The organism is Streptomyces thermodiastaticus (genome assembly GCF_014656135.1).
GTDB lineage: Bacteria > Actinomycetota > Actinomycetes > Streptomycetales > Streptomycetaceae > Streptomyces > Streptomyces thermodiastaticus.
Map to the genome: position 1 here is coordinate 1 of NZ_BNBV01000001.1, position 112,360 is coordinate 112,360.

At 73.4% G+C, this 112,360-nt stretch carries 103 protein-coding genes and 2 pseudogenes; 50 read left to right on the top strand and 55 right to left on the bottom strand.

Going from position 1 to position 112,360, the window contains the following annotated elements:
* The 4 genes from IE286_RS00005 to IE286_RS00020 all read left to right on the top strand — a co-directional run.
* Positions 1-162: alpha-glucosidase C-terminal domain-containing protein (locus IE286_RS00005; RefSeq protein WP_189794436.1), on the top strand; the 162-nt coding region annotated here is incomplete at its 5' end.
* Positions 163-194: 32 nt separating this feature from the next.
* Positions 195-1,592, top strand: a complete 1,398-nt coding sequence (locus IE286_RS00010; RefSeq protein ID WP_189794437.1) for a maltokinase N-terminal cap-like domain-containing protein — start codon at positions 195-197, stop codon at positions 1,590-1,592.
* A 4-nt stretch (positions 1,593-1,596) separates the two neighbouring features.
* Positions 1,597-3,819, top strand: a complete 2,223-nt coding sequence (gene glgB, locus IE286_RS00015) for a 1,4-alpha-glucan branching protein GlgB (RefSeq protein WP_189794438.1) — start codon at positions 1,597-1,599, stop codon at positions 3,817-3,819.
* A gap of 135 nt (positions 3,820-3,954) precedes the next feature.
* Positions 3,955-5,043: a glutamate--cysteine ligase 2 gene (locus IE286_RS00020; protein WP_189794439.1), complete on the top strand. Its 1,089-nt coding sequence runs from the start codon at positions 3,955-3,957 to the stop codon at positions 5,041-5,043.
* A gap of 8 nt (positions 5,044-5,051) precedes the next feature.
* Here the strand turns inward: IE286_RS00020 and IE286_RS00025 are convergent, their stop codons facing one another.
* Positions 5,052-5,285 (bottom strand): DUF6480 family protein, encoded by a 234-nt coding sequence (locus tag IE286_RS00025; RefSeq protein WP_189794440.1) that lies wholly within the window; start codon positions 5,283-5,285, stop codon positions 5,052-5,054.
* Between the two features lie 209 nt (positions 5,286-5,494).
* Between IE286_RS00025 and IE286_RS00030 the strand changes: the two genes are divergently transcribed.
* The 5 genes from IE286_RS00030 (at position 5,495) to IE286_RS00050 (ending at position 12,771) form a co-directional block, all read left to right on the top strand.
* Positions 5,495-5,929, top strand: a complete 435-nt coding sequence (locus IE286_RS00030) for an ATP-binding protein (protein WP_189794441.1) — start codon at positions 5,495-5,497, stop codon at positions 5,927-5,929.
* 102 nt (positions 5,930-6,031) lie between these two features.
* Positions 6,032-6,490 carry an STAS domain-containing protein gene (locus tag IE286_RS00035; protein WP_189794442.1) on the top strand — a complete coding sequence of 153 codons (459 nt, stop codon included), beginning with the start codon at positions 6,032-6,034 and terminating at the stop codon, positions 6,488-6,490.
* A gap of 489 nt (positions 6,491-6,979) precedes the next feature.
* Entirely contained in the window at positions 6,980-8,743 is a 1,764-nt protein-coding gene (locus tag IE286_RS00040) for a PP2C family protein-serine/threonine phosphatase (protein WP_189794443.1), read from the top strand.
* A gap of 211 nt (positions 8,744-8,954) precedes the next feature.
* Complete coding sequence (locus IE286_RS00045) at positions 8,955-10,397, top strand: NAD(P)/FAD-dependent oxidoreductase (protein ID WP_189794444.1); 1,443 nt, start codon at positions 8,955-8,957, stop codon at positions 10,395-10,397.
* 109 nt (positions 10,398-10,506) lie between these two features.
* Positions 10,507-12,771 (top strand): FUSC family protein, encoded by a 2,265-nt coding sequence (locus IE286_RS00050; protein ID WP_189794445.1) that lies wholly within the window; start codon positions 10,507-10,509, stop codon positions 12,769-12,771.
* Positions 12,772-12,813: 42 nt separating this feature from the next.
* On the opposite strand, the gene IE286_RS00055 is transcribed toward IE286_RS00050, so the two are convergent.
* The 3 genes from IE286_RS00055 to IE286_RS00065 form a co-directional block, all read right to left on the bottom strand.
* Positions 12,814-13,254, bottom strand: a complete 441-nt coding sequence (locus IE286_RS00055; RefSeq protein WP_189794446.1) for a hypothetical protein — start codon at positions 13,252-13,254, stop codon at positions 12,814-12,816.
* Positions 13,255-13,415: 161 nt separating this feature from the next.
* Complete coding sequence (locus IE286_RS00060) at positions 13,416-14,324, bottom strand: SigB/SigF/SigG family RNA polymerase sigma factor (RefSeq protein WP_189794447.1); 909 nt, start codon at positions 14,322-14,324, stop codon at positions 13,416-13,418.
* Positions 14,325-14,637: 313 nt separating this feature from the next.
* Positions 14,638-15,084 carry an ATP-binding protein gene (locus IE286_RS00065; RefSeq protein WP_189794448.1) on the bottom strand — a complete coding sequence of 149 codons (447 nt, stop codon included), beginning with the start codon at positions 15,082-15,084 and terminating at the stop codon, positions 14,638-14,640.
* A 227-nt stretch (positions 15,085-15,311) separates the two neighbouring features.
* Between IE286_RS00065 and IE286_RS00070 the strand changes: the two genes are divergently transcribed.
* On the top strand, positions 15,312-15,578 hold the full coding sequence (locus tag IE286_RS00070; protein WP_189794449.1) for a 3-deoxy-D-manno-octulosonic acid transferase: 267 nt from the start codon (positions 15,312-15,314) through the stop codon (positions 15,576-15,578).
* A 311-nt stretch (positions 15,579-15,889) separates the two neighbouring features.
* Positions 15,890-16,342 (top strand): Crp/Fnr family transcriptional regulator, encoded by a 453-nt coding sequence (locus tag IE286_RS00075; protein ID WP_189794450.1) that lies wholly within the window; start codon positions 15,890-15,892, stop codon positions 16,340-16,342.
* A 138-nt stretch (positions 16,343-16,480) separates the two neighbouring features.
* Here the strand turns inward: IE286_RS00075 and IE286_RS00080 are convergent, their stop codons facing one another.
* From IE286_RS00080 to IE286_RS00095, 4 genes are all read right to left on the bottom strand, one after another.
* A complete protein-coding gene (locus tag IE286_RS00080) occupies positions 16,481-17,791 on the bottom strand; it encodes an MFS transporter (RefSeq protein WP_189794451.1) in 1,311 nt (436 codons plus the stop codon).
* Between the two features lie 353 nt (positions 17,792-18,144).
* Positions 18,145-18,594, bottom strand: a complete 450-nt coding sequence (locus IE286_RS00085; protein ID WP_189794452.1) for a DUF6098 family protein — start codon at positions 18,592-18,594, stop codon at positions 18,145-18,147.
* Between the two features lie 208 nt (positions 18,595-18,802).
* Positions 18,803-20,476 (bottom strand): FAD-binding dehydrogenase, encoded by a 1,674-nt coding sequence (locus IE286_RS00090; protein WP_189794453.1) that lies wholly within the window; start codon positions 20,474-20,476, stop codon positions 18,803-18,805.
* Positions 20,477-20,547: 71 nt separating this feature from the next.
* Positions 20,548-21,195, bottom strand: coding sequence for a TetR/AcrR family transcriptional regulator (locus IE286_RS00095; RefSeq protein ID WP_189794454.1), 648 nt, complete (start codon positions 21,193-21,195; stop codon positions 20,548-20,550).
* Positions 21,196-21,344: 149 nt separating this feature from the next.
* Between IE286_RS00095 and IE286_RS00100 the strand changes: the two genes are divergently transcribed.
* From IE286_RS00100 to IE286_RS00115, 4 genes are all read left to right on the top strand, one after another.
* A complete protein-coding gene (locus IE286_RS00100; RefSeq protein WP_189794455.1) occupies positions 21,345-21,977 on the top strand; it encodes an alpha-ketoglutarate-dependent dioxygenase AlkB in 633 nt (210 codons plus the stop codon).
* Between the two features lie 186 nt (positions 21,978-22,163).
* Complete coding sequence (locus IE286_RS00105; protein WP_189794456.1) at positions 22,164-22,532, top strand: hypothetical protein; 369 nt, start codon at positions 22,164-22,166, stop codon at positions 22,530-22,532.
* 296 nt (positions 22,533-22,828) lie between these two features.
* Positions 22,829-23,269 (top strand): hypothetical protein, encoded by a 441-nt coding sequence (locus tag IE286_RS00110; RefSeq protein WP_189794457.1) that lies wholly within the window; start codon positions 22,829-22,831, stop codon positions 23,267-23,269.
* Positions 23,270-23,413: 144 nt separating this feature from the next.
* Positions 23,414-24,169, top strand: coding sequence for an MBL fold metallo-hydrolase (locus IE286_RS00115; protein ID WP_189794458.1), 756 nt, complete (start codon positions 23,414-23,416; stop codon positions 24,167-24,169).
* A gap of 96 nt (positions 24,170-24,265) precedes the next feature.
* Here the strand turns inward: IE286_RS00115 and IE286_RS00120 are convergent, their stop codons facing one another.
* A complete protein-coding gene (locus IE286_RS00120; RefSeq protein WP_189794459.1) occupies positions 24,266-25,135 on the bottom strand; it encodes a universal stress protein in 870 nt (289 codons plus the stop codon).
* A 160-nt stretch (positions 25,136-25,295) separates the two neighbouring features.
* Positions 25,296-27,095, bottom strand: coding sequence for a M4 family metallopeptidase (locus tag IE286_RS00125; RefSeq protein ID WP_189794460.1), 1,800 nt, complete (start codon positions 27,093-27,095; stop codon positions 25,296-25,298).
* A 412-nt stretch (positions 27,096-27,507) separates the two neighbouring features.
* Here IE286_RS00125 and IE286_RS00130 point away from each other — a divergent pair, with 412 nt between their 5' ends.
* Together IE286_RS00130 and IE286_RS00135 are read left to right on the top strand one after the other, a co-directional pair.
* Complete coding sequence (locus IE286_RS00130; RefSeq protein ID WP_189794461.1) at positions 27,508-28,467, top strand: threonine/serine dehydratase family protein; 960 nt, start codon at positions 27,508-27,510, stop codon at positions 28,465-28,467.
* A 125-nt stretch (positions 28,468-28,592) separates the two neighbouring features.
* Positions 28,593-29,564 (top strand): LLM class F420-dependent oxidoreductase, encoded by a 972-nt coding sequence (locus IE286_RS00135; RefSeq protein WP_189794462.1) that lies wholly within the window; start codon positions 28,593-28,595, stop codon positions 29,562-29,564.
* Positions 29,565-29,598: 34 nt separating this feature from the next.
* On the opposite strand, the gene IE286_RS00140 is transcribed toward IE286_RS00135, so the two are convergent.
* The 6 genes from IE286_RS00140 to IE286_RS00165 form a co-directional block, all read right to left on the bottom strand.
* Positions 29,599-30,087, bottom strand: a complete 489-nt coding sequence (locus tag IE286_RS00140) for a DUF6328 family protein (protein ID WP_189794463.1) — start codon at positions 30,085-30,087, stop codon at positions 29,599-29,601.
* A 111-nt stretch (positions 30,088-30,198) separates the two neighbouring features.
* On the bottom strand, positions 30,199-31,182 hold the full coding sequence (locus tag IE286_RS00145) for an aldo/keto reductase (protein ID WP_168131213.1): 984 nt from the start codon (positions 31,180-31,182) through the stop codon (positions 30,199-30,201).
* 82 nt (positions 31,183-31,264) lie between these two features.
* Positions 31,265-31,954 carry a ribonuclease H family protein gene (locus IE286_RS00150; protein WP_189794464.1) on the bottom strand — a complete coding sequence of 230 codons (690 nt, stop codon included), beginning with the start codon at positions 31,952-31,954 and terminating at the stop codon, positions 31,265-31,267.
* Positions 31,955-32,109: 155 nt separating this feature from the next.
* Entirely contained in the window at positions 32,110-32,703 is a 594-nt protein-coding gene (locus tag IE286_RS00155; protein ID WP_189794465.1) for an MFS transporter, read from the bottom strand.
* Complete coding sequence (locus tag IE286_RS00160) at positions 32,700-32,879, bottom strand: hypothetical protein (RefSeq protein ID WP_189794466.1); 180 nt, start codon at positions 32,877-32,879, stop codon at positions 32,700-32,702. The genes IE286_RS00155 and IE286_RS00160 overlap by 4 nt, the downstream gene beginning before the upstream one ends.
* A gap of 58 nt (positions 32,880-32,937) precedes the next feature.
* Positions 32,938-33,177, bottom strand: a complete 240-nt coding sequence (locus tag IE286_RS00165; RefSeq protein ID WP_189794467.1) for a hypothetical protein — start codon at positions 33,175-33,177, stop codon at positions 32,938-32,940.
* Between the two features lie 244 nt (positions 33,178-33,421).
* Between IE286_RS00165 and IE286_RS00170 the strand changes: the two genes are divergently transcribed.
* Positions 33,422-34,060 (top strand): ClpP family protease, encoded by a 639-nt coding sequence (locus IE286_RS00170; RefSeq protein ID WP_189794468.1) that lies wholly within the window; start codon positions 33,422-33,424, stop codon positions 34,058-34,060.
* Position 34,061: 1 nt separating this feature from the next.
* Positions 34,062-34,664 (top strand): ClpP family protease, encoded by a 603-nt coding sequence (locus tag IE286_RS00175; protein WP_189794469.1) that lies wholly within the window; start codon positions 34,062-34,064, stop codon positions 34,662-34,664.
* A gap of 97 nt (positions 34,665-34,761) precedes the next feature.
* Here IE286_RS00175 and IE286_RS00180 read toward each other — a convergent pair whose 3' ends face one another.
* From IE286_RS00180 to mgrA, 4 genes are all read right to left on the bottom strand, one after another.
* On the bottom strand, positions 34,762-35,190 hold the full coding sequence (locus IE286_RS00180; protein WP_229861886.1) for a helix-turn-helix domain-containing protein: 429 nt from the start codon (positions 35,188-35,190) through the stop codon (positions 34,762-34,764).
* Positions 35,191-35,376: 186 nt separating this feature from the next.
* Positions 35,377-35,829 (bottom strand): ATP-binding protein, encoded by a 453-nt coding sequence (locus tag IE286_RS00185; protein ID WP_189794470.1) that lies wholly within the window; start codon positions 35,827-35,829, stop codon positions 35,377-35,379.
* 190 nt (positions 35,830-36,019) lie between these two features.
* The gene (locus IE286_RS00190; RefSeq protein ID WP_189794471.1) at positions 36,020-36,430 is read right to left on the bottom strand and encodes a hypothetical protein; all 411 of its coding nucleotides are present in this window, start codon (positions 36,428-36,430) and stop codon (positions 36,020-36,022) included.
* A gap of 326 nt (positions 36,431-36,756) precedes the next feature.
* Positions 36,757-37,749, bottom strand: coding sequence for an L-glyceraldehyde 3-phosphate reductase (gene mgrA, locus IE286_RS00195; protein WP_189794472.1), 993 nt, complete (start codon positions 37,747-37,749; stop codon positions 36,757-36,759).
* A 144-nt stretch (positions 37,750-37,893) separates the two neighbouring features.
* Between mgrA and IE286_RS00200 the strand changes: the two genes are divergently transcribed.
* Together IE286_RS00200 and IE286_RS00205 are read left to right on the top strand one after the other, a co-directional pair.
* Positions 37,894-38,814, top strand: coding sequence for a LysR family transcriptional regulator (locus IE286_RS00200; protein ID WP_189794473.1), 921 nt, complete (start codon positions 37,894-37,896; stop codon positions 38,812-38,814).
* 27 nt (positions 38,815-38,841) lie between these two features.
* Complete coding sequence (locus IE286_RS00205; protein ID WP_189794796.1) at positions 38,842-39,357, top strand: mycothiol transferase; 516 nt, start codon at positions 38,842-38,844, stop codon at positions 39,355-39,357.
* Here the strand turns inward: IE286_RS00205 and IE286_RS00210 are convergent.
* Entirely contained in the window at positions 39,321-40,409 is a 1,089-nt protein-coding gene (locus IE286_RS00210; RefSeq protein WP_189794474.1) for an adenosine deaminase, read from the bottom strand. The two genes, IE286_RS00205 and IE286_RS00210, sit on opposite strands and share 37 nt — an antisense overlap.
* A gap of 73 nt (positions 40,410-40,482) precedes the next feature.
* Positions 40,483-40,875: a VOC family protein gene (locus IE286_RS00215; RefSeq protein ID WP_189794475.1), complete on the bottom strand. Its 393-nt coding sequence runs from the start codon at positions 40,873-40,875 to the stop codon at positions 40,483-40,485.
* Between the two features lie 256 nt (positions 40,876-41,131).
* Here IE286_RS00215 and IE286_RS00220 point away from each other — a divergent pair, with 256 nt between their 5' ends.
* Together IE286_RS00220 and IE286_RS00225 are read left to right on the top strand one after the other, a co-directional pair.
* Positions 41,132-41,398: a GlsB/YeaQ/YmgE family stress response membrane protein gene (locus IE286_RS00220; protein WP_168131204.1), complete on the top strand. Its 267-nt coding sequence runs from the start codon at positions 41,132-41,134 to the stop codon at positions 41,396-41,398.
* Between the two features lie 447 nt (positions 41,399-41,845).
* Positions 41,846-43,489: an alpha/beta hydrolase gene (locus tag IE286_RS00225; protein WP_189794476.1), complete on the top strand. Its 1,644-nt coding sequence runs from the start codon at positions 41,846-41,848 to the stop codon at positions 43,487-43,489.
* A gap of 176 nt (positions 43,490-43,665) precedes the next feature.
* Here IE286_RS00225 and asnB read toward each other — a convergent pair whose 3' ends face one another.
* Positions 43,666-45,507: an asparagine synthase (glutamine-hydrolyzing) gene (gene asnB, locus IE286_RS00230; protein WP_189794477.1), complete on the bottom strand. Its 1,842-nt coding sequence runs from the start codon at positions 45,505-45,507 to the stop codon at positions 43,666-43,668.
* A 366-nt stretch (positions 45,508-45,873) separates the two neighbouring features.
* Between asnB and IE286_RS00235 the strand changes: the two genes are divergently transcribed.
* Positions 45,874-46,974, top strand: coding sequence for a baeRF3 domain-containing protein (locus IE286_RS00235; RefSeq protein ID WP_189794478.1), 1,101 nt, complete (start codon positions 45,874-45,876; stop codon positions 46,972-46,974).
* A gap of 153 nt (positions 46,975-47,127) precedes the next feature.
* Positions 47,128-48,153: a Gfo/Idh/MocA family protein gene (locus tag IE286_RS00240; protein WP_189794479.1), complete on the top strand. Its 1,026-nt coding sequence runs from the start codon at positions 47,128-47,130 to the stop codon at positions 48,151-48,153.
* Between the two features lie 103 nt (positions 48,154-48,256).
* On the opposite strand, the gene IE286_RS00245 is transcribed toward IE286_RS00240, so the two are convergent.
* Positions 48,257-48,670 (bottom strand): SsgA family sporulation/cell division regulator, encoded by a 414-nt coding sequence (locus IE286_RS00245; RefSeq protein ID WP_189794480.1) that lies wholly within the window; start codon positions 48,668-48,670, stop codon positions 48,257-48,259.
* Positions 48,671-49,253: 583 nt separating this feature from the next.
* Entirely contained in the window at positions 49,254-50,750 is a 1,497-nt protein-coding gene (locus IE286_RS00250; RefSeq protein ID WP_189794481.1) for a DNA-binding protein NsdB, read from the bottom strand.
* A 256-nt stretch (positions 50,751-51,006) separates the two neighbouring features.
* Here IE286_RS00250 and IE286_RS00255 point away from each other — a divergent pair, with 256 nt between their 5' ends.
* The 3 genes from IE286_RS00255 to IE286_RS00265 all read left to right on the top strand — a co-directional run bounded on the left by IE286_RS00255 (position 51,007) and on the right by IE286_RS00265 (position 55,249).
* Positions 51,007-52,137 carry an aminoglycoside phosphotransferase family protein gene (locus IE286_RS00255; protein ID WP_189794482.1) on the top strand — a complete coding sequence of 377 codons (1,131 nt, stop codon included), beginning with the start codon at positions 51,007-51,009 and terminating at the stop codon, positions 52,135-52,137.
* Between the two features lie 335 nt (positions 52,138-52,472).
* A complete protein-coding gene (locus tag IE286_RS00260; RefSeq protein WP_189794483.1) occupies positions 52,473-54,422 on the top strand; it encodes an N-acetylmuramoyl-L-alanine amidase in 1,950 nt (649 codons plus the stop codon).
* A 167-nt stretch (positions 54,423-54,589) separates the two neighbouring features.
* On the top strand, positions 54,590-55,249 hold the full coding sequence (locus tag IE286_RS00265) for an acetoacetate decarboxylase family protein (protein WP_189794484.1): 660 nt from the start codon (positions 54,590-54,592) through the stop codon (positions 55,247-55,249).
* Positions 55,250-55,379: 130 nt separating this feature from the next.
* On the opposite strand, the gene IE286_RS00270 is transcribed toward IE286_RS00265, so the two are convergent.
* Both IE286_RS00270 and IE286_RS00275 read right to left on the bottom strand, forming a co-directional pair.
* On the bottom strand, positions 55,380-55,877 hold the full coding sequence (locus IE286_RS00270; RefSeq protein ID WP_189794485.1) for a hypothetical protein: 498 nt from the start codon (positions 55,875-55,877) through the stop codon (positions 55,380-55,382).
* 160 nt (positions 55,878-56,037) lie between these two features.
* The gene (locus IE286_RS00275) at positions 56,038-56,916 is read right to left on the bottom strand and encodes an alpha/beta fold hydrolase (RefSeq protein WP_189794486.1); all 879 of its coding nucleotides are present in this window, start codon (positions 56,914-56,916) and stop codon (positions 56,038-56,040) included.
* A 212-nt stretch (positions 56,917-57,128) separates the two neighbouring features.
* Here IE286_RS00275 and paaK point away from each other — a divergent pair, with 212 nt between their 5' ends.
* Positions 57,129-58,421, top strand: coding sequence for a phenylacetate--CoA ligase PaaK (gene paaK, locus IE286_RS00280; protein ID WP_189794487.1), 1,293 nt, complete (start codon positions 57,129-57,131; stop codon positions 58,419-58,421).
* On the opposite strand, the gene IE286_RS00285 is transcribed toward paaK, so the two are convergent.
* Positions 58,393-58,986, bottom strand: a complete 594-nt coding sequence (locus IE286_RS00285; protein ID WP_189794488.1) for a GNAT family N-acetyltransferase — start codon at positions 58,984-58,986, stop codon at positions 58,393-58,395. The two genes, paaK and IE286_RS00285, sit on opposite strands and share 29 nt — an antisense overlap.
* Before the next feature lie 71 nt (positions 58,987-59,057).
* Positions 59,058-60,560, bottom strand: coding sequence for an acyl-CoA synthetase (locus IE286_RS00290; RefSeq protein ID WP_189794489.1), 1,503 nt, complete (start codon positions 60,558-60,560; stop codon positions 59,058-59,060).
* A 258-nt stretch (positions 60,561-60,818) separates the two neighbouring features.
* Between IE286_RS00290 and IE286_RS00295 the strand changes: the two genes are divergently transcribed.
* Complete coding sequence (locus IE286_RS00295; RefSeq protein WP_189794490.1) at positions 60,819-62,612, top strand: serine hydrolase domain-containing protein; 1,794 nt, start codon at positions 60,819-60,821, stop codon at positions 62,610-62,612.
* Between the two features lie 133 nt (positions 62,613-62,745).
* Here IE286_RS00295 and IE286_RS00300 read toward each other — a convergent pair whose 3' ends face one another.
* Positions 62,746-62,928, bottom strand: coding sequence for a hypothetical protein (locus IE286_RS00300; protein ID WP_229861887.1), 183 nt, complete (start codon positions 62,926-62,928; stop codon positions 62,746-62,748).
* A gap of 117 nt (positions 62,929-63,045) precedes the next feature.
* Positions 63,046-64,170: a hypothetical protein gene (locus tag IE286_RS26945; RefSeq protein WP_229861888.1), complete on the bottom strand. Its 1,125-nt coding sequence runs from the start codon at positions 64,168-64,170 to the stop codon at positions 63,046-63,048.
* 298 nt (positions 64,171-64,468) lie between these two features.
* Here IE286_RS26945 and IE286_RS00310 point away from each other — a divergent pair, with 298 nt between their 5' ends.
* Positions 64,469-64,861 (top strand): peptidase inhibitor family I36 protein, encoded by a 393-nt coding sequence (locus IE286_RS00310; protein WP_189794798.1) that lies wholly within the window; start codon positions 64,469-64,471, stop codon positions 64,859-64,861.
* A 177-nt stretch (positions 64,862-65,038) separates the two neighbouring features.
* Here IE286_RS00310 and IE286_RS00315 read toward each other — a convergent pair whose 3' ends face one another.
* The 8 genes and pseudogenes from IE286_RS00315 to IE286_RS00350 all read right to left on the bottom strand — a co-directional run bounded on the left by IE286_RS00315 (position 65,039) and on the right by IE286_RS00350 (position 74,033).
* A complete protein-coding gene (locus IE286_RS00315; RefSeq protein ID WP_189794491.1) occupies positions 65,039-65,230 on the bottom strand; it encodes a DUF2795 domain-containing protein in 192 nt (63 codons plus the stop codon).
* Positions 65,231-65,375: 145 nt separating this feature from the next.
* Positions 65,376-66,956, bottom strand: coding sequence for a phytoene desaturase family protein (locus IE286_RS00320; RefSeq protein WP_189794799.1), 1,581 nt, complete (start codon positions 66,954-66,956; stop codon positions 65,376-65,378).
* Positions 66,957-67,016: 60 nt separating this feature from the next.
* Positions 67,017-69,205, bottom strand: a pseudogene (locus tag IE286_RS00325) (serine/threonine-protein kinase).
* A gap of 34 nt (positions 69,206-69,239) precedes the next feature.
* Positions 69,240-70,133, bottom strand: coding sequence for an oxygenase MpaB family protein (locus IE286_RS00330; protein ID WP_189794800.1), 894 nt, complete (start codon positions 70,131-70,133; stop codon positions 69,240-69,242).
* A gap of 219 nt (positions 70,134-70,352) precedes the next feature.
* Positions 70,353-71,492 carry an FAD-dependent oxidoreductase gene (locus tag IE286_RS00335; protein WP_189794492.1) on the bottom strand — a complete coding sequence of 380 codons (1,140 nt, stop codon included), beginning with the start codon at positions 71,490-71,492 and terminating at the stop codon, positions 70,353-70,355.
* 238 nt (positions 71,493-71,730) lie between these two features.
* Positions 71,731-72,453 (bottom strand): TetR/AcrR family transcriptional regulator, encoded by a 723-nt coding sequence (locus IE286_RS00340; protein ID WP_189794493.1) that lies wholly within the window; start codon positions 72,451-72,453, stop codon positions 71,731-71,733.
* A gap of 445 nt (positions 72,454-72,898) precedes the next feature.
* Complete coding sequence (locus tag IE286_RS00345) at positions 72,899-73,540, bottom strand: HAD family hydrolase (RefSeq protein WP_267969354.1); 642 nt, start codon at positions 73,538-73,540, stop codon at positions 72,899-72,901.
* A 91-nt stretch (positions 73,541-73,631) separates the two neighbouring features.
* Entirely contained in the window at positions 73,632-74,033 is a 402-nt protein-coding gene (locus IE286_RS00350) for a four-helix bundle copper-binding protein (protein WP_189794495.1), read from the bottom strand.
* 127 nt (positions 74,034-74,160) lie between these two features.
* Here IE286_RS00350 and IE286_RS00355 point away from each other — a divergent pair, with 127 nt between their 5' ends.
* The 5 genes from IE286_RS00355 (at position 74,161) to IE286_RS00375 (ending at position 79,615) form a co-directional block, all read left to right on the top strand.
* Positions 74,161-74,565, top strand: coding sequence for a ChaB family protein (locus tag IE286_RS00355; RefSeq protein ID WP_189794496.1), 405 nt, complete (start codon positions 74,161-74,163; stop codon positions 74,563-74,565).
* 301 nt (positions 74,566-74,866) lie between these two features.
* Positions 74,867-75,685 (top strand): YhjD/YihY/BrkB family envelope integrity protein, encoded by an 819-nt coding sequence (locus IE286_RS00360; protein WP_229861889.1) that lies wholly within the window; start codon positions 74,867-74,869, stop codon positions 75,683-75,685.
* 252 nt (positions 75,686-75,937) lie between these two features.
* Complete coding sequence (locus IE286_RS00365) at positions 75,938-77,137, top strand: right-handed parallel beta-helix repeat-containing protein (RefSeq protein ID WP_189794497.1); 1,200 nt, start codon at positions 75,938-75,940, stop codon at positions 77,135-77,137.
* Between the two features lie 250 nt (positions 77,138-77,387).
* Positions 77,388-78,152 carry a Fe-S cluster assembly ATPase SufC gene (gene sufC / locus IE286_RS00370; protein WP_189794498.1) on the top strand — a complete coding sequence of 255 codons (765 nt, stop codon included), beginning with the start codon at positions 77,388-77,390 and terminating at the stop codon, positions 78,150-78,152.
* Between the two features lie 50 nt (positions 78,153-78,202).
* Positions 78,203-79,615, top strand: coding sequence for an RtcB family protein (locus tag IE286_RS00375; protein WP_189794499.1), 1,413 nt, complete (start codon positions 78,203-78,205; stop codon positions 79,613-79,615).
* Positions 79,616-79,701: 86 nt separating this feature from the next.
* Here the strand turns inward: IE286_RS00375 and IE286_RS00380 are convergent, their stop codons facing one another.
* On the bottom strand, positions 79,702-80,166 hold the full coding sequence (locus tag IE286_RS00380; RefSeq protein ID WP_189794500.1) for an archease: 465 nt from the start codon (positions 80,164-80,166) through the stop codon (positions 79,702-79,704).
* Positions 80,167-80,417: 251 nt separating this feature from the next.
* Between IE286_RS00380 and IE286_RS00385 the strand changes: the two genes are divergently transcribed.
* A complete protein-coding gene (locus IE286_RS00385; RefSeq protein ID WP_189794501.1) occupies positions 80,418-80,801 on the top strand; it encodes a DUF2267 domain-containing protein in 384 nt (127 codons plus the stop codon).
* Positions 80,802-80,853: 52 nt separating this feature from the next.
* On the opposite strand, the gene IE286_RS00390 is transcribed toward IE286_RS00385, so the two are convergent.
* Complete coding sequence (locus IE286_RS00390) at positions 80,854-82,305, bottom strand: dihydrolipoyl dehydrogenase family protein (protein ID WP_189794502.1); 1,452 nt, start codon at positions 82,303-82,305, stop codon at positions 80,854-80,856.
* Positions 82,306-82,341: 36 nt separating this feature from the next.
* Complete coding sequence (locus IE286_RS00395) at positions 82,342-84,105, bottom strand: MOSC and FAD-binding oxidoreductase domain-containing protein (protein WP_189794503.1); 1,764 nt, start codon at positions 84,103-84,105, stop codon at positions 82,342-82,344.
* Between the two features lie 269 nt (positions 84,106-84,374).
* Here IE286_RS00395 and IE286_RS26950 point away from each other — a divergent pair, with 269 nt between their 5' ends.
* Positions 84,375-85,052: a TMEM175 family protein gene (locus tag IE286_RS26950; RefSeq protein WP_229861890.1), complete on the top strand. Its 678-nt coding sequence runs from the start codon at positions 84,375-84,377 to the stop codon at positions 85,050-85,052.
* 89 nt (positions 85,053-85,141) lie between these two features.
* Positions 85,142-86,011, top strand: a complete 870-nt coding sequence (locus IE286_RS00405) for an alpha/beta fold hydrolase (protein WP_189794801.1) — start codon at positions 85,142-85,144, stop codon at positions 86,009-86,011.
* Positions 86,012-86,175: 164 nt separating this feature from the next.
* Here IE286_RS00405 and IE286_RS00410 read toward each other — a convergent pair.
* Together IE286_RS00410 and IE286_RS00415 are read right to left on the bottom strand one after the other, a co-directional pair.
* Positions 86,176-86,844 (bottom strand): annotated as a pseudogene (locus IE286_RS00410) (oxidoreductase); the annotation flags it as partial.
* A gap of 178 nt (positions 86,845-87,022) precedes the next feature.
* Positions 87,023-88,903 carry a Na+/H+ antiporter NhaA gene (locus tag IE286_RS00415; protein WP_189794504.1) on the bottom strand — a complete coding sequence of 627 codons (1,881 nt, stop codon included), beginning with the start codon at positions 88,901-88,903 and terminating at the stop codon, positions 87,023-87,025.
* 245 nt (positions 88,904-89,148) lie between these two features.
* Here IE286_RS00415 and dhaK point away from each other — a divergent pair, with 245 nt between their 5' ends.
* The 4 genes from dhaK to IE286_RS00435 all read left to right on the top strand — a co-directional run bounded on the left by dhaK (position 89,149) and on the right by IE286_RS00435 (position 92,686).
* Positions 89,149-90,141 carry a dihydroxyacetone kinase subunit DhaK gene (gene dhaK, locus IE286_RS00420; protein ID WP_189794505.1) on the top strand — a complete coding sequence of 331 codons (993 nt, stop codon included), beginning with the start codon at positions 89,149-89,151 and terminating at the stop codon, positions 90,139-90,141.
* 52 nt (positions 90,142-90,193) lie between these two features.
* Entirely contained in the window at positions 90,194-90,811 is a 618-nt protein-coding gene (gene dhaL / locus IE286_RS00425) for a dihydroxyacetone kinase subunit DhaL (protein ID WP_189794506.1), read from the top strand.
* Positions 90,804-91,214 carry a PTS-dependent dihydroxyacetone kinase phosphotransferase subunit DhaM gene (locus IE286_RS00430; protein ID WP_189794507.1) on the top strand — a complete coding sequence of 137 codons (411 nt, stop codon included), beginning with the start codon at positions 90,804-90,806 and terminating at the stop codon, positions 91,212-91,214. The genes dhaL and IE286_RS00430 overlap by 8 nt, the downstream gene beginning before the upstream one ends.
* A gap of 917 nt (positions 91,215-92,131) precedes the next feature.
* A complete protein-coding gene (locus IE286_RS00435; RefSeq protein ID WP_189794508.1) occupies positions 92,132-92,686 on the top strand; it encodes a hypothetical protein in 555 nt (184 codons plus the stop codon).
* A 92-nt stretch (positions 92,687-92,778) separates the two neighbouring features.
* Here the strand turns inward: IE286_RS00435 and IE286_RS00440 are convergent, their stop codons facing one another.
* Positions 92,779-93,141 (bottom strand): hypothetical protein, encoded by a 363-nt coding sequence (locus IE286_RS00440; protein WP_189794509.1) that lies wholly within the window; start codon positions 93,139-93,141, stop codon positions 92,779-92,781.
* A 324-nt stretch (positions 93,142-93,465) separates the two neighbouring features.
* On the opposite strand from IE286_RS00440, the gene IE286_RS00445 reads away from it, so the two are divergent.
* Positions 93,466-95,544, top strand: coding sequence for a SpoIIE family protein phosphatase (locus tag IE286_RS00445; RefSeq protein WP_189794510.1), 2,079 nt, complete (start codon positions 93,466-93,468; stop codon positions 95,542-95,544).
* A gap of 59 nt (positions 95,545-95,603) precedes the next feature.
* On the opposite strand, the gene IE286_RS00450 is transcribed toward IE286_RS00445, so the two are convergent.
* The gene (locus IE286_RS00450) at positions 95,604-96,428 is read right to left on the bottom strand and encodes a putative protein N(5)-glutamine methyltransferase (RefSeq protein WP_189794511.1); all 825 of its coding nucleotides are present in this window, start codon (positions 96,426-96,428) and stop codon (positions 95,604-95,606) included.
* Positions 96,429-96,886: 458 nt separating this feature from the next.
* Here IE286_RS00450 and IE286_RS00455 point away from each other — a divergent pair, with 458 nt between their 5' ends.
* The gene (locus IE286_RS00455) at positions 96,887-97,306 is read left to right on the top strand and encodes a MarR family winged helix-turn-helix transcriptional regulator (RefSeq protein WP_189794803.1); all 420 of its coding nucleotides are present in this window, start codon (positions 96,887-96,889) and stop codon (positions 97,304-97,306) included.
* Here IE286_RS00455 and IE286_RS00460 read toward each other — a convergent pair.
* Both IE286_RS00460 and IE286_RS00465 read right to left on the bottom strand, forming a co-directional pair.
* Positions 97,289-98,068: a GNAT family N-acetyltransferase gene (locus IE286_RS00460; protein WP_189794512.1), complete on the bottom strand. Its 780-nt coding sequence runs from the start codon at positions 98,066-98,068 to the stop codon at positions 97,289-97,291. The genes IE286_RS00455 and IE286_RS00460 overlap by 18 nt on opposite strands.
* On the bottom strand, positions 98,065-98,988 hold the full coding sequence (locus tag IE286_RS00465) for an NADP-dependent oxidoreductase (RefSeq protein ID WP_189794513.1): 924 nt from the start codon (positions 98,986-98,988) through the stop codon (positions 98,065-98,067). The genes IE286_RS00460 and IE286_RS00465 overlap by 4 nt, the downstream gene beginning before the upstream one ends.
* Before the next feature lie 336 nt (positions 98,989-99,324).
* Here IE286_RS00465 and IE286_RS00470 point away from each other — a divergent pair, with 336 nt between their 5' ends.
* Positions 99,325-100,293: an acetylxylan esterase gene (locus IE286_RS00470; RefSeq protein ID WP_189794514.1), complete on the top strand. Its 969-nt coding sequence runs from the start codon at positions 99,325-99,327 to the stop codon at positions 100,291-100,293.
* 126 nt (positions 100,294-100,419) lie between these two features.
* Here IE286_RS00470 and IE286_RS00475 read toward each other — a convergent pair whose 3' ends face one another.
* On the bottom strand, positions 100,420-101,154 hold the full coding sequence (locus IE286_RS00475; RefSeq protein WP_189794515.1) for a class I SAM-dependent methyltransferase: 735 nt from the start codon (positions 101,152-101,154) through the stop codon (positions 100,420-100,422).
* A gap of 275 nt (positions 101,155-101,429) precedes the next feature.
* Here IE286_RS00475 and IE286_RS00480 point away from each other — a divergent pair, with 275 nt between their 5' ends.
* Entirely contained in the window at positions 101,430-102,614 is a 1,185-nt protein-coding gene (locus IE286_RS00480; protein ID WP_189794516.1) for a D-alanyl-D-alanine carboxypeptidase family protein, read from the top strand.
* 127 nt (positions 102,615-102,741) lie between these two features.
* Here the strand turns inward: IE286_RS00480 and IE286_RS00485 are convergent, their stop codons facing one another.
* The 6 genes from IE286_RS00485 to IE286_RS00510 form a co-directional block, all read right to left on the bottom strand.
* Entirely contained in the window at positions 102,742-103,758 is a 1,017-nt protein-coding gene (locus IE286_RS00485) for an asparaginase (RefSeq protein ID WP_189794517.1), read from the bottom strand.
* A gap of 113 nt (positions 103,759-103,871) precedes the next feature.
* Entirely contained in the window at positions 103,872-104,591 is a 720-nt protein-coding gene (locus IE286_RS00490) for a FadR/GntR family transcriptional regulator (protein ID WP_189794518.1), read from the bottom strand.
* 144 nt (positions 104,592-104,735) lie between these two features.
* On the bottom strand, positions 104,736-105,143 hold the full coding sequence (locus IE286_RS00495) for an SseB family protein (protein ID WP_189794519.1): 408 nt from the start codon (positions 105,141-105,143) through the stop codon (positions 104,736-104,738).
* Positions 105,144-105,319: 176 nt separating this feature from the next.
* Positions 105,320-106,843 carry a glycerol kinase GlpK gene (glpK, locus tag IE286_RS00500; RefSeq protein WP_189794520.1) on the bottom strand — a complete coding sequence of 508 codons (1,524 nt, stop codon included), beginning with the start codon at positions 106,841-106,843 and terminating at the stop codon, positions 105,320-105,322.
* A gap of 42 nt (positions 106,844-106,885) precedes the next feature.
* Positions 106,886-107,677 carry an IclR family transcriptional regulator gene (locus tag IE286_RS00505; RefSeq protein ID WP_189794521.1) on the bottom strand — a complete coding sequence of 264 codons (792 nt, stop codon included), beginning with the start codon at positions 107,675-107,677 and terminating at the stop codon, positions 106,886-106,888.
* Between the two features lie 204 nt (positions 107,678-107,881).
* The gene (locus IE286_RS00510) at positions 107,882-108,889 is read right to left on the bottom strand and encodes a LacI family DNA-binding transcriptional regulator (RefSeq protein WP_189794522.1); all 1,008 of its coding nucleotides are present in this window, start codon (positions 108,887-108,889) and stop codon (positions 107,882-107,884) included.
* A gap of 188 nt (positions 108,890-109,077) precedes the next feature.
* On the opposite strand from IE286_RS00510, the gene IE286_RS00515 reads away from it, so the two are divergent.
* From IE286_RS00515 to IE286_RS00525, 3 genes are all read left to right on the top strand, one after another.
* Complete coding sequence (locus IE286_RS00515) at positions 109,078-110,232, top strand: Gfo/Idh/MocA family protein (protein WP_189794523.1); 1,155 nt, start codon at positions 109,078-109,080, stop codon at positions 110,230-110,232.
* A gap of 131 nt (positions 110,233-110,363) precedes the next feature.
* Positions 110,364-111,134, top strand: a complete 771-nt coding sequence (locus tag IE286_RS00520) for a thioesterase family protein (protein ID WP_189794804.1) — start codon at positions 110,364-110,366, stop codon at positions 111,132-111,134.
* A gap of 152 nt (positions 111,135-111,286) precedes the next feature.
* Entirely contained in the window at positions 111,287-112,312 is a 1,026-nt protein-coding gene (locus tag IE286_RS00525) for an alcohol dehydrogenase (RefSeq protein WP_189794524.1), read from the top strand.
* The last annotated feature ends 48 nt before the right edge of the window (positions 112,313-112,360 follow it).

Consider the following 112,360-nt stretch of genomic DNA (forward strand, 5'->3'; position numbering starts at 1 on the left):
CTGGACCTGAGCGCCTACGCCGGCCGCCATCCGGTCGAGCTGATCGGCGGGGTCCGCTTCCCCGCCATCGGTGAACTCCCTTATCTGCTGACGCTGGCGGGACACGGCTTCTACTGGTTCCGGCTCACCGAAGTCGCATCCCGGGCCGGCCGGCGCGTCTGACCACCCTGCGGCCGACGAAAGGAGGCGTGACCATGCCGAAGACCGCATCCCTCCAGCCGGGCACCCTGCACCACCCGGCCGGGCCCCTGGCCTCGCTCGGGACGCTGCTGCGCGAGTGGCTGCCCCGGCAGCGGTGGTTCGCCGGCAAGGACCGGCCCGTCACCGATCTGCGGCTGCTGTCGATGACCGAGCTGTTCCCGGGCTGCCTGCATCTGCTGGTCCACGCCGACCACGCGGGCGTCGCCGGCCATCACGGCGGTGTCCCCGCGCCGGCCGGCGCCTTCGCGCCGCCGGCCTCGGACTGCTACCAGCTGCTGCTGGGTGTGCGACGCGAGCCGGTGCCGCGGCTGCACCGGGCGTTCATCGGCCGGCCCGAGGAGGGACCGCTGGCGGGCCTGGCGGTCTACGACGCGCTGTGCGATCCGCGGTCGGCGCGGCTGCTGCTGGACCGGCTGCGCACCCCGGGAGCGGTGGGCCCGCTGCGGTTCGAGGCCGACCCGTCCGTGCCGATCCCGGGCGGTCTGGCACCGCGGCTGCTGAACGCCGAGCAGTCCAACTCCTCGATCGTGTACGGCGACGCGTTCATCCTGAAGGTGTTCCGCCGGATCCAGCCGGGCGTCAACCCGGACCTGGAGGTGCCCTGGGCGCTGGCCCGGCAGGGCTGCAGCCGGGTGCCCGCACCCGTGGCCTGGCTGCGCACCGCCGAGCCGGAGGAGGCGACGCTCGGCGTGCTGCAGCCGTTCCTGCCGGACGCGGCCGACGGCTGGACGCTGGCGCTCAGGGCGCTGGCCGCCGGAGACGACTTCACCGCCCAGGCGCACCAGCTGGGGCAGGCCACGGCCGAGGTGCATCTGGCGCTGGCCGACGCCTTCCCCACCGGCAGGCACCGGCAGACCGCGCGGACGGCGGCGGCGATGACCGAGCGGCTGGAGGCGGCCGCCCAGAGCGTGGCGGCGCTGCGCCCGTACGCCGCCCGGCTGCGCACCGCGTTCGCCGCGCTGGTCAGCTGCGACGCCGGTCCGCCCGCCCAGCGCATCCACGGCGATCTGCACCTGGGCCAGGTGCTGCGGGCCGGGCGCGAGTGGTTCGTGATCGATTTCGAGGGCGAGCCGTCCCGTCCGCTCGCCGAGCGGCGCCTGGCCGAGTCCCCGGTGCGGGACGTGGCGGGCATGCTGCGCTCCTTCGACTACGCCGCCCGGCAGCGCCGTCCCTGGCGCCCGGAGTGGGCGCGCCGCTGCCGGGAGGCGTACTGCGCCGGGTACGCCTCCCGGGCCGGCTGGGACCCCCGTAAGAAACACGCCCACGCCCTGCTGCGGGCCTACGAGACGGACCGTGCCGTGTACGAAGTGCTGTACGAGGCCCGGCACCGGCCCGACTGGCTCGCCGTACCGATGGCGGCGATCGAACGTCTCGCCGTGAGAGGAGGCTGAACCGGTGGCACTGCGCGACACGTCACTTCCCGAGCCGTCCGGACCCGTCCCGCCCGCGACGGCGATCGCCCGGCCGGCACCGCCCCTGGACGACTCCGACCGTGAGCGTCTGCTCGGCGGCTCCCACCACGATCCGCACGCGCTGCTCGGCGCCCATCCGGTGCCCGGCGGGATCGCCGTGCGGGCGCTGCGCCCGTTCGCCGACGCGGTGAGCGTGGTGGTCGACGGTGAGCGGATCTTGATGGTCTCCGAGGGCGGCGGCCTGTTCTCGGCGCTGCTGCCGCTGCCCGAGATCCCCGCGTACACGCTGGTGGTGGCCTATGGACCGGACGAGTACGAGGTCCACGACCCCTACCGGTTCCTGCCGGCGCTCGGCGATTTCGATCTGCATCTGATCCGGGAGGGCCGGCACGAGCAGCTGTGGAAGGCGCTGGGCGCCGAGCCGATGGTGCATCAGGGGGTGGCGGGCACCCGGTTCACGGTGTGGGCGCCCAACGCCCGCGGGGTGCGGGTCGCCGGGGACTTCTGCCACTGGGACGGCACCGCGTTCCCGATGCGCTCGCTGGGCGCGAGCGGGGTGTGGGAGCTGTTCCTGCCGGGCATCGGCGAGGGCACCCGGTACAAGTTCGAGATCACCTCCCGGTACGGCCACCGGTTCCTGAAGGCCGACCCGATGGCACGGCGCACCGAGGTGCCGCCGGCCACGGCGTCCGTGGTGACCGCCTCGCACTACGTGTGGCACGACGACGCGTGGATGGCGCACCGCGGGGACACCCCCGTGCACGAGGCGCCGTTCTCGGTGTACGAGGTGCACCTGCCGTCCTGGCGGCCCGGCCTGTCGTACCGGGAGCTGGCCGAGCAGCTGCCCGCCTACGTCAAGGATCTCGGCTTCACCCATGTGGAGCTGATGCCGGTCGCCGAGCATCCCTTCGGCGGCTCCTGGGGCTACCAGGTCACCTCCTACTACGCACCCACCGCACGCCTGGGCACACCCGACGACTTCCGCTACTTCGTGGACCGCTGCCACCAGGCCGGCATCGGCGTGATCATGGACTGGGTGCCGGCGCACTTCCCGAAGGACGACTGGGCGCTGGCCCGTTTCGACGGGGACCCGCTGTACGAGCCCGGCGACGCCCGGCGCGCCGAGCACCCGGACTGGGGGACGTACGAGTTCGACTACGCCCGCACCGAGGTGCGCAACTTCCTGGTCGCCAACGCCGTGTACTGGTGCGAGGAGTTCCACATCGACGGGCTGCGCGTGGACGCCGTGGCCTCCATGCTCTACCTGGACTACTCCCGCGAGCCGGGCCGGTGGACGCCGAACGTGTACGGCGGGCGGGAGGATCTGGCCGCGGTGGCGTTCCTGCAGGAGATGAACGCCACCGTCTACCGCCGGGCGCCCGGGGTGGTGACCGTCGCCGAGGAGTCCACCGCCTGGGGCGGGGTGACCGCGCCGACCGACTGGGGCGGGCTGGGTTTCGGGCTGAAGTGGAACATGGGCTGGATGCACGACTCGCTGCAGTACATGGGCAAGGATCCGGTCCACCGCAAGTACCACCATCACGAGATGACCTTCGCGATGGTGTACGCCTACAGCGAGAACTATGTGCTGCCGATCTCGCACGACGAGGTGGTGCACGGCAAGCAGGCGCTGGTGTCGAAGATGCCGGGCGACTGGTGGCAGCGGCGCGCCAACCTGCGGGCCTACCTGGGCTTCATGTGGGCCCACCCGGGCAAGCAGCTGCTGTTCATGGGGCAGGAGTTCGCGCAGGGCGGGGAGTTCTTCGAGGAGCACGGCCCGGAGTGGTGGCTGCTGGACGAGGGCTGGTGCGCGGCCGGCGACCACCGGGGCGTGCGGGATCTGGTGCGGGACCTGAACCGGGTGTACCGGGCCACGCCGGCGCTGTGGCAGTGCGACACGCGCCCGGAGGGTTTCCGGTGGGTGGCCGTGGACGCCGCCGACGACAACGTGTTCGCCTTCCTGCGCCACGACGCCCAGGGCGCCCCGCTGCTGGCCGTGTCGAACTTCTCCCCCGTCGTCCGCCACGACTACCGGCTGCACGTGTCTCACGACGTCACCGTCTGGCACGAGGTTCTCAACACCGACGACGGGCGCTACGGCGGCAGCGGCGTCGGCAACACGGATCCGGTCAAAGTCGAGGACGGCCAGGTCCGTCTCATGCTGCCGCCTCTGGCCACCGTCTGGCTGATGCCGGACCCTGTCTGAGCGTCCCCGGTACGGGCCGAAAACGGACACACCCGGAACATGCCGAGGTGTCCGGCGACCGTCTGTGGGCAGCCTGGTCGTACGACCCGGCTGCCCGGCCGGTGTCGCGGCGCGGAGACGGAAAGGGCGGCGAAGGTGCGGACCGTCGGTGTGGAGGAGGAGCTTCTCCTGGTCGACCCGGACACCGGTGAGCCCCAGGCGCAGTCGGCGGCGGTACTGGCGCTCGCCGAGGCGGACGACGCGCACCGGGGCCTGTTCGAGAAAGAGCTGTTCGGGCAGATGCTGGAGTTCGCCACGCATCCCCAGACGGACATGGCCGAACTCGGTGCGGAGATCGTGCGCTGCCGCAAGGAGGCGGCCCGGCTCGCCGAGGAGAGCGGCTGCACGGTGGCGGCGCTGGCCACCTCACCGCTGCCGGTCAGCCCCACGGTCAACGTCAACCACCGCTATCAGTGGCTGGCCGAGCAGTACGGCATCTCCACCCGGGAGGAGCTGGTGTGCGGCTGCCACGTCCATGTGTCGGTGGAGTCGGACGAGGAGGGCACCGCGGTCGTGGACCGCATCCGGCCCTGGCTGCCGGTTCTGCTGGCGATCAGCGCCAACTCCCCGTTCTGGCAGGGCGACGACACCGGCTACCACAGCTACCGCAGCCAGGTGTGGGACCGCTGGCCGTCGGCCGGCCCGACCGAGCTGTTCGGCTCGGCGGAGCGGTACCACCGGCGGGTGGCGGACATGGTCGCCACCGGGGTGATCCTCGACGCGAAGATGGCGTACTTCGACGCCCGGCTGTCGGAGCAGTATCCGACGGTGGAGATACGGGTCGCCGATGTGTGCCTGCACGCGGAGACCGCCCAGCTGCTGGCGACGCTGGTCCGTGGCCTGGTGGAGACCGCGGCGCGGGAGTGGCGGGCAGGCGTGGAGCCGGTGAACCACAGTGTGAGCATGCTGCGGCTGGCCACCTGGCGGGCCGCCCGGACCGGTCCGGAGGGGGAACTGCTCCATCCGGTGACCATGCGGCCGGTGCCCGCCGACGTGGTGGTGCGGGAGCTGGTCGAGCACATCGCCGAGGCGCTGAGCGCCACCGGTGATCTGCGGCCCGTCCTGGACGCGCTCGCGGAGCTGCGGCGGCGTGGAACCGGGGCCCAGGTGCAGCGGGCGTTGCTGGAGCAACGGGGAAACCTGCGGGACGTCGTCACCGCCTGTGTGCGGCACACCCAGGGGTGAGCGACCGGTCACAGGATCAGGCCCAGGGCGTAGGCGAGGAACCCGGCGGCGACCACGAGCACCAGGACAAGGATGACGATCAAGGGGGCCTGGGCCCAGCCCCGGGCCGTGGCCTCCGGCTCGCGGGGCCCGGCCTGGGGCATGCTGCTCTCCGCCGGCGGTGTCTCGCCGGGCGGCACCCCGCCCCCGGGTTCCAGGCCGGGGGTCCGATCGGGTTCGGGATCCGGATTGACGTACTTCATGACTGCCGTGTTCCCCGAACGGCCCGCCTCAGAGAACGGACTCGTTGCCCTGCGTCCCCCGTGTGCGCCGTGTTCCGGCCCCGGGGCGGCGACGGGGCCGTGGCGCGGGCGGGCGAAGCGTAGGCTGCCTGGCCACGGGAACTAGTCAGGGGTACGGAGGGCGGACGAGAGGACGCCCCGCCCGACTCCCGCCGGGCCGGGAAGGCAACATGGCACGCGAGCCGCATGGGGACGACACACTGGCTACCGACGGCATTCCCAGCCGCACCGAGCACTTCGCGGGCGAGCTGCACCATGTGACAGGTGCGCGGCTGGCCACGGAGGAGTTTCTGGACGACCTCGCGCGGCGGTGTCTGCCCGCGACGCCCGAGCACTGGGACGACATCCTGCTGGTGGTCACCGAACTGGCCGCGAACGCCGTGCAGTACGCGCCGGGCCCGTTCGTGCTGCGGCTGCGCCGGACGTTCGACGGGGTGCATGTGACCCTCAGCGACACCAGCAGGACGCCGCCGGCACCGCGCCCGTTCCGGCCCAGCAGCGGTGGCGGCGGGATCGGCTGGCATCTGATCCACACCCTGTCCGACCAGGTCAGCGTCGTGGTGAACGAGCACGGCAAGGACATCCACGTGTTCCTGCCCTGGTGAGCCGGCCGGTCCGGGGCTCGCGGCCGCGGGACGCGGCCTCGCATGAGCGTCCGGCCCGGGGGCAGACGGGCAGACCCACGCAAGCACCCGTTGGAGGTACCTGTGCCCCTTGCCCGGAATCCGCTGTCCGTGGAGGTCACCCTGCCGCGGGACGACGTCGCCCTGATCACGGTGGGGGGCTGCCTGGACGCCGGCACCGCCATGGAGCTGCAGGCCCACCTGGCCAACCAGCTCCACCACGGCCGGCGGCACTTCCTGCTGGACCTGGCCGGTGTGCCGTTCATGGACTCCTCGGGCATGAACGTCGTCCTCCGCACCTACCACGAGGTGCGTGAGCTGCCCGGCAGCGTCCACATCATCGCACCCGCCCCGGCCGTGCGACGGATCCTCGACCTGACGGGTGTCAGCATCACGGTGCCCGTCTCCGGAAGCGTCGAGGCGGCGCTGGCGTCGGTCGACGACGCCTCCGCGGGCGGCGGGACGACCGGCACCCGGGACGGGCAGGACACCGGCGGGCCGGAAGGCCCGGCACCGCAGGCTCCGGCGCGGCGGTGGCCCTGAGCCGCCACCGGCGGTCTCCGGGTCCGGTCGCGCGGACTCAAGGCGCCGGGCGGGGCTACCCCTTCCGGCGAAGGCGCACGCGAGTCCCGGCGAAGGCGATGCCGAACGGTCGGCACCCGCTCGGTGGACGGGGTACCGTCGAAGAATCCCAGCTCGGGCACGGGGTCACAGGTCCACGAACGACGTCGTGCGCGCAGCGGAAGGAGGCCCGATGCCGCGGGTGCTGCCGGTCGTGACACGCGACGCCACGCAGGAGCACGACGCACAGGCCGCGCCCCCGGAGGCGGCCGCCTGTGTCGTAGCGCGGCGCAGCGGCAGGCCACCACCCGTGCGCGGCACGGCCGCCGGCTCCGCCCTCCTTTCTCGCGGGACGCCGGCCGGCCCGGCACAGGCGGCCGTGACGGCCGTCCGGGCGTGTGGCGGCCCCGCCCGCCGTGCGCGGGACGACACCGTGGTGGGCGAGCCCGCCCCGGGAGGACCGGAGGAGCGATGACCCCCCACAGTCTGCGGATCGCCACCGTCACCGACGCGGCGCGTGCCCGGATCGCCGTCGCGCGGCTGGCGGCCGCGTGCGGGGTGCCGGCCCTGGAGCGCACCCGGCTGGTCACCGCGCTCAGCACCCGGCTGCGGGAGTGCCTGGCCGGGGGCGGCACCTGTGTGGTGAGCTGCCGGGTCACCACCCGCGACGGCGAGCCGGTCCTGCGGGTCGCGGTGGCACCGGCGCACGAGACCGGCGCCGCCGGCGAGCCCGCCTGGCAGACTGAGGTGGCCTGCCCCGAGCCCGTCGGCCCCGAGGGCGGTGACGTGCCGGCCGACGCGTCGCTGCTGGCGGAGGCGCTGCTCGGGGCGGACGAGGACACCGCCTCGGTGCTGCGCGAGCTGGCCGGGCACCAGGAGCTGGTCGCCGTCCAGCGGGAGCGGATGCACCGGAGCGATCAGGGTGTGCTGTCGCTGCAGGACGAGCTGGACGCCGCCCGGCGCGAGCTGCGCGAGGCGTCGGCCGCCACGCGTGCCGCGCGCACGGAGGCGGAGAACGCCCGGCGCAGGCTGACGTTCGTGGCCGACGCCAGTGCGGTGCTGACCGCCTCGCTCGACCAGGACGAGATCGTGCGGCAGCTGCCGGAGCTGCTGGTGCCGCGGTACGCGAGCAAGGTCGACGTCTGGCTGTTCGACCAGGACGACCGGCACGGGGCGGCCCCGCATCCGGCTGCCGCCGTGGTCGCCGCCCGCACCGGGCGCCCGCAGTACGCCGCCGACCACCCCGGCAACCTGCCAGGGGTGGACGACCAGCCGCCGTCGGCGCTGATGCCGACGTCGCCGCTGCTGTGCCTCCCGCTGCCCACCCGGCGGGCACCGCTGGGCGTGCTGACGCTGTATCCGCCCGAGCAGCGCTGGAGCCCCGACGACGCGGTGATGCTGGTCGAGCTCGCCCGGTGGGCCAGCACCGCGATCGACAACGCGCACCGCTTCGAGCGCAACCGGGACATCGCCGAGACGCTGCAGCGAGCCCTGCTGACCGACCTGCCCACCACCACTGCGGGGATGTCGCTGGCCGCGCGGTACCTGCCGGCCACCCATGGGCTGAACATCGGCGGGGACTGGTACGACGCCTTCCGGCAGCCGGACGGCGGCCTGGTTGCGGTGGTCGGCGACGTCACCGGTCACGGGCTGCACGCGGCGGTGATGATGAGCCAGCTGCGCACCGCGCTGCGGGCCTACGCCGTGGACGGCAGCAGCCCGGGGCAGGTGCTGACCCGGCTGCATCTGTTCCTGGACGATCTGCAGCCCGATCTGTACGCCACCGCGGTCATCGCCCGGTTCCGTCCCGGCGATCCCACGTTCACCTGGGCCACCGCGGGCCATCCGCCGCCCGTGCTGCGCACCGGTGACGGGCAGGTGAAGGTCCTCGACGCCGAACCGGGCGCCATGCTGGGGATTCCGCTGGAGCAGGAGATCGGCGACCACACGCTGCCGCTGACCGGCGGCTCGACGCTGGCGCTGTACACCGACGGTCTGGTGGAGCGGCGTGCGCGGGGCATCGACCAGGGCATCGAGCGTCTGGCGGTGGCGCTGGGCACGTTCCGTCCGGCCGAGCTGGACGCGGACCTGGACGGGTCGGCGGACCGCATCCTGGTGCCGCTGCTCAGCGACTCCGAACGTGATGACGACGCGTGTCTGCTGCTGTGCCATCTGCACGGCGAGGGGCCCGGCCCCGGGCGCGGCGGCCGGGCGGTCCGTGCGCACATGACGTGAGAAGCGGGAACCCGCCAAGCCGCGGACCATGCCGTCGGTGACGCACGGTGACACCGGCCCGGTCGTATGCGGTGCGCGGACGGCCGCAGGCGGGCATGGTGGTGTTCGACGCGTGTGTGTCCGCGCGCGTGCCCGGCCGGTGCGCCGGACGCCGCCCGTCCTCGCCGGGCGGCGGTGGTCCGGTCGGCGGCGGGTACGGCGGGGGGACGGGATGCGATGCGGCGATCCGGGGCAGACGCAGGGCGTCGAGGCAGGCCGCCGTCAGCCGCAGAAGGGAAGAAGCACCGTGACACGACCCAGGATCCTGGTGGTGGGCGCAGGTTTCGCCGGTGTGGCGTGCGTGCGCCGGCTGGAACGCAGACTCTCCCCCGACGAGGCCGAGATCGCCCTGGTGACGCCGCAGTCCTACCAGCTGTATCTGCCGCTGCTGCCCCAGGTCGCCTCGGGGGTGCTGACCCCGCAGTCGGTCGCCCTCTCCCTGCGCCGCAGCGAGAAGTACCGCACCCGGATCATCCCGGGCCGCGCCGTCGGAGTGGACCCGAAGGCGAAGGTGTGCGTCCTGCGCACGATCACCGACCGTGTCGTCGACGAGCCGTACGACTACATCGTGCTGGCCCCCGGCAGCATCACCCGCACCTTCGACATCCCCGGCCTGACGGACCACGCCTTCGGGCTGAAGACGCTCGCCGAGGCCGCCTACATCCGCGACCATGTCATCACCCAGCTGGACCTGGCCGACGCCAGCGACGACCCGGCCGAGCGCGCCGCACGGCTGCAGTTCGTGGTGGTCGGCGGCGGCTACGCCGGCACCGAGACGGCGGCCTGCCTGCAGCGCCTGACGCATGCCGCCGTCAAACGGTATCCGCGCATCGACCCGTCGCTGATCAAGTGGCATCTGATCGACATCGCGCCCCGGCTGATGCCCGAGCTGGGCGAGAGGCTGGGGCGTGCCGCCCAGGACGACCTGCGGCGCCGCGGCATCGAGATCTCGCTGGGGGTGTCGATCGCGAAGGCCGGGCCGGAGGAGGTCACCTTCACCAACGGCCGGGTGGTGCCGACGCACACCTTGATCTGGACCGCGGGGGTGGTGGCGAGTCCGCTGGTGTCGACGCTGGGCGCGGAGACCGTCAAGGGCCGGCTCGCGGTGACCGCGGAGATGTGCGTGCCCGGCTTCGACGGGGTGTTCGCGCTGGGCGACAGCGCGGCGGTGCCGGATCTGGCCAAGGGCGACGGAGCGGTGTGCCCGCCGACCGCGCAGCACGCCCTGCGGCAGGGCAAGCGGGTCGCGGAGAACGTCATCGCCGCCCTGCGCAACCAGCCGATGCGGCCGTACGAGCACCGTGACCTCGGTCTGGTCGTCGACCTGGGCGGCGCGGACGCCGTAGCCAGGCCGCTCGGGGTGGAACTGCACGGGGTGGCCGCGCAGGCGGTGGCCCGCGGCTATCACCTGGTGGCGATGCGCACCAACGTGGCCAAGACCCGGGTGATGACGAACTGGGTGCTCAACGCGATCGCCGGTGACGACTTCGTGCGCACCGGTTTCCAGGCCCGCCGGCCCACCAGGCTGAAGGACTTCGAGGACTCGGACGTCTATCTGACGCCGGAGGAGGTGCGGCGGCACGTCGAGCGGGCGGCCGCGGGCCCCGCCGCGTGACACGGGGCGGCGCGGGCCGGGCCCGTGGGGAGGGCGCGGCCGGGCCGCCGGACGCGGTCCGGCCGCGAGGTGCGATGCTGGACGGGCGGATCGGCACGGGTACGGGAGAGTGTGCGGCGGCGTGAGTGCGGCGGAGGGGACGGCATGGGGACGGCTGCGGGATCGCGTCACGGCTTCCGATCCCGGGCTGCTGCGGCTGGCGGCGGGCTCCCGCACGGCGGGTTCCATCGCGCTGACCCTGGCGGTGCTGACGGCGCTGCGCGCACCCGTGCCGCACCTGGTGGCCGGGGCGATCACCTCGATGGCGGCGACGTTCGCCATCCGGGAGAAGCTGCATGCCCAGCAGGCGGTGACGCTGGCGCTGGGCCTGCCCGTGGCACTGGCGTCGGTGACACTGGCCGCGCTGCTCGACCAGTACGTGGTCGGCGGGGACATCTTCTTCGTCGTCCTGATGTTCTGCGCGGTCTACAGCCGGCGGTTCGGTGACCGGGGCAACGCGCTGGGCCTGATCGGTTTCCAGATCTACTTCATGTCCCTGTTCGTCGGCGCGTCACCGTCGGCGCTGCCGAGGCTGTACCTGGTCATCGCGGTGGCGTTCGCGTGCAGTGCGCTGCTGCGCTTCGTGATCGTCCGCGAGACCCCGGCCGGCATCCTGGAGCGGCTGCGCGAGGCCTTCCGGGTGCGGCTGGCCCAGCTGGTGTCCGCCCAGCTGGAGCTGCTGGACGCCGGCCGCGACGAGGTGGACAAGGCGCTGGAGGCGGTGCGGGAGCGCACCGCCCGGCTGCACGAGACGGCGCTGATGATCCAGGGCCGACTGGAGGACGGCACCACGGACGCGTCCGTGGCCCGGCTGATCCAGCGGCGCATCGCGGGTGCGGAGATCGCGGCCGAACGGCTGGGGCTGCTGGTGGTCAACGCCCGCAGCAGCGAACGGGCCGACACGCTCACCCTGCACCTGCCGGGCGCCCCGCTGCCGGCCGTCGGGCAGCTGCCGGTGCGCGAGCCCGGCTTCGACGTCCTGCGCCGTGACCTGGCGGCGCTGCGGCTGCTGGTGCTGCGGCCCGAGGGCCGCACCGGGTATGCGATGGCGCATGTGCGCAACCGGCTCCTCGGCTACCGCGAGGAGGAGAACCTGCCGCCCGGCCCGGTCGCGGTGCAGGACGTCTTCCGCGGCATCGGGGAGGCGGCGCGGGCGGTGCTCGGGCTGCGCGTGGCGATGGGCGGCCCGCAGGACGAGACCGACGACACTCCCGCCACCGCCCGCTCACGGGAGGAACTGGACGCCGAGGACGCCTCGATCGAGGGCGCGGAGGAGAGCGAACGGGAGGCCGCGGAGCAGCCCACCGGGCTGCGGCGGCCCACCACGCGCGCGGCGGTGCAGGTGGCGATCGGCTCGTCGCTGGCCATCGTCGGCGGCGAGTTCCTGTCCGCGCAGCGCTGGTACTGGGCGGTGCTGACCTGCTGGATCGTCTTCATCAACACCTCGTCCACCGGCGAGATACTGGTCAAGGGCTACCGGCGGCTGCTGGGCACCGTGCTCGGCGTGGTGGCCGGTATCGTGCTGGCCGGGCTGGTCGGGCCGCACACCTGGACGGCGCTGGCGCTGGTGCTGGTGTGCGTGTTCCTGATGTTCTACACGGCCCCGCTGTCGTACACGCTGATGTCGTTCTTCGTCACCGCGGCGCTGGGGCTGCTGTACACGCTGCTGCACACCTACAGCCCGTCGGTGCTGCTGCTGCGGATCGAGGAGACGGCGCTCGGTGCCGCCTGCGGGATCATCGCGGCGGCGCTGGTGCTGCCGGTGCACACCGACCGGCGCACGGACGAGCTGCTGGGCACGGTGCTGCACCGGCTGTCCGATGTGACCGGCCGGGCGATCGAGCAGCTCAGCGGCGGGCCGACGACGGATCTGCTGGACCAGGCACGCGACCTGGACCAGGCGCTGGCCGATCTGCGGTCGGCCGTGCAGCCGCTCACCCACCCCATCACGCCGCTGCGCTCCCGGCGGAACACGGCCCAGTATCTGCTGGCGCTGCTGGAGACCTGCGCGTACCACGCCCGGGCGCTGGCCGCGACCGCGGAGCTGCTGCCCACGCACCCGTCCATCGCCGCCGATCCGCGGCTGCGGCAGGCCTGCCGCCGCATCACGCACAACATCGCGGTGATCGCCGCCCATGTGGCGGACCACAGCAGCACCGAGGAGATCGAGACCGGCCCGAGCATCGCCTCGCTGCTGGATTCGGGCCCCGTGCCGGGCGCAGTGCGCTACGGCCGGATCACCGAGCGGGTGCTGCGTCATCTGCAGCGTCTGGACGAGGCCGTGATCGGTCTCGCCCGTCCCCTGCGGGTGCCGCGGCCGGCTCCGCAGCGGTGACGGCCGGGCCCGCCGGCCGGGCGACGGCGGCCGTCAGAGCCGTCAGAAGTCCGTGGGCAGGCCGCTGGCCTCGGCGATGCCGCGCAACTCCGCCGTGTCGTGGTGGCGCTGCCGGATGTAGTCGGCGATCTCGGTAAGGCGCGCCGGGTCGGACGCGGTGGCGGCGTCGGTGACCACACGGACCGGGCCGGTCTCCTCGATGTCCAGCACGACCACCTCGTTGTCCAGTCTGCCGGTGACCGCGGTGGCGATGACCAGGGCCGCCTCGTCGCGGATCTCCTGCGGCAGCCCCTGGGTGCCGGGCCCGTCCAGGGAGAAGTCGGCCGTGGGCACACCTCGCTCGCTCTGTTCCTGGATGGCCAGCAGCACGGGGTGGACGACGGCGAGAAGGCGTTCGTATTCCTCCTCGGGCATCCGGACCCGCAGGAGGCCGAGGTACATCTCCACGGCCCGGTCGCCGGGCGTACTCTCGTTCTCGTTCATCCGCACCGGGTTCCCCGCACCCCGGTGTCCTCACGCCGGCGGAGCTGTCGTTCGCGGGCGGGGGCCGTGCGGCGGGCCGGCCGGCGCACGACGCGCACGTCCGGCCACGACGGCGGGCACGCCTGCCTGCCCGGCCGCCCCCTCGCGGGGGCGGATCGTGGTCAGGGCTGGGCGTCCCGGTGCGCCGCTCCGCTTCCGCCGAGGGCACGACGGCCGGCGCGTTCGGCCAGCACCTCGTCCCGCACCCGGGCGCAGCTGCGGCTGATCAGCCGGGAGACGTGCATCTGCGAGATGCCCAGGCGGTCCGCTATCCGGCTCTGCGTCATGTCCTCGAAGAAGCGCATGTAGAGGATGGCGCGTTCACGTTCGGGCAGCCGGCGCAGTCCTTCCTTGGCCGACTCCCGGTCGACCACGACGTCGTAGGAGGAGTCCGCCGCTCCGAGGGTGTCGGCGAGGCTGTAGCCGTCGGCGCCGGCCGACAGCTCGGCGTCCAGGGACAGGGTGCTGAAGCTGTCGAGCGCCTCCAGCCCGGTGCTGACCTCTTCCTCGGTCAGCCCCACATGGGCGGCGATGGCGGCGACCGACGGCTCGGGGCTGCCGGGGTTCTGGGTCAGCTCCCGGCGTGCCACGCGCACCTTGTTGCGCAGCTCCTGGACCCGGCGGGGCACCCGCAGGGCCCACATGCGGTCCCGGAAGTGCCGCTTGACCTCGCCGGTGATGGTCGGCACCGCGTAGCTCTCGAAGGCCCCGCGGCCGGGGTCGAACCGGTCGATCGCCTTGACCAGGCCGAGGGCCGCCACCTGCCGGAGGTCCTCGATCGACTCTCCCCGGTCGCGGAAGCGGCCGGCGATGCGATGGGCCATGGGCAGCCAGGCGGTGACGAGTTCGTCACGGATCGCGTCCCGTTCCGGGCCGTCCTCCAGATGCGCCATGCGCTCGAAGAGCGCCGCGGTGTCCGGTGCGTCGTCGTGCGGCCGCCTGCCGGGGGCGTGGTCCGTGGGGGTTCGGTCCGGGGAGGCGGCCTGGTCGTCGGGGGAGCCGGAACGGCGTGTCGGCATATCGATGGGCATGCGGGAATCGCTCCTGAACGGTTGTTTCAGGGATGAACCGCGGGATCGAACGAGCCGCCGGTCGGCTGTGAGGCCTCAGGGCGTACCGCTCCCGCTCGCGCGCCTCCGGTCCGAAGCACGACCTTCCGTATGCCCGGAACAAAGACCAACAAACTCCACTTTCCGGGATTCTTCGGCACCGGTCTCGCCGGGTGCGACGGCCTGCCGCCCGGGGGTGCCACGCCGCCCGGAACAGCGGCGGCCGGCCCTTCCCCACATCGGCTTCCGGGTGCTGCGGGCGCCCCGAGTCCACGGGTGGGCGGGCCGGCCGTCGTCAGCTCAGCGGCACGACGGCGCTGATGCGTTTGCCGCCCGAGGGCAGGTCGAGCACCTCGACGTCACGGGCGAGCCGGCAGACGATCGGCCAGCCGCGGCCGCCGAGCCGGCTCCGGCCGTCGTGGTCGGCGGCCGGGCGGGCCACCGGCAGCCGGTCGCTGCGGTCGCTCACGCACACCCGTACCTCGCAGCCGACGAGCTCCACCTGGAACTCGGTGACACCGCCGCCGTGCAGGATGGCGTTGGTGGTCAGCTCGGAGGCGACGAGCTGGGCGTCCAACACCGCGTGTTCGCCGCACGGGCGGCCGGCTCGGCAGCATGCGGCGACCGCATGTGCCACGGCACGGCGGGCCTCGGCGGGCTTGCACGCTCCCGCGCACCACTCCGGCCCGCCCGCACCGGACGGCGGTTCGGCGGCGGGAGTGTTCCTGCGCTGCTCGGTCATCTTCTCGCTCCCTGGCTCACGACGAAGGAAGCCGGACCGGTCCGGGATGCGCGCCGACGGGATCGAGGGTGGTCGTCCGCGGACTCCTCCTCCGGCTAGCCGGTGTATGCGCCGTCAAACGTCCGGTCCTGTCCGCGGACGAACGGGGCCGGCATCCTGTGCGGACCGGCCGGCAACTCCTGGGTCCGAGCAGCCATCGCGGCGCGCCCACCGGGTATACGGCCGGTATGACCGATGTCGTGGACTCGGACGAACTGCTGCGGCGCATCCAGCGCGCCAGGGCAGGAGCGCGCGAGGAGGAGCGCCGGTGGCGGGACCTCCGCGACGGTTTCGTCCCGGCCGACCCGGAGACGGTGCGCGAGGCCGCCGGCCGGGTGCTGGCCTACGAGGTGGTGGGCCAGGTGCTGGACGAGATCCTGACCCCCGGCAGGCATCCGTGGACGAGACCCGCCACGCACACCGACCGGCCTCGGGGAGTGAATCCGGTCACGTAGGGCGCCCCCGGTTGTGTGCGGCGGCGAGGAATGGTTTACGGTTCATCCATACGCGGCGACGGGGTCGACGTGGGAGATCCTCCGTACGCCGCCGCATACGGCCCTGGCTGGTTTCCCCCGTCCAGCCAGGGCTCTTTCATGCCCGCACGCCCCTGCTCCCCCGGCGCCGTGACGGCGGCCGGGGCGGGCGGCCGCCGTCCTCCCGGTGTCCCGCACGGTGTCCGGTCCGCCGAGGTGCCCGCGCGGCGCGCAGACGCTGAAATGGGCGTAGGCACAAGCGGGAACCCATCGCCGGCGAGGAGCCCCGGGTCATGACCAAAGCGATCAAACTGCTCACCGCCCTCCCCCAGAAACAGCGCGAGCGCCTGCTGGAGCTGGCCCAGGAAGTGTCCTTCCCGGAGGACACCAGGATCTTCGAGGCGGGCGGCACGGCCGATCGCTTCTGGGTGATCCGCTCCGGCGCAGTGCACCTCGATCAGCAGGTCACGCCGCACCGCCGGATCACCGTGGCCACGCTCGGCGCGGGCGATCTGCTCGGCTGGTCGTGGCTGTTCCCGCCGTACGAATGGGATTTCGGGGCGGTGGCGTTCAGCCCGGTGCGCGCCTACGAGTTCGACGGGGCTGCGGTGCTGGCGCTGTGCGTGGAGGATCCGCTGCTCGGGCTGTCGCTGGTGCGGACCGTGGCGGAGATTCTCGCCCACCGGCTGGAGGTCACCCGGGGCCGGCTGCTGGAGCAGTACACGATGTTCCGGCGCGGCATATAGGCCACGCGGACCCGGTCCCGGCCCTGGGGACGCCGTCCGCGGCACAGGGGCGCGGCGTCAGGTGTGTCGGCGTCGGGCGTCAGGTGTGTCGGCGTCGGGCGTCAGGTGTGTCGGCGTCGGGCGTCAGGTGTGACGGCGTCAGATGCGATAGCGGCGCAGCGCCGGCACCGCCGCCGCCAGGCCCAGCATCAGCACCATGACCAGCACTCCGCCGCCGGCCACGGCGGCGCGGGGCCCGAAGGCGGAGCCGGCCGTGCCGTGCAGGACGTCGGCCAGACGGGGTCCGCCCGCGACGACGACGGTGAAGACGCCCTGCATCCGGCCGCGCATCTCGTCGGTGGCGGCGGACAGCAGGATCGCGCCGCGGAACACCATGGACACCATGTCGGCGACGCCGGCGAGGGCCAGGAACGCCACGGCGATCCACAGGTTGCGGCTCGCGCCGAAGCCGGCGACCGCCGCTCCCCACGCGGTCACCGCGCCGATGACCATCCATCCGTGCCGCCGGGCCCGGGAGAAGGTGCCGGAGAACAGCCCGCCGGCCACCGCGCCGATCGGGATGGCCGCGAACAGCAGGCCCAGTGCCAGCCCCTCGCCCCAGGGCGCGTACGTCTCGGCCGCGAGCTGCGGGAACAGTGCGCGGGGCATGCCGAACACCATGGCGATGATGTCGGCGAGGAAGGACAGCAGCAGCACCGTGTGCCCGGAGATGTAACGGAACCCGTCGGCGATCTCGCGCAGTCCCGCGCGGCGGGCGGCGGCTTCCGCCAGGGGCGGCAGCGGCGGCAGGCGCAGCACCGCCCACAGCGTGACGCACAGCGCCACGGCGTCGATGAGGTACAGCTCGGGCAGCCCGATCACCGGTATCAGCGCGCCGGCCAGCAACGGCCCGGCGACCAGGCCGGTTTGCGACACGGTGGAGCTGAGGGCGTTGGCCGCGGGCAGTTCCTCCTCCGGGACCAGCCGGGCGACGGAGGCGTTGCGGGCCGGTGAGTTCAGGCCGAAGAAGGCCTGCTGCAGGGCGAGCAGCACCATCAGCACCGCGACCGATTCCAGCCGGGTCACGGCCTGCACCCAGAACAGCAGCGAGGTCACGGCGATGCCGCTGTTGGTGACCAGCAGCAGCTTGCGGCGGTCCACGGTGTCGGCGACCGCGCCGCCCCACAGGGCGAACACCACCATCGGGACCAGGCCGGCGAGGCTCGCGTAGCCGACCCATGCCGAGGAACCGGTGATGTCGTAGATCTGCTTGGGGACGGCGACGGCCGTCAGCTGGCTGCCGATGGCGGTGACGACGGTGGAGGACCACAGCCGGCGGAAGGCCGGGATGCGCAGCGGTCGGGTGTCCATGGCCCAGCGGCGCCAGCCCCGCCGGGAGGTACCGGCCGGTTCCGGGCCGCTCTCGCTGCGCGGGGCGGTGTTCGTGTCGGTTGTCTCGCTGGTGTCCACGGGCTTCCTGTTGCTCGCTCCATCTTCTTTTCCGCTCAACTATCGCAGCAGGAAGCAGAGGCACAGAACCGGGTTCCGCCGACCGGGACGCCACGAGCGGGCGCGGACCCGCGGTGCGCGGCTGCTGCTGCGGGGCGGAAGCAGCCGAGGCGGCCGCCGAGAACTGTGCGGTGCGGATCCTTCGGAACAGCCGCTCCCGGAGCACACACGCTCCGGGATCACAGCCGCTCCCGCCGCACGGGCTCGCCGCACGGGCTCGCCGCACGGCCTCGCCGGCTTCGGCGGGTGAGCCGAGGGCCCGGGCGCGCGTCGAGGGCGCACGGCGCGGTGGCGGTCCGCGGGCGGCACGGCCCTCAGCGGCCGGAGCGGCGCAGGGTGCCCCAGTGCGCTTCCCGCCCGAGGACCGCGGCGCGTGCCTCCTCGATGACGCCGTCGTCGATCCAGCACATCGGTTCGACGTCGCCGACCAGCGGCTCGTTGTCGGGGCCGCGGCCGTGCACCCGGCCGCGCAGCACCCAGGGGCGTACGCCGGGGCCCTTGTCGTGCGGCAGGTGTGCGTAGTCGTACAGGCGGCGTGCCACCCACAGGTCGACGGACCGGCCCCGCCACCACTCCTCCACGTCGAGCGGGTTGGCCGACAGGCCCGGCATACGGACGCCGGTGAGTTCGTCGGTGCTGGACGTGGCGCGCAGGTCGGTCTGCGGGCCGCGCGACCAGCGGACGTACAGGCCCTGGTGCCGCTTCACGAGTGCGGCGAGGTCGGCCAGCGAGTGCACCACCCGCAGATCCTCCGATGCGCTCATCTCGTGCTCTCCCTCGTGCCACAGGCGCTCGAAGTACCCCTGTGGCACGGGTCGGAACCGCCGGGCCGGTGCGGCGGCCGCGTGGACGGGCCGTGCCGTGACCGGCCGCCGACGGGCGCGGGGCCGGTGCGGCCGTCGGGCACCACCCGCCCCGGTGGGCCGCGGGGCCCGGCGGACACCTGCCGCACGTCCCGCCGCCCGCGCCCGCTCAGGCCGTCTGACGTGCGGCCGCCCGGCCGGCCGCGCGGCCCGAGAACAGGCAGCCGCCGAGGAAGGTGCCTTCCAGGGCGTTGTATCCGTGGACGCCGCCCCCGCCGAAGCCGGCGACCTCGCCGGCCGCGTACAGGCCGTCCACGGGCTTGCCGTCGGTGCCCAGGGCCCGGGAGTCAAGGTCGGTCTGGATGCCGCCGAGGGTCTTGCGGGTGAGGATGTGCAGTTTCACACCGATGAGAGGGCCGGCCTCGGGGTCGAGGATGCGGTGCGGGGCGGCCACCCGGCCGAGGCGGTCGCCTATGTAGCGGCGGGCGTTGTGGATGCCCTGCACCTGGGTGTCCTTGCTGAAGGGGTTGGCGATCTGCAGGTCGCGGGCCTCGATCTGGCGCCGTACCTCGGCGGCGTCGAGCAGGGGCTCGTCGGTCAGCCGGTTCATCTTCTCGACCAGCCGCTCCAGGGTGTCCGCGATCACGAAGTCGGCGCCGTGCCGCAGGAAGTCCCGCACGGGGCCGGGGGCGCCCTTGCCGAGCAGCCGGTCGCGCAGCACGGCCTTGCGGTCCTTGGCGGTGATGTCGGGGTTCTGCTCGGAGCCCGACAGGGCGAACTCCTTCTCCACGATCCTGCGGGTCAGCACGAACCAGGAGTGGTCGTGGGCGGCGATGTCCTCGGTGGTGCGCAGGTGCCGCAGGGTGCTGAGCGTGTCGTAGCCGGGCAGGCACGGGTCGGGCAGCCGGCGCCCGAGCGCGTCGAGCCAGACGGAGGACGGGCCGGGCAGGATGCGGATGCCGTGGCCGGGCCAGACCGGGTTCCAGTTCCGCAGGCCCTCGGTGTAGTGCCACATGCGGTCGCGGTTGACCAGGCGGACACCGGCGGCGGCGCTGATGTCGAGCATCCGGCCGTCGACGTACGCCGGGACACCGGTGACCATCCGGGCCGGCGGGGTGCCCAGCCGCGCGGGCCAGTAGCGGCGCACCAGGTCGTGGTTGGCACCGATGCCGCCGGTGGTGACGATCACGGCCTGCGCGGTCAGCTCGAAGGTGCCGGTCTCGTCCCGGTTGGAGGCGACCCCGCGGGGGGAGTCGTCCGGGGCGAGCACCGTGCCGCGCACACCGCGCACCGCACCGCCTTCGACGACGAGTTCGTCCACCCGGTGCCGGTGGTGGAAGGTGAGCAGCCCGTCGCGGGCGGCCCGGCGGGCGTAGTCGGCGAACGGTGCGACGACGCCCGTGCCGGTGCCCCAGGCGATGTGGAAGCGGGGTACGGAGTTGCCGTGGCCGTTCGCCCTGAGGTCGCCGCGCTCGGCCCAGCCGACCGTGGGCAGCAGGGTGATGCCGTGCCGGTGCAGCCAGGACCGCTTCTCCCCCGCGGCCCACTCGACGTAGGCGCGGGCCCAGCGCACCGCCCAGGAGTCCTCGTCGCCGAGCCGGTCGAACTGTGCGCTGCCCTGCCAGTCGTTCCAGGCCAGTTCGAAGGAGTCCTTCACGCCCAGGCGGCGCTGCTCCGGGGAGTCGACGAGGAACAGCCCGCCGAACGACCAGTAGGCCTGGCCGCCCAGGTTGGCGGCGTTCTCCTGGTCGACGAGGGCGACCCGGCGGCCCCGGCTGGTCACCTCGTGCGCGGCGACCAGGCCCGCGAGACCGGCTCCGACGACGATGACGTCCGCGTCCATGGCGACCGTTCCCTTTCCCTTCCTCGGTCCTCGGTGGGTGTCGGCGATCCTCGGTCGGATGCCCGTGATGCTCAGTGGGGGTCCGCGCCGCCGGTGCCGCCGTCCGTGAGCAGCGCGGTGAGCAGCCGGCGGAGCCAGGCGCGGGCACCGTCGACGTCCTTGTCCAGCAGCAGCCGGGTGGTGACGCCGTCGTAGGCGGCGACGACGGCGTGGGCGGCGGTGCCGGCGTCGCCGAGCACGGCGGGCAGGGGGGTGCCGGCGCGGGCGAGGCGGTCCGCGATCGCCCGGCGCAGCCGCTCCCGGTGCTCCCCGAGGGCCCGGGCCACCTCGGGGCGGCGCGCCGCGTACGCCAGGAAGTCGGTCTTGACCAGCAGCCAGTCCACGTCGAGCAGCAGCACCTCGGTGACCCGGTCGACGGCGGTCCGGACATCGGGCCCCGGGGCGCCGTCCCCGGCGAGCGCCCCGGCCACCTGCCGGGCGATCAGCTCGGCGCGTTCCCGGTAGAGAGCGAAGAACAGGTCGTCCAGGGTGGCGAAGTTGGAGTAGAAGGCGCCCCTGCTGTAGCCGGCGGCCGCGCAGATCTCCTCGATCGGCACCCGGCCGAAGCCCCGGGCGGCGAACACCCGGAAAGCCGCTTCCAGGAGTCTGGCGCGCGTCTGGTCCCGGCGCCGGGTACGGCGCCGTCCCCCGTGGGACTCCTTCGCGCCGTCCACCGTCATGCCCGACCTCCGTTCGATACGCGAACGTATCGGATACAGCGGTGTACCGGAAGGGCCGGGGAGCACCGCATCACAAGACGGCCGGAGCACGGTCGGGGCCCCACTCCACAAAATGGAACAACTTTTCGATTCAGGGGTACGCTGTCCGTATGACCGCGCACCATCTGCAGGGCTCCCTGTTCGACCAGGGCGACGAGCCGCGGCTCGGCCCGCTGGACGGGCTGCGCCGCACCGACCTGGGCCTCGGCGCCTGGATCGACCTGCTTCCGGGATGGCTGGACGGCGCCGACGACCTGTTCGAGCAGCTGGCCGCCGAAGTGCCGTGGCGCGCGGAGCGCCGGGCGATGTACGACAACGTCGTGGCGGTCCCCCGGCTGCTCGCCTTCTACGGTGCCGGTGACACGCTGCCGCACCCGGTGCTCGCCGAGGCCCGCGACGCGCTGTCCGCGCACTACGCCGCCGAGCTGGGCGAGCCGTTCACCACGGCCGGGCTGTGCTACTACCGCGACGGCAGGGACAGCGTCTCCTGGCACGGAGACCGCATCGGCCGGGGCGCGCGCCAGGACACGATGGTCGCCATCCTCTCCGTGGGCGCTTCCCGTGACCTGCTGCTGCGGCCCGCCGGGGGCGGCGGCCCGACGCTGCGTCGCCCGCTGGGGCACGGCGACCTGATCGTCATGGGCGGCTCGTGCCAGCGCACCTGGGAACACTGCGTACCCAAGAGCGCACGGGCCACCGAACCGCGGATCAGCATCCAGTTCCGCCCGGCCGGGGTGCGCTGAGCCACGCGGCCGGCGGTCTGCCCCGTCGGCCGTCACCTGCGTCGTCCCGCTTCGCTCAGCTGCGTTTTCCCGATTCGCTCACCGGCCCGGAATGAAACCCGGTCCTCGCTTGTCAATCTCCACACCCCCAGGTATGGAGGAAGGAAAGGCGCCCCGTGGCCGGGACAGGACAGGAGGTGCTGGACAGTGATCACCGAGCTGGCTGTCGAACGCGTCGAGTTCACCTGCGGCTCATGCTGGCACCGCTGGAGCGTCGACTACGACGTCCAGCGCCGCGTGGACGAGCACGGTGACGAGTGGGAGCATTTCTCCCGCGACAACGAACCGGTGCCCTCCCCGTACACGCCCGAGGGCGCGCCCGCCTGCGAGTACTGCGGCCGGCGCTGGGTGGGCCACCTGGTCGCGCGCCGGCCCGTCCCGGTGTCCGACGACGCCGGCGCCTACCGCAGCCCGGTGCCCGCCGCGGGCAACCACCGCCCGGAGCGGCACACGGCGCCGATGCTGCACGCGACCGACCATCCGCAGCCACGAGCGGACGCACCGGCGTCCCCCTGAGCCTCGCGTGCGGACCCGGCCGGGACCGTGACGCCCGCCCTGTGGCCGGGTCCGGTCGTGCGCCTCGGTGCGCCGGCCGCCGCCCGGCACACCGGGGCGCATCCGGTCCTGGCCCGGTCCGCATGCACGCCTCCCGGCCGGCGCACGCGCCCCGGCGTGCCCCTTCCCGCCGTGTGCGGCCGCCGCGGGCCGGGAAGGCAGACCGCCGGGACGGCGAAGGACCGCCCGGCACAGGACCGCCCGGCGGGCGGGGACCGGCACAGGACCGCCCGGCCGGCAGGGAGGGGACGAGCACGATGGCACGGGGCAGATGCGGCGGCGCCGTGGCGGCGCTGGCGCTGGGTGCGGCGAGCGTCCTGGCCGGATGCGACGGCGAACGCCTGCCGGAAGCCGTACCCGCCACGGCGACGGCCTCCCGCGGCGCGACAGGAGCCGTGCCCGGCGGCGCCGGTGCGGACGACTGCTACGACGGCCGCTGCGAGATCGTCGTGACCGCACCGACCCGCATCCCTCTCGACGACCGGCTGGGCCTGGACACCCTGCACATCTCCCGTACCTCGGCGGACACGCTGCTGCTGCGGGCATCGGGCCCCGGCACGCAGCTGGCCACCTCGGTCGGCGAGGGCGGCACCGGCGTCCTCAACGGACTGGGTTTCCGGGTGAAGGACCTCAGCGGCACACGGGCCGTCGTCGTCCTCTTCCCGCACACGCGACAGGGCCTGCTCCCCCCGAGGTAGCCCCGAGGCAGCGGAGCGCGGCGCGGGCCGGCCCGGGGCCGCGGCCCGGATCCGTCCGACGCACCGCCGGCCTGCGGCGGGTTCCTGGGACGGGCATGGTTTGCTGTTCCGGTCAGGCAGACGTTCGCAGGCCGGGGAGAGTCGATGCAGACGGACGTGCAGCAGGTCGCCGACGGCACCTATCTGGTGCACGGCACGCACACCAACTGGGTGATCCTGACCGACGGCGACGCGGCCACGCTCATCGACACCGGGTATCCGGCCGACCGGGAGCAGCTGCTGGCCTCACTGGAGGCGGTGGGTGTCTCACCGCGGGCACTGACCGCCGTGCTGATCACCCATGCGCACAACGACCACCTCGGCTCCGCCGAGTATCTGCGTGCCGCGCACGGCGTCCCGGTGTATCTGCACGAGGCCGAGGTGCCCCACGCCCGGCGGGAGTTCCTGCACCAGGTGAAGATAGGTCAGGTGCTGCGCAACGGCTGGCGGCCGGGGGTGCTGCCGTGGGCCGTGCACGCGCTGCGGGTGGGCGGCACCGCGCACCTCCCGGTCGCCGCGCCCCAGGCGTTCCCCGGGCCGGGCCCGCTGGACATGCCCGGCCGGCCGGTGCCGGTGCACACCCCCGGGCACACCCTGGGGCACGTCGTCTTCCACCTGCCGGACAAGGGTGTGCTGATCACCGGTGACGCTCTGGTCAGCGGGCACGCCACCTCGCGGCTGCGCGGGCCGCAGCTGCTGCCGGGCATGTTCCACCACGAGCGTGACCGCGCGGTGACCTCGCTGGACGTCCTGGAGACGCTGGACGCCGACGTGCTGCTGCCCGGTCACGGTCCCGTGCACCACGGCCCGGCAGGGCAGGCCGCGCGGCGGGCGCGGGAGCACGCGCTGCGCAGGCACTGACCGCCGCCCCGCGCACTCGGGCGCACCCGCACCGCATCCGTCCCTCCTGCCCGCCGGTCCGGCCGGCCGTCGCGGAGGCGACGGCGTTGGGGCGGCTCAGCCGGGCGGGACGACGGCGACCGGGCAGGGCGCGTGGTGCAGCACCCCGTGCGCCACCGAGCCGATGCGCGCGCCCACCGCCGTCCGGCAGGCCCGCCGCCCGACGACCATCAGCTGGGCGTGCTCGGCCGCCGCCAGCAGCACCTGGCCCGCGCTGCCCATCTCCACGTGCTGGGTGACGGGCACGTGGGGGAACCGTTCCCGCCAGGGGCGCAGCGCCTGCTCGAGCGCCGTCCTCTCGAACGACTCGAGCCCGCCGACCTCGTCGAGCAGCTCCAGCGAGCCGGGGCTGTAGGCGAAGGCCGGCGGCAGCGTCCAGGCGCGGACCGCGCGGAGGCCGGCGCCACGGGCGGCGGCGGTCTCGAAGGCGAACCGCAGGGCCTGGGCGGTGTCGTCCGGGCCGCCCTGCTGGCCGACCACGATGTCCCGTCCGGCCGCCTCGGCGGCCGGGTCGTCGGCGCGGACCAGGACGACGGGCCGTGCGGCCTGGGCGATGACCTGCTGCCCGACCGAGCCGACGAGGAAGCCGACGAGAACTCCGTGGCCGCGCGAGCCGAGGACCAGCAGCTGTGCCTCGGCCGACGCGGCGGTCAGCACGTCCACGGCACGGCCCTCCGCGACCTCGCAGGTCACCTCCAGGCTGCGGTGGTGTTCGGTGACCTCGCGGACCACCTTGTCGATCATGTCGTGGACGCGCTGTTCCTGGGCGTCGCGGTCGCCGAGGTCGACGGCTTCGTGGACCTCGAAACGCCAGGCGTGCACCACGTGCAGCGGCAGCCGGCGGCGTTCCGCCTCGCGGGCCGCCCACGCCAGCGCTGCGCGGCTCTCGTTCGATCCGTCGACTCCTGCCGTGACCGGTGGTGCCATGGCGTCCGCCTTCCGTGGGGCGCGGTGGGCCGTGTGTGGCCCAGTGTTCCCCGCGCGGCGCGCCCCGGCGCGTCGTCACGCCGTGGCATCCGGCCGTACGGACGAGGATGCCCCGCCGGCGGGTGCGGGGCATCCGGGGTCCAGCGCGGACGGGAGTCCGTCAGAGACGGTTCTGCGGGGTGTTGGCGGCCGTGACATCGACCGCGGCCCAGGCCCGGTCCACGGCCTGGTACTCGGTGCCGTCCTGGCCGTAGAGGTCCCGCGCCGCCGCGAGCGTCGCCAGGCGCGCGTCGTGGAAGTCGGTCGTGGAAACCATGTAGCGGGTCAGCGCCCGGTAGAAGACGGCCGTGGCCTTGTCCCGTCCGATGCCCTGCACCGTCAGGTTCTGGTAGGTCGGCGAGTCGTAGGTGACGCCGCCGACGGTCTTGCGGCCGCTGCCCTCGGCGAGCAGGTAGAAGGCGTGCGAGGAGACACCGGAGCCCGCGTGCACCTCGGCGTCGTACACCGCCGGCGACCAGTAGTCGATCGTGCCTTCGAGCTTGTCGAGGGACGGGTGGTCCAGGCGGCGCAGGAAGGTCTGGGACAGGCCCAGCTTCTCGCCGACGAGGTAGTTCGGCGGGTTCGCCGGGTTGTCCGCGAAGAACTCCACGGCGGAGCCGAGGATGTCGGCCAGCGACTCGTTGAGCGCGCCGGGTTCGCCGTACTGGTTGCCGGCGGCGTCCACGCGGGTGGGCTGCAGCCCGGCGGTGGCGTCCACGACGCCGTGGGTCAGCTCGTGGCCCGTGACGTCGAGCGCGACCAGCGGCTTGGGGAACGTCACGCCGTCGCCGTCACCGTAGAGCATGCAGCCGCAGGCCGGGTCCCAGAAGGCGTTGGCGATGCGGTTGCCGAAGTGGACCATGCCCTGGGCGCCGCGGGAGTCGTTCTCGATGCCCTTGCGTCCGAAGGTCTTCTGGTAGAAGTCGAGCGTCTCGGTGATGCCCCACTGGGCGTCGACAGCGGCGGTGGTGCGGTCGGAGACGGTGCCGTTGCCCCAGGTGTTGGTGGCGTTGGTGATCGGCGTGCCGGTGGAGAAGTTCTCCGTCAGCCGGTTCTTCGCGTCCCGGGTCTCGGTGCCGTGGCGGGTGGGATCCTTCAGCAGGTAGCTGGAAGCACCGGTCTGGGTGGTGGTCAGCGGCACGGTGCCCACGAACAGGGACGTGCCGCTGCCGGCCGCGGTGCGCGGGTACGTCGCCACGGAGGAGGAGTACGGGACCGGGCGGCGGGCCCCGACGGTCAGGGGCGCGGTGTCCGGGCGCAGCGCCTGCCCGCTCGCGCGGAGCGTGTCGAGCAGCTTCGGTGACAGGAACTCGTCGCTGTCGGAGGTGGTGCTGCGCACCTTCCCGGTCACGGCGTCGACGACGACCGTGCGGGAGCCGGTGCCCGTGTCGCCGGCGCGGCCGGTGACGTGCACCTGGTAGGCGAGGGCCGAGGCACCACCCCGGGCGTCCACCACGAGCCGGGCGGTGCCGGCCTGCCCGCCGACCGCCGAGGCGGCCTCGGCGGCGGCCTGAGCGGGTGTCAGCCGAGCGGTGGTGGTGGCCGGTTCGACGGTGTGGTGGGCGGCTCGGGTGACGCCGGTGTAGGCGAGGTGGCGGTCGAGGTGGACGACGAGGTCGCCGCCGAGCACGGGCATGCCGTCGTGGCTGCGCTGGAAGCGGACGTGGCGGGCGCCCTCGGGGTCCAGCATCACGTCCTCGGCCCGCAGGGCGTCGCCCTTGCCGACACCGGTCGCCGAGGCGTGCGCGAAGGCGGCCGCGCGGGCGGCGTCCACCACCGCGGCGGCGGAGGTCCCGGCGGACGAGGCCGTGCGGGACGGCCCGGCGGCGGGGGCGGCCAGGGCCGTGCCGGTCAGACCCGTGGCGGTGGCCGTCGCCAGGACGACGGCCACCGCCACGTTGCGTATGTGTGCTCTGCGCACTCTTGAGAGTCCTTCTCTCCCTGGGGACGGCCGGCTCGGCAGGCCGTCCGGAGCGCATGGCGTCACTGCGCCATGGGGGCTGATCATGTGCCCCGGAGGATGCTGCCTGAGCAGTCATGGCCATGTAAAGCGCGGCGGGGCAACGTCTCACGTCCTGCCCCAGGTCGGCGTCCGCCCGCCCCGCCCGGCGACCGATGAGCGGCCACATGCTGACAGCGGTAAGAGAGTTGAGAGGACGGCATGGGGTTGCCCGCTGCGCATGTGACCCGCCGCACAGCTGAGGCAGGGCCCTCGCGGTCCCGTCACGGGGCCGGGAGGTGCCGGCGGTGAGTGGTGTTGACCGGCGGTGCGGAGCGGGGTGAGGGTCGGGGTGGCGCGGACCGTCTGCCCCGCGCCGGAAGGGTGAACATCCGTGATCGGCATCTCGGAGATCGAAGCCGCCGCCGGGCGGATCACCGGACACGTCGTGCGGACGCCGACCGTGCCCAGCCCGGGCCTGTCCGCGCTGCTCGGCGTCCCGGTGACCGCGAAACTGGAGCTGCTGCAGCGCACCGGTTCCTTCAAGGCGCGCGGTGCCGCGGCCAAGCTGCTGTCCCTGGACGAGGCGGAGCGGGCCGCGGGCGTGGTCGCGGTCAGCGGCGGCAACCACGGGATCGCGCTGGCGGTGATGGCGTCCGCGCTGGACGTGAAGGCCACCGTGGTGATGCCCCGCTCGGCGCCCGCCCGGTCCGTGGAGCTGGCTCAGGCGAGCGGGGCGACGGTGCGGCTGACCGAGAGCATGGACGAGGCGTTCGCGACGGCGGCCCGGCTGCGGGACGAGGGCCTCACCCTGGTCCACCCCTTCGACGACCCGGTGGTGGTCGCCGGGCAGGGCACCGTCGGCCTGGAGCTGGCGCAGGACGCCGGTGACCTCACCGATGTGCTCGTCAGCATCGGGGGCGGCGGCCTGATCTCGGGCGTCGCCGCGGCACTGCACGCGCTGCGGCCCGGGGTGCGGGTGTGGGGTGTGGAGACCGAGGGCGCCCAGGCGATGTCCGAGGCTCTGGCAGCGGGCGGCCCGGTCCCGGTGGCCGTCTCCTCGATCAGCACCACGCTGAGCGCGCCGGCCGTCTCGCAGCTGACCTACGACCATGTGGCGGCGCTGGTGGAGGACGTGCTGGTGGTCCCGGACCGGGACGCCGTCCAGGGGTGCCTGGACCTCGCCGAGCACGCCAAGGTGTGGGCCGAGCCCGCCGCGGGCTGTCTGCTGCCGGCGGCCCGCCGGGTGTGCGAGCGGGCCGGCGGCCGGGTACGGCTGGGTCTCGTGGTGTGCGGAGGCAACGCCACGACCGGGGACCTCATGGGCTGGGCCGAACGGTTCGGGCTGCGCTGACGACCGGGCCGGCCCCTGACGGGATCACCCCGGGCCCCGGCGGTGCCGCACCGCACCGGGGCCGGGTCGCCACGGTGTCGCACGTGCGCCGTTTCCGGTGCTCGGGGTGCGGGGACTCGGCGGCCATGGTGCGAATCGGATACACGATGATGACCGAGCAGGCCGGGCCGCGTGAGCTGGTCCAGCACGTGGTACGCGCCGAGGAGGTGAGTTTCGACTTCTCGGTCACCTCGGACCACTGCTTCCCGTGGCTGCGCTCGCAGGGGCACTCGCCGTACGCCTGGAGCGTCCTCGGGGCGGCCGCGCAGGCGACCTCACACATCCCGCTGATGACGTACGTGACCTGCCCGACGTTCCGGTATCACCCGGCGGTGGTGGCGCAGAAGGCGGCGACGGTGCAGCTGCTGTCCGAGGGCAGGTTCCGGCTGGGCCTCGGTGCGGGCGAGAACCTCAACGAGCACGTGGTCGGCGGCGGCTGGCCCGCGGTCGACGTCCGCCACGCGCGCCTGCGGGAGGCCGTGGAGATCATTCGCGCCCTGTTCCACGGCGGGCACGTCACCCGGCACGGGGAACATTTCGACGTGGAGTCGGCCAAGCTGTGGGACCTGCCCGACCAGCCGCCGCCCATCGGCATCGCGGTCTCCGGCGAGCAGTCGTGCGAGCTGGCCGGGCACCTGGCCGACCTGGTGATCGCCACCGAACCCAAGGCCGGCCTGGTGGAGTCCTTCGACCGGCACGGCGGGCAGGGCAAGCCGCGCGTGGGGCAGGTGCCGGTGTGCTACGACACCGACCGTGACGCGGCCGTCGCCCGCGCGCACGACCAGTTCCGCTGGTTCGGCTGCGGCTGGAAGGTGAACTCCGAGCTGCCGCACCCGGACTCCTTCGCGTCGGCCACCCAGTACGTCACGCCCGAGGACGTGGCCGAGTCGATCGCGTGCGGCGACGACCCGGAGGTCTTCGTGGAGGCGGTACGGCCGTTCGTGGAGGCCGGGTTCACGGAGGTGGCGCTGGTGCAGATCGGCGGCGAGGCGCAGGAGCCGTTCCTCGACTGGTCGGCGAAAACACTGCTGCCCGCGCTGCACGACGCCCTGGACTGACGCGGCCGGCCCGTCCGCACACCCGTCGGCCGGGTCACCGGCCGGCGTGGCGGCGCCGGGTCCACAGGGGCAGCACGAACCAGCACAGCAGGTACCAGGCGACCACCAGCGCGGTCAGCCAGGGCACGAACCCGCCGCCCATGGCCACCCTGAGGATCAGCAGCAGCGCGGAGGTCATGGTGGCGACCAGCAGGACCAGGCCGAGAAGGGTCAGCCGGGACGCCAGCCGCACCGCCTGCGGTTTGACCCGGCGCCCGGCGACCAGGCGGTGCAGCGAGACCGGCCCGACCAGCGCCCCGGTCGTGACGGCGCCGAGGAACACCGTGACGACGTAGATGACCTGGTCGGCGTCGGAGAGGCGGTCGTACTTCGGCTGGAAGACGACGGTGAGCAGGAACCCGAAGAGGATCTGCACCCCGGTCTGCGCGACGCGGACCTCCTGGATCAGCTCCCCCCACATGCGGTCGGCGCGTTCCTCCTCGCTCTCGTCACGCCCCCGGCACCGGGGTGCCCGGTCGGTCATCGTCGTCACCTCGCCTCTCCCGCGCGGCCCGCCGGGGCACGGCCGCGGGCCGGTGCCGGTGCCCCGGCCCGCGGGGTGCGCCCGCCCGGCGGCGGCGCAGCGGCCGACGTCCTACCAGCGGTGCTCGACCTGGTCCTTGATCCGGCGCTCGTACAGGTCGCGGATCGCGGTCAGGGTCTCCTCCGGCAGCGGCGGCATCGTGCCGGCGGCCGCGTTGGCGCGGGCCTGCTCGGGCGAGCGGGCGCCGGGGATGACGGTGGTGACGCCGGGCTGCTGGATGATCCAGCGCAGGGCGAGCTGGGCGGGGGTGCAGCCCTCGGGGGCGAGAGCGGCGAACTCGGCGGCGGCCTCCACGCCGGTCGCGAAGTCCACACCCGCGAAGGTCTCGCCCTGGTCGAAGGCCTCGCCGTGCCGGTTGAACGTCCGGTGGTCGTTCTCGGGGAACACGGTGTCCTTGGTGTAGCGGCCGGACAGCAGACCGGAGGCGAGAGGCACCCGGGCGATGATGCCGACGCCGGCCTCGCGGGCGGCGGGCAGCACCTCGCGCAGCGGCTTCATCCGGAACGGGTTGAGGATGATCTGCACGCTGGCCACGTTCGGACGGGCGATGGCGGTGAGCGCCTCGGCGCAGGTCTCCACGCTGACACCGTAGGCGGCGATGCGCCCCTCCTCCACCAGGGTGTCCAGGGCGTCGTACACCTCGTCGCGGGAGTACACGGGCGTCGGCGGGCAGTGCAGCTGCACCAGGTCGATACGGTCGACGCCGAGGTTGCGCCGGGAGCGGTCGTTCCAGGCCCGGAAGTTGTCCAGGACGTAGTTCTCGGGGATCTGCTCGACCCGCCGGCCCATCTTGGTGGCGACCAGCACCCGCAGGTCCGGGCGGGAGCGCAGGAAGGCGGCGATGGTCTGCTCGCTGCGTCCGTCGCCATAGACATCGGCGGTGTCGAAGAAGGTCACCCCCGACTCGGCGGCCGCCTCCAGCACGGCGAGAGCCTGCTTGTCGTCCACGTCGCCCCAGTCCGCGCCCAGCTGCCAGGTGCCGAGCCCGACGACCGAGCCGCGCTGCTGTGACCTGCCGAATTCACGTTCGTCCATGAGGATCAGTGTGGCACCGGCCACGGCCCGGCACGCAATCGGCGGCCGCCGTCCCCGTCACTGACGGCCCAAGGGACCGTCGTCAGCCGGCGAGGCCCGTCCGGCACTCGGGGTGCCCCCAGCCCTTGTCGTTGCGGGCGATGGGCTCGCCGGCGGCGTAGGAGCGGCCGCACACGCACCGGCCGGGGAACTTCGCCTTGATGGTGCGCGTGGAGCCGCCACTGCGGCGCGCGGTCTTCCCCCCGTTCGTGCGGCGGCGCGGCGCGGCGGCCGCCGCGGCGGGGGCGGGCGGAGGCTCGGGGGACCCGAGGGCGCTGCCCGCGGCCTGCTGGGCGCTCGCGGCCTGGCTGGCGGCGCGGTCGGCGAAGTCGTTGAGCCGGTCGCCGTCGACCTGGTGGGCGGGCACGTAGCGCAGGTCGACCGAGCGGCCCGACAGCAGCTCGTCGATGCGGACGACCAGGTCCCGGTTGGCGACGGGTTTGCCGGCGGCGGTCTTCCAGCCGTTGCGCTTCCACCCGGGCAGCCAGGTGGTGACCGCCTTCATCGCGTACTGGGAGTCCATGCGGATCTCCAGCGGAACGGCCGGGTCGGTGGCCGCGAGCAGCCGCTCCAGGGCGGTGAGTTCGGCGACGTTGTTGGTGGCGGTGCCGAGAGGGCCCGCCTCCCAGCGGGACGGCTCCCCGCTCTCGTCGGAGATCACCCACGCCCAGCCCGCCGGACCGGGATTCCCCTTCGACGCCCCGTCGCACGCGGCCACCACTCGTTCACGCATGACCCGATCATCCCACGTCCGGCCCCCTGCCCCGGACCGGCCGCGGGGCCGGGGCGCACCGTGGGTGGTCTGCCGTCTTCCTGCGGACACCGGTGGGAGGTGCCGCGGACACGGTGAGCGGACGCGCTGCTGCCGGTGCGCAGCGTCGGGACGGGTCACGCGTGCAGCGCGCCCGTCCTCACCGCGAGTTCTCGTGCCCGGTCGGCTGCCGCCCGGCCACGGGCGGGGACCCGCCCCATGGCCCGGGTCACCCGGCTTGCGGCCATGCTGCCGGCCACACCTCCGACGGCTCCGACGGCCAGCAGCACCCCGTACGCGGCGTCCGGAAGCCCGAGCCCGTCGCGCGCCAGAACGACGAAGATCGCGAGCTGCCCGAGGTACACGGCGTTGAGGACGCCCGCGGAGACGGTCAGGAAGCGCAGCAGAGGGTCACGCAGCACATGGGCAAGGTCCTCGCGGATGTCGCTCCACAGCCGAGGCCCGGCCGTGGACCGATCGGGCCGCGGGCCACGTACGCCGGCCAGCAGCGCCGCCAACGGCAGGAAGGACAGTGCGTCCAGCAGCAGGGGAATCGCCCTGCCGATCACGAACAGCACACCGCCGAGCACATGCCCCAGCACGTCACGGCCCACGGTCTGGACCGCGAAGAGCCGGCCGTTCGCCGCCTCCGGCTGCTCCGCGGGAACGAGGCCAGGCAGCAGCACCCGGTGACAGCCGGGACCGAAGCGGACGGCGGTGTGTGCGCTCACCTCGGGCCTCCTGGGGAGAACACGGCGCACCGCAGCTCGCTGGTGTAGCGACGGCCGCGCACACGCAACCAGCGCTGGCCGGGCGTGGGCAGCATTTCGGAGATCTCCAGCGTGCCGTCCTGCCGGGCGGCGAGCCGACACACCTGCCGTACCAGCAGCGGAGTCTGCCAGTCCACGTAGACCGGCTTCGGCTCACCGGGAACCTTGACGAAGACGTGCCGGGGCAGGCCGAGCTCACGGCGCAGGCGGCAGGCCGCGACGAACTCCGCGGCCTCTTCCCCGTCCGCCCAGACGGGACTGTCCGGAACGGCCGTGAACCTCCAGATCGAGGCAGGGGTAGACGAGCTGCGTCGACGACGTGTCCGGATGACCCCGTGACAGGTCGGCGAGCACCTCGTCGTCGTCGAGCAGGGACAGGTAGCCCGGGCCGCCGGCCAGACCGCCATGGAGCATCGTGAGGTTGTGGCCGAACAACAGGTCGCACTGCTCCCCCGGCGCGAGTACCTCCCAGCGGCGCCTTTCCGAGGTGGCGTGCGGTGATCCCGACCAGCCGGCGGACCAAACCGCGGCACGTCGCCCGGTGGCCGGCGCTCGCCGAACGGCCTCTCAGGGGCGTTCTGCCGGTGGCGAATCTGCCGCAGGCAGAGCGGCGGCCCATTCCGCCCGCCCCGGGCCGAAGGTGGAGCCGACGGCATCCGTACGACGACGAGGAGAGCCCATGACGGCACCGACGCTGCCCGCACCCCGCGCCGAGAACGCGGAGACTCCGCCCAGCCGGTTCGACGACCACCTGGCGGCGCAGCTGCTCGCCCAGCGGATCGTCTTCCTGGGCACGCAGGTCGACGAGGTGTCGGCCAACCGGGTGTGCGCCCAGTTGCTGCTGCTGTCGGCCGAGGACCCGCGCACCGACATCGCCCTGTACATCAACAGTCCCGGCGGCTCCGTCACCGCGGGGCTCGCCATCTACGACACCATGCGGCTCATCCCGAACGACGTCTCGACGCTGGCGATGGGCTTCGCGGCGAGCATGGGGCAGTTCCTGCTCAGCGTGGGCGCCCCCGGCAAGCGGTTCGCGCTGCCGCATGCACGGATCATGATGCACCAGCCGTCCGCGGGCATCGGCGGCACCACCGCGGACATCGAGATCCAGGCGGAGAACCTGAAGCACATCAAGCGGACCATCGAAGAGCTGACGGCCCGGCACACCGGGCAGAGCGTGGAGACCATCTCCCGCGACGGCGACCGGGACCGCTGGTTCACCGCCGAGCAGGCCGTGGAGTACGGGATCGTGGACCGGGTGGTGGAGTCGCTGGCCGACGTCCGCCCGGCCACGTCCTACCGTCGGATGGGGCTGTGACATGGGGTCGTACACGGTTCCGTACGTCATCGAGCGGACCGCGCAGGGCGAGCGGTCCTACGACGTGTTCAGCCGGCTGCTGAACGAACGGATCATCTTCATCGGCACCGAGATCGACGACGGTGTCGCGAGCGTCGTCATCGCGCAGCTGTTCCATCTGGAGGCCGCGTACCCGGACCGCGAGATCTCCGTCTACCTCAACTCGCCCGGCGGCTCGTACACCTCGCTCATGGCGATCTACGACACCATGACGTTCGTGCAGTCGCCGATCTCCACCTTCTGCGTGGGCCAGGCGGCCTCCACGGCGGCGGTGCTGCTGGCGGGCGGGGACCCGGGGCGGCGCTTCGTGCTGGAGCACGCCCGGGTGCTGCTCGGGCAGCCGGCCAGCGCCGGACGACAGGGCACGGTCTCCGACCTGGCCATCCAGGCCGAGGAGATGGTGCGGATCCGCGCCCAGGTCGAGGAGGTGCTCTCCCGGCACACCGGGCACGATGTCGCGACCCTGCGCGCCGACATGGACCGCGAGAAGGTGTTCACCGCGCAGGAGGCGGTCGCCTACGGACTGGCCGACGAGGTGCTCAGCCGCCGGCAGGCGATGCTCTGACCATGCACCCGTCCCGGGGACGGCGCGCGGACGCCGTCCCCGGGACGGCGGCGCACACGGCGGCCGCGTGCTCCCGGCCGGTCGCGGCGACGCGCCGTCAGGCCGCCAGGCACATCCCGTCGCGGCGGGGGATGCCGGCGCCGCGCGGGCCGCCCGGAGCCGTCCGGCTGGTGAGCCGCACCAGCCGGTCATGGGCCCGTGCCAGCAGGTCGCCGAGCCCGAGTCCGAGGGCCTGGGCCGCGGCGGCCAGGACCTCGGAGGACGCCTCCTTGCGGCCGCGTTCGACCTCGGACAGGTACGGCACGGAGATCCGGGCGGCGTCGGCGACGTCCTTGAGCGTCCGTTCCTGCGTGAGCCGTTCGCGCCGCAGGACGTCGCCGACCAGGTCGCGCCAGAGCGGTTCACGGGGCGCGGCGGGAGCGACCGGGGTGACGGGGGCGATCCGTCCGGCGGCGCGATCGGCGGCGCCGTCGGGACGGTGCGGGAAGGGGAGGACGGTGACGTGCTTCCGCGCTGCATCGGTCATTTCTTCAGGTTAGGAGCCGTACCCGCGCGCGGAAGGGTCCGGTGTTCCGCCCTCGGTGAAGCGACGGCACAAAAGGGGGCGGGACGGGATGAAACATCCATGGGTGCCTGACGCTGTTCGCTGCTGCGAGGCACGGGGCACCTGGCGCGGTGTCACCACGGCGGCGGCGCGCGCGGAGCCGGGCGCTCAGTCGCGGGTGAGGCGGACGACGGCCTTGACCCGCTTGCCCACGGGCACCCGCTCCGCGGTCACCTCGGCGGCCAGGGCGTACACGATCTCCAGGCCGTGCCGGCCCACGCGCTCGCGGTCCGGCGGGTACCGCAGGGGCAGGGCCACGTTGCTGTCGTATACCGACACGGTCACCGTGGTGTCGGTTCCCTCCAGCTCCAGGATGTACGGTCCGCCGCTGTGCCGGTCGGCGTTGGTGACCAGTTCGCTGACGACCAGCAGCAGGGCCTCCTCGGAGCGGGGGCCGACCTCGGCGCACCACTCGGTTCTGAGACGCTGCAGGAACTCCGTGGCGAGACGACGCGCGTCGGCGATGCATCCGGGCTCGCCCGCGAAGTGCACCGCCCGCCGCAGCGGTTCCACGGGTACGTCGAAACCCCTGGGTATCACGGTCCCGTCCTGCTCGATCATGGGTGTCACTCTCGCAAATCCCGTCCGATCGGACGCTACTGCCCCTGTGCTGTTACCCAGCACGGCGCCCGGCAGTCCCCTTTCCCGGCGACGGTGGTCGGAGATCACAGTGCGGCGGGACGGTGCCGGGTCCCGCCGCCGGCCCGCTTTTGCGGCGAGCATGACAGGCAGGTGGCCGGTGACGGGCCGGTCAGGCGGTCGGGACGGCCAGGCCGGCGAGCGTGCGCTGGATGCGCAGGGCGTCGACGGACTCGGCGAGCAGCTCGTACTCTGTGGTGTCGTCACCCGTGGCGATCCGCACCATCCTGCCGTCGGCCAGTTCGTCGGCGGCGCGCAGCTGCTGTTCGGGGTCGGCGCACCAGGCGCGCAGGACACCGGGCACATCTGTCACGCCGTCGGCCACCGGGACCAGCGCACCGGCCGGGACGTACGGGGTCGCGGAGCCGGGATCGAGCCGCTCGGCGATCCAGGACGCCCGGTCGCGCAGCCACCACAGGGCCAGGGCCAGCGTCGGTGCCCGGTAGGTGCCGAGCGGGACGCCGATCCGGCGGCCTCCGCACACCCCGTAGGCCGTGACGTGGCACAGGAATTCGTCGTGCACCGGTCCTCCCCCCGTGGCGTCGTCGCCTGGCGGCACGTGCCTCGCTCTCGGCGCGGCTCCTGCGGCGCATGAGTCGTGCTGCGTCTCCTTACCCGAGTATGTGCACTGACGACACAGTGTCACCATGCCTTTCCAGCCAGTCTCCTGGCATATTCGCCCGGCGCTCCTGGCCGAAAGGATGCGCCCGCTGTGTCGCCCGTGGCGGGGCACCGGGCGCGGCGATGACGGCCGGCGCGCGATGGCACGGCGGACGACGAGGCGGCCGCCCTCCCGCGTGAGGTGGGCGGCCGCCCGGGATGCGCGCGCGGGCCGGTGCCCGCCTGGTGTCAGGACCGGACGATCGCGTCGATCCGGGCCAGCTCCTCCGCGTCGAAGTCCAGGTTGCGGACGGCGGCCACGCTGTCCTCCAGCTGCTGCGGGCTGCTCGCGCCGACCAGCGCCGAGGTCACCCGCCCGCCGCGCAGCACCCAGGCCAGCGCCAGCTGGGCCAGGGTCTGGCCGCGGGACTGCGCGACCTCGTTCAGGGCGCGCAGCTTGCCCACCAGCTCCTCGGTCACCGCGTCGGAGGTGAGGAAGGGGCTGTCGCTCGCGGCACGCGAGTCCTCGGGGATGCCGTCGAGGTAACGGCTGGTGAGCAGGCCCTGCTCCAGCGGGGAGTAGGCGATGGAGCCCACCTGCAGCTCGTCGAGCGTGTCGAGCAGCCCCTCCTCCTCGGGGCGGCGGTCCAGCATCGAGTAGCGGGGCTGGTGGATGAGCAGCGGGGTGCCCAGCTCGCCGAGGATGCGGGCGGCCTCGCGGGTCTGCTCGGCCGGGTAGTTGGACACACCGACGTAGAGGGCCTTGCCCTGCTGCACCGCCGAGTGCAGGGCGCCCATCGTCTCCTCCAGCGGAGTGTCCGGGTCGTAGCGGTGCGAGTAGAAGATGTCGACGTAGTCCAGGCCCATGCGCCGCAGGCTCTGGTCGAGCGAGGCCAGCAGGTACTTGCGGGAGCCGAATTCGCCGTACGGACCGGGCCACATCAGGTAGCCGGCCTTGGTGGAGATCACCAGCTCGTCGCGGTACCGCGCGAAGTCGGAGCGCAGCGCCTCGCCGAAGGCGGTCTCGGCGGCGCCGGGCGGCGGGCCGTAGTTGTTGGCCAGGTCGAAGTGGGTGACGCCGAGGTCGAAGGCGCGGCGCAGGATGGCCCGCTGGGTGGCGGCCGGCCGGTCCGGGCCGAAGTTGTGCCACAGACCGAGCGACAGCGCGGGCAGCTGCAGGCCGCTGCGGCCGGTGCGCCGGTAGGGCATGTCGGCGTAGCGGTCGGGATGGGCGGTGTACAACGCGACTCCATGAAGGGTTGGCACACGGACGACCCGGTGCGCCGTCGGTGCGCGGCGAACCGGTCGGTGTCCACTCTGGCTCCCCGCAGGGGCAGTGGTCCAACAGGTGAATCCGATGGGATTGAGCGACTAGGCTGCTCAATCATGGAGCTGCGTCATCTGGAGCACTTCGTCGCGGTCGCCGAGGACCAGCACTTCACCCGGGCGGCGCAGCGGCTGATGGTCTCCCAGTCGGGTCTGTCCGCCTCGATCCGGGCACTGGAGCGGGAGCTGCGGGCACCGCTGTTCGTGCGCACCACCCGCCGGGTGGCCCTCACCGAGGCCGGGCGCGCGCTGCTCGGGGAGGCGCGCCGCATCCTGGCGCAGGTGCGCGCGGCGCACGAGGCGGTGGCCGCGGTGCAGGGCGTGCTGCGCGGCACGCTGACGCTGGGCACCGAGCAGTGCATCGCCGGCGTGCACGTGGCGGGGCTGCTCGCCGCGTTCCGCCGGCGTCATCCGGACGTGGAGATCCGGCTGCGGCAGGCGGGATCGGGGGCCCTGGCGGAAGGGGTCGCGACGGGCCGGCTCGACCTGGCGTTCGCCTACCGCACCCGGCCGGACACCGACCAGCTGCGGTCGGTGCCGCTGACCGCCGAGCCGATGACCGTGCTGTGCCATCCCGGCCACCCGTTCGCGGCGACGGGCGCGGCGCTGACCCCCGAGGACGTGGCGGGCGAGGTGTTCGTCGACTTCCACCCGGACTTCGGGCCGCGCCGCGTCACCGACGCCGTGTTCACCGCCGCGGGGCTGGACCGCACGGTGGCGCTGGAGGTGAACGACGTGCACAGCCTGCTCGACCTGGTCGACGAGAACCTCGGCATCGCAGTCGTCCCGCGGCACTTCCGGCACAAGAGGCCCTCGCTGACGGCCCTGGACCTCAAGAGCGCGGAAGAGGCACCGTACGCGACGGTCGCCCTGCTGCCGTCCGAGCAGGCCACCGGTCCGGCGGCACGCGCCCTGATCACGCTGCTGGCCGGTGAGGGCGGCATCGCGGACGCGTCAGGGGCAAGAACTGCGGGCGCGTGAGGAGCCGCGATGCGCGAAGCTGACCGTATGCATGCCAAGGACATCCTCATCGACGGCTACGGCCGTATCAGGGAAGAAGTGCACGCCGTCCTGGACGGGCTCGGGCCGGACGAGCTGCACGCCCGTCCGGCGCCCGGCGCCAACTCCATCGCCTGGCTCGTCTGGCATCTGACCCGGGTGCAGGACGACCACGTCGCCGACGCGTTCGGCCTCGACCAGGTGTGGCTGTCGCAGGGCTGGGAGAAGCTCTTCGGCCTCGGCCTGCCGCGTCACGACACCGGGTACGGACACGGCCCCGCCCAGGTCGCCAAGGTGCGCGTGGCATCCGCCGGCCGGCTGGCCGACTACTACGACGCGGTGCACGACCAGACCCTGACGGCCCTGCGCGGCCTGGCCGCCAGGGATCTCGAACGGATCGTGGACGAGCGCTGGGACCCGCCGGTCAGTCTGGGCGTGCGGCTGGTGAGCGTGCTCTCCGACGACCTGCAGCACGCCGGGCAGGCCGCCTACCTCAGGGGGCTGCTGTCGAGCACGGCCGCGTAGCCGGGCAGGACGACGTCCTCGATGAGGGCCTTCCGCTCGTCGAACGGGATGAACGCGCTCTTGACGGCGTTCAGCGTGACGGTGCGCAGATCCTCCACCGTCCAGCCGGCCTGCTCGGCCAGCAGTCCCATCTCGCGGGTCATCGTCGTGCCGGACACCAGGCGGTTGTCGGTGTTGACGGTGACCCGGAAGCCCAGGTTCTTCAGGGCCGTTATCGGGTGCTCGGCGATGGAGCGGGCCGCCCCGGTCTGCAGGTTGGAGGTGGGGCACATCTCCAGGGCGATGCGCCGGTCGCGCACCCAGCTCGCCAGCCGGCCCAGCTTGCCGTCCACGATGTCCTCGGTGATGCGCACTCCGTGCCCGATGCGCTGGGCACCGCACACCTGCAGGGCCTGGTGGATGCTGGGCAGCCCGTACGCCTCGCCGGCGTGGATGGTGAAGGGGACGCTCTCGCGGCGCAGGTACTCGAAGGCGGGCAGATGGTCGGCGGCCGGGAAGCCGTCCTCCGCGCCGGCGATGTCGAAGCCGACGACCCCGGCGTCCCGGTAGGCGACGGCCAGCTCGGCGGCCTCGCGCACCCGGTCGGACATCCGCATGCCGCACAGCAGCGTGCCGACACGGACCGGTGTGCCGGCGGCGGCCGCCTTCGCCATGCCGGCCGCCAGCCCCTCCTGGACGGTCTCGACCACCTCGGCAAGCGGCAGACCGCCCTCGACCAGCAGCTCGGGTGCGTAGCGGACCTCGCCGTAGACGACGCCGTCCGCGGCCAGGTCGAGCACGTACTCCTCGGCGGTGCGCAGCAGGCCCTCGCGGGTCTGCATCACGGCCAGGGTGTGTTCGAAGGTGGCTATGTAGCGGACCAGGTCACCGGAGTTGGCCGCCTCGTAGTACCAGACCGCCAGTTCCTCGGGGTCGGTGGTGGGCAGCGTGTGCCCGACCGCCTCGGCCAGCTCGACGACGGTGGCGGGACGCAGCCCGCCGTCCAGGTGGTCGTGGAGGACGGCCTTGGGCAGGCGGCGGATCACGTCGGTGTCTACGCGCGTAGTGGTCATGGTGGGGATGTTCCTTGCAGGCGAGCTGGTGGAAGAAGGGTACGAGTCCGTGACGAAGCGTGCGTGTCCGTGATCAGGTGGCGGGCTGCAGCAGGTCCCAGCGGTTGCCGTACAGGTCTTGGAATACGGCGACGGTGCCGTAGGGCTCGTGCCGGGGCTCCTCCAGGAACGTCACGCCGGCGGCCGTCATACGGGCGTGGTCACGGGCGAAGTCGTCGGTGTGCAGGAAGAAGCCGACACGCCCGCCGGTCTGGTCGCCCACGCGGGCGGCCTGTTCCTCGCGTGCGGCCCGGGCCAGCAGCAGGCCCGTGCCCGGCGCACCGGTGTCCGGCTCCACGACGACCCAGCGCGAGCCGTCGGGGCGGGGTGTGTCCTCGGTGAGCCGGAAGCCGAGGACCTCGGTGTAGAAGGCGATCGCCTCGTCGTAGTCGCGGACGACGAGGGTGACCAGGGCGACGCGTCTCATCGAAACCTTCCGTGCGGGCGGTCAGCGGGAGGTTATACGTAAAACGTGCGGGACGCCAGTCCCCCTCCGTCGCGTGCGCCTGACCTCGGGCGGACCGGGATCCGCGGAAGACCGGACCGTGACGAGGCCTGCCGCGCCGGCGCCGCCGAAGCGGTGCACGGCCGCACGTTCCGACGGCGTCGCCCAACCGGTTCGGACTGGCTCCGGTTACAGCGGGCATCCGAACTGCGCGGGATCCCGACAGGAAGAGGCGGACATGGAAATCAGCGGCATCATCAGTGCCATCGTCATCGGCGTCATCATCGGCACCCTGGGGCGCCTGGTCGTTCCGGGCCGCCAGCGCATCGGCATTCTCTGGACGATCCTCATCGGCATCGTCGCCGCCCTCGTCGGTGCGGCGATCGCCTCCGCACTCGGTGTGGCCGACACCAAGGGGGTCGACTGGATCGAGTGGCTGATCCAGATCGCGCTCGCGGCGGTGGGTGTCGCCGCGCTGGACCGGGCGAAGACGGCACGCCGCTGACACCGTTCCCGCCGCGCACCCGGGCACGCGGCGGGCGAGACGGCGGCACGGTGTGTTCCTGATGGTGTCCGGGGGTCGTCCAGGATCCGGTCCCACCGGTCGTCGTTCCGGCGCGACCGGTGGGACCGAGTGCCGCCCGGCGCGGGTGCCACGGTGGCGCGGGAGCCACGGTGACGTGGCGCGGCGCGAGACGCCGGGACGGCGCGGGACACCGGGACGGCGCGGGACACCGGGGGAGGCGCGGGCGGATCGGCACCGCGGCGGTGCCTGTGACGCCCGCCCCCTCGATCCGCCCCGGCCCGGTGCCGTGCCATGCCGCTCGGTGGTCGAACGCTCCGCCCCGGGGCGTTCCGGTGCGGTCCGTGCTTCGACAGGCGAGCAGCTGGGGCGCCGCTTATCGTGAGCGAAGGCGTTTCCGGTCCGCTGCGAGCGCCCCTGGAGGCATCCATGCCGGCCAAGCTGTCGACGCGGTCCGTGGCTCGGCGCTGTGCGTGTGCCGGCGCCGTCACCCTGGCTCTGCTCGGCGCCGGGCTGCCGGCGGCCTCGGCCGGCAACGGGCAGCCGGATCTGAGCCGTTTCTACCGCCAGAAGGTCACCTGGTCGGCGTGCGAGCCGGGCTCGCCGCCCGACCTGCAGTGCGGCAAGGTCACCGTGCCGCTGGACTACGCCCACCCGGATGCGGGCACGCTCGATCTGGCGCTGGCCCGCTACCGGGCCACCGGTCCCTCCCGCGGCTCGGTGGTGCTGAACTTCGGCGGTCCCGGCGGAGCGGGCATCCCGCAGCTGGCGGCGGCCGGCAAGGAGTTCATGGACCTGACCAACGGCTACGACGTGGTCACCTTCGACCCGCGGGGCGTGGGACGCTCCTCGCCGGTCAGCTGCGGGATCGGCCAGGACGCGGGGTCCGGCACCGAGGACTCCGCAGCGGCCGCGGCCGCCACCGAGGCTCAGGCGGACCTCAGCGACGCCACGGCGGCCCGCAAGGCGTTGCAGGCCTGGCAGAAGGTGGCGCAGGCGTGCACCCGGCACTCCGGTCCGGTCCTGTCGCACATCGGCACCGTCGACGCGGCCCGCGACCTGGACGTCATACGGCAGGCGCTGGGCGATGGCAAGCTGAACTACCTGGGTTTCTCCTACGGCACGCGGCTCGGCGCGGTGTACGCGGCCCAGTTCCCGCGCAAGGTGGGGCGGATCGCCCTGGACGGCGTGGACACGCTGACCGAGCCGCTGGCGGAGCAGGGGCGGGTGGCCGCGGAGGGGCAGCAGACCGCGCTGGAGGGCTTCCTCGACTGGTGTGTGCGGGACATCGCCTGCCCGCTGGGCCAGGACCGGCGGCAGGCCGGTGAGCATGTGCTGCAGCTGGTGCGGTCGCTCGACGACCGGCCGGTTCCGACGGGCTCCGGCACGGAACTGACCGGCCAGGATCTGGTCGCCGCGATCGGCCAGGCGCTCTACAGCAAGGCGCTGTGGCCCTCGCTGGAACGTGCGCTCGCCGCGCTGGTGCAGGACGGCGACACCCGCGGCATCCAGGCGTTCGCCTCCGGTGGCGCGGACCTGCCGGGCACGCGGCCGGGCGCCGGCGCGGCACGGCGGCCGGGCCACGGCGGGCTGGTCGCCACGGCGGACGTGCCCGCGGACAACGCGCCGGCCGCGATGATGGCGATCAACTGCGCGGACGACCCGGACCGGCCGGGGGTGGACCGGATCGTGCGGGACCTCGGCCGGCTCAGCGCCGAGTACGAGCAGGCCTCGCCGGTCTTCGGCCGGTACCGGCTGCACGAGCTGCTGATGTGCTACGGCCGCCCCAGGGGCACCGATGTGATCCGCAAGAAGGTCAGGAACGTCGACACCGCCAAGCTGCTGCTGGTGGGCACCCGGGGCGACCCGGCGACCCCGTACCGCTGGACCGTGGAGACGGCGCGGCGGCTGGGTCCGGCGGCCGTGGTGCTCGACAACCGCAGCGACGGGCACACCGGGTACAGCTCCTCGCGGTGCGTGCACCGCAAGGTGAACGACTTCCTGCTCTACGGCTCGCTGCCGCCCTCCGGCAGCTCCTGCCCGGCGGACTCCCGGCTCGACCCGCACGGGTGAGATGCGGCGCGCCGCCGGGCGGGGCGCCGATACGGCCGCGCTCCCCGCGCCGGGACCGGTGACCGGCCGGTGACACGGCCGGCTCCGGCGGCGCGGGGAGCGCGATCCGGACGCCGGTGCCCGGTGACGGTCCGCCGGCGCGGGGCGGCCGCGGCGGCGGACCGGGCCCGCCGGGCTCAGTCGGTGACGATCTCCGGCTTGTACAGGTCCAGCCACAGGGCCAGGTCGAGAGTCTTCTCCAGGCCGTGCCGTGCGGCCTGGGTGATGACGGGCGTGTCGCGGTCCGCCGCCTCGCGCAGCTGCTCCCGGTCGATCAGGTCGAACACCGGGTGGCTCGGCCGGGCGAGCAGGTCCTTGGCGTGGTCCTGGAGCGCGACGGCGTACTTCGGGTCCTGCGTGGAGGGGTAGGGGCTCTTGACCCGGTCGTACACGGACTTCGGCAGCACGTCCCGGGTGGCCTCGCGCAGCAGGCTCTTCTCCCGGCCGTCGAACGACTTCAGCGCCCACGGGCTGTTGTAGACGTACTCCACGAGCCGGTGGTCGCAGAAGGGCACGCGCACCTCCAGGCCGACGGCCATGCTCATCCGGTCCTTGCGGTCCAGCAGGGCGCGGACGAAGCGGGTCAGGTGCAGGTGGCAGATGCGGCGCATCCGGTACTCGAAGTCGCTCTCGCCGTCCAGCCGCTGGATGCCGGCGACGGCCGTGCGGTAGCCGTCGGCGATGTACGCCGGCAGGTCCAGCTTGTTCGCGAGGTCGGGGCGCATGATGGTGCTGTCGTCGCCGAAGTCGCGGCCGAAGCGCACCAGCCAGGGGAAGGTCTCGGCGCGCCGTGCCTCCTCGTCGAAGAACTGCAGGTAGCCGCCGAAGACCTCGTCGGCGGACTCGCCGGACAGAGCGACGGTGGAGTGCTCGCGGATGCTGCGGAACAGCAGGTACAGCGAGGAGTCCAGGTCGCCGAAGCCCATGGGCAGGTCGCGGGCGCGGACCACCCGCTCGCGGATCTCGGGGTCGGCGAGGGTGTGGGCGTCGAGCACGATGTCCTGGTGCTCGGTGTCCGCGAGGCGGGCCACGTCGTGCACGTACGGCGTGTCCGGGGTGGAGCGCAGCTCGTCGGGGACGAACCGGTCGGCCTGGCCGACGAAGTCGACGGCGAAGCTGCGGACCTTCTCGCCGTGGGCGGCCAGCTGACGGGCGGCCAGCGCGGTCATCGCGGAGGAGTCGAGGCCGCCGGAGAGCAGGGTGCAGCGGGGCACGTCGGCGACGAGCTGCCGGCGCACGATGTCGTCCAGCAGGGAGCGGACGGTGGCGATGGTGGTGTCGCGGTCGTCCTCGTGCGGCCGGGTCTCCAGCTGCCAGTAGACACGGGTGCGCAGGCCGGCGCGGTCGACGGTGACGACGGTGCCGGGCTCGACCTCGCGCATGCCGTCCCACACGGCGTGGCCCGGGGTCTTGACGAAGGTGAACAGCTCGCGCAGGCCGTCGAGGGTGACCCGGCGGCGGGCCAGCGGGTTGGCGAGGATGGCCTTGGGTTCGGAGCCGAAGATGACGCCGTCGGACGTCGGGTAGTAGTAGAAGGGCTTGATGCCCATGCGGTCACGGATCATGACCAGCTTGTCGTGCCGGCCGTCCCAGACGGCGAACGCGTACATGCCGTTGAGGCGCTCGGCGAGGGCCTCGCCCCATTCGACATAGCCGCGCAGGACGACCTCGGTGTCTGAGTCCGTGGTGAAGCGGTGGCCGCGGGCGATGAGGTCGGCGCGCAGCTCGGTGAAGTTGTAGGTCTCGCCCGAGTACACGAGGGCGACCGTGCCCTCGGGGGTCTCGGCGGTCATGGGCTGGCGGCCGCCGGGCAGGTCGATGATGGCCAGCCGCCGGTGTCCGAGGGCCGCGGGGCCGTCCGTGAAGGTGCCGCGGTCGTCAGGGCCACGGCAGGCCATCGTCTCCGTCATCGCGTCCAGGGTCGCCGTCTCCGTGCGCAGGTCGCGATCGAAGGAAACCCATCCGGTGATGCCGCACATGTTCCGACCTCCTGACAACAAGTTGCATGAGGCACCTATGTATACAAGCGTGTGACACTGCGCCCCGCGGGTCAACGCGGCGGCAACACGCGCACCACGCGACCCCCCGCACTTTCGGCCAGACTTTTCTTCGGCAAAATTTCTTCGACCGCTCCACAACAGGGAGAGACCGGCCTGATCCTGCCACGATTCGGCCATCGGCAAAGATTTGGTCAACCAACGCAAACGTATACGCGCAGCGATCGCCGACCGGACACGAACCTCGGGCACGCCCCGGACACGAACGCCGTGTCACGCCGGAGACCCCGCATTCCGCCCCTGGTTGCTCCGCATGCCCGACAAGCGGATTCCTCCTATGGTGCTGTCATGGAGCACGACCTGAGTCCCGCCACGCTCGCCGAGCTGCGGCGACCCCGCAGCTATCCCGCTGTGTCCGTGCTGACCCCGACGCACCGCCGCGGACCCGACAACGCCCAGGACCCGGTCCGGCTGCGCAACGCCGTCGCCGAGGCCAAGAAGAAGCTGCAGTCGGACCCGGCGGTCACCCGGGAGCGCCGTGCCGATGTCGTGCGGCAGCTCGATCAAGCCCTCGCCGAGGTGGACCTCACGCACGCCGAGGACGGCCTGGCGATCTTCGCCGCCCCCGGCGAACACCAGGTGTGGACGCTCAGACGGTCCGTCCCGGAGCGGGTGGTGCTGTCCGACACCTTCCTCACCCGCAACCTGGTGTCCGCCCACGCGGCCGAGCATCCCTTCTGGGTGCTGTCGGTCGCCGCCGACCGCGTGACCCTGTGGAACGGCAGCGGCGACCGGGTCACCGAGGAGCGCCGGGGCGGCTTCCCGCTGACCCGGAACCTCACCGAGAACTTCGACGCCGAGCGTCAGGAGCGCATCGGCGACGCGCCGAGCACCTTCAGCGACGAGCGCACCCGCCATTTCCTCAAGGAGGCCGACACGGCGATGAGCGCGATCCTGCGCGACCAGCCGCGCCCGGTCTACCTCACCGGCGCCCCCGCGGCCCTGTCGGTGCTCGACGAGATCGGCGGGGTGGCCCGGTGCTCGGTCCATGTTCCGCGCATCGGGCTGGCGCACGGCACCCCCGACACCGTGTGGCGCGCCATCCAGCCGGTGCGCGAGGCCCTGGTCCGCCAGGAGACCGAGGCCGTCCTGCACCAGCTGGAGGCGGCCCGCGGGCGCAAGGAGTACGCCGCCGGGGTCGACGAACTGTGGCGCAGCGCCCAGGAGGGCCGGGTGCGGCTGCTCGCCGTCGAGGACAACTACCGGATCACCGTGCGTGAGGCCTTGGGCGACCATCTGGTCCCGTCCGAGAACGGCCGGCTCGACACCCGGGAGGACATCGTCGACGAGATCGTCGAGAAGTGCCTGGAGACCGGCGCGGAGGTCCGCTTCGTCCCGGACGGCACGCTGCGCGAGGCCCAGGGCATTGCCGGGGTGCTGCGCTACTAGGAGCTACCAGGAAGCCATGCCGTCGCGGGGCCGGGCGGTGCGCCGCCCGGCCCTTTGCTTCTCTCGTCCCGGCTCTCTTCTCTCTTCCCGGCTCTCTTCCCGGCCGGCCGTCTACGCTACGGCGGAAGCCGTCGGCGGAGAGGGGATGCGCGCATGGGCGACCTGCTGGGTGTGGCCGTGCTGGGAGCCGGTCACATGGGGGCCGATCACATACGGCGACTGGACCAGGTGGTGAGCGGAGCCAGGGTGGTCGCCGTCGCCGACCCGGAGACGGAGCGGGCCGAGGAGGCCGTGGCCGGCCTCGAGGGCGTCGTCGTGCACGAGGAGGCCCTGGCCGCTCTCGACGCTCCCGGGGTCGAGGCCGCGCTGATCGCCTCCCCGGGGCCCGCGCACGAGGAGGCGCTGCTCGCGGCCTTCGCCCGGAGGCTGCCGGTGCTGTGCGAGAAGCCGATGGTGCCCGACCCGGCGGGGGCGCTGAGGGTGGTGGAAGCGGAGGCCCGGCTCGGCCGCCGGCTGGCCCAGATCGGCTTCATGCGGCGCTACGACGCCGAGTACCGGCGGCTGAAGTCGCTGCTGGACGGCGGCGCCCTGGGGCGGCCGCTGATGCTGCACTGCACCCACCGCAACGTCTCCTCCCCGCCGTACTTCACCAGCGACCGGCTCATCGACAGCTCGGTCTCGCACGAGATCGACGCGGCCCGCTGGCTGCTCGGCCAGGAACTGACGGCGGTGACCGTGATGCGTCCGGCGCCGTCCTCCGCGGCGCCCGAGGGCCTGTGGGACCCGCAGTTCGTGGTCTTCGAGACCGAGCGGGGCGCACTGGTGGACGTGGAGGTCTTCGTCAACTGCGGGTTCGGTTACCAGGTGCGGTGCGAGGCCGTGGGCGAGACGGGCAGCGCCCGGATCGGCGAGGAGCACGGCGTGGCCGTCACCGCCGGGGGCGCCAGCCGCCTGGAGGTCCCGCAGGACTATCTCGTCCGGTTCGCCGACGCCTATGACCGCGAGGTCCAGGCCTGGGTGGACGCCACGCGGCGCGGCGAGGTGACCGGCCCGAGCGTCTGGGACGGCTACGCCGCCTCGGCCATCGCCGAGGCGGGGGTCCGGTCGCTGCACGGGGCCGGCCGGGTCACGGTGGACCTCGCCGAGCGCCCGGCGCTGTACGCGAAGCCCGGCAGCTGACCCGGACACCCCGCAGCCGTCGCCGGGTCCGGTGAGCCCGGGAAACGCCGTGGACGCGGACGGTCCGGCTGCCGCGGCTGCCGGACCCCGGCGCCGGCGAGCCTCAGACCGTGCCGAACAAGGCGCTCAGCCCCCGGTCGACGGCCGCGCCGGCGTCCTCCCGGCCGGGCGGGACCACCGCATAGGTGCGCAGCAGGAAGCGGCGCAGGGCCGGGGTGTCGAACTGCAGCAGGGCCATGCCGGACGACGAGTGCAGCTCCAGGGCCGTGCACGCCTGACCGCAGGGGCGCAGGCGCACGTCCCCCACCCCGGCGGGCCGCCGGAGCCCCTCCTTCAGCAGGGAGCGCGCGAAGGTCCAGCTCACCTCCCTGCCGTCGAGGGAGGCGTCGGGCGGGAAGTCCAGGTGGACGGCCAGTGGGTCGGCAGAGGCGTAGCGCAGCGTGGCCGGCACGACGCGCGCCTGGCCCTCGGCGTCGATCAGACGCGCGGTGGCGGACTGTTCCAGGGTGGCGTCCATGGTGAGATCTCCCGTCGGATCGAGGGTCGGCCGCTGATGCCCTATGTCTGTCAGGAACACGAAGGGCCGCCCGACTGACACCCGGCACACGACAAAGATGTGTGATGTGCATCACACACGGCTGCGCAGTCCCGTCGGAAGCGTCGCCTCCTGACTCCCCGGCCGCCGGTCCCGCACACCGCAACGCCTGCCCCGGCACCCCACGTACCGTCAGGTGACGTACCGCGCACGCGCCCCGGCCGCACCGCGCTCGGTGCCCGAAGGCCCGGCGGGCCGCACACGAGAGCCTCCGGCAGTTGCCGGAGGCATCGGACGTCGGATCGTGCCGAATCCCGGACAGAGCACGGCCCGCTGTGCAAGAGTCGTCACGGTCACGGCCCCCTCCCCCGGCCGTGACCCCCGCATCCGCGTGGCGGAGTGTGCCCGGCCGCACCGCTCCCGTCGCCGCGTCACGGTCCGGCCGTGCGCGGGCGACGGGAGCGGGTGGTGAGGTGGCGCAGGGTGCGCGGTCGTGCGGGCCCGCGGACACGGAGTGTGTGCCCCGGCCCGTCCGGTGGGGTGCGCCGGTGTGCCGTGCGGTCCGTCACGCCGGAGCGGCACCGGCCGTGCCCGTGCCCTTCGACGTGGGCATGGCCTGCCGGATCTCCTCCCGCAGTTCACTGATCTTCGGGTAGGTGGCGTAGTGGGCGGTGAGCCGGTACATCTGCCGCAGCCGGTCCCAGGTGCGGCGCGAGGAGTTCGACCCCATCGCCACCAGCGCCAGCCTCGCGTAACTGACGGCCTGTTCGGGATCGTCGGCGATGAAGCAGGCGGACGCCATGGACAGATGGTCGAAGATCTTCGACCGTTCACGGCCGTCGACCCGGAGCTCCAGGGCCTTCTGCGCGTAGTGCTGGGCGTGCACCGCAGCGCTCGGGTCGAACTCCGCCAGCGTGCGGTACGCCAGCGCCTGCATGCCGTACAGATCCTCGTCCTTGAAGGTCTGCATCCAGTCCAGCGGCTCGTCGTCGCCCTTGTCGGAGACGAACAGCTCCTCCGCCTGTCCGAGGGTCCGGCGCATCGCCTGGCCCTTGCCCATGGCGGCCTGCGCCCAGGCCTCGATGGTGTGGAACATCGCCTTGGTGCGCGGCTGCAGGCGCTCGCCCGCGCCGGACTGGGCGAGCCGCATCAGGTCCAGCGCGTCGTCGGGGCGGCCCAGGTGCACCATCTGACGCGCCGCCCGGGACAGCGCCTCACCGGCCCGCGGCCGGTCCCCTCCCTCGCGGGCGGCGTGCGCGGCGATGATGAAGTACTTCTGCGCCGTCGGCTCCAGGCCGACGTCGTGCGACATCCACCCGGCGAGCACGGCCAGGTTGGCCGCGACACCCCACAGGCGCCGCTGCAGGTGCGGCGGGTGGCGGTAGGCGAGCATGCCGCCCACCTCGTTGAGCTGGCCGACCACCGCCTTGCGCTGCAGCCCGCCGCCGCGGGCGGCGTCCCAGGCCCGGAACACCTGTACGGAGCGTTCCAGTTCGTCGACCTCCTGCGACCCGACGGGGGCGGCGTCGTAGCGGTCGAGCCCGGCCGGGTCGACACGCAGAGGATGGTCGGTGTCCGGGGCGTCGGCCTTCAGTGCCGGGTCGGTGTGCAGCCAGTCGTGAAGAGCGCCGCTGAGTGCGGATCCCGCGGTGAGCGCGGCACCCGCGCCCACCAAGCCGCGTCGGTTGAGCATGAGGTCCATTCCCGTGAATTCGGTGAGGACCGCGGCGGTCTGCTCGGGCGTCCACGGCATGTCGTCGGCGAGTTCCTCGTCCCCGCCGCCCTGCCGTCTCCCCGCACGCCCGTGCCGTACCAGACCGAGGTCCTCGATGGTCACGACACGGCCGAGACGCTCGGTGAACAGGACCGCCAGCACCCGCGGCACGGGATCGCGCGGGATCTCCCCCATGTCGATCCACCGCCGCACCCGGGAGGTGTCGGTCGCCAGCTGCGGGTGGCCCATGGCCGCCGCCTGCCGGTTGACGAGCCTCGCGAGTTCCCCTTTGGACCAGCCGGAGAGACCGAACAGGTCCGCGAGACGGGTGTTGGGTCGTCCTGTCACGTCAAGCCCCCAGGTACTCGGCTGACTCGACAGTAGCCCCGCCACGAGTTGCCGGGCGACTATTCGCCAGGGTTCGCCAGGGTGCGCCAGATGGTGTGCCAGTGGCCTTGGGGTGTCAGGTAGGAGTGCGTCACCCCGGCCCGGGCGCCGCCGGTCATGCAGACCGGATATGACAGGCGCATTCCCCAGGGTGCACCGGCGTCCGGGCCGGGCGGACGCGTCCAGCAGCAGGCACACGAAGGGATCTGTATCGCCCATGTACGCAGCATCGTCCTCCGTGTCCGCTCCGCCCCGGTCGCTGCGTCCCCGTCCGGGCGCGGCCGGCCCCTACCTCTCGCCCGCGCGCCCGGCCTCTTCCGTGCTCGGCGCGGGCCGGCCGCGCCGTCCCGCCGTGCCCGGCGCCGCTTTGCTGAGCGGAAGACTCGACCTGTCCGGCCCGCAGGGGGCCCAGCTGCGCTCGGCACTGGCGTCGGTGCTCCGCATCTGCCCGGAGTTCACTCCCGTGCAGGTGCTGCGCCGCAGCGGACGCTCCGTGCTCCTGGTCGGCACGACCGGTCGCAGCACGGCCGTAGCCAAGTGTTTACTGGACCGCTCCCCGGCCTGGGCCGAGCGGTACCGGCACGAGATAGCGGTCTACCGCTCGTTCGTCCGGCACCGGCCCCCCGTCCGCGTGCCCCGGCTGATCGCGGCGGACCCGGACAACGGCACCCTGGTGATCGAGCGCATGCCGGGACGGGTCGCCGCACTGCAGCGGCACCCGGTGGAGGCCCCGCCGCGAGCCGACATCAGAGCGGTCCTCGGTGCGATCTGCCGGCTGAACTCCTGGCGTCCCCCGGCGGACACCTTCGACGCCGCCTTGGACTACGCGGCCCGCATCTCCCGCTACCACGAGCTGGGGCTGCTCACCGACCGCGACCTGGGCGACCTGCACAAGCTGCTGCACGGCATCGCGCAGGCGGTGGGCCGGCAGGGCATGGGGCAGTTCTGCCACGGCGACGCGCTGCTGTCCAACATCCTGGTCTCACCGGCCGGTCCGGTGCTGCTGGACTGGGAGCACGCGGGCTGGTACCTGCCGGGTTACGACCTGGCGACGCTGTGGACGGTGCTCGGTGACGACCCCGCGGCACGGCGGCAGATCAGCCAGCTCGCCCAGGCGGCGGGCCCGGCCGCGCGGGACGCGTTCCTGGTGAACCTGATGCTCGTGCTGACCCGCGAGATCCGCACCTGTGAGACGGCCGTGCAGCGGTCGATGCGGGACCCGTCCCCCGTCGCACAGGGAACCGGCGGCATGTCCTTCGGTGAGGAACAGCGGCTGCTGCTGCGGCGCCTGTACGACGACTGCCAGCTGGCCCGCAAGGCGGTGCGCGCGGCGGTGGGCATCCGCTGACGGCACGACGGCCCGTGGGGTGCGCCCGGGCTCGGCGGTGCGCCACGGGCCGTCGTGCCGTCCGCGAACTCCGCGCGCGACGAGGTCGTCGGCCGGTACGCCGCCGGCGTCCCCCAGGCCCGCCTGCCACCACGGCCGGGCGACACCGGCCGCTCCGGTGACAGATGAATGCCTCTTGTTCTGCTCATGATTGACGGATCGTCGGACAACCGGTACCACTGACCGCACCGATCCCCGTGGTACAGCCCCGCACGTCCCGCCACGCCGAGCGCCCTCAGGAGGCCGCCTTGCGGAGACCCGCCACCGCCCCCACGTCCACACCACCTCATGCAGGCATGCCACGAGCGGGCCGGCGGGCACGCCGCACGGCAGGCGCCCTCGCCTGCGCGGCCCTGCTGCTGCCGCTGCTGGGCGCCGCCCCGTCCGCCGGTGCGGCAGGTGCGGACAGGTCGACCCGACTGCAGAAAGCGTTCGCCGATGCGGCGGCCGCATACCACGTGCCGGTCAGCGTCCTGCTGGGCGTCTCCTATCTGCAGTCCCGGTGGGACCAGCACGCCGGTGCCCCGAGCGTGACCGGCGGCTACGGCCCGATGCACCTCACCGACGCGCGCACCGCGCTCGCCCGGATGCCGCATCACAGCGACGGCACCGAGGACGCGCGCGGCGACGACGCCCGTCCTGCCCTGCGTCCCACCGTCCAGGTACCGGAGAACGCCACGCTGCCCGGCCGGCTCACCACGCTGACCGAGGCGGCCGAGCTGACCGGCATCCCGGCCGAGCGGCTGCGCTCCGATGCCGCCGCGAACGTGGCGGGCGGCGCCGCGCTGCTGGCCGCCGCCCAGAAGCGGCTCGGCGAACCGCTGAGCGCGGATCCGGCCGACTGGTACGGCGCGGTGGCCGAGTTCTCCGGCGCCGACGACCGCGCGACGGCGGCAGCCTACGCCGACGACGTCTTCAGCGTGATCCGTTCCGGTCAGCGGCGCACCACGGACGCCGGCCAGCAGGTCGTGCTGGAGGCCCGCCCGCGGCTGGCCCCCGACACGGCGCAGCTGGCGCGGACCGGGCTGCGCCCGTCGTCGTCGGCGGGCACCGAGTGCCCCGCCTCGGTCTCCTGCGAGTGGGTCCCGGCACCGTACGAGGAGTTCGACGGCGACGACTACGGCAACCACGACCTGGGCGACCGGCCGGCCTCGCAGCGCATCCGGTACATCGTCATCCATGACACGGAGGGCGCCTGGGACGGCGTCCTCGACCTCATCAAGGACCCGACCTATGTGTCGTGGAACTACACGCTGCGGTCCACCGACGGGCACATCGCCCAGCACGTGAAGGCCAAGGACGTGGCCTGGCATGCGGGGAACTGGTATGTGAACGCCGGCTCGATCGGCCTGGAGCACGAGGGTTTCCTCGCCGACCCGGACGCCTGGTACACGGAGGCGATGTACCGCTCCTCCGCGCGGCTGGTGAAGTACCTCGCGCAGAAGTACGACATCCCGCTGGACCGCCAGCACATCCTCGGCCACGACACCGTGCCCGGGCCGACCACCGACACCATCCCCGGCATGCACACCGACCCCGGTCCCTACTGGGACTGGCAGCACTACTTCCAGTTGCTGGGCCGCCCCTTCGAGCCCACCGCCGGCAAGAACGCCGCCCTGGTGACGATCCGCCCCGACTACGCAGCGAACCGTACCGAGTACACGGGCTGCGAGGCCGCCGGCGAGCCGTGTGCGCCGCACGGATCCGACGAGGTGCGGCTGTACACGCGTCCCGACACCTCCGCTCCCCTGATCAAGGACATCGGCCACCGGCCGGACGGCTCGGACTCCACCATCGACGTGAACGACGTCGACTCCCGGGCCGAGACCGGCCAGCAGTTCGCGGTCGTGGAGCGCAGGGGCGACTGGACGGCGATCTGGTATCTGGGGCAGAAGGCCTGGTTCCAGAACCCGGCGAAGCAGCCCACGGCGGTGCCCGCCTCCGGCCGGGTGGTGACGCCGAAGCCGGGAGTGGACAGCGTCCCGGTGTACGGGCGGGCCTACCCGGAGCAGGAGGCCTATCCGGCCGGTGTTCCGGTGCAGTCCGTCTCGCCGCTGCCGTACCGGCTGCCCGCGGGACAGAAGTACGTGGTCGGTGACACGGTGCCGGGCGAATACTTCTACGCCGTCACCTTCACCCCGGACTCGCACCGGGTGGTGGTCGGCAAGGACCTGTACTACGAGATCCAGTTCGGCCACCGGGTGGCGTTCGTGCGCGCGGCGGACGTACGGCTCGAACGGGCGTAGGCCGACCGCGACGATCGTGGTGGGCGTCGGCACCGTGCGCGCCGGCGTCCGCCGCGAGCCGGAACAGCCGGCCGTCGGCGGGGGCGTGGCCCGCCTCGCCCGGCCTCCGGACCGGTCACGCGGTGGCGGGTGTGCCTTCGGTAGGTGTGCCTTCGAGAAGGAGTGCGATGCCCGGCCCCTGTCCTCCCGAGCCCTGGCACCTGTGCGGGGACATGCACGCCGCCCTGTGGCTGCTGCCCGGCAGCGCGCTTCCGCCCTGGACCGTGCCCGAGGGTGTGCGGCCCGTGTCCGTGGGCGGACGCCGCGCGCTGGTCACCTTCTGGGTGGACTACCGCGCCGGCGGCGACCTCGCCTACCGGGAGCTGCTGATCGCGCTCGTGGTGCGGCGCGGCAGGACCGTCGCGGCGACCTCGGTGCAGGCCTGGGTGGACGACGAGCGCTCGATGGCCGGGGGCCGGCGCCTGTGGGCCATTCCGAAGGAGCTCGCCGACCTGCGGTTCGAGACGCCGGCCGGCTCCGGGCACCGCCGCACCGCGCTGTACGCGCGGATGACGTCCCGCCGCGCCGACCGGCGGGAGCCGGCCGCCACCGCGCTCTGCCAGGAGCTGTTGCGTCTGCCGTTGCGGCTGCCGCTGCGGGCGCATCTGCTGCAACGCCGGGACGACGGCACCACCTGCCGGGTGCCGCTGCGTGTCGTCGGGCGTCCGTCGTTGACGCGGGTCCGCTGTCGCGTCGACCCGCATGGTCCGCTCGGGTACCTGTCCGGGCGCACCCCTGTCGCGGCCGTGTCGCTGCGGGACTTCCGCTTCACGGTCGGCTCGGCGTGAGGTGAGCGCGGCGGGGCGGCGGGTCTGGGGGCGCCCGGTGCCGCCGTGCCCGCGCACCACCGCGGCCGCGAACGGAAAAGACCGGCCCCTGTCCGGGCCGGCCCTCGTCGACAAGACGTGGCGGGCTGGCTCAGCCCTGCTGGAACAGTTCCGGGGGCAGCGGCTTGAGCAGGGCGTACAGGTCGTCGGTGATCGGGCGGTCCCAGGCGGCGATGGTGACCAGCACACCGTCGCTGCGGTCGAACTGCACGCAGGAGATCCGGCTCTCGGACAGCTTCAGCCGGCGCACGATCAGCAGGTTGTCGCCCTGGAGCACCGGAGTGTCCTCGGTGCCGACGACGGTGACCTCCTCGTCGTTCCCCAGGGCCAGCAGCAGCTGGGCCACCTCGAAGGGCACCTGGCCCTCGGCGACGTCACGGGCCGGGGAGCCCTCGGGCAGATTGCCGATGATCATCGCGGTGCCACGGCCGCCGAACAGGTCGTAGCGCAGGAACACGCCCTGGCAGGTGCCGTCGGGACCGGGCAGCAGACCGGCACCGAGATTGCCGGGCCAGTCGCCCGGGTCCATGGCCAGTACGTCGAAGTCGGGCCCGGCGGGGGTGGCACTGCGGCGACGGAGGAACGACATGCGGCCATGGTACGTGCCGCTCCCGGTCGCACGACGTCCGGGCGGCCCGCGACAGGGCCGCGCCCTCACCCCGACCGGACGGACACCCGCGAACCGGGCACGCCGCCCCTTCCCCGCGGCGCGTGGCCGGCCGGCTCAGGCTGTCTCCGTGCCCTTCCGCTCACTCCTCCGACGGCACGGCGGCGTCCTCGGACGGCACGGCAGCGTCCTCGAGGAAGGCGCCGACCTGCCGCGTGAACCGCTCCGGGTCGTCCAGCCACGGGTAGTGCCCCGCGCCGGGCTGCACCACGAACCGTGCGTACCCGAACGCTTCGGCCGTCCGGCGGGCCAGGGCGGGGCTGGGTCCGCCGTCCAGTGCGCCGGCCAGGACGAGGACCGGGGCGGCCAGACGGCGCAGCGCGGCGCGGGTGGCCGCCGGGTCGAAGGCGGCCTCGGTGAAGTAACGGGCGGCGGCCTCCTGGTTGGTCTGGCGTTCGGCGGCCTCGGCGTGGGCCCGGGCTGCCGCGTCCCAGCGGCCGTAGAAGAAGGGGTCGAGCGCCCGGCCGTAGCCGGCCGTGCCCGCCAGCCAGGCCACGAGCTTCGGGTACGCGGCGGCGAACCAGGGCTCGCCCCTGCGCAGCCGGGCCGCGGCCAGCCGGTCCCTGGGCGTCGCACGCAGCCCGAGCGGGCGCACCCCGGTGGTGATGAGCGCGAGCCGGGCCACGCGCCGGGGACGGCGGGCGGCGTAGAGCGCGGCGAGGCTGCCGCCCGCCGAGTGGCCGAGCAGGTCCACGCGCTCCAGGCCCAGGTGGGCGCGGAGCGCGTCCACGTCGTCGAGCTGCCGGTCGCAGCGGTACGTCGCCGGATCGGCGGGCCGGGCGGAGTCGCCGGTGCCGCGCAGATCGAGCAGGACCAGGCGGCGCTGCGCGGTGAGCCCGCCGAGGTCCCCCAGGTAGGCGGAGGCCCGCATCGGCCCTCCGGGCAGCACGACGAGCGGCTTTCCCTCGCCCCGCACGTGGTAGGCGAGCCGGGTTCCGTCGGGCGCGGTGAAGGTCGGCATGCGGGGATCCTGACGGCAGGACGGGAGATCCGCCAGGGGGCGGGCCGGGGAATCGGGCTGCTCGGCCGGGTACGTGTGCGGGAGATGTGCGGTGGATTTTTTTCGTGCCGCCCTCTTGCCTGCGGCCGGCCGGCCTGGATTACTGTCCCCCGGCAAGTGTCTACCGAATGATCGGTCGACCGGATTGTTGTGGTAGGTGAGGGAGAGTCCCGATGGGGGATGTGACGCAGCTTCTGGATCAGGGGGAACGGCTCGACCCGCAGGAGCTGCGGGCACTGCAGCTCGATCGGCTGCGGGCGACCCTGCGGCACGCGTACGAGAACGTGCCCTTCCACCGGGACGCCTTCGACCGGGCCGGTGTGCGCCCGGAGGACTGCCGCACCCTCGACGACCTGGCACGGTTCCCGTTCACCAGCAAGGCGGACCTGCGCGAGACCTATCCCTTCGGGATGTTCGCGGTGCCGCGTGAGCGCATCCGCCGCTTCCACGCCTCCAGCGGCACCACCGGCCGTCCCACGATCGTCGGCTACACCGACCGGGATCTGTCCCTGTGGGCGGACATGGTGGCCCGCTCGCTGCGGGCGGCCGGGGCCCGGCCCGGCGACGTGGTGCACGTGGCGTACGGCTACGGGTTGTTCACCGGCGGCCTGGGCGTCCACTACGGTGCCGAACGGCTGGGCTGCACGGTCGTTCCGGCCTCGGGAGGAATGACCGCGCGCCAGGTGCAGCTGATCCAGGATCTCCAGCCGCGGATCATCATGGTCACGCCGTCGTACATGCTCACGCTGCTCGACGAGTTCGAGCGGCAGGGTGTGGACCCCCGGTCCACCTCGCTGGAGGTGGGGGTGTTCGGGGCGGAGCCGTGGACGCAGGAGATGCGGCGGGAGATCGAGGAACGCTGCGGGATCGACGCCGTCGACATCTACGGCCTGTCGGAGGTGATCGGGCCCGGGGTGGCGCAGGAGTGCGTGGAGACCAAGGACGGCCTGCACATCTGGGAGGACCACTTCTACCCGGAGATCGTCGACCCGGTCACCGGGGAGGTGCTGCCGGACGGCGAGGAGGGCGAGCTGGTGTTCACCTCGCTCACCAAGGAGGCCATGCCGGTGATCCGCTACCGCACCCGGGACCTGACCCGGCTGCTGCCGGGCACGGCACGGGTCTTCCGGCGCATGGAGAAGGTCACCGGCCGCAGCGACGACATGGTGATCGTGCGCGGGGTGAACCTGTTCCCCACCCAGGTCGAGGAGATCGTGCTGCGCACCCCCGGTGTGGCCCCGCACTTCCAGTTGCGCCTCACCCGTGAGGGCCGCATGGACGCCCTCACGGTCCGTGCCGAGGCCCGCCCCGACGCCGACGCCGCGGCCCGCGAGGCCGCCGCCCATTCCATCGCCGTGGCGGTCAAGGAGGGCATCGGGGTCTCGGCCGGGGTGGAGATCGTCGAACCGGGCACGCTGGAACGGTCGGTCGGCAAGATCAAGCGGATAGTGGACCTGCGCTCGTGACCCGGGTGCGCACATGCAGATGGCCGTCGAGCGGATACTCCGGGGGCGCGGCGGGCAGGATCCCGGCCGGCTCGTAGGCGCACTTGGCGGCGACCCGGCAGGAGGCCGTGTTGTCGGCCTGGTGCACCAGCTCCAGGCGGGTCAGTCCCCGCGCGGCGAACGTGGCGAACGCCCAGTCGGTGAGCGCCGCCAGCGCTCTGGGCGCCACGCCCCGGCCGCGCGCCGCGGCCGTGGTCCAGTAGCCGACCTGCGCGGAGGGGCTGTCGGAGGCGAGGTTCTGCACCACGACGTGGCCCATGATCCGCTCCCCCGCCGGGCCGGCCTCCACGACCGCGAAGGCGAACCGGTCCCCCGCCTGCCGGTGCCGGCGCTGTTCCTCGATCCAGCGGGCCGCGCTTTCCTCATCGTCGATGCCCGCGCCCGCCCAGCGGCGCAGGGCGGCGTCCCGGTGCAGTGCGGCCAGCACGGCGGCGTCCTGCCCGCGCCACGGCCGCAGACGCAGCGACAACCCCGGCTCGTCCGCCGCGCCCGGGACAGGAAGACCGTCGTCAGGACTGTTGTTCATCGGCATGGGCTCCGTCCTACCGCATCAGGGGCTGTCCTGCCGCATCGCGGCCTGCCGGGTGCCCAGGGTGCTTATCGTGTGCCGTAGTGCTCGCGCAGCTGCCGTTTGAGGATCTTTCCGCTGGCGTTGCGCGGGAGTTCGGTGACGAGGTGCACTCGCTTCGGCGTCTTGAAGCCGGCGAGGTGTGCGCGGGCGTGGGCGATCAGCTCCTCCTCCGTGACCTCGCCGCGCGGGACGACGAACGCCGTCACGGCCTCGATCCACCGGTCGTCGGGCAGGCCGACCACCGCGGCCTCGGCGACCGCAGGGTGCGTGTAGAGGACGTCCTCGACCTGACGGGACGCCACCAGCACACCACCGGAGTTGATCACGTCCTTCACCCGGTCCACGACGGTGTGGTAGCCGTCCGCGTCGCGCACCGCGAGGTCCCCCGAGCGGAACCAGCCGTCACGGAAGGCCTCCGCCGTCTCCTCGGGTTTGTCCCAGTACCCTTCGCACAGCTGCGGGGAGCGGTAGACGATCTCGCCGGGTGTGCCGTCCGGCACGTCGTTGCCCTCGGCGTCCACCACCCGGGCCTCCACGAACAGTACCGGCCGGCCGCAGGAGTCGAGCCGTCCCTCGTGCTCGTCGGGGCCCAGGACCATGGCCAGGGGGCCGATCTCGCTCTGGCCGAAGCAGTTGTAGAAGGCCAGGTGCGGCAGGCGGGCGCGGAGCCGGTCAAGGACCGGGACCGGCATGATCGAGGCGCCGTAGTACGCCTTGCGCAGCCCGTCCAGGTTCCGCTCGGCGAAGTCGGGGCGGCCGGCCAGGCCGATCCACACCGTGGGCGGCGCGAACAGGCTGTCCACCCGGCCCGTCTCGATCAGGTCCAGGATCCGGCCGCCGTCGGGCGCGTCGAGGACGATGTTGACGGCTCCGACGGCGAGACAGGGCAGCAGGAACACGTGCATCTGCGCCGAGTGATAGAGCGGCAGGGCGTGCACGGGCCGGTCGTCGGCGTGCAGATCGAGGGCGGTGATGGCGCTGAGGTAGGCGTGCACCAGGGCGCGGTGCGTCATCATCGCGCCCTTGGGCAGCGCGGTGGTGCCCGAGGTGTACAGCAGCTGCACCAAGTCCTCGCTGCCCGGTTCGGGGCCGTCGTACGGTGGTGCGTCCGCCAGGCGGGCCGGCAGTGAGTCGTCCGTGTCACGCAGCGCCAACGCCGGTACGCCGGCGGGAAGGCGCGCGGCGAGGTCGGGGTCGGTGAGGACGAGCGCGCTGCCCGACTGGCCGAGGATGTACGCCAGGTCGTCGCCGGTGAGGTTCTGGTTGACCGGCACGTGCACCAGACCGGCGCGTGAGCAGGCCAGGAAGGCGATCAGATAGGCGTCGGAGTTGTGCCCGTAGGCGGCGACCCGGTCGCCCCGGGCGAGCCCCTGGTCCAGCAGGACACGCGCGGCGCGGGAGACGGCGTCGTCCAGCTCGGCGTACGTCCAGTGGCGGTCGCCGTACACGAGGGCGGTCCGGGCGGGGGTCCGCCGGGCACTGCGCCGCACAACCGCGTCGACCGTGCTGCTGCCGTGGCGAGGCGTCATGACCAAGGATCCTCGGGTCCAGGAGTACGCAGGTCAAGCGCTCGGCGCCGACGGACCCCCGCGGCACACCGGCGGGAGGACCGCCGATCGGCCCGTGCCGCGACCGAACCGGTTCGCCTGCCCGCCCCAGCCGACACACGGTCACATGCCATGTGGTGGCGCACCGTTGACAATATGACCATCCTGACGGAAAGTTTCACCACACCTCACACGCAGCGAAAGTTAATTTCAGACGGCGGTACGACGGGAGGACTCACCATGAGCGACGGCACGGCGGACAGAGACGAGGGCGGACTGACGCGCCGCCAACTGGGCCGCATGACCCTGGTGCTGGGCGGGGCCCTGGGTCTGGCGGCTGCCCTCCCCATGAGTCCGGCCGCGGCCTCACCCGCGCCGGCGGCCTCCCGGCCCACCCTGCGGTACGGCTCGCCCGAACGCGCCGGACTGCTCTCCGCTCCTCTGGACCAACTCGTCGCCGACGCCAAGGCGTTCCTCGGCCCGTCCCCCGAGCACCCCTGGTACGCCGGTGCCGTCCTGCTCGCCGGGCGCGGCGGCACGGTGGCCCTGCACGAGCCGATCGGCATGGCGGTGCGCTACTCCTCGTACGACGAGGCGACCGACACCGCCGTGGAGTTCCCGCGCGACCAGCAGATCCCGGCCACCCGGAACACCGTCTACGACCTCGCCTCCCTGTCGAAGCTGTTCACCTCGATCCTGGCCGTGCAGCAGATCGAGCGCGGGAAGCTGGAGCTGGAGGGAAAGGTCGCCCGCTGTCTGCCCGACTTCGGCCGGGCCGGCAAACAGGACGTGACGATCCGCCAGCTGCTCACGCACACCTCCGGTCTCCAGCCGGACCTGCCGCTGTACGACGCGCCGACGTACGAGCAGAAGCTGAAGATGATCTGGAACGAGCCGCCGCAGAACCCGCCGGGCACCGCGTACGTGTACTCGGACCTGAACATGATCACGCTTCAGCTGGTCCTGGAGAAGATCACCGGCCGCACGCTGGACGTGCTGCTGGCCGAGGAGATCGCCGGCCCGCTCGGTCTGCGCCGCACCCGGTACAACCCGCCCGCCTCCTGGAAGCCGTTCATCGCCGCCACCGAGTACGCGCGCAAGCCGTGGTCGGCGCTGGACCGGGGCCTGGTGTGGGGCGAGGTGCACGACGAGAACGCCTACAGCCTCAACGGGGTGGCCGGTCACGCGGGTGTGTTCTCCTGCGCCTGGGATCTGGCGGTGCTGGCCCGCACCCTGCTCAACGGCGGCGTCTACGGCAGGGCGCGCATCCTGCGGCCGGAGTCGGTGGAGCTGATGTTCACCGACTTCAACACCGACTTCCCCGGCGACAACCACGGTCTGGGCTTCGAGCTGTACCAGCACTGGTACATGGGCGCGATGGCCACCCCGCAGACCGCGGGCCACACCGGTTTCACCGGCACCTCGCTGGTCCTGGACCCGACCACGGACACCTTCCTGATCGTCCTCGGCAACTCCGTCCATCCCGTGCGCACGTGGCGTTCCGGGTCCGCGCCCCGGGTGGCCGCCGGCAACGACCTGGCGCGGGCCGTGGCGGTCCGCCCGGAGCAGGGCCGCACGGCGTGGTTCTCCGGGATGGCGAGCGACAGCACGGCCACACTCGCCCTGCCCGCGCTGGACACCTCCCGCGGCGGCGCGCACCTGCGCTGCTCCCTGTGGTGGGACACCGAACCCCAGTCGGACACCCTCGTCCTGGAGGCCAGCTCCGACGGCGGTACCACCTGGCAGCCGGTGCCGTTCACCACCACCCGCCGGGGCGAGCGCCCGCAGCGGCATCCGGAAGGCACCGCCACCGGGTTCTCCGGCCGGGTCTGGCACACGGTCGACGCCGCACTCCCGGCCGCCGGGAACCTGGTGGTGCGCTGGCGGTACACGACGGACCGGCTGTACGTGGGCCGCGGTGCCTACGTCGACGGTCAGCGCGTGGACTCCCGTGGCCGGGTCGTCTTCGACGAGGCCCGCCCGGGGGACGCCGCCCGGGTGACGGCCGACGGCTGGACGGCATCGGCGGACTAGGTGTGCTGTTCGGACAACGGTCCTCGGCCTGCGCGGGCCGCGGCGATCCGGCTGCCCGGCGGCGCACCGGTGTCCGGCCCGGGCAGCCGGATCCGCTCGGTTCCGCCTGGTTCCGCCCGGTCGTGCGCACGCCTCACTCGGTGTGCCGCCGGTTCCCCCGGCTGCCCCGGTCGTGCTCCTCGTCGTCCCGGCTGCCCCGGTGGCGCTCCGGCCGTCCGGTGAGCCCGGTCGCGAGGCGGTAGCCGACGGTGACCCGGCGGTAGTCCCGCCTTGCTTTCACCGTGCCGGGCAGGCCGGTGCGCTCGCTGCGGGACACCGACGCCCGCTCCCCGGTGCCGTGGAAACGGACGGCCGTGCGCGGCTCCTCTGCGAAGCGGAGCCGTTCCGCGCGGACCGTGGACCGGAACTCGATGTCGGGTTGCCGTCCGTGCGTTCAGGGCGGCTCGTCGCCATCCCGCACGGGCCTGCGTGCGGGCCGTGAGGGCTCCCGTGGTGTCCCGGCATCCCGTCTGCCCTCGGCACGCGGACGGCGGGGGCGGGCACCTCCCTGGCTCCGCTCACCGCGGCCGCGCTCACCGCCGGCGCTGCGCCGGGTGCCCCCGGTGGCTCTTCCGGCCGAGCCCTCGACGACGTCACCGGCGCTCCCGGCGACGTTCCCCGCCTCGCGCGCGACGTCCCCGACGGCCGCCTCGGCGCCGCCGCTCACCTCCTCGACGGCCGCTCCGACGTCTCCGGTGGCGCCCTCGACGCCCGCACCGGCGCCCTGGCCCACATCCTTCACCGCGCCACCGGCACCCCTGCCCACATCCTCGACTGCGGATCCGGCGCCCCTGCCCACATCCCCCACCGCCGACTCGGCGCCCCGCCCGACGTCCTCCACCGCCGACCCGGCGCCCCGCCCCACGTCCTCGACGGCCCGGCCCGCCCCCGTGCCGAGTTCGCCCACGGCCTGGCGGGCCCCGCCGCCGACGTCCTGGACGGCGGATCCGACCCCACGGGCCAGTTCCCGCAGGATCTCCGGGTTGCGGTCGAGCGTGGTGAGGACGCGGTTGATGATCGCGGCCACGTTGTCGAGGCGCACCGTGAGCCGGGCCTGGGCCTCCACGCCCGAGATGCCCAGGTGCACCCGGCCGAGCACGGCGTCGGCGCCCACGTTCAGTTTCAACAGGTCCAGCACCTCGGCCTGGAGGGAGACCCGCGCCCGCAGGTCCTCCACCTCCAGGTCGATCTCGTCGACCTTCAGCAGCGGAACGTCGAGGAAGACGTCGCAGGCCTCGCCGGCCGCGGCGCCTGCCGGATGCGGTGCTGGGCCGGCGGCCGGTGTGTCCTCGTCGTCGGCGGCACCGTCCTCGCTCCCGCCTGCCTTCGCTTGCGCCGCTCCCCCGTCGTCCTCGTCCGCGTACGCGCCGGGTGCGTCCTGCGGCGGTGCGGGCTCGTCGCCGTCCGGTGCCCGGGGCTCACCGGGCGCCCCGCGTACCCCCGTCCGTTCGGGTTCGGGTGCGTCGTCGTGCGGGCCGCGCGCCGTGACGTGAGTGTCGTTCTCGGTGTGGTCGTGCATGGCTGGGCCTCCGCGGGCTCGCCGGGCGTTTTGCCCCTTTCATGCCAGTATGGCGTACCCCCGTCGATCGCAGGCGTGGACCGGTGCGGACAGGCGCACGCGCAGGCGCGCGGACAGGAACCCGAACCACCGGCGCAATTCCCCTGCACGGGGGAATTACCTGCATTCTCCTGATGGGCGGCGCGGCGTTGTGGCGTCCTCGTGCTGAGGCCTCCAGCGAAGACCACTGCGTCCTCCCCGTCGGGCGCACCGGCTCGCCGGTGCCGTGGGGAGGGAAAGGAGATGTTCCATGCGTGGCATGAGTGCCATCCGCTCGTTCGCCGTTGCCTCCGTGGCCCTGGCCACGACGTTCGGCGCCGTACCGGCCGTGGGGGGGGCCCCGGCCGCCCCCACGGCCCCGGCCCGGACGGCGGCCGCCTACAACTGCACCCCGGGCTACTTCTGCATCTACAGCGGCTGGAAAGGCAGCGGGACCCGCTGCCAGTGGAAGCAGAAGCAGAAGGCCAACACCGCCGACGACTGCTCCTTCATCCGGCGGGGACAGAACGTCCGCTCGGTGTGGAACTCGACCGGCCACCGGGTGCAGTACTACAAGTCGACCAACTACAAGAACCGTGTCGGCTCCACCCCGGCCGGTGCGGGCGGCAACCTGATGGGGACCTATCAGATCCGGTCATTCAAGCCGCAGTGACGGGCCCAGGTGCGGTCCGTCCGGGCGGCACCGATCCACCGGCGTGCCTGCGCCGCGACCGGCCTTCGGCCGGCGTGACGAGCCGGTGCGCGCTGCACTCGCCGAGGGCGCTCACTCGGAGTGAGTCCGCCCTCGGCGAGTGCGGTCCGATACCGAGTCGGGGGCCGGTGCGGGACGTCACTCGTTGAAGACGGCCCGCTGCACCTCGTTGGGTCCGTCGAAGTGATCCTGCTTCAGGCTGTCCAGCTTGCTGACGATCTTGTCATTGGCCTTGTTCTGTCGGGCACGTTCGACCAGGTGTTTTTTGTCGGTCGGGTAGTCCATGCCGCTGAGTGCCTTCTGCAGGTCGATCGGGCTCAGCTCGGCCATGGGAACCTCCGTAGGGGTGAGACGGCCGCGGCGGGCGGCCGGGTGGTGTGCGTCCTGCCGTCGCTGAAGGCGGCTGTGCGACAGCCCGCACCGGACGGTGCGACGGCCCTCACCCAGTCGGAGTGCCCCTTGTCAGGGGAGGCATTCAGGCCGGCTGCGCCTCCAGCACCGCCATGGCCGCGTTGTGCCCCGGCACTCCGCTGACCCCGCCGCCGCGCACCGCGCCCGCACCGCACAGCAGCACATTCGCGTGCTGCGTCTCCACTCCCCAGCGGCCGGTGCCCTCCGTCGCGTACGGCCAGCTCAGCGGCCGGTGGAAGATGTTGCCGCCGGGCAGGCGCAGATCGCGCTCCAGGTCCAGTGGCGTCTTGGCCTCGATGCAGGGCCGGCCCTCGGCGTCCGTGGCGAGACAGTCGGCGAGCGGTTCGGCGAGGTGGGCGTCGAGCTGCGCGAGCGTCGACTTCAGCAGTTCCTCCCGTACCGCGTCGTTGTCCCGGGCGAAGAGCCGGGCCGGGGTGTGCAGGCCGAACAGGGTGAGCGTGTGGAAACCCCGGGCCGCCGGGCCGGGGCCGAGGATGCTCGGGTCGGTCAGGGAGTGGCAGTAGATCTCCGACGGCGGGGCGGAGGGCAGCTCACCGGCGGCGGCCTGGGCGTGGGCGACGGCCAGCTGCTCGTAACTCTCGGCGATGTGGAAGGTGCCGGCGAAGGCCTCGCGCGGGTCCACCGAGGTGTCGCGGAGCCGGGGCAGCCGGGTCAGCAGCATGTTCACCTTCAGCTGGGCGCCCTCGGCGGGCTCGGGCGGCGTCTCGCCGGTCAGGGCGGCCAGCTCCTTGGGTGAGGCGTTCACCAGGACGTGGCGGGCGCCGACCGTGGCGTCGCCGCCGTCGGGTGTCCGGTAGGCGACCTCGGCCTCGCGGCCGTCGGAGGACACCCGGACCACCTCGTGACCGGTGACGATCCGGGCGCCCGCCGCGCGTGCCGCGTCCGCGAGCGCATCGGTCAGCGCCCCCATGCCGCCGACCGGCACGTCCCAGGCCCCGGTACCGCCGCCGATCACGTGGTAGAGGAAGCAGCGGTTCTGCACCAGGGACGCGTCGTGGGCGTCGGCGAAGGTGCCGATCAGCGCGTCGGTGAGGACCACACCGCGCACCAGGTCGTCGGTGAAGAAGCGCTCGATCGCCACCCCGATCGGCTCCTCGAACAGCATGCGCCAGGCGTTTTCGTCGTCGATCCGGCGGCGCAGGTCCGCGCGGCTCGGCAGTGGTTCGGTGAGCGTGGGGAACACCCGGCGGGCGACCTGGCCGGTCATGCCGTAGAAGCGCCGCCAGGCCTCCCACTCGCGGTCGGAGCCGGTGAGCCGGGCGAAGGCGGCGCGGGTGCGTTCCTCGCCGCCGCCCACGAGCAGCCCGGTGGGCCGGCCGTCGCGTTCGGTGGGGGTGTAGGAGGAGATGCTCCGGGGGTGCAGCCGCAGATCGAGGCCGAGATCCTGGACGATCTTCCTCGGCAGCAGGCTGACCAGGTAGGAGTAGCGGGACAGCCGGGCGTCCACGCCGGGGAACGGGCGGGTGGACACGGCCGCGCCGCCGGTGTGCGCCAGCCGTTCCAGGACCAGCACCGACCGCCCGGCGCGGGCGAGGTAGGCGGCGGCGACCAGGCCGTTGTGGCCCCCACCGACGATGACGGCGTCGTAACGGTCTGTGCTGCCCGGTGCCTGGTGGGTGCGCATGGTTCTTGGTAGCACGGGGTGATCCCCGTCGGCCAGAGGGACGGCAGGGGCGGGCGGCACTCAGGGTGTCCGTGCTGCCTGCCGTCGTCGCAGCGCCTCCACCCGGCGGTGCGGTTCGTCGGCCTGGGTGGCGCGGCCGAGCTGTTTCAGGTTGTGGGCTCGTCCTCGCGGCTGGTGAGAGTGTCGGAGTGGCCGGGGCCGAGGAGTCGTTCGCGGGCGTCGGCGACCGCGCGGTACTCGGCGAGCGCCTCGTCCCAGCGGCCGAGCCAGCCCAGTGCCACCGCGACCTCCCGTCGGCTGACCAGGGTGTCCGGGTGCCGGGGGCCGAGGACCCGGACACGGATCGCGCACACCTCGCGGGACTCGGCCAGGGCGTCCTCCCAGCGGCCGAGCCGGCCGAGGTTGACGCCGAGGCCGTGACGGGCCCGCAGGGTCTCGGGGTGCTCGGGGCCGTGCACCCGGGCGCGGGCCTCGATCAGTTCGCGGTAGAGGGCGAGCGCCTCCTCGCAGCGGCCGAGCCGGCCCAGGCTGATGCCGGTCTCGTAGCGGGCGGCGAGGGTGTCCGGGTGGTCGGGGCCGAGGACACGGGCGCGGGCCTCGGCGACCTCGCGGTAGGTGTCGAGGGCCTCGGCCCAGCGGCCCAGCTGGCCGAGCGCGTAGGCGACTTCGTAGCGGGTGACCAGGGTGTCCGGGTGGTCGGGGCCGAGGACGCGGGCGCGAGCCTCGGCGACCTCGCAGGCCATGCGGTAGCAGTCCTCCGGCCGGCCGAGGCGGCAGAGGTTGAAGGCGAGGTTGTGCCGGCAGCGCAGGGTGTCGGGATGGTCGGCGCCCATGGTGCGCTCCCGGGCGGCGAGCACCGCCGTGTACACCTGGTGCGCGTCGACATGACGCCCCAGCTGCCCCAGGACGTACCCCATTTCCTGGCGGGCGGCGAGGGTCTCGGGATGGTCGGGCCCGAGGGTGCGGATCCGGGCCTGGGCCACGTGCTTGTACTCGCGCAGGGCGTCGGCCGGGCGTCCGGTGCGGCTGAGGGTGAAGGCCATCTGGTAGCGGGCGGCAAGGGTCTCGGGGTGGTCGGCGCCCAGCAGCCGGGCCCGCTCGGCGGTGACCGCGCGGAGCACCGTGCCGGCCTCGGCCCAGCGGCCCCGGCGTCCGAGGTCCAGGGCGGCACGATGCCGGTCGGCGAGGACCCGGAGCGTCTCCGCCGCCGGGGCATCCCGCCCACCGCCGTCCGGGTCCGTGCGTTCCTGGTCCCCGGCCGGCTCGGCGGCCATGTGCCGCGTCCACGACGGCAGCCGCACCGCGGCACGCCTGCCCGCCGGCGGTCCGCCCGTCGCACCGGGGCCGGGCCGTGCCGGGATCCGGTGCTCGGCGGGGGCCGCGGCCGTGGCGGCCGTGGCGGTGCGGGCGTCGGTCAGGCGGCGGGCCACTTCGCGGGCGTCGCCGGGGCGTTGCTCCGGCGACTTGGCGAGCAGGTCGAGGATGAGCTGTTCCAACGGGCCGGGGAGGTCGGTGCGGTGCCGGCGGAGCGGGGGCGGCGGGGTGTCGCGGTGGGCGAGCAGGACGGCCCAGGGGTCGTCCTGGTCGAACGGCGGTGTCCCGGTGGCGAGTTCGTACAGCACACAGCCCAGCGAGTACAGGTCGCTGCGCCGGTCGACCTCGTGACCGGCGATCTGCTCGGGCGACATGTAGTGCGGGGTGCCCATGGCGATGCCGGTGGCGGTGAGCCGGGTGGTGAAGCCGGTGTCCCGGCCGAGGCGGGCGATGCCGAAGTCGCAGATCTTCACCGTGCCGTCGGACAGGCGGACGATGTTCGCCGGTTTCAGGTCACGGTGGACGATGCCGCGACGGTGGGTGTAGTCGAGTGCGGCGGCGATCTGTTCGGCGATGTCGACGAGGTCCGCGACCGGCAGCGGACGGTGCCGGTTGTCCTGCATCAGCCGGCTCAGATCGCGGCCGTCGAGCAGCTCCATGACGAGATAGAGCACGCCGTCGCACTCACCGAAGTCGTGCACCACGGTGACCCCGCGGTGCTGGAGGGCGGCGGCCACCTGGGCCTCGCGCCGGAACCGTTCGCGCAGCAGGCGCGTGCCGGATCGGTCGTCGTCCGGGCCGAGCGGCTTGAGGCACTTCACCGCGACCTGCCGGCCCAGTGCCTCGTCCCGGGCCCGCCACACCTCCCCCATGCCGCCGCGCCCGATCGGCGCGAGCAGCCGGTAACGGCCCTGGATCAGCCGGATGTCCGCCATCGCACCGTTGCCCCCGTCACCGTGTGCCCCTCCCTCAGGCCACGCCGTCGGCCTGTCCGGCGGACCACCCCGGGGTGGTGTCCCGATGCCGGTCCGGTGCGCTCGGCGGGCCCTGGTCCAGTATGGCGGGATCGCGTCCGGCTTTGTACGGTGCGGGACGTGCCTCGGGCCCGAGCCTGGCCACCGCCCGCAGAATGTGCTTGGGCGGCAGTTGCCAGCGCAGACGTGCGGGAATGCGGCGCAGCACGGTGCCCGTGGCACGCAGGCGACGGGTGACCGCCTCCGGGTCTGGCGCCGGCCGTCCGTACAGCTCGTGGGCGTACGGAGGCAGAGCCGCGTAGGCCAGTTGCGCCACGCGCCGCCACAGAAGTTCGCGCGCCGGCACGAGCAACGGGTGGGCCGGCGGACGGAGCAGGAAGTCGTCCACCGCGCGGGCATCGGCTCCCGCGGCGAGGCGAGGACGTACCTCGGCGACACAGGCGGCGAGTTCGGCCCTGCTGCCGGGCACCCCGTCCGGGTCGAGGCCGACCAGGCGTGCGCTGGTGCGGTGTTCGGCGACATAGCGGTCGGCCTGGGCGTCGGTGAGCGGGAATCCGGACCGGCGCAGTACGTGCAGATAGGAGTCGATCTCGGCGCAGTGCACCCACAGCAGCAGCTCCGGGTCGTCGATCCGGTACCGTTCGCCGGTTGCCGGGTCGGTCGCGGTGAGCTTGCGGTGGATCCTGCGGACCCGCGCTCCGGCCTCCTCGGCGGCCCGGGTGGTGCCGTACGTGGTCGTGCCCACGAAGTTCGCGGTGCGCCGCAGGCGTCCCCAGGCGTCGTGCCGGAAGTCGGAGTTCTCCATCACGGCGCGCACCGCCCGCGGATGCAGGGCCTGCAGATACAGCGCCCGGATGCCGGCGATCCACATCATCGGGTCGCCGTGCATCTGCCAGGTCACCGATCCGGGTCCGAACAGACCGGGATCACCCGTGTGTGCCGTCTCCACGCGGGCAGGTTAAAGCCTGCCGTCCGGGTCGGACCAGAGCAGGGTCGGTCGCATGCGGCTGCGGTCCGCTGGGTGACGCGGCCCCGCCGGGGACGATCCCGGGGCCCGGCCGGGCCCCGGCGAGGGCCGTGTCGCGATCTGCCGCGCCGTCAAGGAACGTCAGGCCGCTGCGATGCGGGTGAAGAAGCCGACTGTCTCCTCCAGGCCCCGCTCGCCGAACATCGTCGCAAGGTGGGCGGCGGATTCCGCCGCGGATGCCTCGCCGCGCGGGAACAGCGCCTGCTCGTACGCGGCCAGCGCGGCTTCGGTGTCGCCGGGGTGGGCGGCGACGGCCAGGGCGAGTTCGGCGCCGTCGAGCAGGGCGAGGTTGGCGCCCTCGCCCGCGAAGGGAGACATCAGGTGGGCGGCGTCTCCGAGCAGTGTCACGCCCGGAACGCGGTCCCAGCGGTGCCCGACGGGCAGGGCGTGGATGCGGCGCGGGGTGATCGTGTCGGCGTCGGCGACCAGACCGCGCAGATCGTCGTCCCAGCCTTCGAAGCGGGCGAGGACCGCGGCCTTGGCGGTGTCCGGGTCGGTGAAGTCGATCGTGTCCAGCCAGTTCTCGTCGGTCTTCAGGGCGGTGTAGACATGCAGGCTGCCGTCGGTCTCCCGGTGCGCGAGGAAGCCGCGTTCGTGGCCGAGGGCCATGAGGGATCCGCCGCCGACCAGTGCGGCGCTGCGCGGGTGGCGGGCGTCGGCCTCGAACAGGTCGGTCTCGACGAAGGAGATGCCGGTGTAGGCGGGTTTGGCGTCCGAGAGCAGCGGCCTGATGCGCGACCAGGCTCCGTCGGCGCCGATCAGCAGGCCGGTGGTGACGGCCGAGCCGTCGTCGAACGTCACCTCGTGCCGCCCGTCGCCCAGCGGCCGGGCGCCGGTGACCTTCCGTCCCCAGCGGACCGTGCCGTCGGGCAGGGAGTTCAGGAGCAGGCCGCGCAGGTCCCCGCGGTCCACTTCCGGCCGGCCGCCGGAGCCGTCGTCCGGGATCGTCAGGTGCACGGTGCCGTCGGCGCCTAGCAGGCGCAGAGCCTGTCCTCCCTCGTGGACGAGCGCGCGGAACTCGTCGTGGAGTCCGGCGGCGCGCAGGGCCTGCTGTCCGCTTACCTCGTGGATGTCGAGCATGCCGCCCTGGGAGCGCGCCGTCGCCGACGCCTCCCGTTCGAAAACCGCCGGCTGGATGCCGTGGACGTGCAGGACGCGCGCGGCGGTCAGGCCGCCCAGGCCCGCTCCGATGATCGCGACAGGGACGTGTGCGGTGCTCATGAAGGTCTCCAGGGTGCTCTGGGTTGCGGTGCGGATGGGTCGGGGCCGTGCGCCGGAGGGGCCGGCGGGTACGGCTGAAGGTTGGTGACGGAGCAGCGGCACCCCCTGGGCGCGGCCTGGACAGCCACGTCGGGGGGGCGCCCCACCACGGTAGACGAACATGTTCGTCACGAACAAGTTCGTCCAAGGAGACGGAGACGGGACGAGGCCGGCCGCCGCCCACGATCGGCGGAAGCGGTCAGTCCCGCGCGCCGGGGACGGGCGTCCGTGTGATGCCGTTGACCAGAACGTCGAAGCTCCAGCGCATCCGGTCCTCGACCGAGCCGTCGATCAGGGCGGGCATATGGGCGTTGATCGCGGGATGCGTGGCCTCGTCCACCGCGTGCAGGGCGCGGACGGCGGCGTTCCAGTCGTCCTGGAAGCCGGGGTCCTGCTGCTGCGTGGCGTGCTCGGCGGCTGTGGCCGTCGCGTCCTGCAGAAGTTTGTCCACTCCCCAGGCGACCTGCTCACGGCCGGCCCCGCTGCACGCGAGGAGTCCGAGGATGCGCTCCACCAGCCGCAGGTAGTTCTCGCCGCTCGGGCGGGCGACGAGCGCGGACCGGGCGAGCTGGGGGTGCGCGAACAGCACCTGGGTGTACGAGGCCAGTACGGCGCGCAGCTGCCCGCGCCAGTCGTCACCGCCACCCCGCCCGGTCAGGTCGACCTCGCCGAGCAGGGCGTCCAGCACGGCCGCGTGCAGCTCGGCGGTGTTGGCCACGTAGACGTAGAGCGAGGCCGGACCGGTGTCCAGCTCCTTCGCCAGGCGGCGCATCGTGACCTTGTCCAGTCCCTCGGCACGCATGATCCGCACGGCGGTGTCCACGATCAGACGCCGGGACAGGGCGGGCTTCGCCGGGCGCTCCCGGCGGCTGATCGGCTCTCGGCGGGGGCTCCGGCCGTTCGGCTCCTTCTGAGGGCTCATGCCGACGATCGTAACGACCTGCGACGAACGTGTTCGTGCGATCGCGGAGGCAGGCTCGCACCCCTTCGGGTGCAGCGTGCGGGACACGCAGCGGGAGCCCCGTGTGAGCGGCGACACACCGCCACGGGGCTTCCGGTCCGGCGGGCGGAGGCGTACGTTCCGTTTCACCCCGCGAGCGCGCCCACGAGCGCCGGTCCGCTGATCCTGGGCAGTGGGCCACGCGGGGGCCAGACGCGACCGTCGCCGGACCGTCGTCCGGCCGGCGGGACACCCGGTGAGCAGGGACACGGGCGGAGGCGGGAGCAGCGCCCGGCCGGCCATCGCCCCGAAGCGGCCTCAGCGATCACGCCGTCGGCCCGAAGGGGCCTCGACGATCGCCCGCCGCCGGCCTGGAGGGACATGGCAAGGGTCATCCGTCGCCGGCCCGAGGAGGCCGCGGCGCGGCTCATCCGTCGTCGACGATGCCGATCAGCTCCGTGAGGCGCTCGATGCGCCAGTCGGCCGCCGCCACGACCTTCGGGTCGTCAGCCCACAGATGCCCCCAGGGCCCGCGCCGGATGTGTGCCGTGCGCAGGCCGGCCGCCTTGGCGGGGAAGACGTCGTTGACCGGGTGGTCGCCGACGTACAGCGTGCGCTCGGCCGGAGTCCGCGCCGCGTGCAGCACCCGGGCGAAGAACTCGGGCTGCGGCTTGGCCACGCCCCACTCCCCGGACATCACGACGAGGTCCGCGGGCAGGCGCAGGCGGCGCAGCATCTCGCCCGCGCGGGCCGACTGGTTGCCCGCGACGATGACCCTCACTCCGCGTGCCCTGAGCGCCGACAGGGCCGGCCGCACGTCCTCGTACAGATCGCTCTCGTCGAGCTGTTCGCCCTGGCCGGCGGCTTCCCGGGCCCGCCACTCGGCAGCCACGTCGATGCCCGGTCGTGCCAGCCGCAGAGCCTCGGCGGCGTCCCCGCCCTGCGCGACGACGGCCCCCACCAGCGCCGAGAGCGTGTGGCGCGGGACGCGCAGCCAGTCCGCCCAGCAGGCCCAGTAGCGGTCGTCACGGACGAGGGTCTCACCGGCGTCGCACACGATGGTCTCCAGCACGCCGCGAGCCTACGGCGGCACGGCGCTCCACACCGGAAACGCACCGGCAGGCACTACCGGGACGATCCGCGAACGGGCCGTTGCGTGGTCAGTCCAGCGTCGCCATGAACTCCCCGCACGCCTTGGCGCAGGTGCGGCACGCGTCCGCGGTCTGCTCCGCGCCCGGGTTCCGGTCGAAGACGTGCGCGCTCTCCAGGCACACGCTCAGACACCAGCCCACCTGGACGCGGATGCCCGCCTCGTCCTGGGTGCTCTGCTCCGAGAGCATCCGGCAGGTCGCGTCGCACACCTCCGCGCACATGATCCCGCGGCGGCGCACGAGTTCCTGCTCACCATTCCCGCCGGGATCCACCAGGCTGGCGCGCAAGGCACAGGCACGGGCGCACTCGGTGCACGCCTGGGCGCACGCGAACCGGTCCTCCAGGTACTGGACGAGTTCCTGCTGATCCTGTTGCGACGTCGCCCATGTCGTCGTACGTCTCCTGCTCACATGGCGCGGGTAGCCGGTGCCCGGGCCCGCCAAACCCGGTGCGGCGCAGGGGGACCGCCGGTTTCCGGCCGCCCGCGCCGGGCACCCGTCCGGCGCGGAGATCAGCACGCGACGGAGGTGGATGTCCGTGCCCGGACGACAGGAACTGCCGTCGACGCTGGAGCGCTCCTCCCAGGACGCTCAGCGCACCTGGATCAAGGCGCACGACTCGGCCGTCGAGACCTACGGCGAGGGCGAACGGGCGCACCGGGTGGCGTACGGCGCGCTGAAGCACAAGTACGAGAAGGTCGGCGACCACTGGGAGCGCAAGGAGCACGGCCGCAAGGGCCCCTCCGACCCGCAGTCGGCCCGGCCCCGCGGCCAGGGCGGGCGCAGCGGCGAGGGCGTGGACGAGAGCGCGTCCAAACAGCACCTGTACGGCCTGGCGAAGCAGCTCGGCATCGAGGGCCGCTCGCACATGTCCAAGCGCGAGCTGCTGGACGCCCTGCGCAAGGCGAACCGGGCGCAGACGAGGCGTGCCCGTTCCCGGTGAGCGGGGGGCGGAGGGCGCCGTGACGCCGGCGCCCTCCTCGTCGCGACTGAGCAGGGGTGATAGGCGATTGTCGTGTGTCGTGGCCTACACGATTGTCATGACTGCGCCACGCACATTCGACGGGCCGTCACGAGACGCCTCGCGCCGGTCGGTCGGCGCACCTGGGCGTCACAGGAGCACCGGCCGCCACCTCCGTGGCGGCGGGCATGGCGCCGTGGAGGGTGCACCACCGGACGTGACGATGATGGACAGCGAACGCGGCCGCGCGGGTGAACGCGGCCCGGAGAGGAGACGCCGCCGCATGTCACGTCCGACACCGCGCACGTTCTGGGCGGTCGAACTCTACCGGCGCGGGAAACAACTGGAACTGATGCACAGGGCCCTGGGCTTCGCCACCCTCGCCCTGGTCACGCTGGCCCCGCTGCTCATCGTCGTCGCCGCGGCAGCCCCCTACGACCACGGCGGGTTCGCGCTGTGGCTGGTGGACGGCATGGATCTGTCCGGCAGGTCCGCCGAGGTGCTCACGCGGGTCTTCGGCCCGCCGCACCGGGCGGTGAGCACCACGAGCCTGTGGGGCGGTCTGCTGCTCGCCGTGTTCGGCCTGTCGTTCGCCGCCAGTGTGCAGAACGGGTACGAGCGCGTGTGGCGGCTGCCCTCGGGGCCGTGGCACCGGATCTGGCGGCAGGCGGTCTGGCTGGGCGTGCTGACGGTCTATCTGTACCTGCAGGTGCAGACCCGCACGGTGCTCGCCGGCAACGAGCGCATGCTGATGAGCCTGGGCACCGGTGTGCTGTTCTTCTGGTGGGGGCCGCACTTCCTTCTCGGCCGTCAGGTGCGCTGGCGGCTGCTGTTCCCCGGGGCCGTCGCCACCATGGTCGGCCTGGTGGGTCTGCGCACCTTCTCGTACCTGGTGTTCACGCCGCTGATCGTGACCCAGGCGCTGAGCTACGGCGCGATCGGCACCATCCTGGTGGTCGAGTCCTGGCTGATCGGCGCGGGGTTCGTGGTCTACGGCGGTGCGCTGGTCGGGCACCTGATCTGCGACCGGACGGGCCGTCTGCTCGACCACGAGGAGCCCCCGCAGGACGCGTCGGCGTCCGGGGAGCGGCGGTCCGGGTAGCGGCCTTCACGCTCGGCCTTCCACGCACCGGCGGCATCGGTCCGCGCCATGTCCTGAATCCATGTACATGAACAAAAATCATGTATGGAACCCATTGACGCGTTCACAGCAAGCGCCCTACGGTCATGAAAGCGCTTTCCCTCCTGTGGTTCCCGTATCCGTCCCGAGACCGGTTCACGGATCGGTTCAGGGATCGGTTCACCATCTCGAACAGACACCTGTCAGTGATCTGCGACCAGGAGACGAGAAACGATGCTGCACAGACCCTTCATCGCGTCGGCCGCCGTGCTCGCCGGCGCTCTCGCCGCGCTGTCCGCCCCGACGGCACTGGCCCTGCCCGCCTCCGCTGAGCCCCGGGCGGCGGCCTCGACCCTGTACGTGGCGCCCGACGGGACGGACGGTGCCGAGGGCACGCAGTCCGCTCCGACGACGCTGGCCTCGGCGATCAGCCGTATCGCTCCCGGCGGCACCATCTACCTGCGCGGCGGCACGTACCGCTACGACCGGACGGTCACCATCCCGCAGGGCGCGGACGGCACCTCTGCCGCCCGCACGACGCTGTCCGCCTACCCGGGCGAGAAGCCCGTGCTGGACTTCTCGGCGCAGAGCGAGAGTTCGTCCAACCGCGGCATCCAGCTCAACGCCTCGTACTGGCATCTGTACGGCCTGACCGTCCAGCACGCGGGCGACAACGGGATCTACGTCGGTGGCAGCCACAACGTCATCGAGCACACCGTGACGGCGTACAACCGCGACACCGGACTGCAGCTCGGCCGGATCTCCTCCGACACGCCCCGCTCGCAGTGGCCGTCCGACAACCTGATCATCTCTTCCGAGTCGCACGACAACGCCGACTCCGACGGCGAGGACGCCGACGGCTTCGCCGCGAAGCTGACCACCGGAACCGGCAACGTCTTCCGCTACGACGTCTCCCACCACAACATCGACGACGGCTGGGACCTGTACACCAAGTCGGACACCGGCGCCATCGGCCCGGTGACCGTCGAGTACTCGCTGGCCTACGACAACGGCACGCTCAGCGACGGCACCCGCAACGACAGCGGGGACCGCAACGGCTACAAGCTGGGCGGCGAGGACATCCCGGTGGACCATGTGATCCGGCACGACATCGCCTACCGCAACGGGCACCACGGGTTCACCTACAACCGCAACACCGGCTCGATGACCATCGCGGACAACGTCGGCATCGACAACGAGGAGCGCAACTTCTCGTTCGACAAGGGCTCGTCGGTGTTCCGCGACAACACCTCCTGCCGGTTCTCCGTCGACGGCTCCAACGACAAGACCGTCGGTGACGCCGACAGCTCGAACCAGTTCTGGACCGGCTCGAACGGCTCCCGCTGCTCGTCCTACTCCGGCACCCTGGGCTGGTCGTTCTCCTCCTCCGGCGAGCTGATCGTCACCTTCGGCGGCGAACGCGTCACTTTGTGACGCACCCGCCCGCCGCGGCCGGTCCTCGCCGGTACCGTCCGGCGGGGCCGGCCGCTTCCCTCCCCTCCCCGGTCACCGCCCGGCACACGGGCTCGTCCCACGCCGCACGCTCCCGTGTGAACCCGGCCGTCGTGCGGCCGATACTGGGTGGGAAGGCAATCCGCGACCGGAGGAACGGCCCGCCGCGCGGAGCCGTCGGCCCCGCGCACGACCGGCGCCCCGGGAGGCGTACGGAGGAGGTGGTGGCGCCATGGCGACCCTGGCCATCCACGACCTGCACTGCCAGGTGCTGACCGACAACGGGCCACGGGAGATCCTCCGCGGTGTCGATCTGACCGTGCGGCAGGGCGAGACCCACGCCGTGATGGGGCCGAACGGCTCCGGCAAGACCACTCTCGCCTACGCGCTGGCCGGCCACCCCAAGTATGTGATCACCTCCGGCTCCGTCACCCTGGACGGCGAGGACCTGCTGTCGATGAAGGTGGACGAGCGGGCCAGGGCCGGGGTGTTCCTCGCCATGCAGTACCCGGTCGAGGTGCCCGGCGTGACCATGGCCAACTTCCTGCGGGCGGCGGCCACGGCGGTCCGGGGCGAGGCCCCGCGGCTGCGCACCTGGATGAAGGAGGTCCAGGAGGCGATGGAGCGCCTGCAGATCGACCCGGCCTTCGCCCAGCGCAACGTCAACGAGGGCTTCTCCGGCGGGGAGAAGAAACGCCACGAGATCCTCCAGCTGGAACTGCTGCGCCCGAAGATCGCCATCCTCGACGAGACCGACTCCGGCCTGGACATCGACGCGCTGCGCGTGGTCAGCGAGGGCGTCAACCGGATACGCGCCACCGGGGAGGTCGCCACGCTGCTGATCACCCACTACACGCGGATCCTCCGGTACGTCCGCCCCGACCAGGTGCACGTCTTCTCCGAGGGCCGGATCGTCGACTCCGGCGGACCCGGCCTGGCCGACCGGCTGGAGGAGGAAGGCTACGAGGCCTACGTGAGAAGCGGCGCGGACGGCTGAACCGGCGGCCCGAGGAGCCCGTCCGGCCGGCACCGCCGCGGGAGGACGCGATGGAACTCGTCCAGGAAGACCGGTACCGCTTCCGTATCGCCCCGGAAGGGGACATGCGGGTGCCGGGCATCGTGTTCGCGACCCGGCACCTGCTCGCCGACGCCGAGAAGTCGCTGACACAGGTGGCCGACGTGGCCACCTTGCCCGGCATCGTCACAGCCTCCTACGCCATGCCGGACATCCACTGGGGATACGGCTTCCCCATCGGCGGGGTGGCGGCCACCGCGATCGACGAGGGCGGCGTGGTGTCGCCGGGCGGGGTCGGCTTCGACATCTCCTGCGGGGTGCGGCTGCTGGCCGCGGACTGCGACCGGGCCGACATCGTGCCCGTGCTGGAGGAGATCATGGACGTCCTGGACCGCAGCGTGCCGCGGGGCGCCGGGCCCGGCGGGGTGTGGCGGCTGACCGGCCCGCGTCAGCTGGAACAGCTGCTGCGCGGCGGCTCACGCTACGCCGTGGAGGAGGGGTACGGCGAGGAACGGGACCTGGCGCGCTGCGAGGACGGCGGAGCGGTCCCCGACGCCGACGCGGACCAGGTCGGGCCGCGGGCACGGGAACGCGGGCTCGGACAAGTCGGCAGCCTCGGCTCGGCCAACCACTTCCTGGAGGTGCAGCGGGTCGCCGAGGTGTACGACCGGCAGACCGCCGAGGTGTTCGGCATCGCCGAGGACCAGGTGTGCGTGATGATCCACTGCGGCTCGCGCGGACTGGGCCACCAGATCTGCACGGACCATGTGCGCGCGATGGACCAGGTCATGGCCCGCCACGGCATCCGCGTCCCCGACCGGCAGCTGGCGTGCACGCCGGTCGAGTCCCCGGAGGGCCGGGCCTATCTGGGTGCCATGGCCGCGGCCGCGAACTACGCGCGGGCCAACCGCCAGCTGCTCTCCGATGCCGCCCGCCGGGCCTTCGCCCGGGTCGCCGGACGCCGGCTGTCCCTGGTGTACGACGTCTCGCACAACCTGGCGAAGATCGAGTCCCATCAGGTCGACGGCCGGCGGCGCCGGCTGTGCGTGCACCGCAAGGGGGCCACCCGGGCGTTCCCTCCCGGCCATCCCGACCTGCCGGAGGATCTGCGCGAGGTGGGCCAGCCGGTACTGATCCCCGGAACGATGGGCACGGCCTCGTACGTGCTGGCCGGGGTGGCGGACGGCGGGGCGTTCCACTCCACCTGTCACGGCGCGGGCCGCAGGATGAGCCGGCACGAGGCCGCCCGGAAGATCAGCGGACGGGAGCTGCGCGACCGGCTGGAGCACGACGGCATCGCGGCGCGCCCGCTGTCGTGGCGCGGTCTGACCGAGGAGGCGCCGGAGGCCTACAAGGACGTGGGCGAGGTGGTCGCCGCGAGCGAGGGCGCCGGTCTGTGCCGCATCGTGGCCCGGCTGGTGCCGCTGGGCGTCGTCAAGGGCTGACCGGCCGGCCGCGTCCGTCCGCCGGGCACGAGGCTTACGGGTTCTTCCGGACCGCCCCCGGACCGGCTCGTACGTCGACGGCCAGGTCATACGTCGACGGTCACGGCGCACGACCAGCCGTAGGGGTCGACTCCCATGTGCAGTCCGTGCCAGGAGACCGCCTTCGGCGCCGCCCCGGTGACCTCGACGTCCGACAGGGGCACGACGCCCAGCCGTACGTCCAGGCCGCCGTCGGCCGCTGCCTCGGCGTCCACCTCGACGGGCACCTGCCCGTGCACCTCCACCCGGTAGACGACCTCGTCCAGCAGGGCCACCAGCAGGTCCGCGTCGTCCGCCCGAGGGAGAGGGAGCCGGAGGCGTTCCAGACCGGTGGGCCGTACCGCCTCGACGTCCGCGAAGGACTCCACCAAGCCGCGCACCGCCTCGGCCAGACAGCCCTCGCGGCTCGGCGCCCAGGCCTCGATCCGCAGGTCGGCGGTGTGCGGCACGGCGCGGTGTCCGCCGGTGCCGACCCGCCGTATCTCCCTGACGTCATCCGTGTCGCCGACCATGCCCACCGCGTGCCCCGTCCGGCGCCGGTCACACAGCGGGCGGTCCCGGGCGGACGCCGGCACAGCGGTGCGCCGACGGCGTCCTGGCCCGCCGCCTGCCCTCACGCCCGCCTGCCCGGTCGACGGCTTTCCCGCTGACGTGCGTGTGCGGGGCGCGACCGGCGTGTGTGCTCGGCCACGCTGCCGTTTCCCGCGGCCGGGGCCGGGCACCCGGGGTCGCGGCACACGTGGCGCGACCCCGGGAGGGCCCGATGAAGCTCGACGAATTCCTCGACCGGGTACGTGACCGCGGGGAGTACCGCAGCCTGGACGAGGCCGAGAAGGTCAGCTGGGCGGTCCTGTGGGTGCTTGCCGCGCGGGTCGGTCCCCAGGAGGCCGAGGAGCTGGCGGAGCGGCTGCCCGCTCCCCTGAACGAGGCGCTGCTGCTCGAACGCGGGCGGCCCGACGCCTTCGACCAGCAGGAGTTCCTGCGGCGTGTGGCGCAGCAGATCAGCGCCAGGCCGCGCACCGCCGAGTGGGACGTCGGCGCCGTGCTCTCCACCGTGGCCGACGCGGTGGGCGAGGAACGCTTCGGGCATCTGTGCGAGGAGCTGCCCTCCCGCTATGCGGACCTCTTCGGTGCGCGAGCCCGGTGATCACCGCCTCGGTCCCATGCGGTCTCTTCTTGGCCGGCACCGTCGGCGCCGTTCAGCCGCTGTGGCGGGCGGCGAGAAGGAAGAGCCAGATCTCGCTGACGGTCGGGAAGCAGGCGACGGCGTGCCGCAGTCGCTTGAGCGGTACTTCACCGGCCACCGCGACGGTGGCCGAGTGCAGCAGCTCGCTGATGCCGGGGCCGACGAAGGTGACGCCGAGCAGGATGTCCCGGTCGCGGTCGACGACCATCCGGGCGTGCCCACGGTAGCCGTCGGCGTAGAGCTTGGCCCCCTGGACGGTGCTGAAGTCGACGTCGACGACCTCGACCCGGTGTCCGGCGCGGCCGGCCTGCTCGGCGGTCAGGCCCACGGCGCCGGCCTCGGGGTCGGTGAAGAACACCTGGGGCACGGCGTGCTGGTCGGCGGTGGTGGCGTGGTCGCCCCAGGCGTCGTCGTCCAGTGGGCGGCCGGCGGCACGGGCCGCGATCGCGTCGCCCGCGGTGCGTCCCTGGTACTTGCCCTGGTGGGTGAGCAGGGCCCGGTGGTTGACGTCGCCGCAGGCGTACAGCCACGCGCCGTCGACGCCGCGGACCAGGCAGGTGGTGTCCACGTCCAGCCACGAGCCGGGGGTGAGACCGATCGTTTCCAGGCCGATGTCGTCGGTGGCCGGTGTCCGGCCGGTCGCGAACAGCACCTCGTCCGTCTCCAGTGCGCTGCCGTCGTCGAGGTCGAGCGTGACCGGGCCGGCGGCGTCCGGGCGGCGCAGGGCCGTCACCTGCACACCGATCCGCACGTCGGCGCCGGCCTCGGTGAGACCGCGTGCGATCAGCTCGCCGACGAAGGGTTCCATACGGGGCAGCAGGCTTCGGCGGGCGAGGAGGGTGACCGCGGAGCCCAGGCCCTGCCAGAGCGTCGCCATCTCCACACCGACCCCGCCGCCGCCGACGACGACGAGCCGGTCCGGCACGGTGCTGGAGTCGGTGCCGTGCCGGTTGGTCCAGGGGCGGGCTGCCTCGATGCCCGGCAGGTCGGGCATCGCGGGTCTGCTGCCGGTGGCGACGGCCACCGCGTGCCGGGCGGTCAGGGTCTGTGGTGTGCCGTCGCCGGGTGTGACCGTCACCCGCCGGGGGCCGTCGATCCGGCCGTGGCCGCGGAACAGGTCGGCGCCGATCGACTTCACCCAGCGGGCCTGCCCGCTGTCGTCCCAGTCGGTGACGTAGCGGTCGCGGCGGGCGAACACCCCCTCGCTGTCGAGCCGGCCGGTCACGGCCTGCCGGGCGCCGTCCACACGGGAGACATCGGCGAACGCGATGACCGGCCGCAGCAGCGCCTTGCTGGGCACGCAGGCCCAGTAGGAGCATTCGCCGCCGACGAGTTCGCGTTCCACGACCGCGACGGACAGTCCGGCGGCGCGGGCATGGTCGGCAACGTTCTGGCCGACCGGCCCCGCCCCCAGCACGATCACGTCATAGGTGGTGCCGTCGTGAGATGACTGTGCCTGGTTCATGAGGTCCTCGCAGGATGATCGCTGCTGATCACTGGTTCACAGGTCGAGGACGACGTCGGTGGTCGGTGCACTGCAGCAGACGAGGACCGTGCCGGCCTCAGGTGGGTCCAGGGGCGGGATGGTGTAGGTGACGTCTCCCGCGACCAGATGCGTGGCACAGGTGTGGCAGACGCCGGTGCGGCAGGACCAGCGGGTGGGTATGTCGCAGGCTTCGGCGAGGCCGAGGAGCGAGGCACACGCGGGGGACCACGAGGCGGTGATGCCGCTGCGGGCGAAGGTGATGCGGGGGCCGGTCCCCGGCGGGCCGGGTGGCGGATGCGGCCGGACGGCGGCGGTGGCGGTGACGCCCGGGTTGACGGCGGGCAACGCGCTGAACTGCTCGGTGCGGATGTGTTCCGGGTCCAGTCCGGCCTCGCGCAGGCACCCGGTGATGTCGTCCATGAAGGCCGCGGGTCCGCACAGGTAGACGTCGGCGTCGGCGGGAAGTCCCAGGGCCGCGAGGGACTGGGCGGTGGGGCGTCCCCGGGTGGTGCGGGGGCCGTCGGGCAGGCCGGCGGCCGGTGCGGTGCAGAAGGTGTGCTCGTGGGCGTCGGGGAGCCGGGCCAGCAGCGCGTGGGCCTCCTCGGCGAACACGTGGTGGGCGCGGTCGTGTGCGGTGTGGATCCACCAGACGGGGCGCGGATCCCGGGTGCGGGCGAGGCGGTGGAGCATGGCCAGGACCGGGGTGGCGCCGATCCCGGCGCTGAGCAGGACCACCGGGCGGACCCCTGCGGCGAGCACGAAGGTGCCGCGGGGTCCGGCGACGTCCACGAGGTCCCCCACCCGGAGGCGGGTGTGCAGGTAGCCGCTGGCCTTTCCGCCGGGTTCGTGCTTGACGCTGATGCGGCAGGTGTCGCCGGCCGGCTCCGCGGACAGTGAGTAGCTGCGCACGGCGGGGACGGTGTCGCCGACGGGGAGGCGGAGCGAGATGTACTGGCCGGGGCGGGCCTCGGGCAGGGGTGTGCCGTCGACGGTGGTGAGGTGGATCGACGACACGACCGGGGTCTCGGGGACGATACGTGTGACGCGCAAGGGCTTGAAGCCCCGCCATCCCCGGTCCCGTCCGGGCGTCCCGGTGTCCGTGTGGTCACCGGGACGGTCCTCTCCCGGTCCGGGCGAACGGGCGGCGGCCAGTTCCCGGAACGACTCCTGCCATCCGGGGCTGAGGGCCGGTATGGCCAGCGCCCTGCGGAGTTTCGCGGGGTCGCGGCCGGGCAGGCAGAGCAGCGCGTCGGTGTCGGCGACGCTGAGCCGCTGCGGGCCCTCACGGGTCAGGATGATCTCGTCGCCTGCCTGCACCCGCCCTTCCGTGATCACGCGCAGGTAGAAGCCGGGGCGGTGATGGGCGACGAGCAGGGATGCCAGGGCGGGCTCGCCCAGGCGCATGCCGACGCGGTAGCAGGTGACGCGCGGCTGGGTGACCTCGAACTCCGCTTCCCCGATGCGGTAGCGGTCGCCGATGCACACCTCGTCGTCGGACAGTCCGTCGACGGTGAAGTTCTCTCCGAAGATGCCGAACGTCAGGTCGTCCCGGCCGAGGTGCTCCTGCCAGTACGGGTAGGACTGCACCTGGTAGACCAGGACCGCGCGCATCTCTCCGCCGTGTCCGGCCAGATCTCCCTGGCCGTCGCCGTCGATGTTGAGCCGGCGCACCATGCGCGGACCGCGGACGGGTGCCTTCCAGATCCCGGTGTGCACGGTCCGCCCCTGCCGGGCGACGTCCTGCGGAAGCCCCACGTTGACGGACAGCAGCGTCGCCATCGCGGACCTCCCGCACTGTGGCCGGCCGAGGACCCCCCTCGTGACGCTGTGACCCACGCCCTGCGGTCCAGGCTAGTCCCGCCCGCCGGACGCGTCGCGCTGCATGCGGAACGCGGATGTCCGCACGCGGGTGTCTGCGGATGCGGGCGACGGCCTCGTCGCACCAGAATGATCACATGGGGTGCGCGCTGGAGCTCGTCGTCCTGCCCGTAGCGGCTGCCGGCCGCCGCGGGGAGCGCCGGTGTCGTCCCAGGTGAGGTGGCAGGGCGATGACCGGACCCGCGCGAGAGCCGGAGAAACCCGCACCGTTCGGCATCGAACGTGATCCCGCCCGGGTGATCGCGTTCAGCGACGCCGTCATCGCCATCGCCATCACCCTGCTCGTCCTGGAGATCCGTCCGCCGCACGACACCCGCCGCCTGCCGCAGGGCCTGGCCGCGCTCTGGCCGTCGTATCTGGCCTACGTCGTCACCTTCATGCTGATCGGGCAGGTGTGGGCCAACCATCACATCATGTTCGACCACATCCGCCGCGCGGACCGGGTGGTGCTGTTCCTCAACACCCTGCTGCTGATGGACATCGCGTTCCTGCCGTTCGCCGCGTCGGTCTTGGCCGAGGCGTTCCGCGACGGGCACGGGCAGCGCACCGCCGTCCTTCTGCACGGCATCGCGTTCGAGCTCGCGGCCGTGCTGTTCAACGTCATCTGGTGGTGCGCCCGCCACGACCGCCGGCTGCTCTCCGACACCCTCCACGAGGCCGGGGTGACGGCCATCGGCCGGCGTTTCCGGCTCGCCCTTGTCTGGCTCGGTGCCGGGACCGTGTCGGGAGCCGTGTTCCCCCTCCTCGGCGTGGTCGTGTTCTGTGCGTTCGTCATCTATTTCTGGCTCCCCGTCGCGGGCGAGATCCCCAAGGTGAGACGCCGGCGGGGCCACCGAGAACGGCCGTGACCGCTCGTGGCGCCGCCCGGATGCGCTGGCTTGTCCGCTGCCGCGGGCGGAGGCTGGAGGAAGGGGACGTCCGGCAGAGAGGCCAGATCATGACGCCCGCAGTCCACCACCGCACCCTCCCCGTCGACGGCCTGGAGGTCTTCTACCGGCAGGCCGGGAATCCGAACGCACCCGCCGTGGTCCTTCTGCACGGCTTCCCGACCAGTTCGCACATGTTCCGGCACCTCATCCCGGCACTCGCCGACCGCTACCACGTGATCGCCCCGGACCACATCGGCTTCGGCCAGTCCGCGATGCCCGCCGTGGAGGACTTCCCCTACACCTTCGCCGCGCTCACCGAGATCACCTCCGGTCTGCTGCACCGTCTGGGTGTCGCACGGTTCGCGATGTATGTGCAGGACTACGGAGCGCCCATCGGCTGGCGGCTCGCCCTGCAGGACCCCGACCGCATCACCGCGATCATCACCCAGAACGGCAACGCCTACGAGGAGGGCTTCGTCAGAGCCTTCTGGGACGGCCTGTTCGCCTACGCCACGGCCCCGGACCCCAGCACCGAGCTACGGGTGCGCGCCGCGCTGACCCTCGGCATCACCCGCTGGCAGTACCTCAACGGAGTCGCCGACCCGAGCCTGGTCAGCCCTGACAACTGGGTGCACGACCAGGCCCTGCTGGACCGCCCTGGCAACGACGAGATCCAGCTGGCCCTCTTCCGTGACTATCCCAGCAACGTGGACCTCTACCCGCAGGTCCACCAGTTCTTCCGTGACTCCCGCGTCCCGCTGCTGGCCGTGTGGGGAGCCAACGACGAGATCTTCGGCCCTGCCGGGGCGGAGGCGTTCCGCCGGGACCTGCCCGATGCCGAGATCCACCTGCTCGATTCCGGGCACTTCGCCCTGGAGAGTCACCTGGAGACGATCACCGCGCACGTCCGCGACTTCCTCGCCCGCGTCCCCGCCTGAGACGCCCGGGCCGCGGGCCGGCGTCTTCTTCCCTCCGCGAGAAGCCGCGGCAGGGGACTGTCCTGGCGGCAAGGCCCCTCTGTCCCGGCGAGATCGGGTGCTGCCGCACCCCCGGCACCGCTTCCCGAGCGGCGGCCCGTTCGCGAAGCGGCCGCGCCGCCGTAGGAGAGCGACCACAGCCGGCGTTGCGCCTCCTGGTCGTAGGACAACCTGCTCGATCGGACCACCGTCGGATGTCCCTTGCTCTCGAGAAACCCGTCGGGGTGGTAGTACTGACCGCCTTCGGCCGCCGGATCCGTCGCCGCGCGCAGTGTGGGCCATGCGCCGCGCTCCGAGGACTGGATGAGCAGGGGCCTGACGATCAGGTCGAACGCCACCCGGGCCCAGGGTGCGAAGCTCTCCGCGGCGCCGCGGGACCCCTGGGTGTCGGCGCCGCCGGGATGCGCGGCGACCGCGACGGTGGCGCCGCGGCCTGCGAGACGGCGCTGGAGTTCATAGGTGAACATGGCGTTGGCCAGCTCGGACTGGCCGTATGCGCCGGTTCTGTCGTAGGGGCGTACCGTCCAGTTGAGGTCGTCCAGGGCGAGCGAGGCCCGGCGGTGGTCGGCGCTGCCGACGGTGACCACGCGCGAGCCCGGCACGTCGAGCAGCCGGTCGAGCAGCAGTCCGGTCAGGGCGAAGTGTCCCAGGTGGTTGGCGCCGATGTGCATCTCGAAGCCGTCGGCGGTGGTGCGCCGCGCCACGTGCATGACGCCCGCGTTGTTGATGAGCAGGTCGAGCCGGGGATGTGCGGCACGCAGTTCCCGGGCCGCTGTCCGCACCGAGTCCAGTGAGGCCCTGGTGTCCGTGGCGGCGGCCGCGCACGGACTGGCGGTCTACCTCCAGCAGAGGATGTGGACGACCGATCCGGAACCGCTCGCGGCGGCCGAACGCCGGGCCGAGTGCATGGCGCGCCCCTGGTGGCACAGGCCCGTGCCGCCCGGTGACACGGGAAGTGCGGGAGGCCGGTGCTCAGTGTGCGCCGGACATCGCGCGCTCCCGCGCCGCCCGTACGGCCGCGGAGAGGCCGGTGATGTCGTAGGCGCCGTGGTGCCGGCGCCCGTTCACGAAGAACGTGGGGGTGCCCGCGACCCCGCTGAGGTCCGCCGACTCCACGTCCTCCGCGATGCGCGCCACGGTGTGCGGGGAGCGCAGGTCCCGCTCGAACCTGTCCACGTCCAGTCCGAGGTCCGCCGCATAGCCGCGCAGCTGGTCCGGGCGCAGCTCACCCTGGTGGCCGAGCAGCAGATCGTGCATCTCCCAGTAACGGCCCTGCGCCGCGGCCGCCTCCGCTGCCTGCGCCGCCAGTTGCGCGAACAGATGGACGTCGGTCAGCGGCAGATGCCGCCACACGTAGCGCACATCGCCGAAGTCGCCGAGCAGCTCGCGGACCACCGGCTCGGCCTGCCCGCAGTAGGGGCACTCGTAGTCGCCGTACTCCACGACCGTCACGGGTGCCCGCTCCGGGCCGCGCACATGGTCCCGGTCGGGATTCACCGGCATCGCCAGGTCGACGATCGACTCGGCGTCGCCCTGCAGCAGCCGCTGCCGGGTGCGGCGCGGCAGCGCGGCGACGACCGCGGTGAGGAGTCTGCTGAGCAGGAAGGAGCAGACCACCGCGGCCAGGATGCCGGTCTTGGCGTCCGCCAGCCGTGTCCCGTCGAACGCCAGGGTGGCGATGAGGAGGGAGACCGTGAAGCCCGACCCGGCGAGCGTTCCGGCCACGGTGATCGCACCCCAGCCCACCGGCAGCCGCACCCGTCCGCGCCCGGACACCTGGGTGAGCGCGGTGGCCCCGACGATGCCCAGGGGTTTGCCGAACACGAGACCGAGGACGATGCCGAGGGCGACCGGTGAGGTGGACGCCCTGGCCAGCTGGCCGGCGCCGAGCACGATGCCGGTGTTGGCCAGGGCGAACAACGGCACGACGACATGGCTCGTCCACGGGTGGAACAGGCCCTGCAGACGCTCGTTCGGAGAGAGGGCGGAGGCGAGTCCGGCCCGCAGCGAACGCTCCAGCTCCGGCGTGGGCTGTTCGCGGAACGTCCGGAACAGCCCGGTGGCGTGCTCCAGGTCGGCGCGGGTCGCGGGATAGGCGTAGGTGAGCAGGCCCATCGCGAGGCCGGTGACCACGGGGTCCACACCCGACTCGACCAGCGCGCCCCACGCCACCACCGCCGGCAGCGCGTAGACCACCCCCCGGCGCACCCCGAGTGCGCGCAGGAACAGAATGACGACGAACACACCTGCGGCCGCCAGCAGTGCCGGTACGCTGATCCGCTCGCTGTAGGCGACGGCGATGACGACCAGGGCGACGAAGTCGTCGACCACGGTGACGGTGAGGATGAACACCCGCAGCCCGCTGGGCATGCGGCGCCCGACGACGGCCAGGGCGCCGAGGGCGAAGGCGGTGTCGGTGGACATCGCCGCTCCCCAGCCGGACATGGACGCCTGGCCCGCGTTGAGCGCGAGATAGATGCCGACGGGTACGAGCATGCCGCTCAGCCCCGCGGCGAGCGGCAGGGCGAGCCGGGTGCGGTCACGCAGCTCGCCCATGTCGAACTCGCGGCGGGCCTCCAGGCCGACCACGAAGAAGAACAGCGCCATCAGTCCGCTGTTGACCCACTCGCGCAGCGACAGCGACAGCCCGTGCGTGCCGAGCCCCACGGACAGACGGGTCCTCCAGAACGCCTCGTAGCCCCCGGGCGCGGCGTTGGCCCATGCCAGCGCGGCCAGCGCCGCCGCCACCAGGACGGCCGCACTGCCGGTCTCGGTCCGCAAGAAGTCGCGCAGCGGCGAACGGGAGTCTCCGCAGGCGCTCTGGCCCGTGTAGTCGTCGGATGGGGTGGCCATGGTCAGCCGCTCTCCTGCCTCCCGCCGTGGGGTCCGGGCCGCCGGCCGCTGGTGGCGGAACAGCGGCGCCGGCGTCATTCATTCCACGACACGTGACCTCGGCTGCCCCAGGGCAGATACTTCCGACAGCGGCAGCCCGCCTTCACCCGTACGACGACCACCGATCCTGACCACCTCTCACCGCGGCCGCCGCCGATGCCCGAAGCGCAGGTCACCTGTCTGTTAGTCTCACCAGGAGGTACCCCATGAGGATGCTGATCAACGTCGCGGAGACCGTCGTCGCGGACGCTCTGCGGGGTATGGCGGCCGCTCATCCCGAACTGACGGTCGATGTCGAGAACCGGGTGATCGTGCGGCGGGACGCCCCGGTCCCCGGGAAGGTGGCGCTGGTCTCCGGCGGCGGTTCCGGTCACGAACCGCTGCACGGCGGCTTCGTGGGTCCCGGGATGCTCTCGGCGGCCTGTCCCGGTGAGGTCTTCACCTCCCCTGTTCCGGACCAGATGGTGCGGGCCGCGGCGGCCGTGGACAGCGGGGCCGGCGTACTGTTCGTGGTGAAGAACTACACCGGGGACGTCCTCAACTTCGACATGGCGGCCGAGCTGGCCGAGGACGAGGGCATCCAGGTCGCGAAGGTGCTGGTCAACGATGACGTGGCGGTGACCGACAGCACGTTCACGGCCGGGCGGCGCGGCACCGGTGCGACGCTGTTCGTGGAGAAGATCGCGGGCGCGGCGGCCGAGGAGGGGCAGCCGCTGGAGCGGGTCGAGTCCATCGCCCGGCGGGTCAACGACAACTCCCGCAGCTTCGGGGTGGCGCTGAGCGCGGTGACCACGCCGGCCAAGGGCACCCCCACCTTCGACCTGCCGCCGGGCGAGCTGGAGCTGGGCATCGGCATCCACGGCGAGCCCGGCCGGGAGCGGCGGGCGATGATGACCGCCCGGGAGATCGCCGACTTCGCGGTGGACGCGATCCTGGAGGACCTCGACTCGCGCGATCCGGTGCTGCTGCTGGTCAACGGCATGGGGGCGACCCCGCTGCTGGAGCTGTACGGCTTCAACGCGGAGGTGCACCGGGTGCTGGCCGAGCGCGGGGTGGCCGTGGCCCGCACCCTGGTCGGCAACTACGTCACCTCTTTGGACATGGCGGGCGCCTCGGTCACCCTGTGCCGGATCGACGAAGAGCTGCTGCGGCTGTGGGACGCGCCGGTGAACACGCCGGGCCTGCGCTGGGGTGTGTGACCCGCGGTCGTGTCCCATGTATCGACGCACCTAATGTCAAAGGGGAGTTCTTGTGCTCGACACCGACTTCTTCCGTCGTTGGATGACGGCGGCCGCCGCGTCGGTCGACCGCGAGGCGGAGCGGCTGACCGCTCTGGACTCGGCGATCGGGGACGCCGATCACGGCAGCAACATGCAGCGCGGGTTCACCGCCGTGCGGACCGCACTGGAGAAGGAGGCACCCGACACGCCGGGCGCGGTGCTGATCCTCGCCGGGCGGCAGCTGATCTCGACGGTGGGCGGCGCCTCCGGGCCGCTGTACGGCACGCTGCTGCGACGCGCGGGCAAGGCGCTCGGTGAGGCGGCCGAGGTGAGCGAGGAACAGCTCGCCGAGGCGCTGCGGGCGGGTGTCGAGGGGGTCAAGCAGCTCGGCGGGGCCGCACCGGGCGACAAGACCATGGTCGACGCGCTGATGCCGGCCGTCGAGGCGCTCGGCGACGGTTTCGCCGCGGCCGGCGCGGCCGCCGAGCAGGGCGCCGAGGCGACCACGCCGTTGCAGGCCCGCAAGGGGCGGGCGAGTTATCTGGGCGAGCGCAGCATCGGGCACCAGGATCCGGGGGCGACCTCGTCGGCACTGCTGATCGCGGCTCTGGCCGAGGCCGCCGCGGGGACGGAGGGTTCCGGTGAGTGACGAGAGGGTCGTCGGCATCGTGCTGGTGTCGCACAGCGCGGAGGTGGCCGCGTCGGTGGCCGAGCTGGCCAAGAGCCTGGCGGGCGGTGCGGCGCCGGTGCCGGTGGTTCCGGCGGGAGGCCGGGAGGACGGAGGCGTGGGCACCAGCTCGGAGCTGGTCGCCGCGGCCGCGGCGTCCGCGGACCGCGGTGCCGGGGTCGCGGTTCTCACCGACCTGGGCAGCGCGGTCCTCACGGTGAAGGCGCTGCTGGCCGAGGGCGACGAACTGCCGAAGGACACGCGTCTGGTGGACGCGCCGTTCGTCGAGGGCGCGGTGGCCGCGGTCGTCACGGCGGCCACGGGCGCCGGCCTGGACGCGGTCGAGGCGGCGGCCCGGGACGCGTACGACTACCGGAAGGTGTGAGGGAAGGGCCGGCCGGTGCGGGCGCCCGCGGCGCGGTGCTGCCGCGCCTTCGGGCCCGGCGGGCGGATGCGGCCGCCGCGGACGGCCCGGCCGGGGACCGGACGTCCGGCACGCGCCGCCGGCCCGGGGTGCGTCCGCGTCCGGACGGCCGTGACAGCCGGTGCACTCCGGCTCCGTGCCGGTCCACGGCCGGGAGATCGGCGGTTCGTACGGGCCCGGGTACACCTGCCGGGCGGCCGGAGCCCTCGCACCTCGGTGGCCGGGCCCCGGCCGCCCGCGCCGGCGCGGCATCAGCGACGACAGCGGTCCGCGCCTCGGCGTGAACTTCCCGTTGTCCACGGGCAGTTCAGCCGGGTTGGGTTCAGCATACGTAACGGAACCCGCATGTCACCCACGGTGGTCCGGGAAACGCCCCGCGCGGGGCGGGACACGGTCCGTGCCGACGGCCCGGGCGGTGGAAGGACCGTGCCGAGGAAAGCGGTTGACGAGGGACACGGCTCGCGCGCGGCGGTGCAGGGCCGGCCGGCGCGGCGGTGCTCCCGGGCGTGTCGCGGCGCCGGGCGGCGCGCCCGTGCCGCTCGCGGAACGGCCCGGACGGCACGGGGCGGCCGCCTCGGGGCAGGGACCCTGGGTGCCCGGGCGACTGCTCACCCGCCCGGCCGGGACCACCGGAGTGGTCCCGGCCGGCTCCGGATGTGATCACGCCGGAGCGGGTCCCTGCCGCGAGGGGAGCCGTGGCGCCGAGGCGGAGGCGGCGCATGATCCACCGAACGGACGGCTCGTCACCCGGGCGGTGCGGCCCGGCGTGCGGGGGGCGCCCGACCGGCGTTTGCTGCCCCTTGAGGCGGCACGGGCGATCCCCATTCTCCGGCGGCACCTGGGACGATCCGCCGACCGTGCCACCGGAGGACTGTCGCATGGGCAACACTCAGCCACACCTGCGCCCCGGCCCGGTGGCGGCGGCCGCCGCCCTCGCGCTCGGAATCGCCGTCGGCCCTGCCGCCGCCGAGCCGGGGATCTTCGTGAGCGCCGACGGGTCCACGGTGTCGGTGACCACCGCGGTGTGCCCGGAGCTCGGCGGCTTCTGGGGCACGGCCGCCCTGCTGTCCGCGGGGCAGACGAGTGTCGCCGAGGGACGCCGGGCGGAGCTGACGGGCTCGGCCGCGATTCAGTCGGCCGTGTGGCAGGACGTCCGCCCGGGCACCTACACCGTGATCGTGGTCTGCGCGGACAACGTCACCGCGGGCACGCAGTCGGTCACCGTCGCGGCCGCCGCCCGTCCGTCCGCCTCGGCCTCCCCCGCCTCTGCCGCCTCCGCCGCGTCCGCGCGGAGCCGGGCCGGCGGGCGCACCGAGGCCGCAGGGGACGACCGGTCCGTCGCCCTGGCGGCCGGCGGGGCCGTGGTGGGGGCCGCGATGATCGGCACGGGCTGGTGTCTGCGCCGCCGCAGCATGCGGCCCTACCGGCTGTGACCGGCCATCCCGGCGGCGAGGCCGGCATGCGCGTGGCCGCCGGCCCGGACGGGCGGCGGCCACGGCCGGTCACCCGGCAGGATGTACGGACGTCAGCGACTGGTGAGCCGCACGTGCAGCTCGCGCTCCTGGTCGCCGGAGGCCGTGCACAGGTCGTCGACGGCGAACAGGTCGTCGAGCATGGTGCGGAACCTGTCGATCGCCCAGTAGCCGCCCTGCACGTCCACGACCACGGAGCCCTGCAGGTGGACCGGGTCGCAGCGGCCGTGGGCATCGGCCACGTCGTAGGTGCCGAGCCACACCGTCGGGCGCACCTCGTGGAAGTCGCGGGGCACGTCCTCCGGGCGTCGGTCGGAGGTGAAGCAGGAGCGCAGGGCGTCGAACACGATCCGGGCGTCCTCCTTGCTGCACCCGCTCAGCTCCACCGAGACGGATTCGGGGTGCTCCTTGTCCATCGTGATCGCTCCTCTCGTGGCCGCCATGCGGTACCGCAGGCGGGGTTCCCCCCGCGCGGCGCGCCACTCCTCCCCCGGTGTCTCTTCCAGCCAAGCACCTGCTCCGCCCGGAGCACCACCCGCCGCCGCGGGCGGCCGAGGCCGGCCCGGCCGGCAGGACGGGGCCGGGGACGGTCCGGGGAGGTGACACCCCGGCGGGGCGATGCGCGCACCGGACCGGGCGGGCCGCGGCCCCTCGGCGCCGTGGGTGCGGGCGCGGTACAACGGGGTGTGTCGGCACCGGGTGGCTCGGGCCGCGCGAACGGACGAAGGGCGGTGCGTGGGATGACTGCAGCCGGGGCTCCCTCGGCCCAGGGCGACGAGCACCCCCTCGGCCCCGTGCAGCCGAGCGGGCTGCTCGACGTGCTGCGTGTGGCGTCGGTGGTGCTCGACGCCGAGGGACGCATCGTGCTGTGGAGCCCGCAGGCGGAGGAGCTCTTCGGTTACTCCGCGCAGGAGGCACTGGGACAGTACGCCGGCCGGCTGATGGTGCACGAGGAGAACCTCGGCCTGGTGATCAAACTGTTCACCGACGTCCTGCAGACCGGCAAGGGGTGGGCGGGTGCCTTTCCCATCCGGCACAAGGACGGCAGCACCCGTCTGGTGGAGTTCCGCAACATGCGGCTGCTGGACGACCGGGGAGACGTCTACGCGCTCGGTCTGGCCGCCGACCAGTCGACGGTACGGCGCCTGGAGCGCGACGTGGCGCTGTCGGCACGCATGGTCTCCCAGTCCCCGATCGGGCTGGCCGTACTGGACACACAGCTGCGGTTCGTCTCGGTCAATCCGGCGCTGAAGCGGATCGACGGCGTCCCGTCCGAGCAGCGCATGGGGCGGACGCTGAGCGACGTGCTGCCGCACCTGGCCCCCGGGGAACTGGAGTCCGCCGCGCGCCGGGTGCTGGAGCGCGGCGAACCCCTCGTCGACGTCTTCGTCGTGGGCCGCACCCAGGCCGCACCGGACGAGGACCGCGCCCTGTCGGTGTCGCTGTACCGCCTGGAGGACGCCAACGGCACCGTGCTGGGGGTGGCGATGTCGGTCGTGGACGTCACCGAGCAGTACCGGGCCGGTCTGGAGGCGGAGGCGGCACGCCGGCGTCTGGCGCTTCTCGTCGACGCCTCCGCCCGGATCGGGACCACCCTGGACCTGGACCGCACGGCCTGGGAGCTGGCCGACGTGGCCGTGCCAGAGCTGGCCGACGTGGCCGCGGTGGATCTGCTGGAGGAGATCGTCGCGGGGCGCGACAGCAGCCCCGGGCGGCAGGACGGCGCGCTGATCCGTGCCCTCGCGCTGCGGGCCGACGGCTCGTCGGAGGCGCTCCAGGCGGCCGATCCGACCGGTGAGATCGCCCACTACACACCCGAGCGCCTGGTCACGCGGTGTGTCCGCACCGGTCGACCGGTACTGGTGGCGAAGGTGGAGGACGAGGACCTGTTCCGTATCGCCCGCTCCCCGGAGGCGGCCCTGCTGCTGAGACGCGCGGGTGTGCACTCGTATCTCGCCGTGCCGCTGATCGCCCGCGGCGAGGTGCTGGGCGCGCTGGACCTCAAACGCACCCGTGATCCCCGCCCGTTCGGCGAGGACGACGTGCTGCTGGCCCGGGAGCTGGCCGCCCGCGCCGCCGTGCAGATCGACAACGCGCGCTGGTATCAGCACGCCCGCGACACCGCCCTGACCCTGCAGCGCAGTCTGCTGCCCCGGCACCCGTCGGTGACCGGCGGGCTCCAGGTGGCCTCCCGCTATCAGCCGGCGGGCGCCACGGTCGAGGTGGGCGGCGACTGGTTCGACGTGATCCCCCTGCAGGACGGCAAGACGGCCCTGGTCGTCGGTGACGTCATGGGCAGCGGCATCGACGCGGCCGCCACCATGGGGCGGCTGCGCACCGCGACCAAGGCGCTGGCCTCGCTCGACCTGGACCCCGCCCGGCTCCTGGAGCACCTGGACCGGATCACCGACGGCCTGGAGCAGTCCATCGCCACCTGTCTGTACGCGGTCCACGACCCCGACCGGCGTCAGTGCCGGATCGCCAACGCCGGGCATCTGCCGCCGGCCCGTGTCCGCCGGGGCCGGACGCCGGAACTGCTTCAGCTGCCGACCGGGGTGCCGCTGGGCGTCGGGGGGGTCGCCTTCACCACCACCACGGTCGGTCTGGAGCCCGGCGACCAGCTCGTGCTGTACACCGACGGGCTCGTCGAGACCCGCCGTGATCCGCTGGACGAGCGTCTGGAGCTGCTGCTGACCCTGCTCGACGATCCGGGGCGTCCCCTGGAGGACCTCTGCGACCGCCTGCTGCGCGCGCTGCGCCAGCCGGACAACCACGACGACGTGGCCCTGCTCGTGGCCCGCGCGCAGGAGCCCGCGTAGGGTGCCCGCCGCCGGGAGGAGGCGGCACATGTGTGTGCGGGCGGACCGGGAAGCCGTCCTCAGTGCCGGACGCCCACGACGACGGTCGCGTCCAGCGTGTCGCAGACCGCGAGGCGTGCGGCGAGACCGCTCGCGGTGAAGGCCGCGACGGCCTCCGGCGCCTGACGGGTGCTGGTCTCGACGAGCAGGCACCCGCCGGGGGCGAGCCAGTCGGGTGCCCCGGCGGCGACCCGGCGCAGCACGTCCAGGCCGTCCGCGCCGCCGTCGAGGGCGACCGGCGGTTCGTGCTCGCGGGCCTCCGGCGGCAGCAGGCCGACGTGAGCGGTGGGCACGTACGGGACGTTGGCGGCGAGGAGGTCCACGCGTCCCCGCAGGGCCGCCGGGAGCGCCGCGAACAGGTCGCCCGCGTGGACGTGCCCGCCCAGGGGGCCGAGGTTGCGCCGGGCGCAGCGCACGGCCGAGGGGTCGACGTCGGCGGCGTGCAGCTCGGCCGGCCGCAGAACGGCGGCCAGCGCGGCGCCCACCGCGCCGGACCCGCAGCACAGATCCACCACGACGGCCGCGTCCGGCGCCTGGAGCAGGGCCTGGTCGACGAGGAACTCGGTGCGGCGCCGGGGCACGAAGACACCCGGTTCCACGGCGATGCGCAGCCCGCGGAACTCGGCCCAGCCGAGCACCTGTTCCAGCGGCAGCCCGGCCGCGCGCCGGCGCACGAGGCCGGCGAGCTGATCCGGGGTGTGCGCGGCGCCGAGGATCAGCTCCGCCTCGTCCTCCGCGAACACGCAGCCGGCGGCGCGCAGCGCGGCCACGGTCGCCGCACGCACCGCGTGCAGCGAGGAGGAGGAGAGGGAAGAGGCGGAGGGATGGTGCTCGGGGCTAGGCATGGTGGGCCACCTTTCGGGGGCGGGGTGCTCCCGCGGCCGTCTGCCGGCGGTGGTCCGCACCGTCGTGAGGGGAGCGTGGGTCCGGGCCGGCCCGGCGGTGACGGGCGCATCCGTTCGGTCTGCCGCGGCCGGTGGTCAACCTATCGCACCCGCCCGTTCCCGCACGCCCGCCGTGCGCGCACCTGCGGTGACGTTCTCCTCGGTCCACGGTGCCGGCGACCCGCGCCGCGACGCTCCGTCCCGGTCCGCGGAGTCGGCGGTACCCGCCGCCCGGGCGGGCGCGCCGGTCCCGGTGAGCGTTCGGCCGGGCCGGACCCGCCGTGCCCGGCTTGTCCGCCGTCCCTCTACAGTCGCACTGCGCAACCGAGTCGGGGAGGTGGTCCGTGCCAGCAGCCGAGGGGCTTCGGGAGCCGGCCGACACCGCCGTCGCGCGCGGCACGGACGCCGCGGAGACGGCCGTGGAGACCATCCACCGGGAGCTGACGGTCTTCGCGCGCCGGGCGCGTGCCTCGGCGGGCCGGATGCACCCGGAGCTGTCCCTGGTGTCGTACACGCTGCTCGGGCACCTGGAGGAGAGCGGCGGCTGCCGGGCCACCGATCTGGCCCGGCACTACGCGCTGGACAAGTCCACGATCAGCCGCCAGGTGACCGCGCTGGAGCGGGCCGGCCTCATCGAGCGGCGCCTGGACCCGGAGGATCACCGGGTCCAGGTGCTGCAGCTGACCGACGCCGGCCGGCGGATCCTGGCTCAGGTCACCGAGAGCCGCCGGGCGGCCTTCCACGAGCGTCTGGCGGACTGGCCCGCCGAGGACCTGGACCGCTTCGCCGGCTATCTCACCCGGTACAACGCCTGGACCCCGTCACCGGGCGCCGCCTGAGACCGGCGCCTTGGCATCCTCGTTCCGCCGGGGCTTCGTCACCGGCACGGCGGCGCCGGCCGTGTGCCGGGGCGGCCGGGCCTCGAGGAAGGCGGTGCGGCGCCGCAGCCGGAAGCCCAGCGACTCGTACAGCCGGATGGCGGTGGTGTTCTGCGCTCCGGTGTGCAGGAACGGGGTCTCCCCTCGTTGCCGGATGCCATGGGCCACGGCCCGGATCAGCCGGCCGGCCAGGCCCTGCCCGCGGTGGGCGGGGTCGGTGCAGACGGCGCTGATCTCGGTCCACCCGGGCGGGTGCAGGCGCTCCCCCGCCATCGCCACCAGGGCGCCGTCCCGGCGGATTCCGAGGTAGGTGCCCATCTCGACGGTGCGCGGCAGAAAGGGGCCGGGCCGGGTGCGGGCGACCAGGTCCAGCATCTCCGGCACATCGGCCGGGCCGAGGCGGACCGCCTCGGGGTCGGGGGCGGCGTCGAGGCCGTCGTCGACGAGCTGCACCCCGTCCACGGCGGAGGTGATCTCCCAGTCCCCGGGGACGCTGCCGTTGAAGCCGAGCAGCGGCACCGAGGCACCGGGGGCCGCGAGCGAGGCGAGGGTGGCCCAGTCGGCGTCGTCCGGATCCTCGGGCAGCGCGAGCCAGGGCGAGACGTCGGGCGGGTAGCGCAGGACGCGCCCGTGCCGTTCGGCGAAGGCCGCGTGCGGTCCGGTCAGGGAGGCCAGGGCGGGGTGGTCGAGGACGTGGTCCGTCACGTTCCGGCCGCCGCTCATCCGCTCACCTCGATCACGATCTTGCCCTGGGCATGGCCGGCCTCCACGGCGCGCAGCGCCTCACCGGCCCGCTGCAGCGGGAAGGTCCGGGTGACGTGCGGGGTCAGGTCGCCCCGCACGACGAGCCGGGCCACCTCGTCCAGCACGGCCCTGGTGCGGGTGCGGACCACCCGCTGCCCGCCGAGCCGCTCGGCGTCCTGCGCGGTGGCACCGGCCGTGATCAGCTTCGACCGGTCGGTGAGCAGCCCGGCCGCCTCGGTGAGCACATCGCCGCCGACGAGGTCGTAGACGCCGTCGACACCGTCCGGGGCGGCGGTGCGGGCCCGCTCGGTCCAGCCCGGGCCGGACGGCACGTGCACCGCGCCGAGCGACCGCACGAAGTCCTTCTTGCCGTCGCTCGCCACGCCGACGACCCGCAGCCCGAAGGCGCGGGCGATCTGCACGGCGGCCGTGCCGACCCCGCCGCCCGCGCCGGTGATCAGCACCGTCGCCCCGGCGGGAAGGTCCAGCCCGCGCAACCCGTCGTAGGCGGTGGCCGCGGCGACCGGCAGGGTGGCGGCGTCGGTGAAGGACACCTCGGCGGGCTTGTGCGCGGTGACATCGGCCCGCAGCAGCGCGTACTGCGCATAGCCGCCGGTGACGGTGTTGCCGAAGACCTCGTCGCCCACCGCGAAGCCGGTCACGGCCTCGCCGGTCTCCTCGACGACTCCGGCCGCCTCGCTGCCGAACACCACCGGGTGCACCCGTGGTGCGTCGCCGGGCCGGCGGAAGCCCTCCCGCAGTTTCCAGTCCACCGGGTTGACCCCGGCCGCCCGCACCGCGATCAGGATCTGCCCGGGGCCGGGCCGCGGCCGGTCCACGTCCACCAGTGCCTCGGTCTCGGGACCGCCGTCCTTGGTGAACACGTACGCCTTCGGCATGGGTACACACTCTCCTTCCGGTCCGCGCCGCACCCGTACACCGTCGTCTGCACCGTCGCCGGTCGGCGGGTCGCCGGTGCGGCACACGCTCAGCTGCAAGGAAGCCCGCCGGAGGGCTATTCCCGGAGCGGGAGGAGTTCACAAGGCCGTAACAAGCCGGGGCGGTGGCGGGGACATGTGCGGGGAGATGCGGCGGCCTCCGGCTGCCTGGCGCGCGCCGGGGACACCGCCGTACGGTGGTCCCCGCGATGTCCCTGCCCGCCCGCGCCCGCACACCTGTGCCCGCGCCCCGTCCCCGTTCCTGTTCCCGAGTCAGCTCGACCGAGGCGGTTCCGTATGGCTGTGTTCGACCTGTCGCTCGACGAACTGCGGGAGTACCGCAGCGCGTCCACCGAGCCCGAGGACTTCGACGCGTTCTGGGCCAAGACGCTCCAGGAGGCCCGCGAGCACGAGCTGGACGCGCGCTTCGTCCCGGTCGACACCCCGCTGACGACGGTCGAGGTGTACGACGTGACGTTCGCCGGGTTCGGCGGTCACCCGGTCAAGGGCTGGCTGACGCTGCCCGCCGGCGCCGACGGGCCGCTGCCGCTGCTCGTGGAGTTCGTCGGCTACGGCGGCGGGCGCGGCCTTCCGCACGAGCACCTGCTGTGGGCGTCGACGGGCCGGGCGCACTTCGTGATGGACACGCGCGGGCAGGGCAGCGTCTGGGGCGGCGGGGGCGACACCCCCGATCCGGTGGGCGGCGCACCGGCCTACCCCGGCTTCATGACCCGGGGCATCGACGCACCGGAGAACTACTACTACCGCCGGGTGTTCACCGACGCGGTGCGCGCCGTGGAGGCGGCCCGCTCCCATCCGCTGACCGACGCGTCGCGGACCGCGGTGCTCGGCAGGAGCCAGGGCGGCGGCATCTCCATCGCGGTCGGCGGCCTGGTGCCGGACCTGGTGGCGGTCGCCCCGGATGTGCCGTTCCTGTGCGACTTCCCCCGGGCGACGACGCTGACCGACCGTCACCCGTACCGGGAGATCGGGCTGTATCTGAAGACCCATCGCGGGCACACCGAGGACGTGCTGCGCACCCTGTCCTACTTCGACGGGGTGCACTTCGCGGCCCGCGGCCGGACTCCGGCGCTGTTCTCGACGGCGCTGGAGGACGAGACGTGCCCGCCGTCCACCGTCTTCGCCGCGTTCAACGCCTGGGCGCACGACGACAAGGCGATCGAGGTGTACGAGTTCAACGACCACGAGGGCGGCGGCCCCTACCAGGAGGACGCCCAGATGCGCTGGTTGCGCTCCCACCTGTGAACCCGCGCGTACGCCTGAGCCGCCCGCGCACACCTGAGCCGTGCGCGGGCGCCGGGCATGCGGACGCCGGGCGTGGGGGTGTGCGGGGCCGGGTGCGGCCTGCTGGGCCCGGCCTGCGGGCCGTGATCAGGCGTCCCCGCCCGGCCTGCGGGCCGTGATCAGACGTGCCCGCGGGCTGCCGTCGGCGCGGCGGCCGAACTCGGGCAGGGCGTGCAGCTCCACCTCGAATCCCGCCTGCCGCAGCTCGCGCAGCAGTGCGCCGAAGCGGATCGCGCGGTAGTACATGACGAACGGCGGCCTCCACACGGCGTTGCGCACCCGCATCACCGCGTCGAAGCCGAGCAGCGCCCAGAAGGCCGCCGAGGCCGGACGCGGCGGCGCGGACACCGGCAGGGCGAGCACGCCGCCGGGCCGCAGCACCGCGTGCACCTGCCCGGCCAGCACGGGCAGTTCGGCAGGCAGGAAGTGCCCGAGCGCGCCGAAACTGACGACGAGGTCGAAGGCCGCGGTGAAGGGCAGGGCCCGGGCGTCGGCACGCACCCAGGACACCGGGCAGCCGCCCCCGGGCGGGTGACGCCGGGCGACGGCGAGCATGCCGGCGCTGAAGTCGACGCCGGTCGCCGTCCGCCGGCACACCCGCGCCAGCACGCCGAGCCCGGCGCCGGTGCCGCAGCACAGATCGAGCCCGTCGTCGAACGGACCGATCCGCTCAAGTGCGGCGCCGACGGCGTCCAGCACGGACGGCGGGGTCCGGAACGGCGTGTGGTCGAACTTCGGTGCGAGCAGGTCGTAGCCGCGCTCGACGGAGGACAGTGCCTGCACGGCGAGTTCGCGCAGTGTGGGGCCTTCGGGGCTGAACATCGGTGTCAGCTTACGGCGGCCGGCGGGAAGGGGACGCCCCGGTGCCTTCGCGCACGGCCGGCCGGGAGTGCCCGCGGCCCGCGGTGCGCTCCGGAGCGGGCGGGGCCGGCCGCGGACGTGCCGGGGGAAGCGGCCGGCCCGGGCGCGGCGTGCGGTCCGCCGGCGGCCGACGCACGCCCCGACGGGGGTACGCGCTGGGGCATCCGAGTGCCCGCGGCACCCGTTCGGCCCCCGGCGAGGTCACGTCCGGTCCGATCCCTTCCTACGTTTTCGATATGAAGATCGGATATTCCTTTCGGACTGCCGCGGCGGCCTGTGCCCTGTGCACCAGCGTCCTGCTGCCGGTCTCGCCGGCGGCCGCGTCGGGCGGCACCGGAACGGACCCCGGTGCGGGGCACAGATCCGCCGGCGCCCCGCTGCCGCAGCCGGCCCTGCTGCAGCGCGAGGGCACCCAGGTCCGGCTGCGTCCCGGCGCCCCGCAGGTGCCGGAAGTGTCCGCGCTGAGCTGGCTGGTGGCCGACGCCGACACCGGGGAGGTGCTGGCCGCGCACGACGCGCACCGGAAACTGGCGCCCGCCAGCACCCTGAAGACACTGTTCGCGCTCACCGTGCTGCCCGCGGTTCCGGCGAGCGTCCGGCACACCGTCAGCCGGCGCGAGCTGGCCGGGATCGGCGAGGGCAGCAGCCTCGTCGGCGTCGTCCCAGGCCAGACCTACCGGGTGTCGGACCTGTGGCGCGGAGTGTTCCTCAATTCGGGCAACGACGCCGTGCACGTGCTCGCGGAGCTGAACGGCGGCTGGGAGCACACCGCCCGGCAGATGCAGGCCAAGGCCCGGTCGCTGGGCGCGCTGGACACCCATGTCGTCTCGCCCGACGGCTACGACGCCGACGGGCAGGTGTCCTCGGCGTACGACCTGGCCGTGTTCGGGCGGGCCGGGCTGCGCAACCCCGACTTCGCGCGGTACTGCTCCACGGCGCACGCCTCCTTCCCCGGCACGAACGGCACCATGTACCAGATCGCCAACACCAACCGGTTGCTGACCGGTGCCAACGGGGTGAAGCCGTACCCGGGTCTGATCGGGATCAAGAACGGCTACACCTCCCACGCGGGCAACACGCTGATCGCCGCGGCCCGGCGGGACGGCCGCACCCTCGTGGTCACGGTGATGAATCCGCAGCAGGGCGGCGGCCTGCAGGTGTACGAGGAGGCACGGGCCCTGCTCGACTGGGGCTTCGAGGCGGCCGACCGGGTGGACCCGGTCGGCTCGCTGGACGCGCTGCGCCCGGTGACCCACACCGCTCGCCCGGCCGCCCGCACCGACGCGCGCTCCGAACAGGCGTCGGACCGGCCGGCGACGGCCGCGCTCGCGGGCGCGGCCGGACTGGGCGCGGCGGGCCTGAGCATCGGCCTGGCCCTGGCGAGCCTGCGCCGCCGCAGCAACCGCATCACCCGCGGCTGACGAGCACGGCGCCGGCGGTGGCCCGGCCGGCGCCGGAGGAGGGTGTGACCGCTCGGGCCGGCACCGTGTCCGCGCGGGCCCGGCGCCGGACGTGCCCGGCCGGGCGGCCGGCCCGCCGCGCGGATGCTCAGGCGCAGGCGGGTACGGGGATCTCCCCCAGCTCCGCGACCGGCCGGACGCGCCCGACCGGCTCGCCGCCGCCGAGCACGGTCTCGCCCGCGAAGCCGGTGAGCAGCGCCGGGTCGACGCCGGCGCGGACGAGCGCGGCCGCGGCGACCGGGATCCGGGCCCGGTTCGCACCGTCGGCGATCTTCACGGCGACCGCGCGGCCGTCGGGCAGCGCGGCGACCTGCACGCCCTCGAACCCGTCCTTGGCGAGCAGCCCGGGTACCGCCCGCATCAGCGCGGCCACGTCCCGGTCGGCGCCGGAGACCATCTCCGGATGGGCGCGCATGGCGTCCGCGACCCGCGCCTCGGGGGTGCCGGGCGCGGCGGTGGCGATGCGGGCGACGGCGCGCGCCAGGCCGTGCAGCGAGACGGCGAACAGGGGCGCGCCGCAGCCGTCGATGGTGACCCGGGCGATGCGCTGCCCGGTGAGGTCCTGCACGGTGTCCGCGATCGCCTGCTGGAGCGGGTGGGCCGGGTCGAGGTAGTCGTCCAGGGACCAGTCGTTGAGCACGCAGGTGTACAGCATGGCCGCGTGCTTGCCGGAGCAGTTCTGGGCGAGCCGGGAGGGGCCGCGTCCCTCCCGCACCCACGTGTCGCGCACCGCCGGGTCGAACGGCAGGTCGGGGACGTTGCGCAGCCGGTCCTCGGACAGGCCGGCCAGGCGCAGGATCCGCCGGGTGCCGTCCAGGTGGCGCTCCTCGCCGGAGTGGCTCGCGGCAGCCAGGGAGAGCAGATCGCCCTCCAGCGGCAGCCCGGCCCGCACCATGGCGACCGCCTGGAGGGGTTTGAGCGCCGACCGCGGGTAGAAGGCGGCCTCGGGGTCGCCGAGCCGGAAGGCGGCGTCGCCGGTGGCGTCGAGGACGACGACCGAACCGTAGTGGACGCCCTCGGTCACGCCGCCGCGGACGAGGTGGGCGACGGGGGCGTGGCGGGGTTCGCGGACGCAGGGTGCCTCGGAGAGGGAGATGGTGTGCATCAGTACCTGGGTGACTCGTGACGTGTGCTCGCCGGTACGCGCGGGTTCGCGCGCCGGCCCGGCCGCGGGCGCGGGTCACCCGCCCCCGCGGTGTGCCGGGAGTGCCCGGGGTGTCAGGTCCCGGCTGCGGAGGGGGTGCGCGTGGCGCGCACGATGTCGGTGAGGGTCGTCTCGACCCGGTCGAGGTGGTGGGACATCGCCGCGACGGCGTCCTGTTCCCGGCCGGCGGCGAGGGCCTCGACGACAGCGCGGTGTTCGCGGTCGGACTGCTCGCGCCGGCCGCCCAGCTCGTTGAGGAAGGCGGACTGGCGGGCCAATGCGTCCCGGATCTCCTCGATGACCCGGCAGAACACCGGGTTGCGCGCGGCCCGGGCGACGGAGAGGTGGAACAGGGTGTCCAGCGCGACCCACGCGGTGGTGTCGGTCTCCCGTTCCATGCGCTCCAGCAGATCCCGCAACCTGTCCAGATCCTCGGCGGTGCGGCGCTGCGCCGCGTAGCCGGCCACCGGGATCTCGATGTGCCGGCGCACCTCCAGCAGGTCCCGGGCCGTGTAGTCGCCGAAGGTGGGGTCCTGCACGGTGCGCGCGACCACGAAGGTGCCCTTGCCGGTCCTGGAGACGGTCAGACCCATGGCCTGCAGGGCGCGCAGCGCCTCCCGCAGCACCGGACGGGAGACCTCCAGGGTGCGGCACAGCTCCGCCTCGGAGGGGAGCTTGTCCCCCACGGCGTACTTCCCGCGTTCGATGGCGCCGCGCAGGTGGGTCAGGACCGCTTCCGTCGCGCTGACGCGGCGCGGTACCGGACCTGCTGTCTGGCTGTCTGACAGGTTCACGGGCCGATGATGCGGCCGGCGGCCGGTGCCTGTCAAACCGGGCGGCTCGCCGGACGGCGACCGGACCGGCGGACGGCGCCCCGCGGCCCGGCGCCGGTCGGGGCGCAGGACGCCGCGTCTCGTCGGCGGGCGTCCCCGCGCCGCTCAGCTCTGCGGCCGTGCCAGCAGGTTGCGCACGCCCTCGGAGGTCAGGGTCAGGCCGTGCGGTGAGCTGCCGTCGATGGTGAGCGACAGGTCGTCGGCCGGCCACTGCGAGGCGAGGGCGCCGAGCGGCACCAGGCGGTAGCGGGAGATGAAGGGCAGCAGCTGGGACATCTCCAGTTCGGAGGTGAACACGGGCACCACCGGTACGCCGCCGGGCTGTTCCAGGACCGGCAGCGCCACCGCCGACGGGTTGGTGGCGTCCTCGTCGCTGACGTCGTCGGGCACCGGGATCAGGACGTCGCTGCCGGCGAGCGTGTCCAGCGCCGCCGGGTCCTCGGCGTTCACGGCGAGCACGTCCAGCGCGCGCTGGGCGGGCGTGGCGTTCTCGTGGTTGGCGGGTGTCTCCATGGCAGATTCCCTGGTCGCGGGGTTCGTGCGGCCTGTCCGGGAGTGTGCCCGGGCAGCCCTGCTCGCGTACCCAGCAGCGGGCGGTGCAACCGTCCGCGGGCGGAGGACGCCCCGGGGGCACGTGCGAGGTCCTGCCCAGCGGCGCGGCGCCGTCAGGGTGTGCCGCGGCGCGACGCTCAGGGTGCGCCCGGCCTGCGGGACGGACGGACCCAGCCGAAGGACCGTTCGACGGCCTGCCGCCAGCTCTCGTACTCCTCCTCGCGCCGCTCGGGATCCATCGCGGGCAGCCACTGGGCGGCCCGGTGCCAGTTGGCACGCAGCGCCTCCAGGTCCGGCCAGTACTCGACGGCGAGCCCGGCGGCGTAGGCGGCGCCCAGGGAGACCGTCTCGGCCACCAGGGGCCGCACCACGGGCAGGTCGAGCACGTCGGCGAGCATCTGCATCAGCAGGTTGTCGCTGGTCATGCCGCCGTCCACCTTCAGCCGGCGCAGGGACAGTCCGCAGTCGGCGTTCATGGCGTCGACGACCTCCCGGGTCTGCCAGGCGGTCGCCTCCAGCACGGCGCGGGCCAGGTGGCCCTTGGTGATGTAGGAGGTCAGGCCGACGACGACCCCGCGGGCGTCGCTGCGCCAGTGGGGGGCGAACAGGCCGGAGAAGGCCGGCACGATGTAGCAGCCGCCGTTGTCCTCCACCGTCCGTGCCAGGGTCTCGATCTCGGGCGCGGTGCCGATCAGCCCGAGCTGGTCGCGGAACCACTGCACCAGCGAGCCGGTGACGGCCATCGGCCCCTCCAGGGCGTACACCGTGGGCTCGGTCGCGATCTTGTAGGCGATGGTGGTGATCAGGCCGTTGCGGGAGCGCACCAGCTCGGTGCCGGTGTTCCTCAGCAGGAAGCTGCCGGTGCCGTAGGTGCACTTGGCCTCCCCGGGCGAGAAACACGTCTGCCCGAACAGCGCCGCGTGCTGGTCGCCGAGAGCGGCGGTGATGCGCACACCCGGGAGCAGCGCACGGGCCTCGCCGTAGCTCTCGGCCGAGGAGTGGATCTCCGGCAGCAGCACGCGCGGCACGCCGAAGAAGTCCAGCAGCTCGGGGTCCCAGGTCAGGGTGCGCAGGTTGACGAGCATGGTGCGGCTGGCGTTGGTGGGGTCGGTGATGTGCAGTCCGCCGTGGATGCCGCCGGTGAGGTTGTAGATCAGCCAGCTCTCCATCGTGCCGAACAGCACCTCGCCGTCCCGGGCACGTGTCTCGAGTCCCTGCACGTGGTCGAACAGCCAGCGGATCCGGGGGGCGGAGAAGTACGTGGAGGGCGGCAGGCCGCAGCGGTCCAGGAAGTACTCGTCGCCGGGACGGTCCCTGAGCGCGTCGACGAGGGGCGCGGTGCGGGTGTCCTGCCAGACGATCGCGCGGCCCAGCGGCAGGCCGGTGCGCCGGTCCCAGAGCACGGTGGTCTCCCGCTGGTTGGCGATGCCGATGGCGGCGATGGATCCGGCGTCCGCACCCACGTGCGCCATCGCCTCCGGCACGATGCGGCGGACGTTGCGCCAGATCTCCACCGGGTCGTGCTCGACCCAGCCTGGCCGGGGGAAGTACTGGCGGTGCTCCCGCTGGGCGACCGAGCACAGCCGTCCGCGCTGGTCGAACAGGATGCATCGGGTGGACGTGGTGCCCTGGTCGATGGACATCACATACCGGTCAGCCATGCTTCGGGTCCGCCTTCCGGTGCGTCACGCGAGTCGGGTGGGTCAGGTGGAGCGCTGGCGGGGCGCTGTCGGCGGGCCGCCGCCCAGTTCCCGGGATATGGCCCGTGCCGCCTCCCGCAGCAGGCCGATCAGGACGGGCTGCGGCCGCCCGTCGGGGTCACAGATGCGTTCGGGTGCCCCGGACAGGGCGATGGCGCCGATCACGAGGCCGCCCTGTCCGCGGATCGGGACGGCGATCCCGGCCTCCCCCAGGTTCATCTCCTGCACCTCCATCGCCCAGCCCTGCTCGCGGATCTCGGCGAGCGCCCGGTCCAGGTCCCTCCGAGTGACCAGGGTGTGGCGGGTGTACGCCTCCAGCCGCGCGTCCGGCGGGGTGCCGAGGGACGCGGTGCCGAAGGCAAGCAGCACCTTGCCCATCGAGGAGGCGTGCAGCGGCAGCAGGGCACCGACGTCCAGCGTCTGCAGCGAGTCGTCGGGCCGGAAGACGTGGTGGACGACGAGCACCCTGTCCTCCAGCGGGGTGCCCAGCCGGACGGCCTCCCCGCTGCGCGCGGCCAGCGCGTCCGCCCAGTTCAGGGAACGCGAGCGCAGTTCGTTGACGTCGAGGTAGCTGCTGCCCAGGTGCAGCAGGGCCGCTCCGAGCTGGTACTTCCCGGTCACCTCGTCCTGTTCGACGAAGTCCACGCGCTGCAGGGTGCGCAGGATGCCGTGTGCGGTGCCCTTGGCCAGCCCGAGGGAGGAGGCGACCTCGCCGAGCCCGAGCCTGCGGGGTCCCCCGGCGAGCAGCCGCAGGATCGCCGCCGCGCGCTCGATGGACTGCACGGGTCCGCCCATGGGCCGATGGTATCCGTTTTACTCCGATAAGGACCGTTGTTCGGTGCAGCCGAACGCTGCTCGCTCTTCACGTGCGCCGTCATCGTCCCGGCCGTGCACCGCAGCCCTCAGCGCCCAGCCCGAAGCCGCTGACCGCGGCTGTCCGCGCCCGTAGCCGTACACCGCAGCCCTCAGCGCCCGAAGGTGCCGTCGCGGGCGGAGAGGTCAGCGGCTCGCGACGGGCGGGGCGGTGGTTCCGCGCTCCCGGAGGACGGGCCGGGTCAGCTCGACGGTGCCCGGGCGGTCCGGGTCCTGGATGCGGTCGAGGAGACGGCGGGCGGCGCGCAGGCCCACCTCGTGACCGGAGGGGTCCACCGTGGTCAGCCACAGGTGACGCAGCCGGGCGAGGCAGGTGTTGTCGTACCCGACGAGGGACAGCTCGCGCGGCACGTCAAGTCCGCTCGCCGCGGCGGCCGACAGCGCGCCCACACAGGTGATGTCGTTGGCCGCGAAGACGGCGGTGGGCCGCGGTTCTCGGCCGAGCAGCCGGACGGCGGCCCGGTGGCCGCCCTCCTCGGTGAGGTCGCCGGCTTCCACCAGCGCCGCATCCGCCAGGCCGTGCGCCCGCATCGCCGCCTCGAAACCCCGGCGGCGCAGGGCGCCGACCGCACCCCGGCCCGTGATGTGCGCGATGCGCCGGTGACCGAGACGGATCAAATGCTCGGTGGCGAGCCGGGCGCCGAGCTCGTCGTCGCCGGTGACCACGTCCACACCCGGCAGCTCCGGTTCGCGGGCGCCGGCCACCACGACGGGCACCCGGCCGGCCGCCGCGCGCAGCGCCTGCGGATCCCGCAGCGTGCCCACCGCCACCACCCCGTCGACGCGCAGTTCCGTGAAGGTGCGGGTCAGGTCCTCCCCCAGACGCTCGTCGAGCCGGCCGTCGCCCAGCAGCACATGCAGCCCGGCGTCGCGCAGGCGCGCGGTGAGCCCGTCGAGCAGCTCCACGAACCAGGGGTTGCGCAGGTCGTCCAGAAGCACACCGACGGTGCGGGTGCGGCGCTCGCTGAGACTGCGGGCCGCGGCGTTGGGCCGGTAACCCAGTTCCTTCACGGCGGCGAGCACGGCCTGCCGTTTCTCGGGGCGGACGCTGCCGGAGCCGCGCAGCACCAGCGAGACCAGCGACTTGGACACGCCGGCCCGCGCGGCCACGTCGCGGATGGTCGGGGCTCGCATGCCTGGGACCGTTCCACACCCGTGCCCCGGTGTAAAGCCCCCGCACCGGCCCGCTCGTTCCAGGTGTCCTGAGGGTTGACACGTGCTCCGGCGACCGCCCATCGTGAGGTGCGGCCGCCGTTGGAGCGGTCCAAGACGACGGGCCGGCGGGAAGGCCGGGCAGGCCGGTGAAAGGGTTGAGGGCTGTCATGGTGGAGACGCTCGGTGTCGCCGTCGTCGGATTCGGCTGGATGGGGCGGGTGCACACCCAGGCGTACGCCCGTCTGCCGCACCACTTCCCGCAGCCGGCGGTGCGGCCGCGTCCGGTCGTGGTGGCCGACGAGGTGCCCGGCAGAGCGGCCGAGGCCGCCGAACGCTACGGGTTCGCCCGGGCCACCACCGACTGGCACGAGATCCTCACCGACCCCGACGTGCAGGCCGTCAGCGTCACGGCGCCGAACGTCCTGCACCGTGAGATCGGCGTCGCCCTGGCCGAGGCCGGCAAGCATCTGTGGATCGAGAAACCGGTCGGCCTGGACGCCGCCGACGCCCGCGCGGTCGCGGAGGCGGCCGAGAAGGCGGGGGTGCGGGGCACGGTCGGGTTCAACTATCGCCACGCGCCCGCGGTCGTCGCCGCCCACGACATGATCGCCGCCGGTGAGATCGGGACCCCCACGCATGTGCGCATCCGGCTGTTCAGCGACTACGCCGCCCATCCCGAGGGGGCGCTGACCTGGCGGTACGAGCGGGCACGCGGCGGCAGCGGGGTGCTCGGCGACCTGGCCTCGCACGGGGTGGACCTGGCCCGGTACCTGCTCGGCGAGATCGCGTCGCTGTGCGCCGACACAGCCGTGTTCGTGCCCGAGCGGGCCCGCCCCGCGGGCGCCACCGCCGGACACACCCGCGCCACGGGCGGCACACCCGGCCCGGTGGAGAACGACGACTACGTCAGCTGCCTGCTGCGCTTCGCCTCCGGCGCGCGCGGGGTGCTGGAGGCCTGCCGGGTGTCGGTCGGCGAGCAGAACGCCTACGGGTTCGAGATCCACGGCACACGTGGCGCACTCTTCTGGGACTTCCGGCGCATGGGCGAACTGGGCGTCAGCCGTGGCACCGCGTACCAGGACCAGCCGGTCAGCACCGTCTACGTCGGCCCCGGACACGGCGCGTACGACGCGTTCCAGCCGGGCGCGGCCAACGCCATGGGCTACGACGATCTCAAGGTGATCGAGGCTCATCACTTCGTGCGCTCGATCGTGGACGGCACCCCGCACGGCGCGACCCTGAAGGACGCCGTGGCGGCGGCGTCCGCGCTGGACGCCATGGCGCTCTCCGCCGAACGCCGCGCCTGGGTGAGCACGGACTGACCCTCCCCTCACCCGTCCCCCGGCCCGGGCTTCGGCGGCCCCGCAGGCCGGAGCCCCCGTCCCGGCCGCACGACCGTCGCAAGGAGACACCCGCGTTGATCACCGGCACCGTGGTCCCCGACAGCTACTACATGCGCACCGACGAGCATCGCTTCAAGCCGACCGTCCACGCCGGCGGCGCCTGGAACACCGACGAGCAGCACTTCAGCCCGCTCGGCGGCCTCGTCGTCCACGCCGTCGACCAGTACCTCGCCGCACGGCCGGACCAAGCCCTGGTGCTGTCCCGGATCAGCTACGACATCCTGGGCCGCCTGGCCCTGGACGAGTGCGAGATCCAGGTGGAGACCGTCCGTCCGGGCCGGACCATCGAACTGCTGGAGGCGACGGTCCGCATCGGCGGCCGGGCCGTGGTCCGGGCGCGCGTCTGGCTGTTGTCGGCGCAGGACACGACGGCCGTCGCCGGCGGCGCGGGCGAACGGCTGCCCCCGCCCGAGCGGATCCGGCCCTGGCCGATGGCCGAGCTGTGGCCCGGCGGCTACATCGCCTCCCTCGACGTCCGCCCCGTCGCCCCGCCGCGACCGGGCCGCACCACCGCCTGGGTCTCCACACCGCTGACCCTGGTCGCGGACGAGCCCAGCAGCCCGCTCGCCTCCTACCTGGCCCTGGTCGACACGGCCAACGGCATAGCGGTACGCCGGTCGCCGACGGAGTGGATGTTCCCCAACGTGGACCTGACCGTGCACCTGCACCGGCAGCCGGAGGCCGGCTGGACCGGCCTGGACACCACGGTGGTGTTCGGCCCCACCGGCCAGGGCCTGACCAGTACGGTCCTGCACGACGTGCACGGCCCGGTGGGCCACGCCCAGCAGATCCTCACCGTGCGCCCGATGCCCCGGAGCTGACCCCGCCGCCCCCTGCCCCGCCGTCCGTGCGGCCGCGCGTGTACCGGCCGCCGGGGCGGCCCGCCACCCGCCCGTGGCCCGGCGCGCGCGATGAGCCGTGACCTGGTGTGCTGGAGAAGAAGGCCGCGACACATGTTCGGGAGGAGGCCGGGATGAGCACCTATACAGTCGCACAGGTCATGTCCGCCGGCGGGCCCCTGGAGATCGCCGAGCGGGAAGTGCCGGAGCCCGGACCCGGCCACGTCCGGATCGCCGTGGAGGCCTGCGGCATCTGCCACAGCGACTCGCTGTTCGTCGACGGCGCGGTGCCGGGCATCCGCTTCCCGGTGGTCGCCGGACACGAGATCGCCGGACGGATCGAGCAGCTGGGCACTCGGGCCGAGGAGTACGGCTGGCAGGTGGGCGACCGGGTGACCGTCGGCTGGTTCGGCGGCAGCTGCCTGCACTGCACGCCGTGCCGGCAGGGGGACTTCATCGTGTGCGTGAATCTCAAGGTGCCCGGCTGGACCTACGACGGCGGCTTCGCCCAGCAGGTGATCGCCCCGGTCGACGCCCTGGCCCGGATCCCGGACGCGCTGGCCGCGAGCGACGCGGGACCGCTGGCCTGCGCGGGCGTGACCGTGTTCAACGGGCTGCGGCGCAGCTCCGCCCGTCCGGGCGACCGGGTCGCGGTGCTCGGCATCGGCGGTCTGGGCCACCTGGGGGTGCAGTTCGCGGCGGCCATGGGGATGGAGACCGTCGCGATCGCCCGGGGCCCCGGCAAGGCCGACCTCGCCAAGCAGCTGGGCGCCCACCACTACGTCGACAGCACCGCGGCCACAGATGTCGCCGAGGCGCTGCGTGCGCTCGGCGGGGTCAAGGTGCTGGTGGCCACCGCCGGCAGCTCCGAGGCCGTCTCGGCGACCGTCGACGGGCTGACGCACCGGGGCGAGCTGGTGGTCATCGGTGTGGCCCCCGAACCGCTGGACATCTCCCCGGCACAGCTGATCACGGGCGGCCGGGTCGTGCGCGGGCACCCGTCCGGCACCGCGCAGGACGTGCAGGAGACCATGGAGTTCAGCGCCCTCAACGGGGTACGGCCGATGACCGAGATCGTGCCGCTGGAGCAGGCCGACGAGGCCTACCGCAAGATGCTCTCGGGTGCCGCCCGCTTCCGCATGGTGCTCAGCACGGGCTGACGGGAGCTCACCGACGGTTCTCGGACGGGGCGTGCCGGGAACGTCGCC

Excerpts from the sequence above, each read along its gene's own strand:
- IE286_RS00010 (WP_189794437.1), top strand. The coding sequence starts at position 195 with ATGCCGAAGACCGCATCCCTCCAGCCGGGCACCCTGCACCACCCGGCC.
- IE286_RS00025 (WP_189794440.1), bottom strand. The coding sequence starts at position 5,285 with ATGAAGTACGTCAATCCGGATCCCGAACCCGATCGGACCCCCGGCCTG.
- IE286_RS00030 (WP_189794441.1), top strand. The coding sequence starts at position 5,495 with ATGGCACGCGAGCCGCATGGGGACGACACACTGGCTACCGACGGCATT.
- IE286_RS00040 (WP_189794443.1), top strand. The coding sequence starts at position 6,980 with ATGACCCCCCACAGTCTGCGGATCGCCACCGTCACCGACGCGGCGCGT.
- IE286_RS00045 (WP_189794444.1), top strand. The coding sequence starts at position 8,955 with ATGCGATGCGGCGATCCGGGGCAGACGCAGGGCGTCGAGGCAGGCCGC.
- IE286_RS00055 (WP_189794446.1), bottom strand. The coding sequence starts at position 13,254 with ATGAACGAGAACGAGAGTACGCCCGGCGACCGGGCCGTGGAGATGTAC.
- IE286_RS00060 (WP_189794447.1), bottom strand. The coding sequence starts at position 14,324 with ATGCCCATCGATATGCCGACACGCCGTTCCGGCTCCCCCGACGACCAG.
- IE286_RS00065 (WP_189794448.1), bottom strand. The coding sequence starts at position 15,084 with ATGACCGAGCAGCGCAGGAACACTCCCGCCGCCGAACCGCCGTCCGGT.
- IE286_RS00070 (WP_189794449.1), top strand. The coding sequence starts at position 15,312 with ATGACCGATGTCGTGGACTCGGACGAACTGCTGCGGCGCATCCAGCGC.
- IE286_RS00075 (WP_189794450.1), top strand. The coding sequence starts at position 15,890 with ATGACCAAAGCGATCAAACTGCTCACCGCCCTCCCCCAGAAACAGCGC.
- IE286_RS00085 (WP_189794452.1), bottom strand. The coding sequence starts at position 18,594 with ATGAGCGCATCGGAGGATCTGCGGGTGGTGCACTCGCTGGCCGACCTC.
- IE286_RS00090 (WP_189794453.1), bottom strand. The coding sequence starts at position 20,476 with ATGGACGCGGACGTCATCGTCGTCGGAGCCGGTCTCGCGGGCCTGGTC.
- IE286_RS00095 (WP_189794454.1), bottom strand. The coding sequence starts at position 21,195 with ATGACGGTGGACGGCGCGAAGGAGTCCCACGGGGGACGGCGCCGTACC.
- IE286_RS00100 (WP_189794455.1), top strand. The coding sequence starts at position 21,345 with ATGACCGCGCACCATCTGCAGGGCTCCCTGTTCGACCAGGGCGACGAG.
- IE286_RS00110 (WP_189794457.1), top strand. The coding sequence starts at position 22,829 with ATGGCACGGGGCAGATGCGGCGGCGCCGTGGCGGCGCTGGCGCTGGGT.
- IE286_RS00115 (WP_189794458.1), top strand. The coding sequence starts at position 23,414 with ATGCAGACGGACGTGCAGCAGGTCGCCGACGGCACCTATCTGGTGCAC.
- IE286_RS00120 (WP_189794459.1), bottom strand. The coding sequence starts at position 25,135 with ATGGCACCACCGGTCACGGCAGGAGTCGACGGATCGAACGAGAGCCGC.
- IE286_RS00135 (WP_189794462.1), top strand. The coding sequence starts at position 28,593 with ATGGTGCGAATCGGATACACGATGATGACCGAGCAGGCCGGGCCGCGT.
- IE286_RS00140 (WP_189794463.1), bottom strand. The coding sequence starts at position 30,087 with ATGACCGACCGGGCACCCCGGTGCCGGGGGCGTGACGAGAGCGAGGAG.
- IE286_RS00145 (WP_168131213.1), bottom strand. The coding sequence starts at position 31,182 with ATGGACGAACGTGAATTCGGCAGGTCACAGCAGCGCGGCTCGGTCGTC.
- IE286_RS00150 (WP_189794464.1), bottom strand. The coding sequence starts at position 31,954 with ATGCGTGAACGAGTGGTGGCCGCGTGCGACGGGGCGTCGAAGGGGAAT.
- IE286_RS00170 (WP_189794468.1), top strand. The coding sequence starts at position 33,422 with ATGACGGCACCGACGCTGCCCGCACCCCGCGCCGAGAACGCGGAGACT.
- IE286_RS00175 (WP_189794469.1), top strand. The coding sequence starts at position 34,062 with ATGGGGTCGTACACGGTTCCGTACGTCATCGAGCGGACCGCGCAGGGC.
- IE286_RS00180 (WP_229861886.1), bottom strand. The coding sequence starts at position 35,190 with ATGACCGATGCAGCGCGGAAGCACGTCACCGTCCTCCCCTTCCCGCAC.
- IE286_RS00185 (WP_189794470.1), bottom strand. The coding sequence starts at position 35,829 with ATGATCGAGCAGGACGGGACCGTGATACCCAGGGGTTTCGACGTACCC.
- IE286_RS00200 (WP_189794473.1), top strand. The coding sequence starts at position 37,894 with ATGGAGCTGCGTCATCTGGAGCACTTCGTCGCGGTCGCCGAGGACCAG.
- IE286_RS00205 (WP_189794796.1), top strand. The coding sequence starts at position 38,842 with ATGCATGCCAAGGACATCCTCATCGACGGCTACGGCCGTATCAGGGAA.
- IE286_RS00210 (WP_189794474.1), bottom strand. The coding sequence starts at position 40,409 with ATGACCACTACGCGCGTAGACACCGACGTGATCCGCCGCCTGCCCAAG.
- IE286_RS00215 (WP_189794475.1), bottom strand. The coding sequence starts at position 40,875 with ATGAGACGCGTCGCCCTGGTCACCCTCGTCGTCCGCGACTACGACGAG.
- IE286_RS00220 (WP_168131204.1), top strand. The coding sequence starts at position 41,132 with ATGGAAATCAGCGGCATCATCAGTGCCATCGTCATCGGCGTCATCATC.
- IE286_RS00225 (WP_189794476.1), top strand. The coding sequence starts at position 41,846 with ATGCCGGCCAAGCTGTCGACGCGGTCCGTGGCTCGGCGCTGTGCGTGT.
- asnB (WP_189794477.1), bottom strand. The coding sequence starts at position 45,507 with ATGTGCGGCATCACCGGATGGGTTTCCTTCGATCGCGACCTGCGCACG.
- IE286_RS00235 (WP_189794478.1), top strand. The coding sequence starts at position 45,874 with ATGGAGCACGACCTGAGTCCCGCCACGCTCGCCGAGCTGCGGCGACCC.
- IE286_RS00240 (WP_189794479.1), top strand. The coding sequence starts at position 47,128 with ATGGGCGACCTGCTGGGTGTGGCCGTGCTGGGAGCCGGTCACATGGGG.
- IE286_RS00245 (WP_189794480.1), bottom strand. The coding sequence starts at position 48,670 with ATGGACGCCACCCTGGAACAGTCCGCCACCGCGCGTCTGATCGACGCC.
- IE286_RS00255 (WP_189794482.1), top strand. The coding sequence starts at position 51,007 with ATGTACGCAGCATCGTCCTCCGTGTCCGCTCCGCCCCGGTCGCTGCGT.
- IE286_RS00260 (WP_189794483.1), top strand. The coding sequence starts at position 52,473 with ATGCCACGAGCGGGCCGGCGGGCACGCCGCACGGCAGGCGCCCTCGCC.
- IE286_RS00265 (WP_189794484.1), top strand. The coding sequence starts at position 54,590 with ATGCCCGGCCCCTGTCCTCCCGAGCCCTGGCACCTGTGCGGGGACATG.
- IE286_RS00270 (WP_189794485.1), bottom strand. The coding sequence starts at position 55,877 with ATGTCGTTCCTCCGTCGCCGCAGTGCCACCCCCGCCGGGCCCGACTTC.
- IE286_RS00275 (WP_189794486.1), bottom strand. The coding sequence starts at position 56,916 with ATGCCGACCTTCACCGCGCCCGACGGAACCCGGCTCGCCTACCACGTG.
- paaK (WP_189794487.1), top strand. The coding sequence starts at position 57,129 with ATGGGGGATGTGACGCAGCTTCTGGATCAGGGGGAACGGCTCGACCCG.
- IE286_RS00285 (WP_189794488.1), bottom strand. The coding sequence starts at position 58,986 with ATGAACAACAGTCCTGACGACGGTCTTCCTGTCCCGGGCGCGGCGGAC.
- IE286_RS00290 (WP_189794489.1), bottom strand. The coding sequence starts at position 60,560 with ATGACGCCTCGCCACGGCAGCAGCACGGTCGACGCGGTTGTGCGGCGC.
- IE286_RS00295 (WP_189794490.1), top strand. The coding sequence starts at position 60,819 with ATGAGCGACGGCACGGCGGACAGAGACGAGGGCGGACTGACGCGCCGC.
- IE286_RS26945 (WP_229861888.1), bottom strand. The coding sequence starts at position 64,170 with ATGCACGACCACACCGAGAACGACACTCACGTCACGGCGCGCGGCCCG.
- IE286_RS00310 (WP_189794798.1), top strand. The coding sequence starts at position 64,469 with ATGAGTGCCATCCGCTCGTTCGCCGTTGCCTCCGTGGCCCTGGCCACG.
- IE286_RS00315 (WP_189794491.1), bottom strand. The coding sequence starts at position 65,230 with ATGGCCGAGCTGAGCCCGATCGACCTGCAGAAGGCACTCAGCGGCATG.
- IE286_RS00320 (WP_189794799.1), bottom strand. The coding sequence starts at position 66,956 with ATGCGCACCCACCAGGCACCGGGCAGCACAGACCGTTACGACGCCGTC.
- IE286_RS00330 (WP_189794800.1), bottom strand. The coding sequence starts at position 70,133 with ATGCACGGCGACCCGATGATGTGGATCGCCGGCATCCGGGCGCTGTAT.
- IE286_RS00335 (WP_189794492.1), bottom strand. The coding sequence starts at position 71,492 with ATGAGCACCGCACACGTCCCTGTCGCGATCATCGGAGCGGGCCTGGGC.
- IE286_RS00340 (WP_189794493.1), bottom strand. The coding sequence starts at position 72,453 with ATGAGCCCTCAGAAGGAGCCGAACGGCCGGAGCCCCCGCCGAGAGCCG.
- IE286_RS00360 (WP_229861889.1), top strand. The coding sequence starts at position 74,867 with ATGTCACGTCCGACACCGCGCACGTTCTGGGCGGTCGAACTCTACCGG.
- IE286_RS00365 (WP_189794497.1), top strand. The coding sequence starts at position 75,938 with ATGCTGCACAGACCCTTCATCGCGTCGGCCGCCGTGCTCGCCGGCGCT.
- sufC (WP_189794498.1), top strand. The coding sequence starts at position 77,388 with ATGGCGACCCTGGCCATCCACGACCTGCACTGCCAGGTGCTGACCGAC.
- IE286_RS00375 (WP_189794499.1), top strand. The coding sequence starts at position 78,203 with ATGGAACTCGTCCAGGAAGACCGGTACCGCTTCCGTATCGCCCCGGAA.
- IE286_RS00380 (WP_189794500.1), bottom strand. The coding sequence starts at position 80,166 with ATGGTCGGCGACACGGATGACGTCAGGGAGATACGGCGGGTCGGCACC.
- IE286_RS00385 (WP_189794501.1), top strand. The coding sequence starts at position 80,418 with ATGAAGCTCGACGAATTCCTCGACCGGGTACGTGACCGCGGGGAGTAC.
- IE286_RS00390 (WP_189794502.1), bottom strand. The coding sequence starts at position 82,305 with ATGAACCAGGCACAGTCATCTCACGACGGCACCACCTATGACGTGATC.
- IE286_RS00395 (WP_189794503.1), bottom strand. The coding sequence starts at position 84,105 with ATGGCGACGCTGCTGTCCGTCAACGTGGGGCTTCCGCAGGACGTCGCC.
- IE286_RS26950 (WP_229861890.1), top strand. The coding sequence starts at position 84,375 with ATGACCGGACCCGCGCGAGAGCCGGAGAAACCCGCACCGTTCGGCATC.
- IE286_RS00405 (WP_189794801.1), top strand. The coding sequence starts at position 85,142 with ATGACGCCCGCAGTCCACCACCGCACCCTCCCCGTCGACGGCCTGGAG.
- IE286_RS00415 (WP_189794504.1), bottom strand. The coding sequence starts at position 88,903 with ATGGCCACCCCATCCGACGACTACACGGGCCAGAGCGCCTGCGGAGAC.
- dhaK (WP_189794505.1), top strand. The coding sequence starts at position 89,149 with ATGAGGATGCTGATCAACGTCGCGGAGACCGTCGTCGCGGACGCTCTG.
- IE286_RS00435 (WP_189794508.1), top strand. The coding sequence starts at position 92,132 with ATGGGCAACACTCAGCCACACCTGCGCCCCGGCCCGGTGGCGGCGGCC.
- IE286_RS00440 (WP_189794509.1), bottom strand. The coding sequence starts at position 93,141 with ATGGACAAGGAGCACCCCGAATCCGTCTCGGTGGAGCTGAGCGGGTGC.
- IE286_RS00445 (WP_189794510.1), top strand. The coding sequence starts at position 93,466 with ATGACTGCAGCCGGGGCTCCCTCGGCCCAGGGCGACGAGCACCCCCTC.
- IE286_RS00450 (WP_189794511.1), bottom strand. The coding sequence starts at position 96,428 with ATGCCTAGCCCCGAGCACCATCCCTCCGCCTCTTCCCTCTCCTCCTCC.
- IE286_RS00460 (WP_189794512.1), bottom strand. The coding sequence starts at position 98,068 with ATGAGCGGCGGCCGGAACGTGACGGACCACGTCCTCGACCACCCCGCC.
- IE286_RS00465 (WP_189794513.1), bottom strand. The coding sequence starts at position 98,988 with ATGCCGAAGGCGTACGTGTTCACCAAGGACGGCGGTCCCGAGACCGAG.
- IE286_RS00470 (WP_189794514.1), top strand. The coding sequence starts at position 99,325 with ATGGCTGTGTTCGACCTGTCGCTCGACGAACTGCGGGAGTACCGCAGC.
- IE286_RS00475 (WP_189794515.1), bottom strand. The coding sequence starts at position 101,154 with ATGTTCAGCCCCGAAGGCCCCACACTGCGCGAACTCGCCGTGCAGGCA.
- IE286_RS00480 (WP_189794516.1), top strand. The coding sequence starts at position 101,430 with ATGAAGATCGGATATTCCTTTCGGACTGCCGCGGCGGCCTGTGCCCTG.
- IE286_RS00485 (WP_189794517.1), bottom strand. The coding sequence starts at position 103,758 with ATGCACACCATCTCCCTCTCCGAGGCACCCTGCGTCCGCGAACCCCGC.
- IE286_RS00495 (WP_189794519.1), bottom strand. The coding sequence starts at position 105,143 with ATGGAGACACCCGCCAACCACGAGAACGCCACGCCCGCCCAGCGCGCG.
- glpK (WP_189794520.1), bottom strand. The coding sequence starts at position 106,843 with ATGGCTGACCGGTATGTGATGTCCATCGACCAGGGCACCACGTCCACC.
- IE286_RS00505 (WP_189794521.1), bottom strand. The coding sequence starts at position 107,677 with ATGGGCGGACCCGTGCAGTCCATCGAGCGCGCGGCGGCGATCCTGCGG.
- IE286_RS00510 (WP_189794522.1), bottom strand. The coding sequence starts at position 108,889 with ATGCGAGCCCCGACCATCCGCGACGTGGCCGCGCGGGCCGGCGTGTCC.
- IE286_RS00515 (WP_189794523.1), top strand. The coding sequence starts at position 109,078 with ATGGTGGAGACGCTCGGTGTCGCCGTCGTCGGATTCGGCTGGATGGGG.
- IE286_RS00520 (WP_189794804.1), top strand. The coding sequence starts at position 110,364 with ATGCGCACCGACGAGCATCGCTTCAAGCCGACCGTCCACGCCGGCGGC.
- IE286_RS00525 (WP_189794524.1), top strand. The coding sequence starts at position 111,287 with ATGAGCACCTATACAGTCGCACAGGTCATGTCCGCCGGCGGGCCCCTG.